Genomic DNA, 115343 nt, shown 5'->3' on the forward strand with positions numbered 1-115343 from the left:
TTGTGTAAGCGCGTTCCTGCATGAATTGTAACCTTCATCGGAATTTCGCCTTTGTTATCACCTTTATAAATCGATTCATCAGGGGTTGTTAAATGGTGTACACTCGCGCCCCAGAAAACATTTCGGTGTTGCCCTACAGCCCCAATCGCAAAATCAGGATAGCTTCTCGATGTTTCATCTACAATATAAGTTCCCGTTCCCGAAATTATACCCGATAGCTGGTCTATTTCCGATGGAAATATCAAGCCACTGGGATCAAATTGTTTTACAACAAATCCTGCATTTAATCCCAATGTCATAAAACTTTCCATCCCCAATTTTAAATGATAGGAATAGGAGAATGTTGCTGAGCTTGTTGTAATTATGTTATTTGGTTCGCGATCGTGATAGGCTTGAAATCCAATTCCGGCATTGCGTTTTTTTAGCAAAAAATCGTACGATAGTGAATAGGTGGTAAACGAATTTCCTTGTTGCGGCCACTGGTTACGGTAATTTACCACCAAGCGAGACAGTTCGGTGGTACCGGCAAAAGCAGGGTTAAGATGAAGTGGGTTGGCGAAAAATTGGGAATAACCGGGATCCTGAGCATAAACTGCACAAGGAAGCATAAATAGCAGACCTAATAATATTTTGAAGTTCATTAAGTGTTCCCGATTCGAATGAAGCGCCAAAATACAAAATCATATTAGTTTTTAGCCGGTGCCCACGGATTAATTTTTGAATAATCGAAGGGTGGAACAACAATATTTAGCGAAAGCTCGCATAAAAACGAATTTTCATCCGAAATACCCGGAATTGCCATTCCTGCATTCAGGTTAATCCGAACAAAATTACGTTTGTAGCCAATTGTTCCGCCAAGGGTATGAATGTTATTGGTAAAATCATCCTGAACGAAAAATCCCCAGGTTTTATCGGTGTGACTCGATAACATACTTAAACGGCTTAATATGGATTCTTCATTGTAAAACACAATTAGTTCAGGAGAAAGTTGAAACGGTTTTGAGTACAGATCCTTCTTCCTTTTATCCAACACACCGGACATGTAAATTGTTATGGATACCGGCCCGGGTTGATGATCGTATTCAAATTCCTCAGGAGCCATTAATCGATAAGGTGTTGCGCCTGTTATTCCAAACTGAAAACTATCGTTTGTCCATAAAAAGCCTAGCTTTGGTTTTATAGTTGTATATCTGAAAAAAGAATCACCTGGCGGGCTTGAAAGATCATTTCTGCCAAGAAGTATACCGTCGAGAAAAGCGACCGTCCATTGTTTGGTGCCAACGAGTAAATTTGTCCCGACCGATAAAAGAATTTCTCCGTTTTTTGTTTTTATGGGAAAGCCGGAATACGAAAATCCAAACTCTGTTGTACACACATTTAATTCGTTTATCAGCCCCTGTCCGAAAGTTAAAGCAATACCGCCTTTTAACTTATCGGAGTACGAATCCCACGAAGCATATAACAAGTTATAGGTTTGCCCTTCGTTGACATAATAATACTGATTTCCGCTATGGTAAGAGTCATTGTTGTTTAAACCTGCAAGTGAAGGATTAATAGCAACTTTGTTGTTAAACGGCAACAGGTAAGTTTCGCTTTGCGCATACGTCTTCACTCCGCTAAAAAACAGGATGATAAACAACGTTATTTTTGAGGATATACGCAAAGCGGGAGAAATGATCAGGTTGATAATTTAAGAAACTCTTCAAGCAGGTAAGCACGCTGATCTGTAGCAACTTTTAACGCTCCTGCAACTTTTAATTTTAGTGGTTTCATTACTTCCGGCGATGGAAAATGCTCCATATTTTCAATAACTGTAAAAGCTTCGAAAGCAGTTTCCCATTCTTCGCTAATAATCAGATTTACAAAAACTTCAATGTACTCAGAATAATCAAGTCCGTTTTGCCAGCAAACCGTAAGCACTTTTTTTCTTATCGATTTGTATTTGTCTTCCTGCAAGGCGTTTATAAATACCGGAATGGTTTCTTTGTCTTTAATTGTTCCCAGTAATTTTTGTAACTCCTTTTCAATTTGTGCATCGTTATCCGTCAGCATCAGCTCAAATAAAATGGGCAGGTAGTCCTTATTCCCCTTTTCTTTTAAGGTATTTATTGCGGCAAGAACTTTATCCGTTTCTGCCGAAAAAAGTTCTTTTTTTATCGTCTCACTAATCTTTGTCTTATTCATATTTATTCGTTCTAAGGATGCAAATTTAGCTTAATCTAAGGGCTAAAACAAAGTACATTGCAAATGTATGAACATATTATTTACCTTTACACGCTTATGAAAAATATCGACGAATTACAGGAGGCGCATGTTGGGCGATTGATGCTCAAATATTTTATTCCGGCTTTTATCGGAGTTTTTGTAAATGCACTCTACAATATCGTCGATAGAATATTTATTGGACAGGGAGTAGGCGCAGAAGCGTTATCTGGTATTTCGGTAATTTTTCCGATTATGCTTATTATGATGGGTTTTGGCATGCTCATCGGTATTGGTACCAGTGTTTATGTTTCGATTAACCTCGGGAAAAAGGATATGGAGAGAGCTGAACAAACGCTCGGAACAAGTTTTATCCTGATGGTATTAGCCTCGATTTTAATTATGGTTGTTACCTATTCGCTGAAAGAGCCGATTTTGCGTTCGTTTGGTTCAACCGCAGAAACATTCCAATATGCCAACGACTATCTCGATATCGTTTTGGGGGGAGTAGCATTTATGGTCATAGGGTTTTCGTTAAACAACGTTATCCGCTCCGAAGGAAATGCTAAGGTAGCTATGACTTCCATGTTGTTGAGTTCAATTACCAACATTATTCTCGATCCCATTTTTATTTTTGGTCTCGACATGGGAGTGAAAGGCGCCGCTTATGCAACCGTTATCTCCATGTTTGTATTGATGGTGTGGGTGTTGTATCACTTTATCAAAAGTAAGCGGGCGGTTGTTCGCTTAAAGGTAAAACACCTAACTATTAACTGGGAGATAATGCTGGAGATTCTTGCTATTGGAATGGCTCCTTTTTCGATGCAAATTGCCGGTAGTTTTGTGCAAGGATTGTTAAACAAAAAACTTATCGATTTTGGCGGCGACCTGGCTGTTGGTGCAATGGGGATTATCAACTCGGTATTAACGCTGGTAATTATGGCAATTGTTGCTTTAAATATGGCGTCGCAACCAATTATAGGTTTTAATTACGGTGCAAAATCGGTAAAACGAATTAAAGACACGCTTAAGATAACCCTTGTTGCAGCTACGGTAATCGCGATAGTTTCTTATGCGCTAATCGAGGCTTTTCCCGGTTATATAATTGTTGTATTTAATAACGACAGCGAGGTATTGTACGATATTGCGACCCGGGGATTACGATTGGTGATTCTGGCACTGCCTATAGTGGGATTTCAGGTGGTTGCATCCAATTTTTTTCAGGCAATTGGCAAGGCCGGTTTATCGATGTTTGCAACACTTTTTCGTCAGGTGATAATGCTTATTCCACTTATTTATATTTTACCTCAGTTTTTTGATATAGACGGAATCTGGATCAGTTACCCTGTTGCCGATACCATGTCGGCCATTGTGGTCGGTATTATTCTTTATCGCGAGTGGAAACGCTTACCCTTAATTATTGAAAGCTCCGATGAAGAAAAGAACTAAACTCATTATTCTATTAGTCATCCTGGGGGCTACTTTTTATTGTCTTTTTGTACAACCCGAATTATTGGAAATAAGCATTTTCAAATCACTGAATTTTCCTTTGGGAAGTTTGCTTTCGTGGACTGGAATAGTTGCGTATGTGTTACTTACCCAGCTTCTGATTTCTGAATCAAAATTGTATGGGATCGACAAAATTATAAGGCGCCTTCATTTAATCTTTGCACTCATTTGGTTGCCTGTTTCTTATGCTTTATCGGGTAATCTAGCATTCAGTTTTCACAACAGTCAAGGTAGTTTTAAGCTTTGGGTGTACTATACTTTACTTATTTTGCTCATTCCGTTCGTTTTATTTATTCTGAAACTTTTAGGTAAAGCCAAAAACTAAAAAGTAATAATAAATTATTGTAAAATCATGTAATAAGTGCTGGTTGAAATCAATCATGAAAATTGAATTTATAATTACATTTGTTCATTATAATTCAAAATAAATCATAATGGCAATTTCAACTATAAAGGTTAGCGGCGAAATGGGCCGCAGCTTTTCAACCAAAATGAACTGTTCTCATCCTTTTGTTATCGATCAACCTAAAATGGCCGGTGGAAACGACGAAGGACCAAATCCACTCGAAATATTTTTATGCTCGTTACCGGCTTGTATTTGTGCAATAGGACGAATAATTGCGTTACAGAAAAAGATTAATCTAAACGGTATAACTGTAACTGCCGAGGGCGATATTGATAAAGATTTTTTGCTTGGTAAAACTACCGAAGGGCGTGCCGGTTTTACCGAGATAAGAAGTTACGTAGACATTGATGCGGATATGACTACAGAAGAAAAACAACAATTTTTAAAGGAAATTGAAACGCGTTGTCCGATAGCTGATAACATTGCTGAACGTTCCGTGATTAAACCGGTTGTAGTAGAAGATGCAACTGTTTAAATAGTGAGATTTTAATGGTAAAGAGCCGCCTGTTGAGACGGCTCTTTTTTTATAATTTTTCTTTTAAAGCTTCTGCTGTATACGATTTTTTCTCCTTTAACAAATCTTCCGGCGTACCTTCAAAAACAAGGTGTCCGCCTTTATCTCCGCCTTCAGGGCCTAAATCAATAATCCAGTCGGCCGATTTAATTACATCCATGTTGTGTTCGATAATCAGGATGGAATGACCACGCGAAATCAATGCATTAAACGAATCAAGTAGCTTTTTGATATCGTGAAAGTGTAATCCGGTTGTTGGCTCATCAAAAATGAACAGGGTTGGAGAATCCTTTTCTTTAGCTAGAAAAGAGGCCAGTTTTACACGCTGACTTTCACCGCCCGATAAAGTACTCGACGATTGCCCCAGTTTTATATAACCAAGACCAACATCCTGCAGTGGTTGAAGACGCTTTGTAATTTTTTTCTCAGTCGAACTTTTTCCAGTCTTAAACAACTCAATGGCTGCGTTTACCGTCAGGTTTAGAATATCATCAACGTTCAGATCCTGGTAGCGAACATCCAGAATATCTTCTTTAAACCGTTTCCCCCCGCAACTTTCGCAAAGCAGGTACACGTCGGCCAAAAATTGCATTTCAACTTTAATCGTTCCTTCTCCCTGACACTCGTCGCAACGGCCACCATCAACATTAAATGAAAAATGCGAAGGTTTTAAACCCTGTATTTTTGCTGCCTGTTGTTCCGAAAATAATTTCCTGATTTCATCGTAAGCTTTTAGATAGGTCACCGGGTTCGAACGAGAAGACTTTCCAATTGGATTTTGATCGATAAACTCAATGGCATCAATCATTTTGTAATCGCCTAGAACTGCATCGTGATGCCCTGTTTTTTCACCGTAGCCACCAAGTATTTTGGTGAGGGCAGGGGTGAGGATCTTCGAAATCAACGACGATTTACCTGAACCACTGACACCTGTAATAACGGTGAGCGTATTCAGCGGGAATTTTACGCTAATATTTTTGAGGTTGTTTTCTCGGGCACCAACAATCTGAACTGAATTTGTCCACTTTCTGCGCTGATTCGGAACCGGAATTTCTTCCACGCCGGTCAGGTATTTTGTGGTAAGGCTCGTAGGACTTTTTATCAGTTGCTCGTGCGAACCCTGGAATACAACTTCGCCACCATGTTGGCCTGCCAGTGGGCCAATATCAATAACTTCATCAGCGGCACGTATTATGTCTTCATCGTGTTCAACTACCAGCACTGTGTTGCCAATTTTCTGTAGCCGGCGAAGTACTTTTATAAGCTTTTCTGTATCGCGTGAGTGAAGTCCGATACTTGGCTCATCTAAAATATAAAGCGAACCAACCAGGCTGCTACCCAACGATGTGGCCAGGTTTATTCGTTGCGACTCACCGCCTGACAAAGTTGATGATAAACGGTTTAGCGTGAGATAACCTAAACCAACATCATCTAAAAATTCTAAACGGTTCGTAATTTCAATAAGAATTCTTTTCGCAACCTTTTGCTCGTGATCGCTTAATGAAAGTGTATTGAAAAATTCTTTCAATTCAGCTACCGGTATTAAAACAAGTTCCTGCAATGATTTGCCGGACACCTTTACATAACCGGCTTCCTTTTTTAACCGGCTTCCTTTACATTCGGGGCAAATTGTTTTACCACGGTAGCGGGATAACATTACCCGGTATTGAATTTTGTAACTGCCTTCTTCCAGGTGTTTAAAAAACTGGTTTAATCCATCGAAGTATTGATTTCCGGTCCAGATCAGGAATTTCTGTTCTTCGTTTAATTCGTAAAATGGTTTATGAATTGGGAAATCGAACTTTTCCGCCGAATAGATTAATTGGTTTTTCCACTTGCTCATTTTCTCTCCTTTCCAGCAGGCAATGGCATCCTGATAAATGGATAATGATTTGTTCGGAATTACCAGGTCTTCATCAATACCGATTACTTTTCCGTAGCCTTCGCAAGTGGGGCAGGCGCCAACCGGGTTGTTAAAGCTAAACATGTGTACCGTTGGTTCCTCGAACTCAATTCCATCCGCTTCAAAACGGTTCGAAAAGCTTCGCGTTTCAGTACCATCCTCTTTATATATTTTCACCAGGCACTCTCCGTGTCCTTCGTAAAATGCTGTTTGTACCGAATCAGCCAGTCGGCTTTGTGTATCCTCGTCGTATTTTACCGCAGCACGGTCGATAACCAGATTGCAGCTGTCGGTGCAAAAGTCGTTGGTTTCCGCTTTTACCAGTTCGTCAATACGTTTAATCTCATCATTGGTCTCGATGCGCGAAAATCCCTGCTGCATTAGCAACTCAACCTCTTGCAATATAGACCGGCCGTTTTTCGCCTGCAACGGCGATGTAATAATGAGGCGTGTTCCTTCCTCAAAATCATTTATATAATCAACAACATCGGTTACACTATTGCGCGAAACAACTTTACCCGATACCGGCGAAATGGTTTGTCCTACCCGCGCATAAAGCAGCTTCAGGTAGTCGTAGATTTCGGTGGAAGTTCCAACGGTCGACCGCGGATTTCGTGTATTCACTTTTTGCTCGATGGCAATGGCAGGGGGGATTCCGTTAATAAAATCAACTTCAGGTTTGTTTATCCGGCCAAGAAACTGACGGGCGTATGATGAGAGGCTCTCAACATACCGGCGCTGCCCTTCTGCGAAAAGCGTGTCGAATGCCAGCGACGACTTCCCTGAGCCGGAAACTCCCGTAACAACAACGAATTTATTTCGTGGTATTTTGAGGCTTATATTTTTAAGATTATGAACCCTTGCGTTCTGTATCTCAATGTATTTAGCATTTTTGCTATTCGACATAATTTTTAATAAAATGCGATAAAATGTTAAAAAAACTTGCTATTGTCGGTAAAATGTTTCATTTTTGAACGGTACAAAATTAGAATAATACTTTAACTACACTAAAATTTGAACGCCTATAGATAAACTTTACTTTTTTATTTACACATAAATAGAAGGTAATGTTCAGACTCGACAAACTGAACGATAATGAACTCGTTCAACGTTTCATACAAGGCGATCATGAATCACTTGAAACATTAATAGTTCGGCATAAAAGCAGGGTATACTCGTATATTTTGCTCATTGTGAAGAACCAGCAACTGGCAGAAGATATCTTTCAGGATACTTTCATTAAAGTAATTCGCTCGTTAAAAAGAGGGAAGTATATTGAGAATGGAAAGTTTGTTTCCTGGGTACTTCGTATTGCGCACAACCTGATAATTGATCATTTCAGGAAAGAGAAACTGCAGGGAACCATCTCTAACGATAATTCGGAGGTTGATATTTTTAACTCGCAGAAGTTTTCGGAAGAAACTGTGGAAGACCAAATGGTGTATGCACAGATCTTAAAAGAGGTAAAACACCTGGTTAAGGAACTCCCTGAAGATCAGCAGCAGGTTATCTATATGCGGCACTACATGGGGCTGAGTTTTAAGGAAATAGCCGAGCAAACCGATGTTAGTATTAACACGGCATTGGGCCGAATGCGTTATGCTTTAATCAATTTGAGAAAGTTGGTTGATGATAAAAAGTTAAACCTTACAGCGGTTTAACTTTCTTTAACACAATAATAGATAGAGGAGGGCGTTTTAAAGGAAAATATTTAAAATGCCTATGGTAAAAAACTCTACTCTAATTTATTTTGTAAACGACATTCAATGCAATTTTGAAGAGGAAACAAGAAAGATGGATTTCGAACCATCTGAACAAACAGTAAATAACATCCTTAATTTTGCCCGTTCGTACGACGTACTCGAAACAAAGACGGCGGGGGATGTTGAAATGATATTGAACTAAGAATAAAAGGCACCGATTCGGTGCCTTTTTTATTTGTAATTTCTTTACTTAGTCGCTTTAACGGTAAGTCGTATAGTAATATATCCCAGCGTACCTGCGATTAAAGATCCTATTAAAATACCCATTTTAGCCGAGTCGATCAACGCTGCATCGGAGTATGCCAGGTTGTTGATGAATAACGACATGGTAAATCCAAGTCCGCCAAGAAAAGAAACTCCTGCAAGCTGTTTGAAATTTACGTTTTTGGGAAGCTCAGCAATATTTAATTTTATCGATAACCACGAGAATGAGAATATGCCGATAAAGTTTCCAACGATCATACTTAAGGCAATATTTGTTGATAATGCCAGGTTTGTATCGCCAGAGAATTTAAAGGCAACGCCGGCATTGGCGAAAGCAAAAATTGGCATAATCAGGTACGATACCCAGCCGTGTAACATGTGCTCGCTGTGTTGTAACGGCGAAGTGGTGTTTTCTGCAAGTTCCTCCAGTTCTTCAATGGCGTGCATCTGTTTGTGGGTAAGTACGCTTTTTTCGCCTTTACCTTGACTTGTGCATTCATCAAGGAAATTATCGAGCAGTTCTTTTCCTCTTTCGTAAAACGAACGTGTATCTGTTTTTCTGCGAAGAGGTATGGTAAGTGCCATTAAAACTCCTGCGATTGTAGCATGAATTCCAGATTTTAGGAACAGAACCCAAACGATTATACCGCCAATAAAGAAGAGGTATTTTGAATAGGCATTAAAACGCGCCAGGATAATTAGTACGGCAACAATGCCCAGTCCAATAAATATATTAGCCCAGATTAAATTAGTGCTGTAGAAAAAGGCAATTACCAGAACGGCACCGAGGTCGTCAATAATAGCAAAAGCCATTAGAAATACTTTAATACCATTGGGTACACGGTTGCCTAAAAGGGTTAATATTCCCAACGAAAAGGCAATATCTGCTGCCATTGGAATTCCCCATCCTTCTCCACCGGCGTTTCCGGTATTTAAAACGGTAAATAAAACGGCAGGAATGATCATCCCTCCAACCGCTGCGAAAAATGGCAAGGAAGCCTTCTTAACATGGCTGAGTTCTCCTGATAATATTTCCCGCTTGATTTCCAGTCCGATCAGGAAAAAGAAAATGGCCATTAAACCATCGTTAATCCATTTATAGATGGGTTTAGATAATTCAAAACCCGGAAGACTAAACGTGATGTAATTTTTCCAGAACTCCAGAAAGTCGTGGCCAAGTGGGCTATTTGCTAATAGTAACGCAGCAATTGTTGCAGTAAAAAGAACAATGCTACTGGATGTTTCGAGTTTGACAAATTGGTTAATCGGATCTTTTATGAACTTCATTTATATAGTTTTTGAAGAAAACGGTGTAACGTGCGTTTTGTTTAAATTCTGGGTTCAAATTTAGAAATAAAAATTTTTGCGGGTGCTATTGTCTATATTAAAATAATGTTTTACTTTAGTGATATCAAAATAATATCAAAATACTAAATAATTAATGTCATGGAAAAACAACATTCAGCTTTATCAGGTTACATGTTCCTGTTTTTGGAACTCTTTTTAATTGTAGTTATCATTCTTGGATTTATGCGGGGAATGATTGTTCCTGCGATTGTATTAATACCAGTGTTTATATTAATCGCAATTGGATTTACGGTGGTTGATCCAAATCAGAGTTGTGTAATGATTTTATTCGGTGCATACAAGGGAACCATTAAAACAAATGGTTTTTACTGGGTGAATCCTTTTTATGTTCGCAAGAAAATTTCGCTGCGTGCACGTAACTTCGACAGCGAACCTATTAAGGTGAACGACAAACTTGGTAATCCAATTATGATTGGGTTGGTGTTGGTTTGGAAGGTAGAAGAAACCTACAGAGCTGCTTTTGGTGTTGATGAGTTCGAGCATTTTGTTGTGGTACAAAGTGAGGCTGCACTTCGCAAGTTAGCCGGTATGTATCCGTACGATAATATTGAAGATGAAAATGCCAAAGTAACTTTACGCGACGGAACTGAAGAAGTTAACGATCAGTTGGAGAAAGAGATTATTGAACGTCTTGAAATTGCAGGTATACATGTAATTGAAGCCAGAATTAACCACATTGCTTACGCCCAGGAAATTGCCCAGGCCATGTTAAAACGCCAGCAGGCTACTGCAATTGTGGCTGCCCGTTACAAAATTGTTGAGGGTGCAGTAAGTATGGTGGAAATGGCTCTGGATGAATTAAGTGAAAAAAGTATTGTTGAGCTTGATGAGGATAAAAAAGCAACCATGGTAAGTAATTTAATGGTTGTATTGTGTGGCGATAAAGATGCAACGCCTGTGGTGAATACCGGATCACTTTATCAGTAATCAAAATGAAAAAGCTTCTTTTTAAAGAAGAACAGGAATTTGATAGACGGCGGCTGTTGCTTTTAACGATTGTTAGCTTGGCGGCCACCGGTATCCCTTTTTTCAGAGGAATATACTTTCTGATGGCGGAAAACCCACCCGGCGATAATCCGATGGGCTCCGAAGGATTGATTGTATCAGGTGTAATGCTTTTGGTTGTGGCAGTTATTTTTACAATGCTGTTCCGCGCCAAACTCAAAACCAAAATTACTGTCGATACACTTTCAATCAGTTTTCCGCCAATGAAAGGGAAATGGAGAGATATTGACCCCGGAGAAATTGAACGCTATGAATTGCGGGAATACCACCCGAAACGAGAATACGGAGGACGAGGTATTAAACGCCGGTTAAGGAAAGGTAGTGCATGGACCGTATCGGGAAGAATTGGACTTCAGTTATACATGAAGAATGGCAAAAGATTTCTGATAGGTACACAAAAACAACAGGCGCTAGAACATGCCATGCAAAAATTGATGGAAAAGGAGGAGTAGAATGGCGAAGAAAAAATCGTTTGTATTGCGCGTAAGTCCAGAAATGCTGGAAGCTGTTGAAAAATGGGCAGCCGACGATTTCAGGAGTATGAACGGGCAAATTGAATGGATAATACATAAAGCATTAAAAGATGCCAGACGACTAAAAAAAGCTTCAGACGATGGGACGGTATGATCACATAAAATCCAGAAAACAAAATCAACCGACTAAATTGTCGAGGGTACGGAATATTATATTAATACTTGTTTTGGCTTTGGCTATTGGCGGATTTATCATTCAAGTATTATTGCAGATAAAAGAAATAAACTAATAATTATTGGAACAAAAGATGGGTAGATATGATCATTTAAAGGTTGAGAAAGAAATAAAAAAGAGTAAACAAAAAATGGTTCGTGAAATAATAACCGTAATTGTTATTGCATTAGTCATCAGTGGGTTTATTCTTCAGGTAGCGATACAGTTAAAAAAGTAACAGGTAACAAAACTTATCGAAAATGGGAAAATATGATTATTTGAAAGATGGCAATAAAAAGAGGTTTAAAACGAGATTAACCTATGAGCAAAAAAAGTTTATTCTGGCACTTGTGATCGTATTTGTAATTATTATAATTCAGTTAGTAATTTATCTGAAAAGCAAGTACTGATAAACTGAAAACAATACAAAAAACAGAAAATCATGAAGAAAAATTTCAGTTGTCCCAAATGCAGTAGTTGGGAATACGAAGAAGATGCAATCAGAACAACCGGTGCCGGATTTACCCGATTTTTTGATATCCAAAATCGAAAGTTTATAGCCATTTCCTGTAAACGATGTGGTTACACCGAATTGTACAAAGCCGGAAGAGGAAGTACCGCAGGAAGTATTCTCGATTTCCTTACATCATCGTAAACAATTAAACAGTTTTATCAGAATGATAGTACTTGTTCCTGAAAAGGGGCAGGTTTTTTTGGATCTATCCTAAATGCGTAAAGTAAGTTCAGTCAAATTTCCTGTATCAGAAAAGTGAACTACTACTTCTATTTTTCCTGCCGGAGGCCATCATTTTTGCCTTGATGCAAAAAAAGATGCAAAAAAATCAAGGCTGCTTTTGAGTTTTCCGCTCCATTTTCATAAAACCCAAATTCGGACGGGTGATCTCCTCAATTCTTCGGAGCTTCCCGCTCTCATTAAGGTTTTATTTCAACTCCGGGAAAAGCCCAAAAGAGGCCGGTCCACTCCTGCATAGTAAATATACAACGATATTGATCGAAGCTTCGGCCTCGGCCGGTGAGCCGGAAAACAAACGATGACAGCGTTAAAATAACTGATGTCTGAGGAGGTACGACGAGTTTCAGGAATTTTAGCTGGCATCGTGTAGCTTTTCCGAGAGAATCGGGCGCAGCCTTGAGTTTTTTGTTTACTTTTTGTCTCAAGACAAAAAGTAAAATCCTCCCGATAGGGTAATTGATCTTAGCTTGTTTTTGAAGATTTCGATTCGCATGTTGATGAATCCAAAACAGCATTTAATCGCTTTAAGCGAAATTGGGGATGGCATTTTGTCAATTCCCTTTTAACTTTACTTTAAATCGTTTCATCCTGTTTTTTCAACATAGGTTTTCATCGCAAATTCCCTTATTTTTGGTCTGCTTAAAAAATTAGAAATCAATAATTAATAATTACTAAAGCCGGTTAACCGGTTTAAGTTTTGTTCCGGATGATTGTTTTCAACTTCCGGCTAAAAAATAAACAGACATGAGTATTAGCGCATTACAAAAAGAAAGGGCTAAATATCAGCCTAAACTACCTAAATCGTTAAAAGGCGACGTAAAATTGGTTGAGGGTGCAAAAACCGAATCGGTTGCCGACCAGGCAGAAATTGCAGAACTGTTTCCGAATACATACGGAATGCCATTAATTACTTTCGAAGCTGCCGATGCTGCTGCCGAAAGACAACCTGTTAATGTTGGTGTAATCCTTTCAGGAGGTCAGGCTCCGGGTGGACACAACGTGATTTCAGGTATTTTCGATGGAATTAAAAATATCCATCCTGATAGCAAATTATACGGTTTCTTAGGTGGTCCCGGCGGATTGGTTGATCACAAATACATGGAACTAACTGCTGATATCATCGACGAGTACCGTAACACCGGTGGTTTCGATATTATCGGTTCAGGACGTACAAAACTGGAAGAAGAAGCCCAGTTTGATAAAGGTTTGGAAATTGCAAAAGATTTGAGCTTAAACTCATTGGTAATCATTGGTGGTGACGACTCAAATACAAATGCTTGTGTATTGGCAGAGTACTATGCGAAAATCGACGCAGGTGTTCAGGTAATTGGTTGTCCGAAAACAATTGACGGTGACCTTAAAAACGAAATGATCGAAACTTCATTTGGTTTCGACACCGCTACAAAAGTATATTCAGAGTTGATTGGTAACATTCAGCGTGATGCCAACTCAGCTAAAAAATACTGGCACTTTATTAAACTGATGGGACGTTCAGCTTCTCATATCGGTTTAGAGTGTGCTTTGAAAACGCAACCAAACATCACTTTGATTTCGGAAGAAGTTGCTGAAAAGAAACAAACTTTAGGCGAAGTAGTAGATTATATGGCTGGTATTGTTGCCAACCGTGCTGCTGACGGTAACAACTTTGGTGTTGCGCTTATTCCTGAAGGTTTGATCGAGTTCATTCCTGAAATGAAAGTGCTTATCTCTGAATTGAACGACCTTCTGGCTGAAGGAACTGACACAGAGAAAGAATTTAAAATGTTGAAGAAAAGTCACCGTAACGAATGGGTAGCCGGTCAACTTTCTGAAACTTCATCAAAAGTATTCAGCTCACTGCCATCAGGAATTGCAACTCAGTTGACTTTAGATCGCGATCCACACGGAAACGTACAGGTGTCGTTAATCGAAACTGAAAAATTGCTGGGTGAAATGGTTAAAACCCGTTTGGATGAAATGACAGAAGCTGGTGATTTCTTAGGAAAATTCGGAACTCAGTACCACTTCTTCGGTTACGAAGGCCGTTGTGCAGCTCCATCTAACTTCGATGCTGACTACTGTTATTCATTAGGTTATACTGCTTCCATACTTATTTCAGAAGGAAAAACAGGTTACATGGCTTCAGTGCGTAACACAACATCTCCGGCTGACGAGTGGATTGCAGGTGGTGTTCCTGTAACTATGATGATGAACATGGAAAAACGTCACGGTCACATGAAACCGGTAATTCAAAAAGCGCTGGTTGAATTGGAAGGTGCTCCTTACAAATACTTCGTTACAAAACGTGGTGAGTGGGCAACCGGAACTGAATTCGTTTATCCTGGTCCTATTCAGTATTTTGGTCCAACTGAAGTTTGCGATCAAACAACAGAAACATTAAAATTAGAGCAGGCTTAATTAGCTGCTTTAAAGTACGATATACTAAAAACCTCTCCGGCTTTGTCGGAGAGGTTTTTTATTTTTCGGCTTTGTCAACAAAAAGGTGGGAGGGTGGTTCTTAATAAAAGTTAAAAATTAGTACGATATTTGATAAGAATAAATTTTGACATAGTGATCTTGATTACTTTCGTTAAGTATTTAAATATGTAAAATCGCCACGAAAACAATTATCTTGAATAGGTAAGCATTTTTATTTGTAAAAAGAAAACATAGTGATTTGATTCTCTTTATCTTAGCTAGTAATTAGCGGAGCCATGAGATAAATGAGGCAATTGCTTATTTATTATGGAAAACAAAATCAGATTAACAATACTGTTTCTACTATTTGTTTTTGCATCCAGTGCATCTAATGAAGCCACCGAGCTGTCAGGATTTGTATTTGATAAAGAAACAAAAGAGCCCATTCCCTTTGTAAACGTTTGGATTAAAGGAACTACCCGCGGTACCATGACCGATGCGGCCGGGCACTTTATATTGTCGGCTGCCCTTAACGATGACATTATTTTTTCCTCTGTTGGTTACGAGAGGCAGGAGATAAAGTACACCACAAGTGTTAAAACGCCAATGGATGTGCTGTTGGAGCCTGATGTTCAGCAGATAAGCGAGATCAAAGTCAGGCCCGAAGAATCGAGGGCAAAGGTTTTGTACCGGAAGATAATGGAGCACAAAAAGGAGAATCGTGATAAAGTTGAAAATTATAACGACTACAAAGCTTTTGAGCGAACTTCGGTTTATATGGCCATCGATTCTACATCGAAAGTAAACCGGATTATTCCAAATATGAATGAAGTAACCATGAAAATGGATGATCAGGATATTCGGTTTTCGCCCATTTATATGGCCGAGTTGGGAACTTTAACCAAGGATAAAAAAGATAGTATCGTTTACAATAAAAAGGATGGAATTTTTCCGAAACTTAATCAAACCATTGAAAGTCTGATTTTGCTGAATGTGGTGATCGACCTCGATTTTTACAAGGATCAAATCAATATTCTAGGTCGCGGAATAATCTCGCCACTTAGTAATTCGGCACGTTTGCACTACGATCTTTATTTGAACGACAGTACCATGATCGACAGTGTTTGGTACTATAACTTCTCGTTTACACCAAAAAATAAGTACAATCCTTTGTTTACCGGGCGATTTACGGTTGAGGGGAAAAACTTTGCACTTACCAGCATTTACGCTTATGTGCAGGAAGAAGCGAATATCAACTTTGTAAATGGTTATCGCTCGAATGTACAGTACCGACAAGATGAAGATGGAACCTGGTTTTACGACAATCAACAGATCAGTCTGAATCTGTCGTTGATGTTGAATAAGGATACCGTTTCGAGGTACGGTTCGCAACGTATCGATCAGATTTCGAGTGGAAACTGGATGGTGAATAAGATTACGCAGTATTCTACTTCAAACCATCTCGATGAAATTCGGGGTTACAATTGGCGCTCGCAACCGGAGTTTGCCACCAGCCTGATGTCGGACGGAACCTACGAACGCGTTGATAAGTTAAAGGAAAACCAGGTGGTGAAAGGTATCGACGCAGTTGGGGGAATGGTGCTTACGAGTTATATAGATCTGGGGAAAATTGAACTTGGACCGGTATTCGATATTTATAGTACCAACGCAATCGAGGGCCAGCGTTTTTCCATGCCCTTCCGCACGGGGGAAAAAATGTGGGAACGTTTTACGGTTGGTGGATTCTTGGGTTATGGTACCCGAAACAAAGAATTAAAATACGGACTAAATTTTGGCTGGCAGTTAACTCCTGACGATAAGTTTATTTTGCGTGGAAGTTATTCCGACGACTATAACCTGGTTTCGCAGGATAAATACCTTCGCTTTATAAAGAAAAACCCGAATACTCGTGGTAACGGAAACTTTATTGCTGCCATTACTTCGCGCGAGGAGAATCCATACCTGCAACAAGAGAAGAAAACTCATGTAAATTTGGAGTACAATACCGATAATATCATTCTGGAAGGAGGAGCTTATTATTCTTCCAGTCACAGCACTCCATCGATTCGATATGTGAACAATGGCGTTGATTACAATCATTATTCGGCTTATGGTGCCTTGTTTAATGCCCGTTTGGCATTCGGCCAGTATTACGACCAATACTATTTTATGCGTGTTTACTACATCGATCAAACGCCGGTAATTAACTTAAGCTGGGATGTAGGTCAGGCTTATGTTCCGGGTGATAACACACCTGATTTTGGCATGTATTCGCACTTTCACGGTTCGGTAGTTGGTAAAGTAAACTGGGGACCAACATTTATGCGCTATATGGTTAACGGTGGTTACCTGTTTGGCGATGCTCCGTATGATTTATTGGATATGCCGGTAGGTTCGCAGTCGCTTGGATTTGCCAAATACCGCTTTAACCTGTTACACCAGGCATCTTTTGCACACAATGTGTACACCAATGTGCACCTCGATTGGGTCGGCGGCGGAATTATCTTTAATAAAATACCATTATTTAATCGTTTAAAATTACGCGAGATGGTATCGTTAAAAGCACACTACGGAGACCGAACAAGTGCTTACAAACCAATATTTGATCTGCCGGAAGCCTTCTCGCAGGATTTAACGGTACCATATGCCGAGATTGGTGTGGGAATAACAAATATATTTAAAGTACTACGTGTAGAATATATTCATCAGCTGGGAGGCACTTACATGAACAGAAGTTTCACCGACAACAGCGGAATACGTTTCAGAGCGGAGATGAGTTTTTAAAACGGAAATATTTAATCCGGGAGAGCTGGCTGTTTAGTCCTTTTCTTTTGATTTTTCCCATTGTTCGCGGGCCAGTTTTTGCATGTCAACGACTTTGTCGGTTTCATCAACAATTTCAAGCCCGAATAAGGTTTCAATTACATCTTCCATGGTAACCAGGCCAACAATGGTCCCAAATTCGTCGGCTACCATGGTCATGTGTTGTTTCTCCAGAATAAACACATCAAGTAATCCGGCAACAGAAAGGTTGTCCTGCACAAAAAGTACCTTCCTTTTAATTTCAACTGCCTTGCGCGAGTGTTTATCGGCTGCAATATTCTCTAAAATGGCATCCTTCAAAATAAACCCTGTTATGTTATCTGTGGTCTCGCTGTAAACCGGTATGCGCGAAAACTGGAAGGGATTATATTCTTTATAGATTTCACCCAATGTTTGATCTTCATCCAAGCTAAGAACCACGGTTCGTGGTGTCATGATGTCTTTTACGACCTGATTTTCGAGACGTAGTAAATTCTGAATGATCGATTTCTCCTCCTTGTCGATAGCTCCGCTTTTTAATCCTGCATCGGCCATTGCAGCAACATCAGCACGATTAAGTACACTTTTCTCACCATCTCGTTTTATTAGGTGCGTAACCCATTTGCTTAACCATACAAACGGCGCAAGCAGTATCATCAACCCTTTTAACGAACGAATAGTAAAAGGAGTGAGCTGTTTCCAATAAGTTGCACCAATGGTTTTCGGTATAATTTCGGATAGTATAAGAATAGCCAACGTCATCAATCCGGCAATTAGCGACTCATAAGTCACTTCAAATAGGTAGAAGTTGATCTTTGCCGTACCAAAAAGTTCTCCTGCCTGAACACCCACACCAATGGCACCAACCGTATGCGCGATGGTATTCAGGGTTAAGATGGCAGATAACGGGCGGTCGATATCATCTTTTAAACCACTAAGGCGTTTGCCAAGACCAGGTTTTTCCATTTGCATCCGGCTTACATACGATGGTGTAACACTTAGCAAAACGGCTTCCCAAATGGAACATAGAAATGAAAATATGATGGAGATGAAAAAGAAAAAGAGTAGTGTCGTCATATTCCGATAGAGCATGTTTTATACGAAAATACAGAAATATTCCGATAAATTTTCTTTCCGCAGCAAATCACTTAAACGACCTTTTTAGTTGAAAATGCGCCTTTCAATTGTTTTGCTTAAAAATAAAAGGAGAGACTGTTTGAACGAACAGCCTCTCCTTGTCCCTACTATTTAAACCAGGTGTCAACCGGCATTAAAAGTGTTGAACCAATGCCGATCTCCACCACGAAAAATGTGTCGTTTCAAGTTCCTGCTGCGTGGGGAAGGGGTAATACAGGTAGTTGTCCTTATCACCAATAAAAAAGCCGCTTTCTATAGTGCGGTATGGTAGCTCGCTGTGGCGCACCCGTAGAACTGTTTTTGTAAGTCGCTCTTCAGAATGATGCAATTTTATCAGGCATTCTCGCAGGTGAGCTGGGTTTCGATAAGGTAAATTTTTGATGGGTAAAGTTGGATCGTTGGCCAGATCATTCAGTTGCAGCTCGATAAAAAACAACTTTGGAACCGATACCGGTTTTGATGTATCGGTTAAAAAGCCAATAAATTCAGGCGGATTGAGTTTACTCGCTACCATGGTAGAAAACGGATTGTATTGCTGGTAAAGGTGAATACCTTTCTTTTCAGTCTGCGCGTATTGCGATTTAGTTAGCTCAAGTACCTTGCCATCGTCGGTTACCAGGTAAAGGTTTGTAAGCGCTTCAAGAGGTACTTTTTCAAAAACCCTGTAGATCGAAAGGTAAACCGATCGTTTAGGTTCACCGTTTTCGTATGGCACCAGCTTTTCATCCACATAAGTTTCCGGCAGATCAGTTTTAGTTGGATCAATTTCGAAAAATACCGATTGCGAACGCAGGTTTTTTTTGGTTCCAACGGCCATATAATTGCCAAAGTCGGATGGAGTGAGATGGGAAGCTATTAACGATTCGGGAGTGGCTACGAGGTAATAATGTTTTTCCATGACTATATCTTTTAAAGGTTAGCAACAGGAAATCAGACAAAAATAACAATGGTTTTCTGAACGTATTTTGCGTTTTTGTGTACGTATTTTAGGACATTTGGTTTTGAGCTTTCTACTAATATTCTCAGTGTAACAACAACTTAACGGTGCTGGGGCGTATTCGATATAAAGTTTATTTCGCGCGGTTTATGGATTAAAACCAACAGCAAATATTATCTTTAGTAAAACTTTAAGCCGATACCTCTTTTATGAAAAGGATTATCTACTGTTTCTCAGCCTTGTTGCTCATTTTAATGGCCTGTAACAGCACTCCACAAAAAAGTGAAGAACAACCAGCATCCGGGGAGGACGATGGTATTCAGGTGGTTCGTAAACCTTACCGAAACTCTGAGCAAATTGAATACGAAATACCGGTTGTAAAAGGGACTCAGATAAAACACGGAATTCAGAAACGTTATTATTTACACGGCAGTTTGTATTCGACAATTCCTTATGTTGCCGGCGAAAAACAGGGAGTGGCTTATACGTATTATAAGGCTTCGTTAGAGGAGGAGCCACAAGTTTGGAAAGAACAGCCTTATGAAAATAACGTGTTACACGGAGTTTGTAAACGTTACCATCAGGATGGAGCTTTACAGGCCGAATATGAATATAAAAACGGATTGCGCGCTGTTGGCCTGAAAGAATATCGTGAAAATGGTAAAGAAATTAAACAACCAGAGCTGATAGTTACCAAATACCGGGTAGCACAAGGCTATTATATTGCTGCCCAACTATCGGATAACAACAAAAACGTTGACTACTTTATTGGTGAATTGGTGGAAGGTAAATACCTGCCCGCTAAACCAAAAGCCTTACAGGTAAGAAGTGGAATAGGGGAGATTGTATTGGAACAAACCAGTGGGAAAGTTACCATCACTGCTGAGTACTCCACTCGCTACCGGAATAAGGGAGTGGTTACTGCCAGTGTTAATTTACCCTGAATAAAATCTCCGGATGGTTTGAGTTAAGCAGAGTTTTGACGGAATCAGGACTAATCCAGAACAATAATTTCCTTGTCCAGAACGATGCCGGACATGTCCACAGGGTCTCCGAACTTGTCCGGAGTGATGCTGGAATATTCCATAACGATTCCGGACTAGACCATGAAGGTTCCGGAACAGTCCACAATGATACTGGAACATTCCATAATCTTATCTGAATACCTTAATCTAAACGTTGCATACAAATGGGAACCACAAGATTTTGTTATTTCACGCAGATGACGCAGATTTCCGCAGAAAAACTTTCACCTTACCGGGTGAATAAAAATCAGCGATGATCAGCGATATCTGCGTGAAACCCTAGTCGGGGCAGCGCATTAAAAAAGCCACCCCTCAAAAAGAGAAGTGGCTTTGATATATCTAAGTTTGATAACTTCGATTGATTACGATCCAAAGTCGTCGAACAATACGTTTTCGTCAGGAACGCCCATATCGTAAAGCATTTTCTGAACGGCATCGTTCATCATTGGTGGTCCACACATGTAGAAATCAATTTCTTCCGGTTCTTCATGCTGGCTCAGGTAGTTGTCGTGAATTACCTGGTGAACAAATCCTGTTTTGTATTTAATATCCAATTCATCGGCTGCAGGATCAGGACGGTCAAGTGCCAAATGGAATTCGAAATTCGGGAAGTTTTTCTCGATCTCTCTGAATTGATCGTAGTAGAAAACTTCTTTCCACGAACGTGCACCGTACCAGAAAGTAACTTTCTTTTTCGATTCTTTAACCGTGTGGAACAAGTGGAATAAGTGCGAGCGCATTGGCGCCATACCTGCACCACCACCTACGAACATCATTTCGCTATCGTTGTCTTTCAGGAAGAATTCTCCGTAAGGACCCGATACAGTTACTTTATCGCCCGGTTTCAGGTTGAAAATGTATGAAGAACAAACACCAGGATTAACTTTCTTAAATCCGTTGCTTGCGCGATCGAACGGTGGAGTTGCGATACGAATGTTCAACATTACAATGTTACCCTCTGCAGGGTGGTTAGCCATTGAGTATGCACGGAATGTTGGTTCCGGGTTTTTCATAACCAGATCGAACATACCGAATTTTTCCCACTCTTCGCGGTATTCTTCTTCAATATCCATGTCCTTAAAGTTCACGTCGATTTTAGGAACATCGATCTGAATATATCCACCCGATTTGAAATCAAGGGTTTCGCCTTCAGGCAATTTAACCACAAATTCTTTGATGAAAGTAGCCACGTTGTGGTTCGATACCACTTCGCATTCCCACTTCTTAACACCAAGAACCTCTTGTGGAATTTTAATTTCCATGTCTTCTTTTACTTTTACCTGACAAGCCAAACGCCAGTTGTCGTTTTGCTCTTTACGGGTAAAATAACCGGTTTCGGTAGGCAGGATAGAACCACCACCTTCTTCAACCTGGCAACGACACATTGCGCAGGTTCCACCACCACCACATGCCGATGGTAGAAGAATTTTATTGTTACCAAGTGTCGATAACAGTGTATTTCCCGGTTCTGTTTCAATTTCCAGGTCGCCTTGGTTAATGCTAACCTTTACACTTCCTGATGGAGTAAGTTTCTTTTTGGCGAACAAAAGTAAGGCCACCAACAGAATAATTACGCTCAGGAAGAAAACAACACTGGTAAGAATTACGGTTGATTGTGCTGACAATAATATCATCTTGCTAATTGTTTTTTGATTTTTACAATTTAATTCCGCCGAATCCCATAAATGCCAATCCCATTAAACCGGTTACAATAAATGTAATACCAAGTCCACGTAACGGGCCAGGAATTTGTGAGTATTCGATCTTTTCCCTAATAGCAGCAATACCAACGATTGCCAGCAACCAGCCAACGCCCGAACCTAATCCGTAAACGGTAGCTTCGCCAACGTTAATAAAAGCTTTTTGCTGTAGGAATAACGATCCTCCAAGGATAGCACAGTTTACTGCAATAAGCGGAAGGAAAATACCCAACTGGTTGTACAACACAGGAGCAAATTTCTCCACAATCATTTCCACCAACTGAACCATTGATGCAATGATGGCAATAAACATGATAAAACGTAAGAAACTAAGGTCTACGTCGGCAAAACCTTCGCCTAACCAAACCAAAGCACCTTCGTTTAATACAAATTTCTCTAAAAGGTAGTTAACCGGAACAGTAATGCCTAACACAAAAACTACAGCAATACCCAAACCGGCAGCAGTACTTACTTTTTTCGAAACAGCTAAATAAGAGCACATTCCGAAGAAGTACGCAAATACCATGTTTTCAATAAAAATTGACTTAACAAATATATTAATCAGATTTTCCATTTGAATTTTGTTTTTGCGTTAGAATTAATCTTCGATCAGTTTGCGGTTGCGACTACGCTGAACCCAGATAATTACACCAACAACAATAAGTGCCATTGGAGAAAGTACCATCAGTCCGTTGTTTTCGTAGAATCCACCGTTTGCAATGTACCAGCTGTCAGGAATAATTTTAAAACCTAACAATGATCCTGATCCAAGCAGTTCGCGGAAAAAGCCAACTACAATAAGAATAAAACCGTAACCGGCTGCGTTTCCAATTCCATCGAGGAACGATTGCCATGGGCGGTTACCCAATGCAAAGGCTTCCAAACGACCCATGATAATACAGTTGGTAATAATCAATCCAACAAATACCGAAAGCTGCTTACTTACATCGTAAACGTAGGCTCTCAGAATCTGGTCAACCAAAATTACCAGGGCAGCAATTACTACCAGCTGAACAATGATTCGGATACGATTAGGAATTGTATTTCGTAATAATGAAATAATCACGTTTGCAAATGCCAATACAGCCATTACCGAAATTGCCATAACAATTGACGGCTTTAGTTGTGCAGTAACAGCCAGCGCTGAGCAAATACCCAAAACCTGTACGGTAATTGGGTTACTGTCGTTTAACGGGTCCGACAGTAATTTTAAATTTTTCTTTGAAAATAATGGTTCGCTCATCTCTCTTAATTTTTATTCTTGTTTAAGAATGCTTCATATCCTGTAAAGTCGTCTTTTAGCATCGCTTCAAGACCCTTACTTGTAATTGTACCACCTGAGATACCGTCAACCTTGTGAATTTCAGGAGCAACCTGACCGGTTTTAGCAACCAGAATAGAAACCATTTTACCTGCTTCATCAAAGATCTCTTTACCTTTAAATTGCACTTCGAAGGCTGAAGTTGATATTTCAGCACCCAGTCCCGGAGTTTCTCCTTCGTGATCGAAGTTGGCACCGAAAATGGTGTTCATATCGTCGCTTACCGAAACATATCCCCAGATAGGTCCCCAAAGACCGGCTCCGTATACCGGAAGTACATATTTGGTTCCTTCTTCTGTATCGCAAACAAATACCGGAAGTAGCATTTCGTCGAAACTCTTAGCACGTTCCTTTTTTAGGTCGGTTGCGAAAGCGTCACCGTCAACTTTTTCACCTTTGGTATTCACCAGGTATTCGTCAACAATTTTTTCAGCGTAAATAGCTTCTGCTGTTTCTGCTGTACTTTCGATATTTACCGATGCCAGGATATTTTGTTTTTTCTCTATCTCAACGTTCTTTTTCTGCGCTGGCTTTAATGCCATTGAAACCGAAGCAAGAACGGCAGCCACAATAATTACCATAATGGCTGCATATAAAAATGTGTAAGTATTACTATTTCTGTCCATCTTTTCTTCGTTTTAATTATGCAGAAACTTTAGCTCGTTTTGTTCTTCTCTTAACATGACTTGCTACCACATAGTGGTCGATAGTCGGAGCAAATGTGTTCATCAGCAGAATAGCCAACATCATACCTTCAGGGAAGGCCGGGTTGATAACACGGAAAATGATGGCCAGAATACCGATAAGGAATCCGTAGATCCATTTTCCTTTTTCGGTTTGTGATGCCGAAACCGGGTCGGTTGCCATAAAAATAGCTCCAAACATAAAACCACCTAAAATTAAGTGATGCCAGAAAGGCATTGAGAAATAGGTAGCAACTTCAGGCGATAAACCTGCACTGCCCGAAACGGCGTTAAGGATAAGTCCCATAACTGCACCACCGGCAATGGTTGATACCATAATTTTCCAGCTTCCGATTCCTGTTATAATCAATAATACAGCTCCGATAAGGATTGCAAGTGTTGAAGTTTCACCAATTGATCCCGGAATAAAACCAAAGAATGCATCGGCTACACTGTAGTTTAAGTTTCCGGCAGCAGCATTTGCCATTGGAGTTGCTCCTGAGAAACCATCAATTACTTTATCAGTATCTTTTAATGCGATCCAAACCGATTCGCCCGACATTTGAGCCGGATAAGCGAAGAATAGGAAAGCACGTGCTACAAGAGCAGGGTTCCAGATGTTCATTCCGGTTCCGCCAAATACCTCTTTACCCAAAACAACTGCAAAAGCTGTTGCTACTGCAATCATCCAAAGCGGTGTATTTACCGGCATAATCAATGGAATAAGCATACCTGATACAAGGAAGCCTTCCTGAATTTCGTGACCACGAAGCTGAGCGAAAACAAATTCGATTCCCAACCCAACTGCATACGATACAATTACGATAGGAAGTACTTTAATTAAACCAAACAGGAAGATTTCGAAAAATCCTGTAGCGGCTAATTCGCCAATGGCTTTAAAATGTTGTACTCCTACGTTGTACATTCCGAACAACAAAGCCGGAACCACCGATAAAACAACAATCGACATGGTACGTTTCAAATCGATGTAATCGTGAATGTGTGTACCCGTTTTCGACGTGGTTTTCGGTGTGTATAAAAATGTAAAGAATCCGTCGTGTACCGATTGGAGCCAATGGTATTTGCCTCCCTTCTGAACCAGCGGTTCTGTCCTTTCAAAAAAGTTTTTTATGAATTTCATCTTAAAAGACTAAATAAGTTACGTAATAATTAACCAAGCTCTTTGATCATGGTGTTAATTCCTTCGCGTAAAATTTTCTGAACTTCGATTTTTGAAGTACAGGCGTATTCACACAAGGCGAAGTCTTCTTCTATCACTTCATAAATACCAAAGTTTTCCATTTTGTCGATATCGTTAACCAGGATTGCCTTTAAAAGGTATACCGGAAGAATATCCATCGGAACCAGTTTTTCGTATTGGTTCGACAAAACAAAAGCGCGTTCGCCACCATGTATGTTGGCATTCATTGTGTACTCTTTTTTCGGGAACAGTTTTCCGAAATAGGTTTTGGTAGCACTGAATTTACTGAAACCTGGATCGGCCCAGCCTAAAAATTCATACTCATCACCTTCCGGAATAACACTTACCAATGAGTCGTAATAGCCAAGGAAACACTTTTCTGAAACTTTTTCGCCGGTTAGTACATTGCCGCTAATGATACGTTTGTTGTAGTCTGTTTCAACAAGTTTTCCACCAACAAGATCTTTAATCGGAGCTCCCAAAACAGTTTGTACATATTTTGGTGCTTTTACCTCTGATCCGGCAATTGCAACGGTACGTGTAAAATCAACTTTTCCTGTTTCAAACAGTCGGCCGATAAACAGTACGTCCTGCACGTTGATTGTCCAAACAACTTCTCCTTTGTTAATAGGATTCGTGTTGGCGATCTGAATTCCTACGTTTCCTGCAGGGTGAGGTCCATCAAAAGTGTTTATAACAGCATTTTTTACCGACGAAAACGCAGAACCGGCCTGAACGCCAAGGTTTACTTTTCCTTCAGTAAGTTTTGCTAATGCATTTACACCTGTTTGGAAGGTATCCAACTGACCATCCATAACAAAATTGTAATCCGGCGCCAAAGGAGCCGTGTCAAATGTTGAAATGTAAATGTCTTTTGGTTGTTCTTCCGGACTGGCGACAATACCGTATGGACGTTTTTTGATAAACGGCCATAAACCACTTTTTAAGATTTGTTCCTTCACCTCTTCCGCCGATAAACCTGATGGATCAGCTTTTGTAAATTCGGCTGAACCAACTTTTTCGTCGGTCGAAATAACTACTTCCAAAATCTTACGACGCTCACCACGATTGATCGATACTACTTTTCCTCCAAGAGGTGCTGTATAAAGAATTTCTGGATGATATTTGTCGTAGAACAAAGCATCGCCGGCTTTTACTTCGGCATCAACTTTAACACTAAGTTTTGGAGTAAGTCCCGGGAAATCGGTGGGTTTCAGAGCTACTGTTGCCGGAACCGGCAATTTTTCGAGTGCCTTTTCTGCACTTCCTTTTAGCTTTATATTAAGCCCTTTCCTTAACTTAATTACTTCTGACATATCGAATTAAGAATGTATTATTTTTAAGTGTGCAAAAGTATTAATTTAATCGGCTTTTCGCAATGGTTTATAGTAAAAGTTCAATACTTTCAAATATGAAGATATGTGTATGTTGTGGTGTGTTTACTATTTTATTGATAATTAGAATATTGTGAAATGATAATTGATGTTATTTATCTTCAGATTAAATTAACATGTTTTGAGCGCTTTTTTGCGTGTTTAACTATAATATTTATTCACTAAATCCTGAAATTTTTACTTTTGTTTTTGAATTGAGATACGAATTGCAGATTTTTACGTTTTATTGAAAACTAACAGGTTTTTTGTGTCGTATGTTTTACTCGATTTTATTTTGATAGCAAACTGTAAATCAGGCCGACACAATTTTAAACGATTTTACCAATGAAATACTTCATATTCACATTTGTGTTTTTTATAACGAGCTGTTTTTATGTAAAGGGGCAGGAGGAAAATTTTTATTACGAAGATGCCAATTACCGCGAAAACATAAAAACAGTTCAGGCCTATCGCGATGGTTTTGAATTGTCGAACCCGATTATGGGGTTAAATGAAGACATGACCCTTGTGTTTAAATTCGACGATATGTCGGAAGGTGTAAAAGATTACTATTATACTGTTATTCATTGCGATGCCGACTGGAATGAAAGTTTTATTTCGCAGGAAGAATATATCGATGGATTTCTTGAAAATCCGGTTGATGATTATGGCATGTCGTTTAACACTACTTTTAATTACGTAAACTACAAAATCGAAATTCCCAACGATAATTTGAGGTTTAAACTCTCGGGTAATTATGCTTTGGTTGTTTATGAAGATCAGGACAAGGAAAAAATAGTATTGTCACGTCGTTTTCATATTTACGAAAATGCAGTTCGTATTGAAGGAACTGTGCGGCGTGCCACACTCGATGCATTTAAAGGAACAAATCACGAAGTGGATTTTAAAATACACCATCCTAATTTACCCATCTTAAATCCACGCGAAGAAGTAAAAGTGGTGATTATGCAGAATAATCGTTGGGACAATGCCATTCGAAATTTAAAGCCATTGTACATTCGCGAGCGGGTGTTGGATTATGATTACAATCGTGAGAATGTTTTTCCTTCAGGTAACGAATTCCGTTATTTCGATAACCGCACAAACCGAATGAACGGCGAAAATGTGATTGCCACCGATTTTCACCGGCCATATTATCATAAAACCCTGCAAACCGATGAAGTGCGTGCCAATAAACGCTTTTTCTCGTACCAGGAAATGAATGGAATGTACGTTATCGAAAGTCAGGATCAGGAAGTGCGCGATTATGATACCGAATGCGATTACACGTTTGTTCATTTTACACTGCCTGTTGAGGCACCGCTGCTTGGCGGATCGGTGAATGTATTTGGTGGCTTAACAAACTGGAACGCAAACAAAGGGAACGAAATGACCTATAATTTTGATCGCGGGCAGTACGAACTGACATTGTTGCTTAAGCAGGGTTATTACAACTACATGTATGTTTATGTGCCGCAAGGATCGACTGTTGCGGATCATACAAACATTGAGGGAAGTTTTTGGGAGACTGATAATGACTACCAGATAATGGTTTATTACCGCGATTTAGCCGGAAGATACGACCGCCTGGTTGGTTATGCCCAGTTAAATTCGGTAACCAACAGGTATTAAAACTCTACAACTTTATTATTTGAATTTCGAATGATGATTAACGGATAACGAATGAAGAAGTGGACTTCATATTCAAGGTTAATCAGTTTTCTATAAACTTTTTTCAATGGAAATCTTACGTGTGAACTTTGTGGCTCAGCTGAATTGCTAGCTAACGATTTTCATGTAGCCACGTCCTTCTTTAAATGGAAGGGTAAACCAGAAATTACTGCCTTTATTTACTTTTGATTCAAACTCCAGTTCTCCACCAAGAAGTGTTACATAGTGTTGGGCAATCGGCAAACCAATTCCCGAGCCGGATGTGCTTTGGTTTATACGGTTTTGTACGCGGTAAAAACGACTAAAAATGTGCTCATAATCTTCTTCAGGAATACCGATGCCGGTGTCGGAAACATAGAATTTGATAAAGTCGTTTCGTATCATCTCAAATCCAAATGTTACCTGACCCGAAGTGGTGTATTTGACCGCATTGTCGACCAAAATTGTAATCACCTCTTTTAAAAGATCCTGATCGGTTGAGAAACCAAACTCCTGTGTTGCGACATCCGAATTTAAGCTTATTCGAATATCTTTTGAATCGGGCAAATTCGAGAAATAAGTATTATAAACATCACGTAATACCAAATTAACCTTGCAGAAAGCAGTATTTACTGGAATGTTTTCGGTCTCAATTTTTGCGAGGTGAATGGTGTTGTCAATCATATTCAGCAACTGCTGACCATTTTGAGTAATGTCTTCGGTAAGTTGAAGACGTTCCATTCCTTCAAGCGATTCATCAGCCAACATGCGTGTAAAGTTGGTAATGATGTTCATTGGAGTACGAATTTCGTGTGATAGGGTGGCCAGGAATGCCGATTTTAGGCGATCTGATTCTTCTGCTTTTGCCAGCGCTTTTTCCAAACCAAATTCTGCTGTCTTCCTTTTGGTAATGTCGCGCGCAACCGAAATTACTGCATTGGCATTTAATTTGGCCAGTCGCATCTCGAACATAAAAGTACCGTTGGGCGTATTCAGCGAGTATTCGATGGTTTCAATTGAATTGGTTTTAATACAATGCTGAATGCAGGAATAAATTTTTTGCGCCATTTGATCGGGGAATCCTGCACTGAAAATTGAACTGCCAATAATATTACTGTCTTCAATTTTAAACAGATCACTTTCTTTAATTACAAAGTCTTCGTAAATACCATCCTTGTCGATTACAAAGAAAATATCAGGAATGGCTTCGAGTAGAACTTTGTAACGTCGTTTGCTTGCCTCGAGTTCCGCAATTTCCTTTTTCGTTTTGGTGATGTCCTCAAAAACAAGGTAGTACACATTATACATCGGATTGATAACATGTACTTTGTACCATTTGTCGAGATTGGCCGCATGAAATTCTGATACCCTTTTTTTATTGTAGAGTACCATTTTATTTACATCGAATCGGCCTTTAAAAATCAGATCGAAAACATACTCGGCCTCTTGTTCCTGTACTTCGTATAAATTTCGTTTAAATGCTGCTTCAAAAGCATTATTAATCTTTTCTACCAAAAGACTGGTGATATTTCCGTCTTCGTCGCGTACTGCTCTCAGTCGCGAAATAAGAAACGACGAGTTTTGTACCACCCGGTTAATACCTTCGTTTTGTGTACTTAATTGCTCTTTTAAAGCATCTATGTGAGAGATAAGCCGTTTGCGTAGATAAAAAGTAACAAGGAAAAAGGCTGTAAAAATTAGCAGCGGATTACTTGCAAAAGGATAAAAATAAGTGAACGCATCAGTTAGGTGGTCCGCCTTATATAAATGAAAACTTATCAGGGCAAGCGACACAAAAAAGTACAGCACCACCCTGGTTTCCATCAACGAAAAATAGTAGAGGAAAACGAGCCCCGCCATCAACCACCAAACTGATAAATGTATGGTTTCGATTAATGGTGCATGTTGGGTGAGGTCTGAAATGTAATAGGAATAAAGAAAAATAGGGAGAGCAAAAATTGAATTAATAGCACAACTTTTCCGTCCGTTAAAACCACATACAATCGCTAAAATTGAAACTGATAAAAGTAAAAGGATACAAACCAACGAACCGTCATTATCGGGAGTCACCAATTGTTTTATGGACAAAATAAGAGATACAACACCCACAACTCCCCAAAATAATAGAAGTTGAAAAAGCTGCGTTTTTTCATTTTCTTGTTTAGCAGCCCAGAATCTTTCTGCTAATATTTTATTTATCCTCTTTAACAATAATGTAAAAATATTAAAAAAGCGATACGTCTCGCCAAATCAAACGGTTTTTAGGGGAAATATTGTCAAAATGGGAAACTGAAAACCTGATTTTTGTCTCGTTTTTGAAAATGCATATGTTAAATCTCTGGTTTTAAGATGATTGAAAATGACTGATTTTTGTCACTCCTGATTTTTGTTATGCTTTTCGCGAAACCGATTTTTTAGATTTGCAAAAACTGTACGAGATAACAACAAACAAATAAAAATAGTATTATGCCAAAAGGGATTTACAACGTACCGGTTGCAAAAAACGAACCGGTTTTGAGTTATGCTCCGGGAACTCCGGAAAGAGCAGAGCTGCAAGCAAAATTACAGGAACTTCGTTCTGAAGAAATCGACCAGCCAATGGTAATTGGAGGGAAAGAAGTTTTTACTGACAGAAAAGTAAGAATGTGTCCTCCACACGAAATTGCGCATACATTAGGGTATTTTAACCAGGGTGATGCAAGTCATGTTGAGATGGCTATTGATGCTGCTTTGGAAGCGAGAGAAGAGTGGGCAAATTTATCGTGGCAACACCGTGCATCAATTTTCCTTAAAGCCGCCGATCTTTTGGCAGGTCCTTATCGTGCAAAAATTAATGCAGCATCGATGTTGGGACAATCAAAAAATGCTTTCCAGGCAGAGATTGACGCAGCTTGTGAGTTTGCTGATTTCTTACGTTTTGGTGTTCAGGTGATGACTGATATCTACAAATTACAGCCTGAATCAGCTAAAGGAATCTGGAACTACAACGAGTACCGTCCCTTGGAAGGTTTTGTTTACGCATTAACTCCGTTCAACTTTACATCAATCGCAGGTAACCTTCCTGCAGCACCTGCCATGATGGGTAACGTAGCTGTTTGGAAACCTTCGAAAACTGCTGTTTATTCAGCTGGTGTAATCATGGAGATTTTTAAAGAAGCAGGTTTGCCAGATGGCGTTATCAACCTTGTTTATGCTTCAGGTCCTGTTGCTGCCGAAACAGTGTTGACTCACCCTGATTTCGCAGGTATTCACTTCACAGGTTCAACTGCAGTATTCCAGAGCATTTGGAAAACCATCGGTGAAAACATTTACAAATACAAATCATATCCTCGAATCGTTGGCGAAACTGGTGGAAAAGACTTCATCTTCGCCGATAACACAGCGAAAAAACGCGAATTGGCAATTGCCATGTTGCGTGGTGCATTCGAATACCAGGGACAAAAATGTTCTGCAGCGTCAAGATGTTACGTTCCTGCAAGTATCTGGCCAGAAGTAAAAGAGATTTTTGGTGCTGAGCTGGCTACCGTAAAAATGGGGCCGGTTGAAGATTTCACCAACTTCGTGAACGCGGTAATCGACGAGTCGTCGTTTGATAAACTGAAAGGTTTTATCGATCGTGCAAAAGAAGACGAAGATGCTGAAGTGATCTTTGGAGGAAACTGCGATAAATCAGTAGGTTATTTTGTTGAGCCAACTGTTATTCTGGCTAAAAAACCAGATTATATTACTATGCAGGAAGAGTTGTTTGGTCCGGTTCTTACCGTTTATGTTTACGAAGACGAAGACATGGATGCAACTTTAGATTTAGTTGATAAAACATCGATTTATGCACTTACAGGTGCTGTTTGGTCGCAAAGTCGTTACAATATCGAAAAGATTTCAAAACGTTTGGAAAATTGCGCCGGAAACTTCTACATTAACGATAAACCAACTGGTGCTGTTGTAGGTCAGCAACCATTTGGTGGCGCTCGTGGTTCGGGTACCGACGATAAAGCAGGTTCTATCTTTAACATGCTTCGTTGGACTGCAATCCGCACCATCAAAGAAAACTTTGTACCACCGGTAGATTATACATATCCGAACTTTCAACCGGATAATGAATAAATATTAAGGTTAAACTGTTGAAAAAGGGGAGTCGGAATTATTCGGTTCCTCTTTTTTTTGATCGTTAAAGATTCTACTTTTGTATGCAATATTTAGGAAACATGAAGAAAGGTATATTTCAATCCGGATTTTTTAAAACGATTGGCAATAAGTTTGTTATTGCTTTTGTTCTTTTTGCAGTCTGGATTATTTTCTTCGACGAAAACAGTATTGTTTCTCACATCCAAAGCAAACGTCAGCTAAACGAGCTAAAGCAGCAAAAAGAGTATTACCAGGAACGTATTACTTCCGATCGGCAAAAACTGGAAGACCTGAATAAAGGTAAAGACGAGCTGGAAAAATTTGCGCGCGAACAGTATCAAATGTCAAAACCCGACGAAGACGTTTTTATCATTGTAGAAGAAGAATAGAAAGGTACTTAATCTAATTTTTAGCCCCGTTTAAAACATTCTGTTAACAATTCCGTTACAAGGTATTAGAACAATTGCAGGTATTTGATAGCGAATATAAATTTCTTATATTGCTTTTATAATGAGTGAGAATCTTGACATATTCAAAATAAAATCGAACAATATTGCACCGCAAAAAGGGCGTATTTTGATTGCTGAACCATTTTTGGCCGGTAATTATTTTAACCGTTCGGTGGTGTTTTTGGTGGCCTATAGCAATAAAGGAGCCGTTGGATTTATTTTGAATAAAAAGGTCGATTTTCCTGTTCAGGATGTCTTTCCTGATTTCCCCGATTTTAATGCCGATGTTTATCTAGGAGGCCCGGTTTCAACTGATTCTGTGTATTTTATACATAAGCTGGGAGACAAACTTCCGGGAAGTATTCATGTGATGGGCGACTTGTATTGGGGAGGCGATTTTGAGGTTTTAAAAAGAGATATTCGCAGCGGAAAGATTAATTCATCTGATATCCGTTTTTTCCTGGGTTATTCGGGCTGGGATGGTGGCCAGTTGGAAGATGAATTAAAAGAAGATTCGTGGTTGGTTACCGATGTTGAACAGGAGGATGTGATGAAAGACCTGAGCGAAACTTCGTGGTTCGATTTTGTTAAAAAAGCCGGACAACGTTACTCCGTGTGGGAGAATTTCCCTGAAAATCCATCACTCAATTAGAAAAATTTCATTTCTGATCTTCAACTTTATTTTCTAAAAAGCGATTTAATCCTGAATATATTTGGTCGGTATAGTTGTGCACGTAGCGCCGGTTCTCAAAACCCAAAACCCATTGAATTCCTTTTGTTTCGGAAGCAAAGAAAATTTCGTCCATTTCCAGCAGGTGTTTTACTTCAATAACCTCGGTTTCTACCACATTCATTTTTAGTTTGCTTGCCAGTCGAATTATTTCCGGACGAATAACATCTGAATAGCAGCCTGTTTGCAGTGACGGTGTATAAAGGACATGCTCTTTTATCATAAAAAGATTCGCAGAAATGCCCTCACAAACAGCTTGCTTTTCATTGAGAATAATCGCTGCCTGATTTGCTTTGTCGTTCATTTCTGCACCAACTAGTTTCCAGAATGTTGCTTTCGCAAATCTCGAGTTGTTGTTTTGCGAAAAACTTAACAAATTAGAGTCTGATATATTTATAAGCAATCCTTGCTCATTTGCCTGGAAATTGAAATCCTCAAAAGCTTTGCAGGTAATCAGGTAATCAATTTTTTCTTCTGCGATAAAAAACTGGAATGTGATAAGCCCGGTTCGGTAAAAACGGTTTTTATTCAGCATTCGTTTTATCAGTCGGAATAACTCACGTCGGTTTTTAAACAGATCAGGAATATTATGTCCGAGTTGTTTGAATTCATTTTCTAAAATATCCAGGTTTTCATCGAGAAGTGGAATGCCTCCAAAACCAAACCAAATGCTGTGTTTGTGCATGTCGGGAGTAGTTAACAGAAAAGGGGTAAGATTGGCTTCTGTTGCTTTAAGAATGTTGTTATTTGCCAGAATGTAGGCCATAAACTAGAGAAACGAAAACAAGTTGTCGATAAAACGAGAGAACAAATCCGGCTTCAAAAGAATTGGGAAAATAAAACCAAAAACAGCTCCCAAAAAGTGGGCGTCGTGCGCAACATTATCCGATTGTCGTTTACTCATTTGGTAGGAGTAAAAGAGGTAGCCGGCAGCAAACAAAATGCCTGGAATGGGAAGCACCATAAATAAATAAAGCGGCTCCCATGGCTGGAAAAATATAGTTGCAAACAAAACAGCAGAAACAGCTCCCGACGCGCCAACTGCATTGTAGTAATAGTTGTTTTTATGCTTTATCAGACTCCATATATTCGAGGCTAAAATGCCCCCAAAATACAGAAGCAGAAAATACGCTGTGGCTTTATTTCCAAAATAGTAGCCAAAATAGAGGATTGTGTTTCTGCCGAAAAAATAAAGTACCAGCATGTTTACACCCAAATGCGACCAGTTGGCATGAATAAACGCATGACTCACCAGACGGTAATATTCTTTGCGGTGGATAATTTGCGCGGCATTAAACTGCAGCTTGGCAGACAACTCGCGGTTTTGAAAGGCGATATATGAAATAACGGCAGTTACGCCGATGATGAACCAAACTATCATTAGTGTAAAATTTTATAGATCATTTCCTTTTGCAGGTCTCCTGTTTCAACCATTGTTGACACGTTGAAACCCTTACTTTTCATGTCGTACTCGCGCAAAATACCCATAATTTCGTATAGTTTGGTCGGAGAGTAGCGCTTGGCTGCCATCACATAATCTTTTACAAAGAAGGGATGAACACGAAGTTCGGCAGCAACATTTCGTTCCGATTTATCTTTTAGGAAATGATACGTAAACAGTTTTGAGAAATAGAAATACAAGCCGGCAACGGTTTTCTGTATTGGGTTCAAGGTTGGATTCGATCCAAAATAGTTGATAATCCGGTTGGCTTTTAAAACATTCTTTTCGCCCAAAGCATTTTGAAGTTCAAGAATGTTAAATTCTTTGCTCAACCCGATATTCTTCTCAATATGTTCGGGTGTAATTTTAGTGGTGTCTTTAACCGCAATTACCAGTTTGTTCAACTCGTTTGCAATTTTACTTAAATCCGTTCCCAGATACGAGGTGAGCAACAAGGCGGCCTGCGGTGTAATAGTGTAATTATGAGCTCTCAAAAAGCTATCGATCCAGCCCGGAATTTTGTTCTCGTACAGTTTTTTTGAGGTAAAAAGTACACCATTCTTTTTTATGGCTTTGGCCAGTTTTGTTCTCGAATCCAGGTTCTTGTATTTGTAAGCCAATACCAAAATGGTTGAAGTCAGTGGTTTTTCTGCATACGAAGTCAGCGTGTCGATTTTGCTAAGACTTTGTGCTTCTTTCACAATAATAACCTGTTTGCTGGCCATCATCGGGAAACGTAACGACGCTTCAACAATTGTTACCGGATCCGAATCTTTTCCATAAAAGATGGTCTGGTTAAATCCTTTTTCTGCATCGGTAAGTACATTGTCTTCAATATAATCCGAAAGCTCATCAATAAAATAGGTTTCTTCACCCTGCAACAAATAAATGGGGTGGTAGATGCCTTTTTTTAGGTTTTGCAGTATGTCGCTATACTCCATTCTAGAATCGTAAATGTTTTACAGAAAGTCCGTGGTTTTTAATTTCCAGCAATGCATCGATACCGGCCTGAATATGACGCTCTACATACGACGAGCTGACGTATTTGTCACTTGCGTCGGTTTTTACGCCCGTTGAAATCATCGGCTGATCGGAAACCAGTAATAAAACTCCGGTTGGTATTTGGTTGGCAAAACCAACGGTAAACAGGGTTGCTGTTTCCATATCGATTGCCATCGCCCTTGTTTTTTTGAGGTATTTTTTAAATCGGTCGTCGTATTCCCAAACCCGGCGGTTAGTGGTTAATACCACACCTGTCCAGTAATCTTGTTCCGAATTACGAAGAATGTGTGAAACCGCACGCTGCAAGTTAAAGGCAGGAAGTGCCGGAACTTCAGGAGGCAGGTAATCTGACGATGTTCCGTCGCTGCGAATAGCGGCAATAGGCAGGATAAAATCTCCCAGTTGATTTTTCTTTTTTAAACCACCACATTTTCCAAGGAACAAAACAGCTTTTGGATGTATTGCACTTAGCAAATCCATCACAGTGGCTGCGTTTGGACTTCCCATTCCAAAGTTGATCATGGTAATTCCTTCGGCAGTTGCACTGGGCATGTTTTTGTCGGATCCTTCAACCGGAACCTCAAATTTTTTTGCAAAGCGTTCAACGTAATCCTGGAAATTTGTGAGCAAAATATATTTGCCAATTTCATCTAACTTTTTACCTGTATATCGCGGTAGCCAGTTGTCAACAATTTCTTTTTTCGTCTTCATAAGCTGAATTATTCTACCTTTGAACAAATAGGAATACAATTGGTTTTAAGGCGAACACAAATGTACATTTTTCGAGCTCGCCAGCCAAGTTGAGTTAATAAGTTATTGAGAAGATTATGTACAAACTGAATTTGCCGGAATATACTTTCCGAACAAAAACAGAAAATGATAAAACCTTCATATTTGATTCGATACGGAAAAAGTTTGTGGTACTGACACCGGAAGAGTGGGTGCGGCAAAACTTTATTCAATATTTGATACATGAAAAAAGCTATCCGCAGAATTTAATGGCTGTAGAAAAGCAGATAAAAGTTAACCAGCAACAACGTCGTTTCGATTTGCTTATCTATCAACGCAACGGAAATCCACATTTAATAGCTGAGTTTAAAGCTCCAAACGTAAAAATTACCCAGAATGCTTTTGATCAGGTGGTGCGCTACAACATGGCTTTACGTGTTGAAAGGGTAGTAGTGTCGAATGGATTGCAGCACTTTGCCTGTGCTATCGATTACGAAAAGAACAGCTATTCGTTTTTGAAAGAAATTCCATCGTTTTAAATTATTTTTTGCACCGTTCTTTAGAGCGGTGTAACGAAACAAGATGGTGACCATGATTTTTTAGGATTTTGGTAAACTTCAAGTGACCAAAATCCTAAAAAATCAGATTAAGGTCGACTAATGCAGGTCACCGCCTTGAAAGACGGTGCAATAAATAGTATTCGCTTTGATTGAATTCTTAAATAGAAGATTTTACCCCAAAAACTTCTGATAAAACAGTTCATCTTTCCAGCCTGAGAACGTTTTTATCCAGTCTTTTTTGATACCGTTTTGAGTAAATCCTGATTTTTCGAATAAGTGAATACTTCCCAAATTGTCGGATGTAATATTGGCGTACAATTGTCTTAATCCAAGAAATTCGAATGAATATTTTGATAAAGCTTCTAGCGCATCGCTGGCGTAGCCTTTTTTGCGGTCATCGCTTTTGTGAATCAGAATACCAACTCCGGCCCTCATGTGATAAGGCTCGAAATCGAACAGGTCAATTGCCCCGACTGGCATTTTATCAGTTGTTTCTATCACCAGCCGAAGCTGTTTTGTTTCGTAAATGTCTTTTGCCGATTGTACCAGGTACTGCACAAGAATATGTTTTGAAAAAGGAGTTTTTGTATTGCTCACTTCCCAAATCTCAGTATTGTTTTCCCATTGGTACAAGAGGTCAATATCTTCCGGTTCAAGGGGCCTGAGTACAATTTTTCCGAAATTAAGTTTTTCCTTCATCTTTAGTCGTTTTTGGTTGATCAACGATCGAGGTGTTTCCAGGCTTTCAATAATAATTCAACGTCAGAAAGTACATTGTAATCTTTTGCATACAACCGGTTCAGCTGGATAGATTTTTCTTTATCCAACTGAAGTGTCGGAAACATATCACCCGGATTTAAAACTCCCTCTTTAATCGATGGAAGTTTGCTTTCATCTGCAACGCCGGGAATGTATCCGATCCAGGATTTCTTCCCGGAAATTACGCTGAAAATATTTGTAATGAAGTTTCCTTTTTTTGAGGTGAACCAGATTAAAACCGGGCTCAGACATAAAATCAGTATTGAAGTCACCAGATCCAGTAATCTTTTTCTGCGCTTATTTCCTCTTTTTGAAATGGCATTGAGATTCACCACGTATAAGTCGCCGGCAGTGTGAATGGAATTACTTCCGATGATACTAGCACTTTCGGGTGGTGCAATTTTGTAGTCAATATCCAAACGGCTAAGATCGAGCATGGCTTTAATGATTTCGGCCGAGCTAATGTTTTCTGCACAAAAAACAATTTCATCAATGCGGTTAATTCGAATGATCTCTTCCAGTTGGCTCAGTTCTCCCATATAATTTTTGCCTTTATCGTTACCGTCGATGGCAATAAATCCTGCCAGTTGCGATCGAATCCGGGTTTCTTCCAGAAGCTGTTGAATTCGGCGTGCTTCTTTCGAATGCCCCACAATAGCAATTTTACGGATACGCTGCGAGTAAAGTCTGAAATCGCTCAGTTTTAGCCAGTGCCCCAACAAACGGTATGCGATCAGGATAATTCCCGACCAGGCAGTGCCAAGTAGAATTAATGCACGCGAAAAGCGGTATTGTTCATCAACGAGCGAATAAGCCAGCAACAACGAAATTAATCCCCAAAGAACACCACGGCTTACTTTGTAGATGCTCACCGGCTTTTTATAACCACCGGAAAACAAGATGCCAAAGAGAAAAAACAAGCTGTAAACCGGAACCACAAATTGCATAAATTCGGGCGGGTAATAATCGGGCTGATGAAACCGGAATTGTTCCCATGATGGAGTGATCAGCCAGAATCCGGCGAAAATTAGCATAGCATCAACGACCGGAATATAGATTTTTTGCAAAACACGTTTTGAGGCTGATAACAACGCACGGAAATAAATGGCCAGGTGAATTAACAAAGCAAAAACATTTGCTTTACTTCCCGAGAAATGTTTGCGAGCAAAAATTACCATCGCATTGTAAAATACCTTCACGTAATTCAGCGAGCCTTTTTTAGTACTTTCTCCTTTATAATGGATAATTGTCGTTTCGGGATAGTAATAATTTTTATATCCCCCTTTTTGAATGCGGTATGATAAGTCGATGTCTTCGCCGTACATGAAAAAGGTTTCGTCCAGCAAACCAACCTTGTCGAGTGCCGATTTGCGCAGTAACATAAAAGCACCGGCCAGCACATCAATTTCATGAACTTCATCCATGCTAAGGTAGGAGAGGTGATATTTTCCGAATTTACGTGATTTCGGGAAAAGCTTCGAAAGACCAAACATTTTATAAAATGCTACCCAGGGAGTTGGCAATCCTCGTTTTGATTCGGGCAGAAAAACACCTTTGCCATCGATCATTTTAACGCCAAGTCCTCCGACATCGGGATGTGCTTCCATAAAAGAAATCACTTTTTCAAAGGTATCTTCCTCAACAACAGTGTCAGGATTTAGCAGCAACATATATTTTCCATTTGCCTGCAGAATGGCCTGGTTATTGGCTCGTGAGAAACCCACATTTTCAGTGTTTTGAATAAAAGTAACATGGGGGAATTTCTCATTGATCAACTGCGCAGAGCCATCAACTGAGTTATTATCAACAACAAAAACTTCGCCTTGCACGTTCTTTAAAGCCTTTTCAACCGAGTGAAGGCACTGTTCCAGAAAATGTTTTACGTTGTAGTTGACAATAACAATTGAAATATCCATTTTTCAGAGCTGGAGTTTCCGAAAAGACTGGTTCTGTTTTAGCAGTCAGTTTTCGAAAACGACTTTTAAGGTTGCATAATAATGATTCTCAAATGTAAGGTTTCCTTTTCATAACGAAAAAAATCCGGCTTTCTGATGCGAATTTTATTTTCCCAACGAACTTTCGAAAGGAACGCGATTCGTTAGTGAACGTCCAAGTGTGATTTCGTCGGTGTATTCCAATTCGTCGCCAATCGAAACTCCTCTCGCCAGCGTAGAGATTTTTACTTCTCTACCTTTCATTTTTCGATAGATATAGAAGTTTGTAGTATCGCCTTCCATAGTTGTTGAAAGCGCCAAAATAATTTCGACGACTTTACCTGAATCTACCCTTTCAATCAACGAATCGATTTCCAGTTCAGCCGGCCCGATTCCATCCATCGGTGAAATAATACCTCCCAGAACATGGTAAAGTCCGTTAAACTGGTGCGTATTTTCCACCGACATTACATCGCGAATATTCTCCACCACACAAATTACACTTTCGTTGCGCGACGGATTAGAACAGATCTGGCAAGTTTCGCTATCCGAAATGTTATGGCAAACTTTACAGTGTTTTATTTCGTTTCGAAGTTGTATCAGGCTGTTGCCGAATGAGTTGACTTCTTCTTTGTCTTGGCGCAAAAGGTGCAAAACCAGGCGCAAAGCACTCTTCCTTCCTATGCCGGGTAATTTTGAGAATTCGTTTACAGCCGCTTCCAATAGCCGCGATGGATATTTATCGATATTCATAGAAGCAAAAATAGTGTTGAATTTTAAAATATGATACGAGAAAGCAATTTTTCGCATAGAGATGTCTATCCTGACTTTTCCATGCGTAATTCATTGCATCGAAACCTAAATTATACGTATCTTATTCAGATAAAATTAAATCCACTTACAATGAAAATTTCATTTTTACTTTTCATGCTTATTTTCGTTACAGTTTCAGTATTTGCACAAGTGCAGGATACAACGGCAGTTGACCAGCAGGAAGAAACAAATTTACCCAAGCCAAAACTGGACAAAAGCAGAATTTATTATGGCGGTTATGTTACGATGAATTTTAGTAAGAATTACAGCGTGATTGGTGCGCAGCCACTGGTGGCGTATAAACTTACACCAAAATTGTCGGTTGGAACTCAGCTATCGTACGAATATATTAGCGACAGCCGATACATCGACGATCAGAATGGTTCGAATTATGGGGCCAGTATCTTCAGCCGCTATCGCGTAACACCACGATTGTATGGGCATACCGAGTTTTCGTTAATGAGTTATAAGTGGTTTTATTCGGATGGTGATGAAGATCGGAAACTTGCTCCGATGTTTTATGTTGGTGGTGGTTACAGTCAGCCCATATCACAAAATACATGGTTGAATATTCAGGTTTTATTTGATGTGTTGAATCACGAAAATTCGCCTTATAAAGACTGGGAACCCTATATTAGTGTAGGATTTGGAGTGGGATTTTAACGAAAGGGAAAAAGTTACCAATGATAAAACATGCCGGAGTTAATAGATTTCCGGCATGTTTTATTCTAGAAAAAAGTTTAATCTTAATCAAGACTACTTTCCTGTGCGTCGATAACAGCAATGGCTGTCATGTTAATGATTTCGCGCACGGTGCTGTCGCGTTGCAAAATATGGATGGGTTTTTTCATGCCCATCAAAATCGGCCCGATTGCCTCGTAAGGGCCAAGTGCCTGTAAAATCTTGTAGGTAATATTGCCTGAACTCAAATTGGGGAAAATAAGCGTATTGGCATCCTGATCGCCCAATTTATTAAAAGGATATCGTGAATAACGCAATTTACCGTTTAAGGCGTAATTGGCTTGCATCTCGCCGTCAACAATCAAATCCGGATTCTTTTCCTGTAACATTTGCACAGCTTCTTTTACTCTTATTGGGCTGCCTTCACCTTTATAGGCTCCAAAGTTGGAGTACGACAGAAGTGCAATGCGCGGTTCGATATTAAACTTGCGAACTTCGGCCGCAGTAAGTAAAGTGGTATCGTACAGCGTTTGCGCTGAAGGATTCATATTAACTGTGGTGTCGGCCAGGAATAACGGGCCACGTTTTGTTAACAGCATATACATACCTGCGATGTGATTGTATTCCTTTTTTACTCCAATTACCTGCAACGTAGGACGGATGGTAGAAGAGTATTTTCTGGAAAATCCTGAAATAAATGCATCTGCTTCGCCTGTTTCCACCATCATCGAACCGTAATAGTCGCGATTCATCATTTTTTCCACCGCTTCATTGTAGGTCATACCTTTGCGTTTACGTTTTTCATAGAGGATTTTTGCAAAATGATGACGTTTTTCGTCGCTTACCGATTCACAAAGATCAATAATTGGAACATTGTCGATATCCAGTTGATTTTCTTTAATGAGCGCATGAATTTTTTCTTTGTTACCCAGAAGAATTGGTTTTGCAATTCCTTCGCGGATAACAAATTGAACAGCTTTCAGAATGCGAAAACTATTTGCCTCTGCAAATACAATACGTTTTGGATTTTGTTTGGCCTTGGTACGAATCGCCATTATCAGTCGGTTGTCGATTCCGAGGCGTTCGGTGAGTTCACGTTCGTAGGCTGCCCAGCTTTTTATCGGTTTCCGGGCTACACCGGTTTCCATTGCGGTATGTGCAACGGCAGAAGAAACGGTAGTGATCAACCGCGGATCAAGCGGTTTGGGAATAATGTAGTCTTTGCCAAATACAATGTTGGTCATATTGTAGGCCTTGGCAACCATTTCCGGGACATATTCCTTGGCAAGTTTCGCCAGCGCTTTGGCAGCCGCAATTTTCATTTCTTCGTTTATTGTTGTTGCTCTAACATCCAAAGCTCCTCGAAATATAAACGGAAAGCCCAACACATTATTAATCTGATTGGGGTAATCGCTACGTCCGGTAGCCATAATAATATCTTTACGTGCTGCTGTAGCATCTTCATACGATATCTCGGGATTTGGATTGGCCATTGCAAAAACAATTGGATTTTTAGCCATCGACTTAACCATTTTTTTGCTGACAACACCAGCAATCGACAATCCAAGAAATACATCGGCATCTTTCATGGCTTCTTCCAGGGTATTTATTTTTCGGCTGGTGATAAACTGCTGTTTTACTTCGTTCAGATCGGTACGTTCGCGGTTGATCACCCCTTTGCTGTCGACCATTACAATGTTTTCAGGCTCAACGCCCATGCTGATATATAGCTTGGCACACGACACGGCGGCTGCTCCCGCGCCGCTTACCACTACTTGTATATCTTCAATGAGTTTCTTATTCAACTCAAGTGCATTTATAAGAGCAGCTGCTGATATGATTGCGGTTCCATGTTGATCGTCGTGAAAAACAGGAATATCCAGTTCTTTGCGAAGTGTTTCTTCAATTTTAAAACATTCAGGTGCTTTTATATCTTCCAAATTAATACCTCCAAAAGTTGGAGCAATTGCCTTGACTACTTCTATTAATTTGTCGGGATCTTTTTCATCAACCTCGATGTCGAAAACATCTACATCTGCAAAAATCTTAAATAGCAGTCCTTTTCCTTCCATAACAGGTTTTCCTGCTTCCGGACCAATATCTCCCAGTCCCAAAACAGCTGTGCCGTTTGAGATCACTGCTACCAGGTTCCCTTTGGAGGTGTATTTATACACATTCTCCTTGTTCTTTTCAATTTCGAGGCAAGGTTGTGCGACCCCCGGCGTATAGGCCAGCGAAAGATCGTATTGTGTATTATGTGGTTTTGTTGGAACAACCTCTATTTTTCCAGGTCTGTTTTTTTTGTGGTAGTTCAGTGCATCGACTCTACGGATTTTAGGCATGGCAGTATGTTTTATGATTTCTTATAAATGTAAAGAAAATGCACTGCCCATAAAATGTTATTGGTCAGAAATAAAAGTGTTATGCAGCAAATGTTTAAAAGGGATTAATGATAAATTATTGATGGGATTTTAAGGTATTAAGTTGGGGGATTAGAGGAATCAAATGTAACTAGAAAGGCGTTAACCGAAATGTTGAATTTCAATTAGCGCCTCTTCTAAGTTCTTCGTTTTCTAAAACGAAAATATGTTGAACTCTGAATTTTTATGCAGGATACGCCTTCTTAGTTTTTCTTGCTTCTTTACGCTGAAGTAAGTATGAAGGAATGAATGAGAAAACTAAACCTAAACCGAAAATAATTATAAACTGCAGATTAACATTTAGTCTCAAATGATTAAGTCCAAGGGCAATTGCGATTAAAATAACGTTGCCGGCTAAAATAGTAAAAGTAACTTTTAGGTGCGAATTAAGCAGCGAGAGTAAACGATGATGGATATGATTTTTATCCGGAGAAAAAGGTGAACGACGTTGTCGGATTCGTATAGTCATCACTCTTAAAGTGTCAATAAGCGGTACAATAATAATGGCAAAAGAAACGGCTGGAGCTCCTCCTATTCTGTATGGTTCTGGTGCAGTTAGATTCAATTCGTTAAAATAAATAACCATCACAGAAATAAGCATCCCAATGATAAGCGATCCTGTATCGCCCATAAACAGTTTATTGGTGTGTCCAAAAACATTGTAAAGAAAGAAAGCTGCCAAACTTCCTGCTAATGCAAATGCCATAATTGCCAATACATAGTTTCCACTTAAATAGAACCAAGTTCCATATACAGTTGATGCCAGTATGCCTAGCCCAGATGCCAGTCCATCAACACCATCAATAAGGTTGAAGGCATTTATAATAACAATCATGGCAAACAGGGTCAGCGAAAAACCAGTCAGTCGGCCAATGTTGTATTCGCCTAACATGCCATGTAAACCTGTAAGTTGAATATTCCCAAAAACAATTAATAGTACGGCAGCAATTAGCTGAATAACAAGTTTCTTTTTTGCAGAGATGACCATTAAATCATCTTTCAGACCGATAAAAAACATTAATAACACAGCGGCATAGATATATTTTAGCGAGTCAAATTTTAATCCGTCGGTAGCAAAAATACTACTTAAAGTAAAACCTATAAAAATGGCAACTCCTCCCAAAGGCGGAACTATTTTTGTGTGAATTTTTCTTTCCTCAAAGGGTTCAAAGAGGTGTTTGGCTTTAGCTATACGTATGATTGGTGGAATGGCAACCAAAACTAATGCGAAACTGAGTATAAGTGCTGAAAGGATTAAAATTATTTCCATATATTCTGTGTTGGTTGTTTAATTGGTCATTTAATAGTTTTAGGTCCTACATATTCACAACATTTAAAACGGGTCCTGACATTAATATCTTCACTACAATATAATGCTGTTTTATCAAATGTAAAGAAAAATTTGCAAATATAAAATTAGAGATTTAATTATCTCTAAACGATAACAATTTGTTAGGGTTACGTTTTTTTAGTGGTACAAAAAGGTGATAATTTCTTTTTATTTTTGGGAAAGCATTTATCTTTAAGTCGTTCAACAGAATAGAAATAAAACTATAAAAGATTTGAAACACTTAGCCCTATTCATTAATATGTTTGTGCTGTTTGGATTTGTTGTTTGTAATGCCCAAACAAAATTTCAGCCGACCGGTGATTTTACCAGTGCGATGAATATAAATATACTGGATGTAAAAGTAAATGGTGTTGATCTGGTTGCTGGCGATGAAGTCGGGATATTCGATGGTGATCTATGTGTAGGAGTTGTAGTATTGCAGAAAAATCTGGAGGAAACTCTGGATGCTATTACTCAATCGGCAGTGGCTGGTGCCGATGATTCCGAGACGGGTGAGAAAGACGGTTTTATTTCTGGAGATACAATTGCTTTTAAAATTTGGGATAAGTCGGAGGACCAGCTAATAGATATCGATAGTGTAAAGTTCTATAATCCTAAAAATGGGAGTGAAATCGCTCCAAGAAATTTTGAAATTGGGGCAACAGTTTACGTTTCATTAAGTGGTAATTTCAATTATATTCCAAAGTCAGATGCAGGATTCGATATTCAGTTATACGAGGGGGAATCAGGTCAATTGGATGGTAGTGGCTCTTATGATTTAGACCAGAGTTCATTAGTGTATAGTTGGTCCGATTTGGATACTTTGGGTTTAATTAACTCAAATGAAATTTCTCCATCATTTACAGCTCCACAGGTAGAAGCGAATAAAGATTACCGTGTCGTGTTGGAAGTGAATGATGCTGAGAATATTTCGTCTCCGGACACGGTAGTGGTAACAGTTTTGAATGTTACTTCGGGACCGGTTGCAGATGCCGGTTTAGGCCCTGTAGTGATTGCAGAAAAGGATACTTTAATGTTGGATGGAACGAATTCTTTTGACCCGGACGGTTTGGTACTAAGCTGGCAATGGACGATTTCAGACAACCGGACAGAATTAATTAACAGCGATTCCGCAATTGCCAAACTTGTTACCCCGGAGCTTACGACGGATACTGCAGTATATGCTGTATTAAAAGTTACTAATTCATCAGGCTATTCAGCATATGATACGCTTCATATAACCATTTTAAATATTAATGTTCCTCCCGTTGCGGTCGCTAGTTCCAAAGCTGAGATAAATGAAGGTGAACAAATAAGTCTTGAGGGAAGTAATTCTTATGATCCAGATAATGCGCCTTCTGGATTAACATACCAATGGTTAAGTTTAAATGAAGGTGTTCTTTCAGATACAGAGAATGAAAATGCTGTTTTTACAGCACCCTGGTTGTTGGCAGATTCTACATTCTTATTTACGCTGACTGTTTTTGACGGTGAAGATTACTCTACTCCGGATACTATTGCAATTACTGTTCTGCATTCCAATTTATCTCCGGTGGCTTCTGCAGGAGCGAATTTGATTGTAAACGAAGGCGATGTCGCCGTTCTTGATGGTAGTATGTCTTTCGATCCTGAAGGCGATACTTTGGTATTTAAGTGGAACTCGGATTATTTTGTATTAGACGATGTTTTTGCAGAACAACCCACTTTGAGTACCTATGAAATTCATCGAGATACCATGGCCTTCGTTACACTGAAAGTGAGTGACGGAGATTTATGGTCGGAACCTGATACGATAAAGATTACGGTGAAACAACTAAACAAGTCTCCGGAATGGATAAGTCTGCCGGAAGATACTGCATTTTTGGGGCAAAGCTATGCCGGGCTAATTGAGGTTTATGATCCCGATCTATACGATACGCTGACGATATTAGGTATTAATTTACCTGACTGGTTAAATTTGACAGACCAGGGAAATGGAAAAGCAGAATTAATCGCAGACTCTATTCCACATGAGGAGAATATTTTGGGAGATTGGAATATCAATATTTTTGCAAGTGATGGTAATAGTACAATTGATACCGTTTTTTCGATTCATATTAGTGTATTAACGTCGGTTCTGGAACTTAAATTATCGACTATTTCTGTTTATCCCAATCCCGCTCATGAGAAGGTAAGTATTAAATTTCAGGACCCGGTCTCATCAAAGGAGACTCTACTTATTTTTGATGCATTCGGTAAGTTAATTCTTCAAAAAAATATTGAGAATCAAATTGAATATTTGAATGTAAGAGGTTTCAGTAAAGGCATGTATATTATACAGGTGGTCGAAAATGCTCGAATTAGAAAAAGCACTAAAGTTTTGATTAATTAAATTAATTAACTTCAATTATAATATGTTGGTCTTATATATGATAATCAAATATCTCTTTTAAGTAAGGCTTGCTTGATAAAATTGGGAGAATGATTGTACAATTAGGATTATTATGATTATTTTGGCAGACAAATATATCAAGCCCCTGATTACCCAATAGAAATACGAATCTCACGACCGGACGCTAATTATTTGATTATAAACCTTAATAAAAACCAAAAAAGTGAAGACTAATCTGTTCCCTCTGTTGCTTGCATTTTTTCTATTTCGTAGTTTAAATTTGACTTATGCTCAGGATGAGCCATCCGATTTTACAGGACGTGATCTTCGGCAACGAGAAACAGCGGCACAAACCGACCGTTTCAACTTTGTTCCCAACGAGATCATTCTTCGTTTTAAGGATGAGGTACAGCTAAAAAGCGGATCGCAATTAAAATCGACCGGTATTTCCGGTATCGATCGTGTTTTGCAAACTGCCAGAATAGAAAACGTCGAACCGCTTTTCCCGAAAGCAGAACGGCTAAAAAGCAGTCACATCGTAAAAACACCGCTGGGACAGGACATGGAGGTTCCCAGTCTGCACAATATTTACAAAATCACGCTGCCTGTATTAAAGTCGAACCAGCCACAGGAAGCTTATATTCACGAATACATTCAGGAACTTCTGCAGCAGCCGGAAGTGGAATACGCTGAACCCAATTTTATATATACCATTGGTGATTTTGAGCCGGCCGGACCTGCAATGACAATGCTGGAGGCAATGGAGCAGCCGACTAACTACAACATTTCGCAAACTGCCAGCGGATTGATCCCCAACGATCCTTTGTACAATTCGCAATGGGGGATTCCGGCTTGTAACATCGATGATGTTTGGAATACTACCAAAGGAGATTCAACTTCGATTATTGCCATTATGGATACCGGTGTGGATAAAGATCACCCGGACCTCCAAAAGAATATATGGAAAAACGATGCTGAAATACCCGGGAACGGACAGGATGACGACGGAAACGGAAAAGTAGACGATACCTGGGGCTGGGATTTTATCAATAACGACAATGAACCTTACGACGATAATTCGCATGGAACACATTGTGCCGGTATTGCAGCTGCAGTAGGCGACAATGGAATTGGTATTGCCGGTGTAAACTGGAAGGCACGTATTCTGCCGGTAAAGGTTTTCCAGTCATCCGGACAGGGTGATGCAGCCACCATTGCACAGGGAATTACCTACGCCGCAGAAAAAGGCGCCAATGTAATTTCCATGAGTTTTGGTTCCTATGCCAAATCTTTAGCCATGCAGGATGCTTTAGCAAACGCTTATGCTACTTCAGTTTTAGTGGCAGCTGCCGGAAATGACAGCAAATGCATTGGACCTGGTTCTGGGTGTGCTCCCATGTATCCAGCAGCTTTCTCATTTGTTTTGGGAGTAGAAGCAAACAGTTCTGCCGCGCGTGCAGGTTTCTCTAATTATGACCAGGATGGTCCTGTATTTTCCAATTATTCTGATTTATTGAATTATGAGTTAAAAGCACCCGGTGCAGGAATTCTTTCTTCCATTCCCGGTGGAAATTACCGTGAATACAGTGGAACTTCAATGGCAACGCCTTTGGTGGCAGGAGCTGTTTCGCTTTACCGCGAACAAAAACCGGAAGAATCGCAGGAATTGTTGTTTGGAAATTTGATCCATTCCATTAATCAGCATATTGATTTACAGGAAGCATTAAATAGTGTACCGGAACCGGTTCTGGATATTGTTTCCTACGAACTGATTGATACAATCGATGGTGATGGGGACGGACGGGCAGATGCCGGAGAAACAATTGAGTTAAAAGTTACAGTTCGAAATACATGGGGACAGGCAACCGATGTAATGGTGGGAATTGATTTTGCCGAATTTGAAGATCAATCTGTAGCAGAAATCCAATTGGATACAGCTACTATAGGAAGTGTTTCTGCCTATGCAAAACGTTTTAATGAAATTCCTCTGAAAATAATAATTGGAGAAGAGGTTGCTGATGGACGGGATATTGTTTTTGATTTAAGAACATGGTATGGAGACTGTCTGGGTGAGAAAATCAAGACAATTAAAATAAGTGTAGAAAACGGGATTGAGTTAAAAGGAGTGTTAAACGAAGACTTAACATTATATCCAAACAAACATTATATAATAACAGATAACTTGGCAGTTGCTGAAGGAGTGACATTGACTATTAAACCGGGAACGACTTTGAAATTTGCAGAAAGTAAAATGTTAGTAGCTGCAGGAACAGTAGTAGCATTGGGTAAGCCAGACAGTTTGATCACATTTACAAAAAGAGATTTGTCAAATTCATGGCAAGGAATTAAAGTTGCCTCTACAGGAATATTAACGTTTAATTATGGGATTGTATCATACGGTGGAAAATTCGATGGTTACGATAATAACAACCTTATTGTCGTCGATGGTTACTCGACTAAGGTTTTAATATCCAATGTTTATTTTAAAGATAACTTTGGATGGAATATGTTATATAACTTGAAATATTCCAAGTTTTATAATAATGTTTTTACAAGAAATCAACCAGGGCGAGCGGTATTTTTTAGTTTGTACAGAGCTAAGTTAGAAAATAATGTTATTTCAAATAATTATACGGCCTCCGGAGCAATCTCAGATCATTTTAGTTATCCTGATAGTATCGTTTCGAATAGTATCTGGAATAATTTTATTCAAGAAGATAGAGAAATGAATATTGAGGTTTATGAAGATAATTTTTCTATAATTCAGATTCCACCAAATTATTTTGGTACTGCCAATGATATAAAAATTAAAGACGCAATATACGACTTCGAAGATAATGGAGATAAGGCATTACTTGATATTTCAAATAGATTGCTTATACCACCAATAGACAACCACGGCTTTGTCTGGAAGATATTAGTAAATAGCATCGATGCCCAGGATGAATTTGACTTGCTTGACCCAGTAGGCGTTGGTCGGCAAAAAATAGAAGTGTACTTCAATCGAGCCATGGATACTACCATTACTCCGCAAGTATCAATGGGCGTGCGTTATCCTTATACCCAAACTTCCATTGCAGAAGATGGAAGTTGGAGTACCGATTCCACCATTTACACGGTTTATTTAAATGTTGGTTTAACAACCGGAGATGGAATTAATACCATTCGTGTTTCGGGAGCACAGGATCCCGACCATTTTGAAATTCCCATCGAAGACCGCCGATTCCGGGTAATTGTTAATGGAGCCGGTTCATTATCAAGTGGATTTATGGCTACAGCCGGCATGGGTTTAGTCGATTTGGAATGGGAAAACCCTATGGAAGGAGTAGAGGATCTACTGGGTTATAATATGTATCGTTATACTTTTGTTAACGACTCGGTTACCAGCGATACCCTTCAAATTAATTCTTCTCTGCTTACCGATACACTTTATACCGATTTTAGTGTAACTCCGGATATAAAATATTATTACTGCTACAAAACCGTTCGTACCAACCTCAGCGAAAGTGATTTTTCGAAAGTGGTAGCTGCTACACCATACACAGCCGCTAAAGGTGATGCCAACGGTGATTTAAGTGTTAATGTTTCTGATATTGTAACTGTTGTTAATTATATATTGGAAAACAATCCGCAACCATTTATTCACGAGGCCGGTGATGTGAACAGTGACGAAGCCATCAATGTGCTTGATATTGTAGCGCTTGTTAACATTATCCTTAATCCTGAAGGAGGTGCGAAAACCGGTGTATTTGGAAATGCGCAGATCAGCATCGAGGATGGAATTGTTTATGTGGATTCACCTGTTGAACTGGGCGGTATTCAGTTTACCTTGGCTGATGTTACATCGGAACAGGAAGTTGAAATTCTGGAAGCACTGGAAGGTTTTGAAGTGGTGCGGAAATTTGAAGATGGAAAACTCACCATTCTTGCCTATAGTTTATCGGGTAACACCATTTCTGAAGGAAAAACGGCTTTGCTGAAATTGAATGAAACAAATAGCTGGATCTTTGAAGCGATCCTAAGTAACACTTCAGGGCAAAGCATCGACTGGGAATTAAAAGGCGATGTAACAGCCATAGAAACCATGAAATTGAATGCCGGCTTTTCACTCGGACAAAATTATCCGAATCCATTTACCGGGACAACTACCATTCCTTTCAAACTTGAAATGGATGTGGAGGAAGTTTCTTTGTCCGTTTATGACATCATGGGAAGAATGTTAAAACAATGGCAGTTTGATGGAGTGAATAAGGGAAGCCACCATGTAGAATGGCAGAGTGGAAATAATCCGGGTGTGTATGTTTATAAAATGCAGATAAAAGAAAAAGGGAATATCTCCAATGCAAAAACTAAGAGAATGATTATTCAATAAAGATTATTATGATTATTTTGGCAGCCCAAATATATCAAGCCCCTGATTACTCAACAATACTACTTCCAAGGTAGGACGCAATATTAAAAAATGAACTTTGATAAAACCAAATCTGTGAAAAAACGTTTTGTATCCCTGTTATTTACACTTATTATTCTTTGTAATCCGGTATTGAATTACGCTCAGAATTTTGTTAATTCATTGGCTATTGATCCAGCTAATCCTGAACCTATTATAAAAGAGGTTATTGTCAAGTTTAACGATAATGTTGAAGTAAATAGATTAAAATCAAACGGGGTACCAAACATTGGCCTAAAAGATTTTGATATTCTAGCCGAGAAGTGGTCATTTATGAGTATGAAAAAGGTGTTTAAAAATTCCGAAACACTTAAATCTACTAAACTCATTACTTTTCCGGATGGAAGCCAAACGGCACTGTCATCCTTAGACAACATTTTTAAAATTGAAATCACATCAACCGCCTCTGTGGATGAAGTGGTCAAGGAACTCAATAAGTTAGGAGAGGTTGATTATGCAGAGCCTAATGGAGTAGCTGCAATTTCCAACTTCGCGTCTGATTCATTTCGGGGTACTTATCCAAACACCGAGGACAGAAATAAGAAGAATTTAATATCCTCAAGCAATTCATTGAACCTGTTGAATACTGACGATCCATTTTTTGAAGATCAGTGGTATTTGAAAGCCGTAAAGGCCGACTCCTTATGGGCTCATAATAAGGGTGATTCAGTTCAGGTGATTGGGATTTTTGATACAGGGGTTGATTGGTTGCATCCTGACCTGAAAAATAAAATCTGGAAAAATAAAAGTGAGATACCAGACAATGGCATTGATGACGACGGGAATGGATTTGTAGATGATGTTAGAGGCTGGGATTTTGTAAATGACGATAATAATCCGATGGACGACAACAGTCATGGAACGCACTGTGCCGGAATCGCCGGTGCTGAATCAAACAATGGTATCGGTATTTCAGGAGCTAGTTGGGGCGCAAAGATTATGCCTATAAAGGTTTTTCAGAGTAATGGAATAGGTTATTATTCTCAGATCGCTGAGGGGATTTGGTATGCATCACAAAACGGATGTACGATTTACAGTAATAGTTGGTCGAGTCTGGGGGAATCAACTACAATACGCCTGGCGTTGGAATATGCTTATTCTACCGGTGTGATTGTTGCAGCAGCAGGGAATAAATCGACAAAAACAGATTTACCTTTTCCGCCATGGCCACCGTATGAACCGAATTATCCAGCTTGTTATAACTGGGTATTGGGTGTTCAGGCCACCGATCAGTCTGGCAATGATGCATGGTTTACGAATTTTGATCCCACCGGCCCTGTTGTCTCGGATGGCAGACCTTACGGAATGATTTACTACAATGATTTTGATTATAATTATGAAATGCGTGTACCGGGAGTTTCTTTTATAAGTACTGTTCCCGGAGGACAATATCGTAGCTATAGCGGAACCTCGATGGCAACACCCTTGTTAGCTGGAGGAATTGCGGTGATGAAAAGTATATATCCCGAATTAAAGAATGAGCAGCTCTTTTCAAAACTAATTCAGCCTATCAAGGAGAATATGTTTAAGGCGTGTGTATTGGATTTGATGAAATGTACATTTAGTGATCCTGAGCCCGATTTATATTACGTTGGATACAACGTCGTAGATTCGGTTCAAAACGGGAGCGATGGCGATGCTCGTATAGATGCTGGCGAAACGGTTGATTTATCAATAAGAATTAAAAATGCAGGAGGTTTAGGAGATAATGTTTATGCAAAACTTCGCTTTGCGGAATTTGAAGATACTACAGTTGCTCAAATTTTGAAAGATACTTGTTCGTTTGGTTCTGTTTCTGAATATGCCAGTAAATCTAGTTCTGATGGCATAAGAATTTCTTTTAATAATAACATTGCTGATGGAAGAATGGTGAGTTTTCAATTGATGATCTGTCAAAAAGGATTATCGGATACTGTATATCAGGATTTGGCCTTAAAGGTTGAACATGGTCTGGAGATTAATGGGGTTTATCAGAATTTACATTTAACGCCTGAAAACTACTATATTGTTACAGGACCTACTGTAATCGATTCTCTTGTCATTGATCCAGGAGTGACGCTAAACTTCACATCAATGATGTATTTGGTTGTTATTAGTAGGTTGCAAGCCGTTGGGGAACCAGATAGTATGATTTCTTTTAAGGCTTCGGATGACGGAATGAAGTGGAAGGGTATTTCTGTTGAATCAAGCTGTGATCATGAATTTTCATATTGTATTTTTGAGGATGGATTGACAGACTATACAGAATTTTTGTTGCCAAATGTAAAGAAAGTTACTCATTCAATATTTAGATATAATAATGCCTGCATTATTCAAACAAAAGAAGAAGGAGATTATTCGTATAATCTTTTTTACGAAAATACTACAAGTTCATATGGTGGTTTCGCAACAATAAGGTATTTAGGATTATCTGATTTTCATTACAACATATTGATGAATAATACGGTGAACTATAATGGGATTAAGGGAAGTCCATTTACGTTATTAAGTACATACAATTATCCAAATTGGCTACCAAAAATAACCCAAAATATATTTATGAACAATAATTATATGCAAGATACATATGATATCGATATACAAGGGGAAATGAACATTTATGCCTTGGATACTAATTATTTTGGGACAACTGATAGTAGTATGATAAAAAGTCATATTCTTGATTTCTTTCAAGACGCATCAAGAGCTGTATTAATTCCTGATCATATTTTAACGTCTCCTTCAGAACAATGTCATGGAGTTGTCTGGAAAGTAGAACTTAATGATCAAAATCCTCAGGATGGTCCTATTGTTTTGGGAAGCGGTCCCGCAAAATTTTCGGTTTATTTTAACCGTGCAATGGATACGACATATGTCCCATTTCTGACATTTGGAGTACGGTCTCCATTTACACAGAATATCGTGGCTGATTCTGCCAACTGGAGTGCAGACCACAAGGTGTGGACAGCATACGTGAACATAGACAAGACTTCCGGAGATGGAGAGAATACTATACGTGTAGCGTCCGCGAGAGATCTTGATCATTTTGAAATTCCAATCGAAAGAAATCGCTTTAAATTTACGATACAGGCTGCCAGCTCCCAGTCCGTTGATTTTATGGCTACACCCGGAATTGGTAGGATTGATTTGACTTGGCCTCTTTCGGATAAGACAGAGACTTTGGGGTATAATGTGTACCGGTATTTGAGTCTTGGAGCTGATCTTGATACGGTAAAGCTAAATGCAGATTTATTAACAGACTCGGTTTTTACAGACTTCAGCGTGGAACCCGATTCAGTTTATTACTATATGTTTACCATTCTGAATACCGATTTTTCGGAGGGAGATTATTCGAAAGTCGTTTCTGCAAGTCCGTTAAGTTCAGCAAATGGTGATGCCAATGGTGACCTGTCTGTAAATGTATCTGATATTGTTTCGGTTGTTAACTATATTTTAGAAAATGATCCAGAGCCCTTCCTGTTTGATGCAGCCGATGTGAATTACGACGAAGCTATTAATGTGCTGGATATTGTGGCTCTGGTTAATCTGATCATGAAACCCGAGGGAAGTACAAAAGCAGGTGTATTTGGATTAGCACAAATTAGTATTGAGGATGGAATTGTTTATGTGGATTCGCCTGTTGAATTAGGTGGCATCCAATTTACACTGGCTGATGTTAAAATGGAACAGGAAGTTGAAATTTTGGAAGCATTAGACGGTTTTGAAGTGGTACGAAAATTTGAAGATGGAAAATTGACAATTCTAGCCTATAGTTTATCGGGTAACACCATTTCCGAAGGAAAAACGGCTTTGCTAAAATTGAATGAAACAAATAACTGGATTTTCGAAGCCATTCTTAGTAATACTTCAGGTCAAAGCATCGACTGGGAATTAAAAGGTGATGTAACAGCTATAGAAACGTTGAAGCTCAATTCAGGTTTTGATCTTGGGCAAAATTATCCGAACCCGTTTACCGGTCTCACGACTATTCCTTTTAAGTTGGAAATGGGAGTTGACAAAGTGGATCTCTCAATTTATGACATTTTGGGAAGAAAGCTAAAAAGCTGGCAGCTAAATAATCTGCCGAAAGGTGAACATGCTGTTGAATGGGATGGAGCCAATTACAACGGTATTTGTATCTACAGGATGTATGTGGAAGGTGATGGAATGCAGTCGTACACAAAAAGCAAACGAATGATCATACACTAGCTGCTTATGAAATTTAAAATACTAACAATACTTTTACTTCTGTCAGGCTGGTGTTTATCAGCTTCGGCTACCGTAATTATAAGTGCAGGCAGTTATGAAGTGCAGGCAAACAGCACTCAAACAATTCAGATCACCGTCTCAAACGACGTGACTTTTTCTGCCTTTCAGTTTGATCTGATCATTCCTGAAAATTTTTCGCTGGTTGATCAAAGTGCTCAACTGGCAGGCCGTGAAAACGGACATGATTTTTCGTGGGAATTGATTGATGGAAATGTTTTACGTTGTATTGCTTACTCAACGACTGAAGCTGTTTTTAATGGAACGAGTGGGGCAATTGTAGAATTGGAGTTGAGTTCGGAAACCAAACCGGGAACTTATACTTTGGAGCTTCAGAATGCACTTGTTGCAAGCGATGGCGTAGACGTGCTATCCTCAGTCAACAATGGTACTATAATATTAAGAGCTCCTGAAATAACGGTATCAACCACCTCGATAGCTTTCGGCGAAATACCTCTTTTACAGGAAAGCTCGCGCAGTTTTACAATCCAAAACACGGGTAACAGTACCTTGTCGGTTTCGGGGCTGTCAGTTTCAGACGCTGATTACACTTTAAGCACTACCGAATCATTTACTCTCGATGCAGGAAATTCGCTTGGAAGAACCGTTACATTTTATGCCACGGAAAAAGGATTAAAAGAAGGTGAGATCAGCATTACTTCAGATTGCCCTGCCAATCCGGTTAAGACCATTCAACTTTCAACACTTGCCTTTGCCGTGAATGAGATCCATTTGGGAGCGGTGTCTGGCAGGTCGGGTTTCACGGTTACACTTCCCATTTCGATCAATAACATGGAGCCTTTTACCGGTTTTCAAACCGAAATTGTACTTCCCGAAGAGCTTACTTTTGTCCCCGGTTCGGCTGCTCTTTCAGGACGAGAAACCGATCATCTGATACAAGCAGACACTACCCAAAACAAGTTGATTATCGCAGCCTTTTCAGGCAGCAATGATAATTTCACCGGAGAAGATGGTCAGGTAGCATCAGTCGACTTGTTTCTGGAAGGGAACGGAGGTTATTATCCGCTGACAATAACCAATGCCATAATTGCGGATCAAAATGCAGACAATATCCTTTCTGACTATTTCAACGCAAATGTTCGTATACAGTCCCCGTATATTTCACTAAGTAGTACGTCGTATGATTTCGGAGAAGTTTCAGTACTAAATTCTGCCGATTATTCTTTTACCATACGTAATTATGGAGATGATACTCTTAAGGTTAATTCCATTTTATCCACATCATTAAAATTTACTTTGCCGGAGTTGCAACTGCCAATGGTTATCCCTCCTTCAGGAAATGAAAGTGTGATGATACGCTTCAGTTCAGAACAAGAAGGGAGCTTTGATGGAAAGCTGGTGATCAGAAGTAATTATTCGGAGCGCGATCCGGTGTATTTTTCAATGAACGGAGAAACGTATAATCCGGATGAATTAAAAATTAATGATGCAATAGCCCGACAGGGAGAACCTTGTTTGGTTTCAGTAACAATGGATAATCTCTCGGAAATATCAGCCTTTCAATTCGACTTGGTATTGCCAGGGGGTATTTCGGTAAATAAAAACTCAACTCATTTGTCCGATCGTTCTAACGGTCATAGTCTTGCCATTAGCGATATAGGTAACAACACTTTTCGCTTTATATCGTACTCGGGTAGCTTGAATACCTATAGCGGCTCAAGTGGCGAGCTTATTAGTATTGCGTTGGGCGTTGATCCGTCAGTATCTTTGGGCACTTATCCTTTACAGCTTCAAAATGTAGTTTTGAGCGATGTAAACAGCCAAAATGTGGTTTCCGATTATTTTGATGGGGCGTTACAAGTACTGGAAGGTCGAGAAAACCAAACTCTGGTTTTTAAGAATGGATGGAACCTTTTCTCACTAAACCTTTATCCTGATTCGCTAGATCTGATGCACATCATTCAACCCTTGATAGACAGGGGGACAGTTATAAAAATTCAGAATGAAAAAGGATTAGCCATAGAAAACCAGGGAGTGTTTGGTGGCTGGAAAAATGACATAGGTGATTTAAATCCGGAAGAAGGCTATAAAATAAGTATGAGCGAAACCGATTCCATTAAGGTTTTTGGAAATCGAGTAACGCTTCCTGTTTCCATTTCGTTAGAAGAAGGTTGGAATATCATAGGGTATCCTGGAGAAGTTGCTGTCGATGCAAAATCTTTATTTCAACCATTGATTGACAACACCACTTTGTTAAAAGTGCAGGATGAAAAAGGAAATGCAATAGAAGACTTGGGTATTTATGGCGGATGGCAGAATTTTATTGGCGATGTTGAGCCGGGTAAAGGATATAGAGTGAAAATGAGTTCAGACGAATTATTACAAATCAATTGACTTAGTAAAACATCTCTATACTTTTAAATCAATTTTGTTTGGGGAGGAATGCTGATGATCTAACTGTAGAAGAAAGAAGAGACTGGATATTGCCAACAGAAATAAATATGTTGTTTCTTGTTTATCAAAAAGTTAGTACTTTCATCAAAACAAAATTTTAAAGACCAAACTAAATTAGTCTATGAAAAAAGTTATACCCCTGCTTATTTCTCTTTTGTTTGGAGTAATGAGTAATGTTCAGGCTGCATATTTGCGCAATGTTCCAGTTACTATAACGCAACCATCAGGAGAAAAAATCAATTGTTTTGCCAGTGGCGATGAGTATTATAACTGGCTACACGATGCAAATAATTTCACCATAATTAGAGATAAGACAACGGGCTATTATGCTTATGCAATAATAGCAGATGGCCAGCTATCTGTCTCCTCCTATATAGTCGGGAGTGTTGATCCTGCATCGGTTGGAATTGATCCGGGCTTAAAAGTTATTCCTGAGCGTGGAACATTAAAATCGGGAATGATTGATGATATTTCTTATGCACCTAAAACCGGAGATTACAACAATATCGTAATATTTATTCGTTTTGCCGATCAGGAGGAATTTACCGAGGATAATACATTTTACGAAGATCAATTTAACGGACAGGACTTTTCAATGCGTGGATATTTCTCTGAAGTATCAGGGGGGCAGCTCGATGTTTATTCATCTTTATATCCTGTCTCAACTGATAGTTCTGTTGTATCCTATCAGGATGCACAGGTGCGGGATTACTATGTGCCGTATGATTCGGTTACCAACCTTATTGGTTATGTGGATGATGCGGAACGTACCGAGCGGGAACATACCTTATTGGAAAATGCGATAAACTCAGTGAAAGATGAACTTGAGTCCAGCGGAACAAATTTTGACTCCGATGATGATGGATATGTCGATAATATCTGTTTTATTGTTCAGGGGACCACCGAGGGGTGGAGTGAATTGTTGTGGCCTCATAAATGGGCATTATATTCCTATAACGTTACCATATCGGGAAACCGTGTTTGGGAATATAATTTCCAATTAAGTGAGGTAACAGATGTTTCTGTGTTGTGTCACGAGATGTTTCATACACTTGGGGCACCGGATCTGTATCATTACAGTGATGAGTCTAATGATCTTTATCCTGTGGCAGGCTGGGATTTAATGGCATGGGATTATGCACAACATATGCTAACCTGGATGAAGTTTCAGTATGGAAACTGGTTTAATGAAATACCGGAAATAACACAAAGTGGTACCTATAAACTTCCTGCGGTAGGTAACAGTTCATTTGCCTGCTATAAGATTCCGGTGCCCGAATCTACCGATGAGTTTTTTATGGTTGAGTACCGGAAAAAGATTGGTTACGATACGAAATTACCCGCATCATATGATGAAGGTCTTTTGGTGTATCGTGTAAATACCGCTGTTACTAGCGGCAATCGTAATGGACCACCTGATGAATTGTATGTTTTAAGACCTGGCGTTACCGAAAATGCTCCAAACGGAAGTTGGGCTAATGCTACTTTTTCAGCTGATGAAGGAAGAATGCTGATAAACGAGAACTCAGATCCGCTGGCTTTATTGGCTGACGGGACACAAACCTCACTGAGCATTTACGATGTTGGTTTTATTGGAGATTCTATTGAGTTTAAAGTCGGAAGTCCTGAATCCATTCATACTTTAACCGGTAGCGATGTAAGCATAGATAGTGCCGGAGTCATCACAGCTTGTTCCTATGATTTCTCGACTACTGATATCATTATTCCGGATACTTTATGTGATCAATTGGTTACAGGTATCGGGGCAGGTATCTTTTCATCTCAAGGAATTACTTCTGTCGAATTGCCCTCAACTTTGATTTCGATCGGGAATATGGCCTTTCAAAACAATTCGCTTACTAATATTGATTTAAGTGTCTGTCCGGGGCTTAGCTACATTTACGACAATGCTTTTGAGTCCAATAACCTGGATACCTTGTTTATTCCGGCTTCTGTTCTTCAAATTGGCAGCGAGACATTTGTATCAAATAATCTGTCGGAGGTCCTGTTTCAGACCGAAAGCAATATTGAAGAAATTGGGAATAGTGCTTTTTCTGCAAATCCGGATCTATTGGAAATATCTTTCCCGACTCACATGTCGGAGGACTTTTCTCACTACGAAGATGATAGTAGTAATTCCTATTCGCCCGGTGATTCATTCACCGATTTTGTGTCGAATTATGTCACTATTTTCAACCAAGATACCTTACTGTCACTGGAAGCGCGTGTCAATATTGTTGATGCAGCTTGTAATGGAGGACAAGGAAGTATTGAAATTAATATTTCAGGAGGGCTTGGAGGAACTTATGGCCTGGGTGGACAACTTGAGGAAGCACTAACCGACAGTAATTCCTACGTTGTAATGATCTATGATGTGCAGGCACAGAATTTTGTGGAAGAAGAAGTTCTTCATGATGCATCTGATAGCACCAATTTTTTACTTAATGCTGGGGAATACCAGGTCACAGTTGAAGACAATGCCGGTAATGATACACAAATCACTGTCGTTGTTTCTGAACCTGAAGCTCTGCTTTTAGATGTTTCCATACGCGGTATTGCAACCCTCCCCGGCGATTCGCTTGAAATTATTGATGTAGCTGCATTTGGAGGAATAGCCCCATATCGGTACGAGGTATATCGAGATGTAAATTTAATGTATCCGTCTACCGATGTTGATAGCTTTGTTGTGCCAACAGGGGCAGAATATGAGGTAATCGTACAAGATGCTAATGGATGTTTGGCTTCAACTGTTATATATATCGAAACCATTGATCTTTGTCCACAACATTTTCATCCCGTTTGGGAAGGCAGTAATCCTAACGACCCGATGAACGTTTTTGTAGTTGATGCCAAAATTGACGGTGTTGACCTGGAACCGGGTGACCAGATCGGCATCTTTGATGATACTATATGCGTAGGCTACGGTAAAGTAGAGCAAACAATTGAGGGTGAAAACATCTTAAGTATTGTGGTTGGTGCTGACGATGGTACAGGAACCGGTTATACACCAGGAAATGAAATAAGCTGCAGAATATGGCGCTGCAATGATCAGCGGGAATATTTATCGGTTGATAAACAATGTTACACAAATGAGTCTGTTCCGATAACTTGTTCTTCATTTCAGGTTGGAGCGAGTAGTTATGTAGCTTTGTCCGTTACCAGTACAATCAATTTTGCAGCCGATTTTTATCCGGGGTGGAATATCTTTTCTTCACCGGTTAATCCTGATTCAACCGACCTGGAGTTTGTTTTCAGTAATTTGATTAACACCAGTATCCTGTTAAAGATACAGGATGAGACAGGTGCCTCGCTCGAAGATCATGGCACTTTTGGTGGCTGGATCAACAATATCGGGAAGCTGCATCCTGCCGAAGGATACAAGGTAAAAGTTACCGAATACGATAGTTTGTATATTACGGGGCAACTCGTAAATTACCCCTACGGTATTATTCTGAATAGTGGATGGAACATTATTGGATTCCCAAGTATGCAGGTTGTAGACGGAATGGAGGTCGTACAGCAGTTACTTGATAAGGGAACATTGATAAAAGTACAGGATCAACAGGGAAATTCAATTGAAGATCTTGGCATGTTTGGCGGCTGGCAAAATTTTATTGGCAGCTTTTGGGCCGGAAGAGGTTTTAAAGTAAAAGTAAGTGCACCGGATACCCTGTGGATTTATGAAAATTATGCGAAGTCGAGTACGATTAAAATGGAAAGCGTTGCTACTACACATTTTAAGCCGGTTTTTACCGGTAACGGAGTAGATCATATGAACTTTAATTTTGTAAACCTAAGTGCCGGAATGATTAATCCGGGAGATGAGTTGGCCATATTTGATGGCGATAACTGTGTGGGGGCTGTTACCCTGCTTCCAAAACATTTTGAAAAAAATCTGGTATCGATACCCGCTTCTGCAGCTGATGGAAGTTGGATGGTCGGATTTACAGAAGGCAATAATTATAGCTTTAGGTTGTGGCAGGCAGAGCAATACCGGGAAGTAAGTATACACCCGGATCTGATAAAAGGAGAGCCCTCTTTTACCAAAAACGAATCGGCGATATTATCAATGGAATTGCTGGCCATGGACGTAAACGAACTTACTGAAATTACAGCTGTCAGGTGTTATCCGAACCCGTTTGATGAGGAGATAACAGTTAATGTTCAACTGGCTGCAGACGCCAAGGTAGAAATGCAGGTGATGAACCAAACCGGACAGGTCGTAAACCGCCTTGTTGAAAGACAAGTATTCCCTCATGGATCACATAACCTGATTTGGGGAGGAAAGAATGATGGTGGGCAAAGTGTTAGCTCCGGTATATATTATTTACGAATAACAATTGGGGACCGGATGTATAACAAGAAAATAGTTTATAACAGATAAGACAAAAGCAGCTTGGAAAGGCTGCTTTTTTATTATGATAGGTGTTCGATGTCGTAAAAAATAACCGACGTTGTTTAAATAATTAGTATTTCAATATCCGATACAAATCGAACAAAAGTTTGTCATTTTGTGCAATTTAGAATCAATCTATTATTAATCTAAAATGATATTATGTATATTTAATTCGATAAAAAATAATAAACCAAACAAATAACAACCAGAGTTCGTGCTTTTCCCAAAACGTACACAATAAGATTAACATATTAAATTACAATGAAACACACATTTTACCTTAAACCATTGCTACAGCTATTGCTGTGGGCTTTATTAATTATTTATAGTGCAACTACAGGCTTTGCACAAAGTTATACACTAACCGATGAAGATGTGGTAGTGGAGAATGGAGTTATTACGTCTTGTATAAATAGTTACTCCAGTACGGCCATTGTAATACCCGATACGCTCGATGGTCAGTTGGTAACAGGTATAGGTGCTTCGGTTTTTAAAACCAAGCTTCGTTTTATCTCAAAAATAACCTTTCCTTCCGGATTGGAAAGTATTGGTGATCATTCTTTTAGCGGTACTAATTATATGGGGCTGGATACCGCCGATTTTGCAAAATGTCAGTCTTTAGCCTCAATCGGTATTTACGCGTTTTACGGAAATGATCTGGTTGAGATGAATCTGAATTCGTGTACATCGTTAGAGACAATTGGAGATTATGCATTTAAAAATAATAATCTTCCAGAATTGGATTTGAGTTCTTGTAATGAATTAGCACATATAGGTGTGAGTGCATTTGAAAGTAACAAAATCAGTAATTTGAATTTGAATTCTTCGTCGCTTAAAACAATTGGAGATTATGCATTTCAAAGTAATCTGGTTGGCGAATTAATACTGGACGCCTGCCCGGCTTTAACTGAAATTGGAGAATATGTATTTTACCAGGCTGGTATAACAGCAATAGATTTGAGTGGCTGTACCTCATTAGAATCAATTGGTCTTAGTGCTTTTTATGGTAGTCTGGCAACATCGGTCGACTTCAGTGCGTGTTCATCTTTAAAATACATTGGACAATATGCATTTAAGGAGAGTTATAGTCTTCAAACCGTAAATTTTGCCAATTGTACCTCTTTGTTATCCATTGGTTTTGGAGCATTTCAGATTACGCAAATAGAATCAGTCGATTTAAGTAATTGTACGTCATTACAAACGATTGGTGATCAGGCTTTCTACAATAATGGTGGTGGAATATCAAGCTTAACCCTCGGGAATATACGAAAGCTGACTTATATTGGTACCGATGCTTTTAGCGGTGGTACTCCTACTTTGAAGGAATTTGTTTTACCGGTTTCTGCATATGACGGAGTTCAGGGGTGGGAAGATAATAATGGAACCGTTTGGAATGCCGGAGATACGGTAACTGCAGATGATACATACTACAGCGCAATAATTTATTATACGCTAAACGATGATGATGTGGTGGTTGAGGATGGAAAAATAGTAAGTAGCGTAGAGCATTTTCCATTCTTATATATTGATATTCCGGACACTCTTGATGGCCAGATTATAACGGGTATAGGAGACCATGCATTTTTAAACCGAAACCTTTCTAGTGTAACTGTTCCTACAACCCTACGGTTTGTTGAAACATATGGTATGGCAGGTAATAACTTTCATATTGTTGATTTATCACACTGTACGCAGTTAACGAATCTTGCCTGGTTTGCTTTTTATGCAAGTACGGCTGTGGATGGGGAATTAATTTTGCCTACTCCAAATATAACTGGTAAAATATTCAATTACTGGGATGTAAACGGAACTTATTATCCGGCAGGCAGCGTAACAACAGATGCCAGCTGTATTGCAGTTTTTTCTTATTATGCCACATTTTCGGTTACTGATACAAGTTTAAATCCAATTCTTAGTGCTACAGTAGAACTTGACGGTTATGGTAATAAGTCTACAAATAGCGAAGGAGTCGCGGTATTCGACAGTGTATGGGCCGGAACAAATATGGCCTATACTATTTCTGCTTTAGGGTATAACGAGGCTAACGGAGTGATTAATGTCTCAGATACTTCTGTTATTGAAAATGTGATTTTATCTCCGGAGTCTCCTTCAAGACATCTAGATTCGCTTGCACTGGTAGCATTGTTTAACGCAACCGACGGACTAAACTGGAACAACGATTCAAATTGGTTATCAACTGAGCCGATTGATACGTGGTATGGTATAACCGTAGATTCCGGAAGGGTTACAGGAATAGAACTAGATGAAAATAACCTAGCTGGTTTGTTACCGGAGTCGATCGGGTTAATGGACCAAATAACAAATCTACATTTGTCAGATAATCAATTATCCGGATCACTACCATCAGAACTTTTCCAACTGAATAATATAGAGCGAATTGATTTTGCCGGAAATCAGTTTTCAGGGAGTGTATCGTCAGAATTCGGAAATCTGATAAATCTTACTTTTCTTGGATTAACCGGAAACGAATTTACGGGAGATATTCCAGTCGAACTCGGGAATCTGGAGAATCTTCAAATTTTAGGTTTAAATTTCAATAGTCTTTCCGGTACTATTCCAACAGAATTAGGAAACTGTACAAGTTTATCTTATCTAAATCTGAGAGATAACGATTTGATTGGGGGCGTTCCAATTGAATTATGTAATTCAAGTTTGAATTATATCAGTTTAGAAAATAATTATCTGGATTCAACAAGTTGCCCAACCATACAATGTCTACTCCAAAATGAAGTCATATTTATAGATGATTCAACTCAAATTCAGAAAAGTGGTTACGAACTTTTAACCATGTGTAGTGAGCAGGACACCTTGTTGCCACTTGAGCTTTCTGAGACGGTTTCCGATGCCTTATGTAATGGAGGTCATGGAACCATAGTAATAAATATCTCAGGGGGACTAGGAGGATCTTATGGACTGGGAGGACAAACATCGGAGGCACTAACCGACAGTAATTCTTATGTGGTAATGGTCTATGATATGGATACACAGAGTCTTGTGGAAGAAGAAGTTTTGCCAGATGCTTCTGATAGTACCTTATATGCACTGGTTGCGGGAGCCTATCAGGTAATTATTGAAGACAATGCCGGAAATGAAGCACAAGTAAGTGTAATTGTTTCTGAACCGGAAATGTTGTTTGAAGACATTTCTGTACGCGGAATTGCATCCTTTCCCGGCGACACCCTTGAAATAATAGATGTTGCTGCATTTGGTGGTACAGCTCCATATCAGTTTCAGGTATATCAGGATGGTGTTCTGAAATATCCTTATACTGAGGTTGATAGTTTTGTTGTACCAACCGGAGCAGCCTATGAGGTTTTGGTTCGGGATGCTACCGGATGTTTAACTTCTGCTGTTGTTTTCATTGAAACGCCAAGCAGTTGTTCACAACATTTTTACCCCATCTGGGAAGGAAATGGGGTTTACGATCCGATGAATATTTTTGTAGTTGATGCCAAAATTGACGGTGTTGACCTGGAACCGGGTGACCAGGTCGGCGTTTTTGATGATACTATATGCGTAGGCTACGGTAAAGTGGAACAAACGATTGAAGGAGAAAACATCCTAAGTATTGTGGTTGGTGCTGACGATGGTACAGGAACCGGTTATACACCAGGAAATGAAATAAGCTACAGAATATGGCGGTGCAATGATCAGAAAGAGTTTTCATCGGTTGATAAACAATGTTACACAAATGAGTCCGTTCCGATAACTTGTTCTTCATTTCAGGTTGGAGCGAGTAGTTATGTTGCGTTATCGGTGACTACCGTTATTGATTTTGCTTCCGACTTTTATCCGGGGTGGAATATTTTTTCAGCACCGGTTAATCCTGATTCAACCGACCTGGAGTTTGTTTTCAGTAATTTGATTAACACCAGTATTCTGTTAAAGATACAGGATGAAACAGGTGCTTCACTGGAAGATTATGGCACATTTGGTGGCTGGATCAACAATATCGGGAACCTGCATCCTGCCGAGGGATACAAGGTAAAAGTTACCGAATACGATAGTTTGTATATTACGGGACAACTCGTAAATTACCCCTACGGTATTATTCTGAATAGTGGATGGAACATTATTGGATTCCCAAGTATGCAGGTTGTAGACGGAATGGAGGTCGTACAGCAGTTACTTGATAAGGGAACATTGATAAAAGTACAGGATCAACAGGGAAATTCAATTGAAGATCTTGGCATGTTTGGCGGCTGGCAAAATTTTATTGGCAGCTTTTGGGCCGGAAGAGGTTTTAAAGTAAAAGTAAGTGCACCGGATACTCTGTGGGTTTATGAAGATTATGTCAAGTCGAGTACGATTAGAATGGAAAGCGTTGGCACTTCACATTTTAAACTGGTATTTGAGGGGAACGGCGTAGACCATATGAACTTTAATTTTGTAAACCTTAGTGCCGGAATGATAAACCTGGAAGATGAGTTGGCCGTATTTGATGGCGACAACTGTGTAGGGGCTATTACACTGCTTCCGGAACATTTTGAAAAAAATCTGGTATCGATACCTGCTTCGGCTGCCGATAATGGCGGAATGGTAGGATTTATTGACGGTAACAATTATAGTTTCAGGTTGTGGCAGGCCGGGAAACAAATGGAAATGAGCATTGAACCTGAATTAATAAAGGGAGAACCTTATTTTGTCAAACATGAATCGGCAATATTATCGATGAAACTGTTGGAAATGGATGTAGAGGAACCTTATGAAACTACAGAAATAAGAAGTTATCCGAATCCTTTTAATGAAGAAATTACGGTTAATATTCAACTGGCTGCAGATGCCAAGATAGAAGTGCAGGTGATGAACCAAACCGGACAGGTCGTAAACCGCCTTGTTGAAAGACAAGTATTCCCTCATGGATCACATAACCTGATTTGGGGAGGAAAGAATGATGGTGGCCAAAGTGTTAGCTCCGGAATATATTATTTACGAATAACAATTGGAGACCGGATGTATAACAAGAAAATAGTTTATAACAGATAGGACAAAAGCAGCTCGGAAGAGCTGCTTTTTTATATATACAGTTTTGAAGATTGTGGATTATTTAATTCTATAACGAAACGAAAGCATAGCCCCCAAACGGGTAGTAGAAACTCCATTGTCATAAAGACTTCCATGGTCTGCTGCCAATGAAGCTCTTACCTGATACTTTTTTCTATTCGGCAACCAGCTAATTTCTCCCATAACGGAACCTTGCTTGCGGGAAGGATCATATGTTGATCCTCCCTGACCATCATGTTGCCCATAGTTATTGCTGTAGGTCATGAATCCTTTCCATCTCCATTCGGAGGAGAAGTATCCATCTGCACCGATATGAAAGCCGATAAATCTTGTGCTTTCAAATCCTTTGCTTATCCCATCTTCAACTATCAATGGTGCAAATACCGGACTCACCATGGCCATTTGTTGGTAGGTAGCACCGGATCTGTATATTCCATGATTAAAGTAGTTATCTAAACCATGGCCCTGAAGTACGCCGTTTTCATCGGGAACCAGGTGATATGTTCCACTCTGGTTTTTGGTATTAAAGAATTCAAGCACAATATTTTTTATCAGAGGTTGCTCCTGTTGAAAAGCAAAGTGTAATCCCCATAAATTATCTACATAGTTGTCGAGTTGCATTCCTGAGCGGTCATCAAAAGGGTGACTCACATAAAGTGTGGTATGCACTTTTTCCCATTCCTTTTTTAATTGCCCCTGGTAAACACCGTATCCGTTTCCAATAACATTCTCCTGATCGGTCATCAAAGCATTTTCATCTCCTGCACTACCTGTTACATAATCAAAGTACGATCCCCAACCCTGTAATTCTCCATAAGTAGGGTGCGTACCTCCCCACATTACAAAATGCTCAAGACCTCCGGTTATTTCTATAGTTTCCGGTTTGCCTAACCGTAAATACAGTGCTTTTCGGTGAAGATGAGTATCTTCTACATAACGATCATCGTTTAAAAGACCCTCTTCGTAAAAACCATTAATGGAAAACCAGTCAACAAATACGGGGACAAAACGATTAAATCCCATTCTTATCCGTGGATGAGGTCTTGCGTTGCGCGAAGCGGCCATGTTACCGTTGGAGATTGACAGTCCGGCATAAACTTCTTCCTCGGGAAAAGCTCCTATCTGCATTTGCAGGAATTTCCAGCTGAGCCCACCAAAAAGTTGAGTGAACCGGATATCGTTTTCGTCGGCCAAAAGCAGGTCCAGATCAAGACCTGCAATAAAATGAAAATCCGAGTCTCCGAATTGTTTCTGATGAAAGGCGTTTAAACTGAGGTTTTGAACGGTACTGCTGTTCGGATCGAATTGCCCCAGCTGGTTGGCCCATAACCAAAAGGGGAGTTGGTTCTTTGTCCCGGCCAGTGAGTTGAACTCCAGGTTTACAGATTGGGCGAAAAGACCGGATAAGGGAATTATCCACAGCCAAAATAATAATGTTGTCTTTCGTAAGCGTTGCTTTTGCATAAGGTATTAATATTGATTGGCAGGAATTTATCCTTTTAGGTAGTGTTCATACATCATCTTAATCCCTTCTTCCAGTTCTATGTTGTGCTTCCACCCCAGGCGGTGTAATTTTGATGGATCGGTGAGTTTTCGCATGGTCCCGTCTGGTTTTGTTGAGTCAAAACTAATGGATCCCTGAAAGCCTATTTCCTTTTGAATGACCTCTGAAAGCTGTTTGATTGAAATTTCTTTACCTGTTCCGATATTGATATGCGTATTGACAACTTCACCTTTGCATTCGGCTTTTACATCTTCAAAATTTCTGTTCTCCATCAAAAATACACAGGCATCAGCCATGTCTTCTGACCACAGGAATTCGCGCATTGGCTTACCTGTTCCCCAGAGATCGAGAATGACTGAATTATCGATTATTTGAATGCCATATTTCCTTAATATTTTAAAAACTTTTTCCTTGGCAGAATGACCATCTACTCCTTCAACAGGACGACGGTTCAGGTCTGCACGAATTGCATCCCAGTTATTTTCCAGCAAACATTTTGACAAATGTATTTTTCGCACCATGGCCGGCAATACATGTGAGGTTTCCAGGTTAAAATTATCATTCGGGCCATACAAGTTGGTCGGCATTACTGATATAAAATTAGTACCGTATTGCAAGTTGTATGATTCACACATTTTTAAACCTGCAATTTTGGCAATTGCATAAGGTTCATTGGTGTATTCCAATGTGTCGGTTAACAGGCAATTCTCCGGCATTGGCTGCGGAGCCTGCTTTGGATAAATACAGGTGGATCCCAAAAACAGTAATTTCTTTATCCCGTGCACATACGACTGATGTATTACGTTGTTCTGTATTTGCAGGTTTTCGTATATGAACTGGCCTCGATAGGTATTATTGGCTATAATTCCGCCAACCTTTGCTGCCGCAAGAACAACATATTCGGGTTTCTCCTGTTCAAAAAAATCGGCTACTGCTTGCTGGTTCATAAGGTCCAGCTCTTCGAAAGTTCTTCCGATCAGGTTGCTGTAACCTTTGTTCTGAAAGTTTTTCCAGATGGCTGAGCCAACCAAACCGCGGTGCCCTGCAATGTATATTTTTGCGTCTTTGTTCATTCTTGTATTTTTTTGTCCACTGATTCCACTAATTATACGAAGAGCACTGGGACTGTGAGATTGTGGGCACTGAGACTTTGAGAATTTTGCTTTTGGCATCTCATCTTCTCATTGTCTCAATGTCTCATCTTCTCAAGGTCTTTCCTAAAGTCCGGATTCTTTTCTTCGTATCTTTATTTTCATACTTCCTGTAGGTTGCTTGTCGGCTACAAATATCAAATAGCCACCACCACCTGCTCCAGCCAGCTTCCAGGCAAGAGCCTGATCTTTATAACTGTCGATCACCTTCTCAATTTCCTTATTTAACATGGCAGGAAACATGGTTGTTTGCGCTTCGAATGATTTTTTAAAGTATCGGGCAAAATCTGTTAGGTTTTTATTGAGAATGGCTTTCCATGCATTGTCAGCGGCATTGGCCAATACCTTTACATTTTCATTTGAGATATAGGTTTCTTTCAATAAATCTGTGCCGGCAGGTCTTGGCCATAACAACACCATAAACAAATGTTCTTCCAGCCAGTCAAGTATTCCTTCATCATGAACAGATTCAAACTGTAAAGGCCAGTAATCATTGTCGTAATAGTGACGCACCAGACCTGGCATACAAATGCCAATGGCATCTTGCGCCCCGGATATCAGTGTTGATCCCGGAGTGTTTTCATATTTAAAAAGTATCTCAGCCAGTTTTTCAGGTTTTTCTAATGGCAGATAGTAGGGCCATATTTTCTTTGCGGCATTACGTGTTGACGTACTCATGCCACAACGTTCGTTATATTCAATAACAGGTTCAAGCGATAAGGTAATTGCCCATCCCGGGTGAAATTTAGATACATAAGGCTGATCTATCCAGGTACCGGCTAAATCGATACGATAGGGAAGGGTGCAGTTGTCCCCGGAACGGATAGAAGTGGTTGATCGCGGAGGTAAGCCTGCATCGGGAATACGTTCTAAAACCTTTAGCTCAATACCTAATGATTCGCACAACTCTTTTTTTGCCGGTGAATAACCATCTTCATTGACAACAAAATAGTCGGGTTTTAATTCCTTTAGTTCATTCTCAAAATCCATGATGCCGCCGCCACTGTTTACAAAAGCTTCGGTGACGTGTTTAATAGATTTTACCATATACAGGCGTTCTTGTTCGCTGTTGATTGTACGTCGACCTTTTAGGTCGGCTACAGTTTTGTCGGAGCCTAATCCTACATATAGATCTCCGTAATGGGAAGCTTCTTTAAAGAAGGCTACATGACCACTGTGTAACATGTCATAACAACCCGATACAAAAACTTTTTTTTTATTATTCATTCTATTTAGCAATTATTTGGTTGGTGAGCAGTGAGACTGTGGGCTCTGAGCTCTGAGACTTTGAGACAATGAGCATTGAGATTTAGATAGACCATTTTTCGGGATGTTTTTGCATTGAAACTAACATACCAATAATGTTTTCGTACTCCTGATCAAGCAGTGAGTGATCTTGTATCGAGATATAACGGCACTGCAGTGCAAAATCCAGCCAGTTTTGTGTTTCGGCGGCTTCCGCTTCACTTTCATTTAATTTATTCGAAAAAGATTTAGGGTATTTTCTTCTGCGAAATGCCTCTGCTGTATTGGCACAAACAGATCTGGATGAGCGACGTATTTGATCAGTCAAAGAATAAATTTCCTCTTTGGGAAATTCTTTTGTCAGTTCAAAAATCTTCATAGCCATCCTAAATGCAGCCTGATAAACTTTTAACTCTCGATGTGTTTTTATCTTTTCCATGGTTTTTGTTTAGAATTGAGATGGTGGGACTGTGAGCGCTGAGAATTTATTTAGCACGATTCTCATCTTCTCATAGTCTCATCGTCTCTCTCTCATTATCTCCTCTTCTCCCTCTCTCATTTTCTAATAGTCTCCTCTTCTCATGGTCTTTCTTCCTTTATTCAAAGTAATTCATTATATGGTAACCACCGTCTTTCAGGTAACTTTCTTTTTTCATTAGTTTTACGTCACTCTGCATCATGTCGGCAACGAGCCCCTGCAGATCGTATTTTGGTTTCCAACCCAATACAGTATTTGATTTTGTAGGATCACCAATGAGCAGATCAACTTCTGTTGGACGGAAATACATGGGATCGACACCGACGAGTTGAGAACTGTGACTGTGAGCACTGTGACTTTGAGACTGTGTGAGGCGTTCTTTAAGTGCAGGCAGGTATTTTTCTCCAACTTTTTCAATGAATAGTTTTTCATCAATCGCCGTTAACATTCCTCTTTCATTAACACCTTCACCTTCAAACGAAATCTCTATACCAATTTCAGCTGCAGCCATTTTAATAAAATCACGGATGGTAGTAGTTATACCGGTAGCAATTACATAATCGTCGGGCTGTTCTTGTTGCAGAATGAGGTACATGGCGCGGATGTAGTCTTTGGCATGTCCCCAGTCACGTTTACTGCTCAGGTTACCCATGTAAACTTTTTCCTGAAGGCCCAGTGCAATTTTCGACAGCGCACGGGTAACTTTTCGTGTTACGAAGGTCTCACCCCGCTGCGGACTCTCATGATTAAAAAGGATGCCATTACTGGCGTGCATATTATAGGCCTCTCGATAGTTCACCGTTATCCAGTAGGCATACATTTTTGCTACGGCATAGGGCGAGCGTGGGTAAAAAGGCGTTTTCTCATTTTGTGGTACTTCCTGCACAAGGCCGTAAAGCTCTGATGTGGAAGCCTGATAGATTCGTGTTTTTTCAGCTAAACCGAGCAAACGAACAGCTTCCAGTATCCGGAGTGTTCCAATACCATCGGCATTGGCAACATATTCCGGCGTATCGAAACTCACTTTTACGTGGCTCATAGCTGCCAGGTTATAAATCTCATCGGGTTGAACCTCCTGAATGATCTTGGTGAGGTTCATACTGTCGGTGAGGTCGCCGTAGTGTAAAATTAGATTACGGTTCTCAACATGCGGGTCCTGGTATAAATGGTCGATTCGGTCAGTGTTAAAAAGAGATGCACGGCGTTTAATCCCGTGAACGATGTATCCTTTTTTTAACAGATATTCCGCGAGGTAACCCCCGTCTTGTCCCGTTATACCTGTTATCAGGGCTGTTTTTTGTGTCATGTTAGTGAATTCTATTAGTTGTTGTATTTGATGTTTTTCTTCTATTCGGCTAAGGTATAAAATAGTTTAGTTTTAAGCACGATTTAAAATTCCTTTGCAAGTGCTTGTTTTATTGAGACCGTTCTTTTTCAATGCTATTTCTTTTCCTGAGAATATTTTATAAGATGAAACAATTATTGGATATTTAACTATTGTGAAAAACTTCTGTAAAATTCATACTAATAATGACCATTTGTGTCTTAATAAATAGGAAACTGCTTCAGATGAATACAATAAATTTATATTTTTGAGAAGCTAACAATTCCCAATTATGGATAAAATCAGAGTATTAATTGCCGATGATGAATGGCAGGCAATAGATTTACTTAAAAGTCTTTTACAGGAAACCGGGAAAGTAGAAGTGGTTCAGGTATTACAAGATCCTGTTAAAATTGAAAGTTTGGTTAATAAACTAAAACCTGATGTTTTGTTTTTAGATATTGAGATGCCGGGGATAAATGGCCTTCAGGTGGTTGAGAACATTAGGGAGTATAATCAGGATCTAATTGTGATATTTGTTAGTGCATACAATAAATATATTGAAAATGCCATAAAACTGAATGTATATACATACCTGTTAAAACCAGTTGACAGAAAGGAGTTAAAAGAATTAACAGACAAGTTGTCGCTTTTAAAAAGAGTAGATTTGCCCTCGGCGCACAATAAACTCAAACTCCCCATTAAAAGTGGGTATGTATACATCAAACCGGAAGAACTACTGACATTTAACGCAGAAGGCAACTACACACGCATAATGACCATAAAAGGAGAAGAATATCTGTCTTCATACAATATGGGGCGTTTATTTCAAAAGTTACCATCCTGCTTTTATCGAATAAACAGGAGCTGTGTACTAAACGGCGAGTTTATATACCGGATCGATAAAACGAATCAAACTTGTGAGGTAAGGATTGACGATAAAGAGATGGAATTTGAGGTATCATCGAGTTTTATTACCGAGTTTAATCGCAGACATAAGTAGCATTTTTTCAGAGTTTGAGTAATGATATCTGTGGAGTTCATATTTTACGCCTCTTGCTTACATCCTATTGTGCCCTGATTCATTAATTTGATTATAATTTCTCTCACCTAAAATCTTCGTTGATAAATACCTCTTTTTATTGATAAATCCCATGCCTTATCACTAAATAACGGACTTTTGTTTATATGGAATGATTCTACGTGTTTATACTAACCAATATCCATAAATTTATAATCAAAGATTGATAAAAAATAAGGGGTCTTTATAATGCCACAAGCAAACAAATAATCATCAATCTAAATTTTCTAAGCCAAACAATTACATGTTCATAACTGAATAGTGGAAGTGTTACATACATTCACGAACGGTTCATACTTAGGGATGAGGCGTTTCGGATAACCACACATTAAATGTATAAACCTAAAGCGTACAATGTGATGAAACGTTATTCTTCAATTTTAAACTCGTTATTTCGTAAGTTTTCAGTAGTTGTATTTGGAGTTACCCTGTCACTTCAATGTTTCGCAACAGATTTAAGTGGTGTAAATGATACCATTGTTTCATTAACTGTTGCCGAAAGTCCCTATTCAATAACTGGTGATGTTACTTTTAATGCAAAAGTTAATATTGAGGCAGGAGTTGTTCTTGAATTTTCAGATGATTTTATATTTCAGGTAAATGGTCAGTTAGATGCAGAGGGAACCGAGGCTAATCCTATAGTTTTCCGTTCATCTACAAGTTATCCTTTGGGCAGTGTTAAGTTAAATCCCATAACTTCGGTTTACCCGAACTACTACCAGGCTTCGTACTGGCATTTAAGTAAATTGATAGGAGGTCTGGAGATAATGAATAGCTATGAATTACGAAATTTTGAGATTTCGGAGTGTACCAGGGGTGTTATTATTCAGAACCGCAGTCAGGTTAATTTGAAAGATTTTACGATTCATGATATTCAGAAGGAGGGTATTTATTGTAATTACAACAGTTATGATGGGAATCCGGTTATTAATATAACAGGAGGAGCGCTATACAGTTGTGGTCAAGACATTTCTACAGGCAATTATTCTGCTGCACGTTTTTATTATGATGATTATAGTACAATAAATTCCACAATGCATGTCAATCTTGAGAACCTTAAAATACATGACAATGCTTATTATGGAGTTTATCTTCAAAAATATACCGGAAATATTAATGCAACGATAACAGGATGTTCTTTTACCAATAGCGCTTCCTATGCGATTTACTCATACAATGTTCCCAGTGTCAATGCTACAAAGAACTGGTGGGGAACGACAGATGGTTTAGCAATTAATAACATGCTTTATGGTGATGTAAGTTTTGCTCCTTATCAGACGAGTGATGGGGGTACACTGACAACACATATGTTACAAGGGAAATTTATGGGGAGTCAAGAATTTGAGGCAGGCAGTATTTATAGTATTGTCGGAGATTATAATTCACAGACGAGTGATGTCTTGGCTATTGCTCCCGGCACTGTCATTGAGTTTGCCGGAAATTTTAATTTTCAAGTAAATGGTCAGTTAGATGCAGAGGGAGCGGAGGGTAGTCCGATAGTATTTCGTTCATCGACTGATTATGCATTGGGTAGCGTTTTTCTGAATCCGGTAGCTTCGGTTTACCCGAACTACTACCAGGCTTCGTACTGGCATTTAAGTAAATTGATAGGAGGTCTGGAGATAATGAATAGCTATGAATTACGAAATTTTGAGATTTCGGAGTGTACCAGGGGTGTTATTATTCAGAACCGCAGTCAGGTTAATTTGAAAGATTTTACGATTCATGATATTCAGAAGGAGGGTATTTATTGTAATTACAACAGTTATGATGGGAATCCGGTTATTAATATAACAGGAGGAGCGCTATACAGTTGTGGTCAAGACATTTCTACAGGCAATTATTCTGCTGCACGTTTTTATTATGATGATTATAGTACAATAAATTCCACAATGCATGTCAATCTTGAGAACCTTAAAATACATGACAATGCTTATTATGGAGTTTATCTTCAAAAATATACCGGAAATATTAATGCAACGATAAAAAATTGTCAAGTGTCTACAAATGGAGGAAATGGCATACATATGGCTAGCTCTATTATTTCAAATTTTCAGAATTTAACATCCAACAATAACTCAGGTGATGGCATAACTTTTAATGGAAGTGGAAATTCTATACTCACAAATTTAAGACTACAAGGTAATGAAGCTACAGGTTTGTATATTAATAATGGTGGGAGTTCGCTTCAGATTACACAATCATCAATCAACACAAATTCCACTTATGATATATTTAATAATAGTACCCAAACCATTAATGCTACTAATAATTATTGGAATTATACTGATCCAACTATAATTGAAGAGCGTATATATGATCAGGTAGATAATTCTTCTAAGGGCTTGGTCGAATATGATCCTTATTTACTTGAGGAACCAAATTTTGAACCTCTACCAGCCGATTTTAATGTCGATGGTAATGTAAATGGTTATGATCTTGCTCAATTTGCCGTTGCTTTTGGTTCCACATCAGAAAATATGAATTGGAACGAAGCCTGTGATCTAAACACATCTGGACAGGTGGATGGATTTGACTTGGCAATTTTCGCTACTTATTTCGGGCAAAGTACTTTAAAATCTACTTATACACATCCCTATTATATCTTATCCAATTTAAAATCGGAGAATATTGCAAAACTTACTTTGGAAGCTGACCTGGAAACATTAAAAAGTGAAAATGAGTTTTCCGTTTTTGTAACGGCCGAAGATATTCAAGAGGCGATTGGCTTAGCTTTTAATGTTAACTACAATAATCAAATGTTTGAGCTTTTAGAAGTTGTTCAATACAATGAGATTGAAAGTAATGGCGAGAGCATTTTTTTAAGTCAAATTGATCAGGATAAGGGTAACGTCGTAATTGGTTTGGCAAGCCTTGATAATACCGTTAATGGTTTAAATGGTTCTGGTACAGTTTGCGAACTAAAATTTAAAACAAAGGACATAAAATTGCCACTAGATTTTAACTTCTCAGATGCTGGCTTGATTGCCATGGATGGAAAAACCGAATTGGAACTACAAACGAACGATTTGAGTATAAATGTAACTTCCATCGATGAATTAACAGATCTGGATGTTATCGCTCTTTCACAAAATTATCCCAATCCATTTACTGAAGAATCAAAAATTATCCTGAGTATACCAAGAGGAAACGGAGAAAGTATAAATCTGGCCTTATATGATATAACAGGGAAAAAGCTTTCAGTAATAAAAGAAGGCTGGTTGGATCCTGGAGTTTATGAATTTACAATACAGAGAAAAGACCAGAATGGAAAGCGGTTATCCGGAGGAATCTACTTTTTAAAACTTACGGAAGGAGATGTGAACCTCCAGAGAAAAGTAATAATTAGATAAACACACAATTGTACAAAAACTAAATCATCAAAATATGAAAAGAATTCTACTCATTTTATTTGTAACTACATCTGTAATTACGCAGGTTGTTGCAACAAATGTATCCGGTGATATTACAAATAACACAACCTGGACAGCAGCTAACTCACCGTATATTATTACCACCAATGTTTTGGTGCACGATACGGCACGCTTGGTTATTGAGGCAGGGGTGCAAATAAAAGTTGATGCAGGATTTCAACTTTCTGTTGATGGAGAGTTGGAAATCAACGGCACCGAGGCTTCCCCGGTCGTTTTTACCTCGAATTCAGGTTATCCGCAGGCAGGAGACTGGAAAGGGATTATATTTAATGATGCGAGTGATGAAGGACGTCAGTCGATAGTTAATCATGTAAAGATCAGTTATGTAATTCGTGGAATGACCTTTGCAGATGTAAATGTTCCAAATTATGTCGCAACGGTAAATGGGCTTGAAGTTACCCAGTTTAGTGAATATGGTATTTATACGCAGAATGCGAGTCCGGTAATCTCAGATATATTGATAACGAATACCGGTTTGCAATACCAGAAAGGAACGGGTATATACAGCAATGGAGAGCCTGCAGCAACGTTTAGTGGAGGAAAGGTCGAGAGCTGTTCTAAAGGGATTTATATCTATGCTTCTTCACCAAAGGTGATGAATATGGATATTTCATGGCATCTGAACCAGGGGATTGAGGTTTATTCACATACCTCAAATATATCACCGGAAATAACTTTTTGTACTGTTTCCGGTAATAGCGGAGATGGTATTTACTTGCATGCATACTCTACAAGTAATCCAGGGCCAAATGCTATTATCAATAATTGTAACATTATGGGTAATAACGGCTATGGATTAAAGACTTATGTTTATCAGAATGCGTCAACAATTTGGTTGGATGCTACTAATAACTGGTGGGGAACATCTGATCCGACAGAGATAAACGATATGATTTATGATTATCACGAAAATACATCTGCTTCTTATGTTGATTTTGTTCCCTTTCTAGATGCTGAGGGTGGAAATTCGTATTCAGGAAATTACAAGCTTGGTCCGGTAGAAAATGACGAGGTGTGGAATTCTGCAGCTGTATTGGTAGGAAATGTAATGGTTAATAATAATAACACGCTAAGCATAAGTGCCGGTACACAGGTAAAAGTTGATAATGATGGTAAATATTCATTCGTTGTAGACGATGGAAAGTTAACGGTAAGCGGTACCGAGGCTTCCCCTGTAGTTTTTACCTCGAATTCGGATTATCCACAGGCAGGAGACTGGAAGGGTATTGTTTTTAATGGTGCCAGTGATGATGGACGTCAGTCCACAGTAAGCAATGTCAAAATAAGTTATGTAACCCGTGGTTTGACTTTTGCCGATACTGATGTTCCGGATTATGTCGCAACGGTAAATGGGCTTGAAGTTACCCAGTTTAGTGAATATGGTATTTATACGCAGAATGCGAGTCCGGTAATCTCAGATATATTGATAACGAATACCGGTTTGCAATACCAGAAAGGAACGGGTATATACAGCAATGGAGAGCCTGCAGCAACGTTTAGTGGAGGAAAGGTCGAGAGCTGTTCTAAAGGGATTTATATCTATGCTTCTTCACCAAAGGTGATGAATATGGATATTTCATGGCATCTGAACCAGGGGATTGAGGTTTATTCACATACCTCAAATATATCACCGGAAATAACTTTTTGTACTGTTTCCGGTAATAGCGGAGATGGTATTTACTTGCATGCATACTCTACAAGTAATCCAGGGCCAAATGCTATTATCAATAATTGTAACATTATGGGTAATAACGGCTATGGATTAAAGACTTATGTTTATCAGAATGCGTCAACAATTTGGTTGGATGCTACTAATAACTGGTGGGGAACATCTGATCCGACAGAGATAAACGATATGATTTATGATTATCAGGATAATACGAGTTCTGCCAATGTTAGTTACGATCCTTACTCCTTAGAAGAAATAACATTTGTTATTCTCCCGGCAGACTTTAATGTTGACGGTAGTGTAAATGGTTTTGATCTGGCACAGTTTGCTGTAGCTTTTGGCTCTACACCTGAGCTGGATAATTGGAATGAGCCATGTGACCTTAACTCTTCGGGTATGGTAGATGGTTTTGACTTAGCCATTTTCGCAACGTATTTTGGCCAGTCGAATCTGAAATCGAGTTATACGCATCCATTCTACGCCTTGAATAATCTAAAGTCGGAACATTTAACTAACCTGAAAATAAAGGCAGAACCAACAGATTTTAGAAGCAATAACGAATTCTCTGTATTTGTAACTGCAGATGAAATAAAAGAAGCAATCGGTTTGGCATTCCAGGTGAACTACGATCGGGAAATGTTTGAATTACTTGCAGTTATTCAATACAATGATATTGAAGGTAAAGGAGAGAATATCTTTTTAAGTCAGATTGATCAGGATAAAGGACAGGTCACGATTGGACTGGCAAGCTTAGATAATACTGTAAACGGATTGGATGGTTCCGGAACCGTATGTGAATTAAAGTTCAAATCAAAAACTATAAAACTGCCATTATCCTTTAAGTTCTCAAATGCCGGACTAATGGCTATGGATGGAACTACGAAATTAGGTCTTAACACAACAGACTTCCAATTGAATTTGACTGATATTGGTTCTATTGATGAACCAGGAGTATTTGCGTTGGGACAAAATTATCCGAATCCATTTTCAGAACAAACAAAAATTCAATTCAGAATTCCGACAGGAGAAGCTAAAAAAGTAAAATTGGCGGTTTATAACCTGGCCGGTCAGGAATTGGATGTAATCTTTCAGGGAACGCTTGATCCTGGAGTCTACAATTATGAATATAGCCGATATGATGCAAAAGGCGGAAGATTACCAGGTGGAATCTATTATTTAAATCTGACCGATGGAGAATATCAATTGAGTCGGAAGATGGTGGTATTACCAAAATAATCGATCGTTAGTTAGTTCAGATTAAAATACTAAGGTATGAATTCATATATAAAATATATAAATCTATTCAGACGGAGTACGATTCTACTTATTGGATGTTTGATAGTAAGTAATCTTGTTTACGGAGAGAATTTTGGCAATGGAATAAATGGAAGTGAAGGAAATGCTGTAGAAAGTGTTTCGGTTTATTTAGATCCAATTACATACAATGCCGGACCTCTGGAAACCTTTACCGTTGATATTATGCTGGCACCGGTTCAGAATGTGATGACATTTACAACTGATTTAATGTTTAATCCTGAAGTTGTTGAGTTAACCGGTGTAACAGAAGGCTCTTTCTTAAATAATGGAGGAAGCGACCAAACTACCTTCTTAAAAACCATAGATAATGAAGGAGGGAAGTGTGTGCTAGCCATAACGCGCTTAACCAGCCCGGCCAGTGGTGTTTCTTCAACTGTGAATAAGTCGGTACTAACACTGCACTTTAAGTCAAAAAGTACAGGTACCAGTAATCTTATTCTCTCAAACACTGGTTTAGTCGAGCCTGATGGAGTAACAACAATTCCGGTTGCTACAAGTCACTCAACCGTTAATGTTGTAATGCCAAATGAATATGCCGACGTGTATTTTGATAAAACGGAGTATTATGCTGATCCGGATGAAGTGATTACCGTTGATATAATGGTTGGTCCGGTGGAGGATTTAATGACGTTTACAACGGAATTAAGTTACGATCCTTCGGTTGTTACCATATTAAGTGCAACGGAAGGTGAATTTTTAAATGAGAACGGAACTGCTCAAACCACATTTTTAAAGAATATAAACAATGCAACCGGTAAGTGTAATTTAGCTATAACACGTTTAACCAGTCCTGTAAGTGGTGTAACTTCAACTTCCTCAAACCGATTACTTACTTTGACTCTAAAGACCAATAATTTTGGAAGCTCCGAAATTATTTTGAACAATACCGGTCTTATTTTACCGGATGGTGTTTCTCAATATGTTGTAAATACAGACAACTTTATGGTAAACGTAAACATTGATGAAGATCATTCAACCGTATCATTTGATCCCGATGAGATTATCGTATTCCCGGGAGAGAATTTTCAAACATCGGTTCAGGTATCCAATGTAAATGATCTTTTTGGTGTTTCTTTCGATATAAACTTCGATCCTGCCCTTGTAAATATTAATTCCATTAGCGAGGCCATCTTTCTAAGTGAGGACGGTCAAACCAATACAGTGTTTTTAAAGGACATCGATAATGCAAACGGAAGGGCTGTGGTTGGAATTACACGTTTAAATACAACAACTGGTATAAGTACCGGCTATCCGCAGGAAATGTTTAACATTCAGTTTTCGGCAATTAATTCGGGAACCGGTAATATTTATTTATCGAATTCCGGCTTATTAGCTCCCGATGGTGTAACAACTTATCCCGTTTTAACCGAAAAGTTAGAACTTAATGTAAAATCCGATGAAGCTTTTATAAGAGGGAAAATTACAAACAGTGCAACTGGTTTACCCATTGATGGGGTTATTGTAAAAGCTTTAAATTATGAATCTTCACCATCCGATGCTGAAGGATATTATGAATTAAAAGTTGCTTATGGTTATGGTTACGAACTTATGGTAATGTCTGGTTCATATGAACCTGTAACTATTTCGGGTATTCATGTCCCTGAGTCTAATCCTGAAAAAACTGTGGATATACAGCTGACTCCTGTTCCGATAGAGTATACCGTTCAGGATTTAATGCCTGATCCCAATCCTGATGTTTCTACTGTCGTGCAGGGAGGAACTTTACATCGCTATTATCAGGTCATAAATAACTATAATGGTAATCCGCTTTCCCTTGTTCCCGTTGAAGTGGTAGGAACAAATTATTATCAGTTGATTTATTCAGATAAGAATGGATTTATTGATATTGCTATTCCCAGTCACCGGATAGGGAGTGGAGAGGTTGGTGATCAAGAAACATTTTCAATTAGTTCAGTCAATAATATAAATATTGATTCACCATTAAACTTTATAACAGAAATAGAATCGAAAAAATACTCTCGATATTATGGAGGAAGTAACTTTTTAAAATTGGGAGGTGCATTTATGTTTATTGAGGCTAGTGTAAAACTAGAACAAGGCGGAATCACCACGCTAACAGTTGATGAAGCCAACTCATTACTTCCTCTCGAGGTAAACATTAGTCGACAAGGCCGCTCTACTGGTGAAATCGGATTTAAAGTGCGTTCTCCTGGAGTTAAAACTGAACTTGGAGTAGTTTCTGCAGGCGTTGGAGCAGAAGCTGGTTTGGGTGTTGATATTACCGGAATTAAGGAAGATGAATATGTATTCCCTTATGTATCAGAAAATGACTATCAAGCTATAGCCAAATACATTTTGGTAGCCGATGGAAGTTATAAGAAACTAGATAACACATTAATCCGCTTGTTAACATTATGCGAATCTGTATTTTCTAATGATGCTACTTTATTAGAGGCAAATGTATCGGATACATGGGGAATAGAGATAGGTCCATATGCCGAAGCATCTGCTTCTGCAGGAGTTGAAGTCGCTAAAACTGTAGGACTTGGCGTATCTGCGAATGTAGGAGCAAGTGCAAATGCAGGAATTATGGGGAAATTTAATCATTTGGAGAATCAGTTCGAAAGCTCCCTTAGGTTGTCTGGGGAAATAAACATTAATGCCAGCGCAGGGCTTAAATTATCCACAAAAGAAGAATCAACTGGTAATTTTTATGATGGAGGTCTGGGCCTTTCCATAGGTATGGATGGACGTCTAGGATTGCAATTTACCGCCGTTTTAGATTATAATGATTTAACCAAGATCAAAGAATACCGAATTGCCATATTAAGTAGAAATCTATTAAATCAGTGGGAGCAGGAAATAGAGTATCGAATATCAGGCGATCAGGTAATGGAAGCTATTGCAGGTCTAACGGATGAAATCCGTAATGTCACTGATGCACCTATTTCAGGAATGAGTATTAAAGTGAATTCCAACACTTTTCAAAATATTCTTGCAAAAGTATTTAATCTAATAAATGACATCCAAACAACGGCGGATGGAAACGCTTCAGTGAGTTATGAGATTAAAAGAAGTGATTTGAGTAAAAGCATTTCTTTTAATGTAGGATTTGAGGCATCTGCAGCTGTTTTGTATGCTAATGTTGGAGCAGGAATATCGTTTGAAGAAGGAAAATCAATGATAGTAGAACGAGGGAAATGGGCATGGGGAGAACATTTCGTTAATCAAAAGTTTGATAATGTTATTCCCACTGTTCCTTTAAGTTATGAAACTGTAATGAGAGATATAATAAATGAGGTACCTAAATGGGTGAGATTATTAATGGGGGATTTTAGAGGATTATTTTCAAGAGAAAAAAGTGCTCAAGTACAATATGCAATAAGTGAAAATGGCTCTTATATTGATCTTCCGCCAGAAGCAGTTCCTCAGGATATTGATTCAGTTTCTGTTACATCCTGGTCGTGGTACGGAGAAGCTTCAGATTTAAAATCAGCCAGTGTTTCAACAAGAGTAAAAGAAATTGCGGAACAGAACCGTATGATGGCAGAGGAAATTTACGGAATGCAATATGGTATAGGTGGTTTTTATCAGTTTGAACCCTATGGAACAGAATTGCTTGACACGGCTATCCTAAATATTAAATATGATCCAACAGAATTAGGAGATATTGATGAAAACGCGTTAGGCATGTATTATGAAGATAAGGCAAATAAAAAATGGGTGTATGTTGGGGGTGTTGTTGATACTATTGACCATTCGGTAACAGCTCCAATTCAACAACTGGGTTTATTTACGCTTGCTCCATCAATGCCTTATGGTGATTTTAGTTTATATTCCAATCCGGATAGTATTTACGCGGATAGTATTTCCGTAGCTACAATCTCTAGTAGTTCAATATTGAATAATGATTCAACCGTTATAGAGGATGGAACCTTATTTACTGTTGGCTTGTCACATGGGACAGTTTTAACGTCCGATCTGGATACTTCATTCGAAGGCATTCAAATTGCTTCTTTAGACGGTGAAATTAATTTTCAGATAAGATCCAGTCATCTTGCCGGTATTGGAGAAATAAATGTTACCAGTGTTATTGGTTCTGCAAGTTCAAATTCAGAAGTAGTCTATTATGACACGATTGCACCGGCCAGACCAGTAATAAAGGATATAATTACAGGAGATGGAGAGGTTGTTCTAAACTGGTTTGGGAATAGTGAGGAAGACATTGCAGGATATGTTATTTATTATGACACTGATACCGTTGCTCCCTTTAATGGTGTTCACACAGTTTATGGTACAGAATCACCAATAATAGTGGGCACTGACTCAACTTATAATCTTTCCGGTTTATTAAATGATTCGACCTATTATTTTGCTATATCTGTTTACGATGCATCGGGGAATGAAGGACCTCGTTCTGATTATATATCCGGAGTACCAGGAAATGTGAACATGAACGTTTCACTTGAAGCCGGATGGAACATTTTTTCTGCTCCGAATTATAATAGTCCTAATGATTTGTTAGATGTTTTCCAGACGAATATAAATAATGGGTCACTGATTAAAATTCAGGATGAAGCTGGTCGATCGCTAGAAGATTTAGGTGAGTTTGGAGGCTGGACGAATAATATTGGAAATATAAGTCCTACAGAAGGTTATAAAGTGAGATTGCTGAATGAGGATCAGGTTCACTTAAATGGAAATGCAGTTGACTATCCTTTTGCAATTCCTTTGGCAAACGGTTGGAATATTATTGGTTACCCCCAATTGCAAAATACCAATGGCATAGACATTGTGCAGTCACTAATCGATGAAGGAATACTTATAAAAGTTCAGGACGAGGCCGGAAACTCTATCGAAAACTGGGGCATTTTTGGAGGTTGGCAAAACCTAATAGGAAACTTCCAACCCGGCGAAGGTTACAAAATTAAGGTAAGTGCACCGGATACTCTTTGGATACTGGAAAGTTATCCAAAATCTTTGGCAAAAGTTTCAGTTTCTGTACCGACACAACACTTTAAAACAGGTATTTCTGGCAATGGTGTAGACCATATGAACTTCAACCTGGTTGGCCTAAATGAAGATTTGTTAACTGCCGGTGATGAACTGGCCATATACGATGGTGTAAATTGTGTTGGTGCTGTAGTACTTTCTGAAGAAATACTTCGAAATGGTTTTGTTTCAATAGCTGCTTCAGCAAGTGATGATTCCGGAATGCCCGGATTTACAGAAGGTGATGGATATAAAGTGCGCATTTGGAAAGCAGATTCTGATAAAGAACTGGAACTTGAAACAACATATGTTCAGGGGGCGGAAGTATTTACCAAACATGAATCGGTTGTGTTGAGCCTCGAAAACTCAGTGCTGACAGCTATTGGTAACATGGCAAAACAAGAACCGGCCAAGGTAAGCTGTTTCCCAAATCCATTTAAAAATGAGCTTACAGTTGAAATTAAGTTGCCGGAAGATTGTCGAACAAAAGTGTTTGTTGTAACCCAAACCGGGCAGCGCATTACCCAACTACTGGATGATGCGAACCTTAATCGAGGGATCCATCAGCTAAAATGGAATGCTAAAAATGGTAAGGGAGGAGAAGTGGCTCCGGGTGTTTATCATATCGTAACAGACATAAATGGAATTATTTATAAAAATAAGGTTGTACTTACTTATTAATAATAAATTATTGATTAATTAAAATTGAAGAGGTATTGTTGTAATTGTATGAAAATAAGAGTTTTAAAATTTATTAAAATGAGGTAAAATGAGAAAATAAGAGATATTGTTAAAAACGAGTGAATTCGAAGATAAGTTTAACTGGTTCAAAAATTTGATTCGATAAATATTTTTGTAATTTTATAAAGTCAACCAATTTGAAATCGGATACTTAACCAATTAAATGTAACTATTATTTGCCCGGATAGACACATTCGACCCAATTAGGCTTGTGAACAAAAGATTGTTTCTGTCCACTTACTTCGAACTCACTAATAACAATACCCAAAAAATCAACTCAAATGAAAAAACTGTACTTGTTCATTCTATGTATTTTATTAATTGTGCCGGTAATATCGGCGCAAAATAATATTATGTCCACTCGAGAACAGGCGCTTGTACGGTCGAAAGCGTTAAGCGAATCCAGAAAAACTGAATACCGTGCGAAACTTGAGACTGAAAGAGATGCAGGCATGCAACTAAAGAGTGCTTATGCAATTGTTGACGTAAATGAGACGGACTCGCTGGCATTGCTGGAACTGTATGAGGCCACCAACGGTGATTATTGGAATAATAATGAAAACTGGCTGACAGGGCCGGTGGATACTTGGTATGGAGTATATGTAAATGGCGAAGGGAGAGTGACCGAAATTAGTCTGGACAACAATAACCTGACAGATTCACTTCCTGCCGGTCTGGGACAACTTAGTGAACTCCAATCTCTTGTTTTATGGGGAAACTCACTTACAGGCTCCATTCCTTCAGAATTAGGTAGTTTAGGTAATTTGTTTAATTTAGATCTGGGAGTCAATCAGTTAAGTGGGTCAATTCCCGAATCGCTGGGATTGTTAAGCAAACTGGAGTTTTTGTTTCTGGGGAGCGGAAACCAGTTAAGTGGTGAAATTCCGACATCGTTAGGCGATTTATCCAACCTTCTTTTACTTGCTCTTGATGATAACCAGCTTGGCGGTGAAATTCCCACGGAGCTAAGTGGCTTATCCATGCTTACTGATTTGTATTTGCAAGGGAATCAGTTAAGCGGTTCTATTCCTGAAAGTTTTGGGGATCTTTATAATCTTCAAATCATAAATTTATTTGACAACGAGTTAAGCGGTTTCATTCCGGAAAGCTTAGGCCTTTTAGTGAGTTTAATTGACCTTAATCTGGGGTGGAATTACTTTGAAGGATCAATTCCCGAATCGTTGACCCAACTCATTAATTTAGCATCTCTTGATTTAGCCGGTAATCAGTTAAGCGGTTCAATTCCTCAAGATATCGGTGACCTATTGTTGTTGGTAAATTTGCATATGAGCTGGAATTCTTTAACAGACAGTATTCCATCATCCATTGAATATTTATCAAATCTGTACCTGTTAAATCTGGCAGGAAATCAGCTAAGCGGTTCATTACCTGGGGGCCTGGCGAACCTCGATTCACTCCGCTACCTCTATGTCGCTTATAACGATATTAGCGGAGTAATATCTCCGGATTTATGTAATCTGCCCTTAATAGAAGCTGATTTTAGTTACAACTGGTTTGATGAAACTTCTTGCGAAGCCTTTAACTGCCTGTATAATAATGGAGTGAATTTTCCGGATATTTACCAGACACAAAATAATGACTATGACTTGTCCTCCTGTATTTATGATTCAACAGCCTATTGTGAAAATATCGGTATGGTTGGCGAATTTAATAACTGGGGAAACGAAGGATATGATGTGCGGTTGATACAGAACCGATATGATTCAACAGAATGGACAGTCAACTATAGTTTTAATGGCACTACAGAAGTAAAATTTCGGCAAAACGAGGCCTGGGATGTGAACTGGGGGGGCAGCAGATTCCCGGATGGAATTGCGATTCGCAACGGTCTGAATATCTCCGTTCCGGCCGGTTTTTACACCATAAGTTTTAACTGTGCCACTTTGGCTTATTCGTTCGAGGAAACCGGGAGTGCATTAACGGCATGTTCAGAACAGGATTCGCTGGCGCTGGTTGATTTGTATAATGCAACAGACGGTGATAACTGGACCAACAACGAAAACTGGTTGACCGGCCCCGTTGCCAGTTGGTATGGAGTTACCATGCAGGACAGCAATGTTACCGAACTCTGGCTGAATAGTAATAATCTTAGTGATAGTATTCCCGATTCTATTTTAGAATTAAGTGCTCTGGAAGTTCTGGATATGGGAGGAAACGGTATGACCGGATCGATTCCGGAAGACCTGGGAAGCCTTTCAAACCTTCGATTTATCTTTTTATGGGGCAACCAGTTAACCGGACAAATACCAAGCTCATTAGGAGAACTCTCCGGATTAAATATCCTGAGTTTAAACGGTAACATGCTAACCGGGAATGTTCCTGCCGAACTGGGATTCTGTAACGACTTGTGGGAGATCAATCTCGACTGGAATAACCTGGATGGGGAGATACCTACAGAACTTTGCAATATAGAAAATTTGAATTCAGCCAATTTTGCCAACAATTATTTTGATGCGAACAGTTGTGCCGCCATAACTTGTTTGCTGGCAAACGGAGTAAGCTTTAATACCTCTGCCGAGCAGACTCAGAAAAATGGATATTCGCTGATAAACGACTGTGGAACTGTAGTTGATTCAGTATGGGTTGTTTTTCGGGTGAATATGCAAAACGAATATGTATCAGAGAATGGTATTCATTTAAACGGCAGTTTTTCCAACTGGTCAGAAAGGATTGAAATGCAGTTGGATTCGGCAGCGGTTTATTCTGCATCATTATTGCTGGAAGCCGGACAGACCTTTGAGTATAAGTTTATAAACGGAGAATATTACGAAATACCACCGGCGAACTGCACCGTTGACGAATTTAATAATCGAGAACTTTATGTTTCTCATTCCGGTGATGCTTTAATTCTTGATGTGGTTTGCTTCGAAGGGTGTGTAGACTGCGGAGACTTTTCAATTCCTCAGTACACTATACGCGAAATCCAGGGCGAAGGTGATGTTACTCCGTTAGATTCTCAAGTGGTGAGAACAAAAGGTCGCATAATTGCAATCAATCAGTACGGATTTTTTATGCAGGATACCACGGGAGCCAGAACCGGAATATTCGTTTACGCCCCGGAATTGGCGCTTCAGCTGAATCAAGGGGAGAATATTGAGATTATTGCCATGGCCGTTGAGTACAACGGAAGAACAGAACTGACCAATCCGCAATGGTTCGATTATACCGATGAGTTGTTTTATGTTTCGCTTACCAAAATCGATGTTTCTGAAATCGGTGAGGATTACGAGGGGGTTTTTGTTTCCCTTGATTATGTCACAGTGGTATCAGAAAACGCCTACAAGGAATATGTGGCAGTTTCCGAATCGAACGATACCATTATTATCGATAATTACCTTATGCAGCCGGTAATGGAGGTCGGTAGAAGTTATATTGTTTACGGAATTGTAGATTATCAGTACGGAAGGTACGGCGTGAATCCTCGGGCACAGGCAGGAATCATTCCCTTGTATGATCTTACTTTCAGGGTAAATATGCAAAATGAGAGCATTGGAGCAGGAGGGGTCTTGGTTGGTGGCGACTGGAACTCCTGGATGTCGTGGGTTGATCCGGAAGAAATGACAGCTGACGGAGACATTTATTCAGCTACCATAAAGCTGGCAGAAGGAGAATCAATCAGTTATAAATTCCTAAACGATACGGTATGGGAAAGTGTACCTTCAGCCTGTACTGATGAAAACGGAGACCGTTATGTAACCATGCAGGACTCAACGCTAACTTTGGATGTGGTTTGTTTTGGCGGCTGTACTTCATGTCCTGCCGACAGTATTTTGCAATATACGATCCGTGAAATCCAGGGAGAGGGCGATACTTCACCGCTCGAAGGCAGCACCATACGAACAAAAGGGCGTATAACAGGCATCAATGAATACGGTTTCTATCTGCAGGATACAACGGGTATCCGGACCGGAATATTTATATACGATCCGGTGCTGGCAGCCCAGCTTAACCAGGGAGATAATATCGAGCTCATCGCCGAGGTAATGGAATACAACGGACGCACAGAATTGTTAAATACCCAATGGTTTGATTATACAGATGAAGCCTTTTATGTATCCCTGTCCTCTGTGGACGTTGCAGAAATAGGTGAAGATTATGAATGTGTATTTGTGAAACTGGATGAGGTAACCGTGATTGATACAAATGATTATCAGGAGTACGTTGTTGTTTCACCACAGGGAGATACAACCATTATCGGGCACTATTTAATGGAACCGGAAATGGAAATCGGACAGACTTATAAGGTATACGGAATAGTGGATTACCTCTATAACCGATTTGTTGTCAATCCCCGTGCTCAGGCAGGTATTATTCCGCTATACGAGCTGACTTTTCTTGTAGATATGCAAAATGAGGTAGTGGATTCGACTGTTGCCGTTGCAGGTGACTGGAATTCGTGGATGTCGTGGGTAGATCCCGTTCCCATGAGTGGCGAAAGTTCGGTTTATACCGCAAGCATAAAAGTAGTTGGCGGAACAACCATCGCTTACCGGTTTAAGAATGGAGACGAATGGGAAAATATAGCCGGAAGCTGTACCGACGAAAACAGCGATCGTTTTTTTACTATGCCCGATTCGTCGGTTACATTGGATCCGGTTTGTTTTGGAGCTTGCTTTTTATGCAGCGCCGATACCTTTCCGCTCTACTCAATTGAAGAAATTCAGGGTGAAGGAGAGATTTCTCCTTTAGAAGGCCAGACGGTTAAAACAAAGGGCCGTATTATAGCCGTTAATTCATATGGTTTCTATTTGCAGGATACCACCGGAGAAAGAAATGGAATATTCGTTTATGATACTACCCTTGTGGAACACATCGTACAGGGGGATAATATTGAAATTGTAGCAGAGGTACTGGAGTACAGCGGAAGAACGGAATTATTGAATACGCAATGGTTTGATTATACCGATGAATACTTCGATGTTTCGCCGGTGAATATCGATGTTGCGGATGTAGGTGAAGACTACGAATGCGTTTTTGTAGCACTGGAAAATGTAACCGTGATCGATACCACTATCTATCAGGAGTACATTGTTATTTCTCAGGAAGGAGATACAACATTGATCGGTCATTATCTGATCCGGCCCGAAATGGAAATAGGGAAAAGTTACCGGGTTTACGGAATCGTGGATTACCAATACGGAACTTACCGGGTGAATCCGAGATCGCAAAGTGGAATAACTGAGATTTATAATAATATTGGGATCGCAGGATTGATCAGTCCGGTTCGTAACGAATTCCGTAGTTTTCTGTATTGCGGTTTAACGGAGAACGAATCTGTTACCATTCGAATCTATAACGACGGAATTTATGCCTTTGATAATCCTATTCTGGCTTACCTGGTCGATTCGGTGGTTATTTCCATCGATACACTGGAGCTAACTTTACTACCGGGCGATACATTGGATTATACCTTTACGAACACAGCCGATTTTTATCATACGGATTACCGCAGAACTTATGCTTTTGAAGCCAGCATTCTGAATGGTGATGACAATGCTGCGGATGATGTTTTCACCACGATTATGAATGTTGATGGTGATTATGAGGATGCTCCCGACTGGACAACGTACAATTCATGTGACGGAATGATCTCAGATGTATCTCTATCCATTACCGAAGATAAGAATGGAGCTATCTGGTCTTCCGGATTTAAGGGGGCCGATCGGTATAACGGAGAAGTGTGGGAGAATTTTACGGACGAAAACGGTCTGAATGAAAACTATAGCTGGGCCATTGAAAGTGATAATGAAGGAAATGTTTGGTTTGCCGGTACTGGCGATTCGGTGATAACAAAATATGATGGAATGAATTTTACTTACTATCCGCAACCCGCACTTTTTGAGGAATGTATTTATAAGGACACGCAGGGGAATATGTGGTTTGGCTCGTACGAAGGTGTCGGAGTAGCATTTTTCGACGGGGCGAACTGGACTTACTATATGAAAGAGGACGTCGGTTTTAGCGGTAATATTACAAGTATCGGAGAAGATGTAAACGGTACTATCTGGGTCGCTTCTTACGATGGCGAAGGAAAAGTGTACAATTTTGACGGTGTCAACTGGGAGGAAGTTGAATTGCCTTTTCCGGCTACCGGAACTTATGTTACAGAGATATTTTACGATTCAAAAGGGAATACCTGGTATACATCAATGGGGCTTACCACAAAATATAATGGTGAAACATGGGAATTTTATGATACAACGGATGGAGCGCTTGAACTCTGTCAAGATATTTCGGAAGATATTTACGGTAATATCTGGTTTGGCGGAGATAAGGAACTGGTGATGTACGATGGCGATTCGGTAAGGGTTTACGATGTGAACAGTGGCCTGGCAGCGCTGGAAGACGGATTTATTTATGCAGTGTATGCCGACAGCCAGGGAAATGTATGGATAGGCATGTACAACGGAGGAGTTACCAGGTACAAAATACCGGTGGAAGAAATCTGCACCTCACTCCAGTTTCAGGCGGGGTGGAACCTGTTCTCGGTTCCTGTGCAGCTCGATTCGGCAAGAGTGGGCTACAATTTTCAGTCACTTATCGATCACGGATCCCTGATAAAAATTCAGGATGAATGGGGTAATGCTTTTGAAGATCAAGGTGTTTTTGGTGACTGGAACGATTCCGAAATGAAGTTGCTTCGTCCTTTCGATGGCTTTAAAATCAATATGAACTGGTACGACAGTCTGCGCGTATGTGGTGTACCCGTTACCTATCCGTACCCCATCTACCTGTACGAAGGCTGGAATATAATGGGGTATCCGCAGGAGATGAATGTGGATGCCATGGAAATCATTCAGCAACTGGTTGATCGTGGAAGTCTGTTAAAGGTGCAGGACGAGGCCGGGCAATCCATCGAAGACATGGGGATTTATGGTGGCTGGACCAATTTTATCGGGAACTTTTCTCCCGGCAAAGGCTACAAAATAAAGGTAAATACAAACGATACCCTATGGATCTATGCCGATTACACCAAGTCCTCCATTCGAAAACAAGAGCGGATTGAACCGGTTTATTATTCCAGGGTATACAGCGGAAACGGCGTGGATCATATGAACATTAATGTTGTTGATCTGCCGGGAAGTCTGGAACAAGGTGATGAATTAGCAGTATACGACGGAAGCTCCTGTGTAGGTGCTGTGGTACTGCAACAAGAGGATATCCTGAAAGGACTTGTGTCCATTCCTGTTTCGGCAGCTGATAATGCGGGAATGCCTGGTTATTCAGAGGGACACAACTATGAATTACGTTTATGGAAACAGAACACGAATGAGGAGCAGGTACTTTACCCGGATCTGATTAGCGGATCACCGGTATTTACAAAACATGAATCAGCGCTGTTAAGTTGTGCAAAATACAACACTACAGGAGCTGATAATTTACTCATTGAGGGCGGAATGAAGCTATATCCGAATCCGTTTAATGAGGAATTGACCGTAGAAGTCAATATCTTAGTGGAAGCAAAGGTGGAATTGCTTGTTATTAACCAGCTGGGGCAAACGATAGCTTACCTGGCCACAAACGAACAATTAAACGCCGGAGTACATAGGTGGAACTGGAACGGCGAAAATGCCGGCGGGCAAAAAGTTAAACCGGGTGTGTATTATATACGTTTTAGTGAAAACGATAAAACAGTAATTAACAAAGTGGTGCTAACAAAATAAAGAAAAAGATGGAACGCAGATAACGTGAACATCATCCTGAACTCCTGACTGCCGTCAGGCAGGTGTTTCAGGATCTGGGGAGATTCTGAATATGCATCGTTTTCACCCCTAAATCCCCTAAAGGGGACTTTAAGACGGTGAAAGGAAGAAGAGCAGAAGGACCATGATAGAAAAAGAATATGACTAACCCGGGGATTCATCCCCGGGTGAAGAAGTGGAAACGATAAACGGGCTTTAGCCCTTAACAGGAGAATAACTAAAGACTGTCATCCTGTCCCGATAGCTATCAGGAGGATTCAGGGTCTGTGTAAAGACAAAGAAACAAGATGTTGAATCCGTCAATTGACGGACAGCATGACGCATAAATGCAAGATTATTTAAGAAAGAAACAAAAGAAAAAATGATTAACTAAATTAATACGTGAAAAGCTAATTGTTGTTGTGAATATCAGTTCGTTTACCCCTTGCTCTAAAGGGAGCGAATTGATTGTCTCTGCTCCCTTTAGGGGCGGGGTATTCAGAGAGAACCAATTTGCGAACCAGTTTTAAAACGAAAAAAACAAAAAACAAACCAATATGAAAAAAATTTACTTACTACTTATTACAATTCTATTAGCTACCGGTGTTGGTGCCCAGAGCCACTTTACCCCGGCATTTGAGGGCAACGGTTACGACCACATGAATATCTACATTGTGGAGAGTATCATTGAAGGCATGGATATGCAAACCGGAGATGAAATTGCGGTGTTCGACGGCGACATTTGTGCCGGTGTATTTATGCTCACCGAACCATTAATTGACAGCACCCTTGGTTTTATTAATGCCTCCAAAGCCGACCAGGATACCTCCGGGGCTTACCTTGGTAATGGTTACGAACCCGGCAATACCATAAGCTTTAAACTCTGGGATACCAGCGAAGGCAAAGAATACGACAATGTAGAAATCACCTTTATTGACCCGGGAAACGGGCTTGAAGTGGCTGCCGTGTCTTTTACTGTGGGGGCTTCGGTGTTTGTGCGGCTATCTAAGCCATCAGGAGTTGATTTAGGACAAACGGATATTTATGCGGCGACAACACCGGTAAGTGCACGACGTGCGATACCGGTTACTTTTACAGAGAATGGCAAGATAGGGAGTATTAGTATTTATCATCATGGTGGTACTGGCAATGTATTGCTGGGAGTTTATTCTGATGCATCAGGTTATCCAGGGACTATATTAGGGGTTACTGCTTCGACTCGGGTAAATGCTACTCAGGGTTGGCAGACGGTTTCATTGACAGATTCTGTTTCTGTAGGGTCCGGAGAAACTGTATGGCTGGCATTTATTTTTGAGAACAGTGTTACCATTCGGTATGAAGTAGGGTCACCGGGTCGGGCAGCGAGTACTGAGACATGGTCATCTGGTCTTTCTGCTGATTTTGGTGTATCTGATGTTGCGAATTACAATTATTCGATGTATTGCACCTATGTTGTGGATACTACGGTTGTTCCGGGTCCATCAGGAGTTGATTTAGGACAAACGGATATTTATGCGGCGACAACACCGGTAAGTGCACGACGTGCGATACCGGTTACTTTTACAGAGAATGGCAAGATAGGGAGTATTAGTATTTATCATCATGGTGGTACTGGCAATGTATTGCTGGGAGTTTATTCTGATGCATCAGGTTATCCAGGGACTATATTAGGGGTTACTGCTTCGACTCGGGTAAATGCTACTCAGGGTTGGCAGACGGTTTCATTGACAGATTCTGTTTCTGTAGGGTCCGGAGAAACTGTATGGCTGGCATTTATTTTTGAGAACAGTGTTACCATTCGGTATGAAGTAGGGTCACCGGGTCGGGCAGCGAGTACTGAGACATGGTCATCTGGTCTTTCTGCTGATTTTGGTGTATCTGATGTTGCGAATTACAATTATTCGATGTATTGCACCTATGTTGTGGATACCATAATTCCCAAATCTATCGAATTTCAAACTCAACTAGTATCAATTTCTTCTAAATATGAAACCGATAAACGTGTAGGATATAGTGAAGAAAGTATTAAGGTGTATCCAAATCCGTTTGTGAGCAACTTGAATATAGAATTTGAAACGGAAGACCAAGAATCTGTAGTAATATTCATTTATGATGATCAAGGACGGATGATAAAAATAATAGATACACAATTCTTAGAAGGTCATAACAATATAAACTGGGATGCCATTGATTACAGTGGTAATAGAGTAAAACCCGGAATATATCTAATAAGTTTGCAATCGGAATTGCGTCGTGAAACTTTTAAAGTAATTTATCAGGGGAAATAGTAGCTAAGATTCCTCAATAAAAAACCACATCAAAATTCTTTGATGTGGTTTTTTATGCAAATATAGTCTTCTCACCCTTGGTCCCTATAGGGGAACATTTTATCTAATGCCAAAATTTTAAATGATCAATATCCAATTCCCAATAATTAAATCATGAAACAACGCAACGTGGGTCTTTTATTTTTTTCTTATTATCCTAGAGGAATTTAATATCTGTAGCCCCGGAATTTATGTCGAGGAAAGGAGCGAAGCGAATAAGGTAGTGCACACTTGCCCCCGATCAGTAAAGTTTGTTGTTTGTATCGCAATGATGTTTGTTGTTTTACAGTAGTCTCTTGGTGTGCTTAAGTTCAATCAAGACAGGCCTAAAAGGGGGGGTGATTTTAACTCCTTGAAATACAATTATCAATGTACATTATCTAACATATAGTATCCAAATGATTTATGACATGTGGATCTCAGCCATTCTTCAAAATCTGCAATCGGTGTTCGCTAATTGATACTCTTCATTCTTCCGACTCCCAGCTTAGTCTATTCTTCTTCCGTTCTCAACGAAGATCTAAATTTCCAGAACCAAAATACATATTTAAAGGCATTGAGATAACGTGGGAGAAAGGTCTTTGGATCGGCAATTATCCTTGCCAGCCAGCCCAAGTAAAGTTTATCCACCATCGACGGGATCTTTGCCTGAGTGCCTGTAAAAAAAGAAATGGCCGCCCCAGTGCAAATGATAGTTGATTTTTGAATGATCTTTTGTTGCAGGAAGTGCCCCATAATTTCCTGTTTGCCTCCAGCTATACATAACATAACAAGATCGGGTTGAAATGTATTAATCTGCTCAGCCAATTCTGGATCTTCCACATTAGCATGAGCAGGATACATGGGGGCATTGTAAAAAGTCAGGTCTTTTTCCTTGCAAGCCGTTTCCGAAAGTAGGAGTTGTTTTATCTTTTCACTCTCGGTAGGGCGTGGACTTACCACAAACAATTTTAGTGGTTGTTGTTTGAGGTAGGCCAGCATATCCTGAATTAAACGATAGCCCGAGTATTTTTGTGCATTTATACCGTGCAGTTTGCAAAGCAGGGAAAACAAACCACTATCCATAACACTGTAAGTGGCATTCTCAAGGGCTTCGTAATACCAGGGATTGTTTTTGCTTTCCACCATAGATGGTGCAGCAGGTACGGTAATTAACTGTGCCGAAAGAATATCCTGTTCAAAATTGATTTCTTTTTTTGAAAGGAATTTTATGTTTTTCCAGTAGATATACATGGATTTGAATACTTGAAATTCGATACCCGCTACTTGATGCTTGATCAATTGGAGTATTCCTATTTAATATGTATTATAATCTCTTCTCTGTTATTGTAGAATTAACGTTCTAACTCAAAGATTTTGACATTGATGTAAAATCGTACCAGGAATCTTAGCACGCAAAGACAATGTTAGTAAAACCGATTAAAGTATTAATCTTATCGAATTTAATAGGGAAAGGATCTGAAGAAGGACATGGAAATTCTAATTAATAATCTTTAGGCTTCCATATAGACAGATCTCTGTCGATAAGTTTTTCTAATTTTTTTATATCAGGAAGGTATAGATCATATAAAATATTTTTCAATTCCTGACTTATTTGAGGTTTTTGATTTGGGAAGAAAAGTGATAAAATCTTTTCATCAAATTTTGTTATGCTGTATGCAAGTACTTTGTCTGTAAATTTTAACTGCTTTTTTGATAATCTGGTTTTGTCGGCATTATACATGTATAATAATCTATTTCGTTTAACCACCCATTTGAGCCTATGTATATTGTATAAAACTTTCATAGGACGGTCATCCAAAGACTTTGGAATATAATTAGGATTTACGTCTAGATATTTATAAGCTATTTGAATAGAATCGAGTGGTGAAGAAATAATATCTTCATGTAAAAATATTAAAAGGTTATTGTTTTTGATAAAGTAATTGTATTCTTTTAAATACTTGTAATAGTAACCGAATTCAATGATTTCTGAGGATCTTTTATTGTCAGATACAAAGGAGGTTTTTGAAATTATTTTTCGTATTCCTATTTCAACATCAATCGGAGGTATAAAACCATAATTTACATTGTGAAAATATGCGGAGATGGCTCTATCAACTGGGTTTCGCAAAACAGCAATCAATTTTGAGTTTGGAAGGTGTTTTTGAATTCTTGCAGGAACTTCCGGCTTCCCAATATAATTTGGTCTTTTTATTCCGAGACATTTTTCTGTTCTTCCGTTAAATAATTTAGAAAGCTCTTTAATGTCAGCGTTTTCATAGTCTGGAGACTCAAAAAAAGGCGTTTCACCGTGTGGCAGAAAAATGTCAGAATGATCAGATAAACATTCTTGCATAAAAGTAGATGCCGATTTTTGGGCCCCAATTATTACAAATGTTGGCAACATTTTGTTTTTATCAATTGATAGGTTATTGATTTTAGTATTCATCGAATCTTTTCAATTTTTATGTTGTTATTGGCAATTATTACTCTGTATACTACACTTCTATAAATCTTTTTCTAATTGCTTTGGCAGGGTTTCCTTGATTGATGGAATAGGGCTCCAAATCTTTCGTTGCCACCGAGCCTACCGTTAAAATGGAATGACTCTTACAGTGTACGCCCGGGCAAACTACTGATTGGGCACCCATCCATACACCATCTTCCAACTCAATTGGAGCGTTTCGGTAATCGAAGGAGGAAACTGAATAATCATGATTGCCGGTGAGTAGCATAGCTCCCTGAGAAATACAAACATTACTGCCGATCTTTACATGATCCAAATTGTCAATCCAACATCCTTCGCCTAACCACACATGGTCACCTATTTCCAGTTTCCACGGAAATTTAATCCTCACTGAGGGTTTTATTACCAGCCCTTTACCCACCTTGGCACCAAATCGGCGTAGTAGGAAAACTTTAATACTCACTATGGGCATCCAGGAGGATTCAATGAGTAAGGCATGTAAAAAAAACCAAAGCGTTTTCTTGACTGCTCCCGTTCCTTTGTCGAAGGTATTTGGGTTGAATGTCTCTAATCTTGTTGGCATAAATGCTTATTTGTTCATTTGGCTTACATTCTCCATGATATCCATAATCTTGCTGCTGAAACGTTGTTCTGTAAAACGTGATTTGACGTAAGTCGCATTTTTCACAGAGAATTGCTTTACTTCTCCGGCTATATCTTCTGAAATTGTTTGCAGTGCTCTCGCAATTGATTTCGGATTCTTTGCTTCCACAAAATAACCATTTTCGATTGATACGATATCCGGGATACCAGCATGGGCGGTAGTAACAATTATATTCCCAGAACCCATCGCTTCCAAAATAGAAATGGGTTGTCCTTCCATTTGGTACCAGGTTGGCAGGACAAACACGTTGGCTCGTTGAAAGGCTTGTAGTTTTGACTCGTTTTTAACCAACCCGAGGTATTCTACTTTTTCTCCCAAGGCCGTTAATTTCATTTGTACCTCCGTGTAAATATTGCTCTCAATTTTTCCGGCTAACTGTACACAAAAGGCTACGCCTTTTTTCTGGAGTAGGAGTAGCGCATCCAATAAATCAAGGATGCCTTTTTCTTCCATCAGGTTGCTTAAATAGAGAATGCGAAGTTGATCCTTAGGCTTCTTTTGTTCTTCATATGAAGTCAGGAGTTCTTCGTCCACAAAATTTTCGACAACGAAAATCTTCTTATCTGGTAGCAAGCCGGCGAAGTTCTTGCGGAGGCTTTCCGATAGGACAATCCCGGCAGAAGCATGAGAAACCAGTAAACGAAAAAATTTAGATTTAGCTCCTTTTAGTTGTTGATATTCCGTCCCCAAATAATTTCCGTGCACATGAATCACATAGGGTTTATGAAACAGGATGCATAACAGGATAAATGGCGCATATTTGGCTACGCCAAAAAAGGTTTGGCCTGGGGTTAGGTATACAGCTTTAGCCCCAAATACTTTAAACGCGTAGGAATAGGTTTTTAAAAATCCCAGTGCTTTTTTTAATGAGAAGTTAGTTCCTTGTTTCGACGAAACAACAGGCGTACTAGTATTGATAGTTTGGTATGCTGTTCCTTTTTTTACTAGGTTTTGACAAAGAACTTCGTTGGCATATGAGCAACCGTTGATAGGCTCAGGGAGCGGCCCAGTAATTAAAATCATACTTATAATGTTTTTAGTGCCTGACTGACCATATGATCCATCATGAGATTTGCCTGAACATAGTTACGGGCATTTTTACTCATTTGCCCTCTCTGTTCAATTGTGAGATTCTCTATTTGTTTCAAGGCATCTGGTAAGTCATTGAACAGTATAGCATTATAGCCATGTGTCAAATAAGAGTACTCTACGCATTGTAAAACTTCAGGCGAACGTTTAAAGGTTAACACCGGTTTGCCATAGGCTAAAGCTTCTACAACCGATAAGCCTACCCATCCGGGCTGCAGATATAAGTCAGCAATCGTAAATAAGTCGTCTTTCAAACTTTGATTGTATGTCGAGCCGAAATCGTAAACATTTTCGAATAAGTTAAAATCCGGTTTCGCCGGACCATCACCAATAATGATAAAACCATATTCTTGAGGATCTAACTTATTAATCATCGCTAGCATTAAGTCAATACGTCGATAGTTGTTTGTAAACCTGGCACAAAAGATAAAGCAGGTTTTTTGCATTATGCCATAGCGCTCCTTAAGCTTTTCTTTGGTTTCTGAATGTTTGAAATTTAGTATCTGTTCAACACACGATATCGTGTTGTTCAAAGCAATAATTGGCTTTCTAGGAAAAATTACTTGCCATTGCTCCGCTTCTTTTTCCGTGTAAGTCCATGCACCGTCGGCCAACGAAAGCATCCATCGTAGCAAGAAGTCAGGTTGAATTTCTTCTTTTAGATATCGCTTAACCGAAATGCCTTGCCCCCATAAAATAATTCTTTTTCGATGGATAAATTTTGTAAATAACAAGAACCAGGTTCCTAGATGACCAAAGTGCAACATTAAAACTAGTGTTTTGTATTCCTTGCGGAATAAAGAAAATGGGTCATAGAAAAGAGCAGGACCAAGTTGCCAGTTTTTTATTGATATGACCTCCAACTTTGCTGCATCAAAATATCGTTTTTTAGATGCCTTCAGGTCATAACATATGATGTCCGTTTTAGAATGACTACTAATTTTAGTAAAAAATTCCTCTCGATAATGTGGAATATGTGGTTGAAGAAATGCTACCTTTTTCATTTAGATTCTGTGGTAAAACAATCAATCAATACTTTCAAAATTCATTGGATATTGAGGTATTTATTACTGCGAACAATAAAGGCAAGTAACAATATAGGTGTATATTTTATGTATGCATAAGGAATCCCAGAATGGTATGCGCTAAGCGTATTGTAAATTGTAAATATGTAAAAATAAATGATACTACTATTATCTAGCTTAAATGATTTTATGAAAATCCAAATAGGATACAATACAATTAGAACGAAAAACAATATAAAACCAATTATGCCCATATCTACATAAGATTGCAAAAGCGGATTGTCCAGCTCAATTGTCATATATCCTTTTCCGAAAAGAAGATTAAAAAGGTTAAAATCAGAGTTTATCATTTCGTAAGCCGAATTTCTTAAGTTAACCCTTGATATTGCTGAACCATAGAGGTCCGTTTCTACATTCCCAAAAATAACACCTATGCCTAAATAAATATTTAAAAAAACACTATCTACTTGCTCTTTAATTTGATTGTTTGTTGTATAAATAATAATGAATAGAATAATCAATATGCACGAATAGAAAAATACACGAAGGATATCCAATTTAAAATTCGGCTGGATATAAATAAAAAGGATAAAGGAAAGAAAGGCGATGAGAATAGATGTGCGCTTTCCTAGGAATAACATTAAATAAATATCGGTTGCAATAAATAATAGTGCAAGAATGTTGATTGTTTTATTCTTTCCAAGCATAAATAAAGACGCAATGAAATTGATAAGAAATCCATAACTCATTGTCAAAAGATCGATTATTGAGTTTTCATCATTCTCCCGGTATGAGAAGATTGTGTTTTCACTTATTAGACCTTTAATTAAAGTGTATGCTCCTAATGAAGTTGCAATGGATGAAATAATATAAATCCAGGTTTTTGTACTTTGGTATGACGATCGGGGGGGATTGGTTGACAGTGCGATAAAGAGAGCAATTATGTACAAATGAAAACTTAAATAGCTGGAATTCATATTATCAGAAAACACCCCGTAAATAATCATTAAAAGCTGAAATAATGCAATCGCCGAGCCAATTCGACTAGACAATGGAAGCCTAAGGTTAAAGAGGTTTTTGTAAGATATGATGAGAACGACTGATGAAGCCATGATGACAGGAGACCACACTATTACAGGAAAATAGTAATTGAGGTACATGCTTAGGGGAACTCCGATCAAAACAAAAGAAATTCCTATATCAGTAATATAGTTGCGGATTATTTGCTTGCTATATGTTATTCTCATAAACTTTTGTTAAAGGAAAACTTGTTCGTATGTTTTCAAAACTTATAAATTAAATATTTTAATTTTCCAAGCAGCCCGTAGCAGATGCCCTTAATTCCAAGGTTTTGATAGAGGTAATCAAATTTCGCCTTTCTTGCAGATGTTGAAACAACGGAAGAAAATCCCCCATATTTAAAATTGGCAATTGTGATTGGCACTTCAATGAAAGTAAATCCTTTTAAATAAAGCCGACGAGTAAGTTCAATATCCCCGTAATGTTTGTGCTTTGTTTTATAGTACAGTTCTTCATCACATACCTCGCGATTATAAAAAATAGACTGGTGGCAGGCCATTATACCTCCGTATTTTAATGAAGACAACTTTTCAGGGTGAATAGTTCTTCCATTGGTGATTTTACTTCCATAAACAACTCCTATGCCATGATATGCTTTGTTTTCGAATACTTTGTCTACAGTTACTAAGTCATAAAATGTGTCACCGGCATTCATAAAGTTTACCCATACCCCAGAAGCATATTTGAGGCCCTTGTTCATGGCGTCGAAAATGCCTTCATCCGGTTCTGAAATTAGAATGTCGACTTTATCCCTGTATTTATTAATAATCTCTAATGTGCCATCGGTGGAGCCTCCATCGATAATGATGTATTCTATTTCAAGGTAGCTTTGATTGATTACTGACAGAATAGTTGGCTCAATATCGTTTTTACAATTAAAGCTAACTGTCACAATAGTTATTTTTGTTTTCATTGGCTCTACAAAGTATTGTGTGTAGTTTTGCGAACGAATTTTGCTGGGTTACCTGCCCATACCTCATTGGCAGGGATATTCTTACTGACAACACTTCCAGCTCCAATGATGGAACATTCACCAATTATAACTCCTTTCAAAATAATACAATGCCCGCCAATCCAAGCCCCATTCTTGACTATTATTGGCGCAGACTTAATAGTTGTGTCAGGTTTGCCATTTAGAAATGGTTTCATCCTGTTATCGAACTCTAAAGAGTGAAAGTCGGTATCGTAAAATTTACAATTTCCTCCAATTAAGACATTATCCTCTAATATAATCTGATTGCGACACACGAATGTAGAATTAGAAATCCCAACGTTATTTCCAATTACCATTTTTGCTTCTTTCCCAATAAGAATATTTGTTCTGGTATCACCACCAATTATATTGAACTTAGAACTGCTGTTAATTCTGATTGATGTACCACACAACAATTGTCCATCGACATTCAGGTTAATTAAACCATAGACCTTTGGATGACATTTTCGTAGGATTTTGACTTTAAAAAATTTTACTGAATTTAGAATGTAATGAATGCTACGAACAGAAAAGGCGTAATTAATGATCTTAAAAAAATATTGCATGTTTTAGATGTATTGTGAAACTTATATTCCAATTTAACGAGGAAAATAATTACAAAGGATTTACACCCTAACTGGAAAAATAAGAATTATCAGGATTAATAATTTTATTTTTAACTCTCTTAAGAAATCTATAAACAGAGGAGTAAAAGGTTTTTGGTTCTTTAAAAGTATACCAAGGAGTTTGAACTAAATAGTTGTAATATTCAATTCTGAATGGGTGAGTGCAATATGGATCCCATGGTTTTGGTTTTGCAACAAAGTGAATTATTGTTGGATCTAGAGCTTCCTTCGGGAAAGACTTTTTGTAGTCTAAATAATCATTTATAATTTTTCCTTCAAATTCATCATTAATAATTAGAGTTCTTTTTATGAAAAATATAGTTAACATATTCCACTTACAGCTAATTTTAAAACTTTTATCATGTAAAACTGCATTTAATGCATCCTGATCATGGAAAATAATTCGATTTTGATTAGTTGTTAAATAACTAAGTAGTTTTTTGGTTATATTATGCTGACGCCAATAAGATAAATTAATTAATAATACACCTGCATTAAAATATCCATAAGAAGGGTCATAACCTAATCTAATTGCATCTTTAATCGTTCTTTGTGTAATCTGATACACGGCGGCTACTGCAAATGTTTCTATATCCACTTCCCACAATTCCTTAATTGATTTTCTTATTATAATATCACAATCCAAATAAATGACTTTGTTAATTGAAGAAGGTAAGAGAAAAGGAATAACTAAACGGTAATATGTTGCTAAACTAATATGAGATGTTGATTTTAAATATGGCATTGGTAAACTTTGTATTAGGTCAGAATCAACTTGAATGTATTTGAAGTTACCTCCTCGGGCCAAAACAATTTCTTCCAGAATTCTATTGTTGGAATCAGTAAGACCCTCAGAAAGTATATAAATATTTATCAATCCCTTGTTGTTTTCAAGCAAAGAAACCAATGTTGCTGCACAATGTTGAACAAAATTATTATCAGTAGAAAGTACGATATTCATTTATTAGCTTTATTCTCTGTATTTTAAAAGTCTAGCTGGATTTCCAGCAACTATTGCAAATTTAGGTACATCTTTTGTCACGATACTTCCTGCCCCAATTACTGCCCCATTTGAAATGGTTACACCGGGAAGAATTACGGAGTTTGCTCCAATCCAAACGTCATCACCAATTGTGATTGTATTATTTTCTTGTGACCATGGTTGGTTGCGGATTAAATCGTTTTTATTTGTTTCATGATTTGAAGCAACAATTGTAATATTTTGTGAAATTAGACAATTTGCTCCAATTTTAATTGTTCCACCTGCTGCCCGTATATTATTACCTTCTCCAATATAAGTATTTGATCCAATCGTTAAAGTCGAATTTTTGAACGAATTTTTGTTTGAATCATTAATGGCAATAATAATGGAGAATGCTCCGATATATACCTTTTCTCCTAAAATAATTGCTTTTCTATTTTTATAATTTATTATTGCTCTTTTATTAATTATGGCATGTCGGTTACATACAGTAAATACATAATATTTGGGATTCCGAAATATAAAATATATTAATTTATTAAATACAATTTTCATTTTCAAAATTAATGTCATACGAAAACAATATTAAATATTTTTAATTTTTGAGATTGTTTGAAAGAAAACTTTTATCGTATTGTATGCCCATTTATGATTTAATGAAAACTTTATAAATTTATCTCTAATCGTCAACGGTTTAAATGATTTTATCACAGATTTATCAACCACTCCTGCATTTAAGTCAAATGCTTTCAAACATAAATATCTGGCATAACTAATTTGTAATTTCTCACAAATGTCTCCTAAACGATATTTTTCACAAAAGTAAAATTGAATATCGAAAACATATTTAAGAAAATTATATCTTTTTTCAATGTTCGAATGAAAAGATACAGAATTAGGTAACTTCCTGTAAACAGCCGTAATTTCATTGATATATTTTATTTTTGTAATTCTACTAACTTCAATCCAAAGAGGATAATCTCCCATTTTGAATTCATACCATCTACTACCAATAGTTTTTAAGGCTAATTGTACATATTCTTTTTTAACTAAGACAGAAAGTGTTTGTATATAATTTTTTAGTACTATAGTTGGAAAAAAATTGCCAGAAGAAGGAGCAGCGTTATTTAAAAAATTGAAAGTTCCTTTGATAGAGCCTTTTTCCTGGTCGAATACAGTGGCATTTGTATATGATAGACCATAATCTTCATTGGCCTCCATTGAATCCACCTGTTTCTGCAGTTTATATGGATCGGTCCAATAGTCATCGCCATCCAAAAACGCAATGTACTTGCCAGAACAATTTTGTAGAATGTTATAAAAATTATAAAGACGACCATGCTTTTGGCGATTTTGCCAATAATCATCTCCAATTTTTCTTTCAAGGATATTTATAGATATTTTATCTGAATTTGAATAAGTTCTGATGATTTCGAGAGTATTATCTTTTGAGAAATCATCCCCAACTACAACTTCAATATTGAAATTAGTTCGTTGGAACATTATTCCATCCATTGCACTTTTTATGAACTGCGCATGATTGAATGTCATTAATCGCACACTAACTAAAGGATTGTTTTCAGATTTTATATCCATAATGTAACAAATATCTTTTTGCGGTTCTGTTGAATAAATCAACTTGGTTTTCAGATAAGTCTTTTTTGTAACGGTTAACTTTTGTTATATCAGGTTTTTCCAATGTTTTTCTTTTCCAATCCAATGTTTCTATAGGTTCATGGTTGTTTTTTAAATTTGTTTTATGGTAATCCAACATACTGTGTTCAAATTCCAGATCTAAGAAATTACAGATTTTTAAAAGAATTTCTTTTGTAGTCGTTAACAAGTCCTCGTATTTAACTAGTAGATATCTATCTGGAATCTCTTCATTTAGCTGTTCTATTTTTTTATTATTTTCCATCCATTCGACGGCAATTTTATCCATGGATAATGGAAGTTGAGGTTTATAGGGTGAGTCTGTTTTCAAATTATTAACTTCAAGATAAGAACACGCTACATCTCTGCCGTCTCTTACGATATGTATAAATTTTGAATCTGGCCAAATTGATCGAAGTTTGTCAATATGGTGTATGTAATAGTTATTCTTATCGGCAATTGCTTTGATTCTATTTGGATATGGATCGAAAGCAATATAAACACAACTAACTAATTCCCCATAATTTTTAGGCGCTTCAGTTTTAATGAGTTTTAATACTTTTGTTCTATCAAGATTCCATGTCTCAATTTTTTTGCTTGTAAATAAATCGTCTATAAAAGAATTCAGCCTATAACTTTCATTGTCTTTAGGTGTCCAATCACTATATTTTTCAAACCACCATTGTGCAAATCCACATTCAGGAGGTGAGACAATCTTGGAATGCTGATTGAGCATGATGCGAAACAAAGAAGTACCAGATCTGGGATTTCCAAGAATATATATATATTCCATTATTTTTTATTTATGATGTGAGATATTTGCTCGATTATATCTAGATCCATCGAGGGATAAATGGGTAAACAAATTACTGAATTGGCTATTTTATGGGCTTCCGATAAATTTGCGGCTTGTGAAGAATCCAGTCCTTTGTACATTGGAAATTCACTGATCAACGGATAAAAATATCTACGCCCAAAAATGTTATTTTCTTTTAATTTTTCATAGAGTTGATCCCGAGTGATACCCAATTCCTTTTCATCCACGAAAATGGGGCAATATGAGTAGTTGTACTTAATATTCACTTTCTCTTCTAGGTATGATATTCCTTTAATAACACTAAGCGCTTCTCTGTACTTCTTTAAAATTATTTCACGTTTCAGAATGTTTTTTTCGAAATGCTTTAATTGCAACAATCCCAGAGCAGCCTGCATTTCGTTCATTTTTGAGTTTATTCCTGGAGCCATGACAGTGGTTTCCCCTGCAAAACCGAAGTTTTTCAGGTAATCAATCCGTTGTTTGGTTGCAGCATCGTGGCAGATAATGGCTCCACCTTCCATGGTATTAAATACTTTGGTGGCATGAAAACTGAGTATTGAAAGATCGCCATAGTTAAGAATGCTCTGTCTTTTATATCTTACTCCAAATGCATGTGCAGCATCGTAAATAACTTTGAGACCGTAAATGTCAGCAATTTCTTGAATGCGTTCAACCTCGCAGGGGTTACCATATACATGAACAGGTAAAATCGCTGTGGTTTTTGGGGTAATTGCAGCTTCTATTTTTTCGGGATCGAGATTGCAGAATTTCGGTTCAATATCCACAAACACCGGTTTAATGTTATTCCACCATAAACTATGTGTTGTCGCTACAAAACTGTAAGGTGTAGTGATCACTTCTCCAGTAATTCTTAAAACCTGCAATGCGGTTACCAGTGCTAGAGTACCATTGGTAAATAAAGAAATGTAGGGGACATTTAAAAAGTTAGCCAGCTCTTTTTCCAATTGCCTGTGAAACGGGCCGTTATTAGTTAAAATTTTATTGTCCCAAATCTGTTCAAGATATGGTATGAATTCCTGTATTTCTGGCAGGTCGGGTTGGGTAACAAAAATTGGGTTATCAGATTTTTTCATTTTTTTTAATTCTGTAAGTTGAGAGTTTTTCCAAAGCTATTTCTTTTAAAAAAAGATAGTCTCTCATTTTTATAATTTCGCTTATAATTATTGTAAATGTTGCTCCTGTTAAAATTTGGATAATTAATGTCCATATCGGTCTTAATCTAACAAATGTTCCAATATAATAAACAGTTATCGCCATCGCCATTGCTAACAGGAAAGAAGGAATAATGTCTCTGAGTTGCTCCAATATCGAGTAACCGATCATTCGTCCGCTCCAATAACTATTCAGGTAATAGGCGATCAGCGTATTTACAAACATTCCGACTATCATGATTTTTATTCCCCAAAAAATTCCAACAATTATCGTGGGAATAGCAAGTAGTTTTTTTATGATCTCCAATTTTAGAAAAAGGTCGGACCGGCCCTGAACCTTCAACATATTCAGATTTAGGGCTTGTAACGGGTAAAACATTCCAACACAACTAAGCATTTGAAGCAATAAAATAGAAGACCGCCATTTTTCACCAATCAGTGTGATGATCATCGGCTCGGCTATTGCTGCCATTCCCAGCATCAGCACAAATGTGATAAACATCGTACTACGTATCAATTTTTTATAACTATTTCTGAGACGTGGAATGTCGTCCTGAATACTCGATAAAACAGGATAGGTAACCTGGTTGATAATTCCATTCAGATTCTGCGATGGAAGATTTTTAAACTGATCGGCACGTGTGTAATAGCCCAATTCCTGAGCAGAGAAGAACTTGCCAATTACCAGTAAATATATCTGTTGGTAGATCGTATCGATAAGCCCACTTACTAATAGTTTGCTTCCAAAACCGAATAATTCTTTAAAAGATTCTTTACTGAATTGCAAGGCTGGGATCCAACGGTTCCAAGTCCATAAAAGCAATGTTTTAATTAATTGCCTACTTATGCGCTGTGCAACAAGACTCCATATTCCAAAACCTTTGTATGCCATTACAATTGCAATAACGCCGGAACATAGAGATGATATTAATGAAATTTTTGCCTGTAACTTAAAATTGATATTTTTTATCAGAATTGTCCGTTGAATTAGACCAAGAGCGTCAATCATAAGTAAGGATCCCAGGACCTGTAAAATCAACATTAACTCGGGTTCTTTAAAAAAGGAACTAATCGCCGGTGAGAATATATATAGCAGGATGAAAAATACTATGCTAATGAGTAGATTGAAATAAAAAACAGTGGAGTAATCTGTATCGGTACAGTTTTTTTTTCGAATAAGTGCTTGTGTGAAACCACCATTCACGAAGGTGTACGAAACAGCAATAAATATGGTTATCATACCGATCAATCCAAATTCGCGTGGCGAAAGTATTCTTGCCAAAGTAATTCCCACGATAAAGGTTATCCCCAAATTTGCTATTTGATCGATAAAACTCCAGGTAAGACCATATAAGGTTTTTTGCCTAAGACTCAAAATAATTTTAGATTAATTTGTACTTCAAAAATGATAAAAACTTGTTGGTAGATTAATACATAAAACTGCTAGATATACTATATAAAATTGATATTAACAGATTAATACCGTAACGTTTAATATGTACAGAGTTATATTTCTAATTAATATTTCATGATACTAATTAATTGTAGTCGAAGTGTCCTCATATTTTAAGATGTTTCCTGATTTTTCACAATCCTCTTAACTTCCTACATTTTTCAATACAATCATAATCCTGCGCCAGATCACATACAAATTAGAAAACAGTTGTTTTAAAGCACTATAGTGCAGGTAAGGATTCACATATTCATAAACCAGCTGTCCAAATTCCGGTGTTTCTTCGTATATTTAGATATAACTTTTGAATAAGGCTTTTATTCATCCCTTAGATTGGTTCTCAACTAATCCATTTTAAGCATAATAATTTGGGGCTCCGATAAAGCTGTCATCCCGCATTTTTCCACGAATGCCTACTAAAAATAGTTAGCCAGATAATGCTCAAGTCCCAACTAAATTTCCAGTTTTCAATATATTCCATATCAGCTTTTACCCGCTTTTCCATAGCGCTGAGGTGTTTGGTTTCGCCACGGTAACCTTTTATTTGTGCCCACCCGGTAATTCCCGGTTTTACGTAATGCCGGATCAGGTACTGATCGATCAGCTTCGAATACTCTTCGGTATGTTTTAACATATGCGGACGCGGCCCTACAACCGACATGCTACCTGCCAGTACATTAAGAAACTGTGGGAGTTCGTCGATATTAGACTGGCGGAGAAAGCGCCCCAGTTTTGTTATACGTTTGTCTTCGGGTGTTGCTTGTTGGGTATCCGCATTGCTGTTCACTTTCATACTGCGGAACTTCAGGCAGTTAAAAGTTTTAATGTCGATACCCGTACGTCTTTGTACAAAAAATACCGGGCCTTTGGAATCCAAACCAATCAGGATAGCTAATACCGGAATCAGCCACGAAAGAAGAAACACAGTAACTGCCAATGAAAAAAGAATATCGAAAAGTCGTTTTTGAATCCGTGAACTGACATTGTCGAGTGGTATTTCCTGTGGGTCAATCACCACCAGGTTGCCAAAGGATTCCATGTTCATCCGGTTCCGGAACCATTGCTGGTTTTTGGGTATAAAACGCAGTCGTACTCCTTTGCTGTTGCAGACTTTTAAAACGCGTTTCCCTTTGCGCTCTGCATCATCGCCATTAAAAAAAGAAATGGTATAAAAGAGGATGTTCAGTTTGTGTTTATCGATTAATTCTTCAAGTTCATCGGGGTGACCAAGAATATTTTCATCTGATGTTGTTTTCGAACTTATAAATCCTGAGAAATTATACCCGAGTCCCGGATTACTGTCAATGATCTGACGAATGGCAAAAGATGTGTCATTGTATCCGACCACCGCTGCCTGAACGGTATTTATGTTTTTGCTTCGTTTGTATTTCAGATAACGATAAACGATAAAATACAGCACTATTTTTTCGAAATAGAAAAGCAGTGAATATTCCAAAAAGAACCTGCGTGCCAGGTGGTAAGGCAGTAATACAACTGCAATAGTAGCCGCTACGGCCATAAATACCAATTGTCGTTTGGTAATCCGGACAACCCGGTTCACAAAACTATCGCGCAAATACAGGTTCTTTTTTGAAAAAGTCAGGTAGGCGATGATCCAGGAAAGGTTGCCGTGTAACAAATAAGTACTTATAGAGCGAATATCACGTGCAGAAATGCTCAGGTCTACCCAGGCTACAAATACAATAGCAGCCTGAAGCATAAGTAGATCAATGATCAGAAAGAAAATAAGTAATTCGGTCTCCCGGGATCTCATTTAGTTTAGTTATCAGAAATTATTAGTTCGTTAGTATGTTGAAGGTAAAGAAAAATATTAAAAAGTTCAGCAGCTTTAAAAAAGAAATCGGTACCAACTATTCTAAGTTCTACCAGGCAGTAAATTTCAAACAGGTCCATCAACAGATTACCTATTCTAATATTCTAATCTTCAAATCTTCTAATCCTGCTAATGTCCTCCTCCTTTAAATACCACCACTATACCTCGCCAAATTACATAAAGGTCAGTAAGAAGTAGTTGAAGAGAAGAGTAATGCAGGTAACGGTATACATATTCGTATTCATATACCGGCTGGCCAAATTCCGGTGTTCCTTTACGAATATGTCCATAACCCAGCAGTCCTCCACGAACCAATTTACGTGTAACATTGCCCTGTGCCAGATCACGTTCGTAATGGTGAACGGCAATGGGGCGTGGTCCAACAAAGGACATATCGCCTTTCAGGATCAGGTAAAATTGAGGCAGTTCATCGAGGTAAAACTTTTTTACGAAACGTCCCAGGTATGTCCGGGCTTCCGGAATCCATTCATTTTTATAGGCATGCCAATCGCCTTTGGCCTGTAGTTCTTTATCGATGTAACTTTCTTTGATCAGCCTGATCTTCCATTTTTTAAATTTTTGGCCCCGGCTCATTCCATAATAGTAAAAAAACAGGGGACCTTTATTCTCCGGAATTACTACTCCTTCTATCCAGTTGGCAATGAAAAGAATTAGAAATACAGGAGCAGCCAGTAGCAGGAAAAACAAGGCTAATATTTTATCGAACAGCAGTTTTGGGAACGGTACTTTAAGCGCTTCCTTTAACTCGAAAATTTCACCGTATTTTTCTTTTATTTCCGGTGTCGGCGGTTTATAGGGAAAGGCCTCATCAGGTTCTTCTAGTTGTGTATCGATTTGATGTTGTGTCATATTTGTTTTAACGAGCGTGGCGATCTTATGCTGTTTTTTATACGTTTTTTTGTGCAGAGGGGATAAGGCTGCCACGGTCGTTCCTCCCTCGCAGACTCGTGCAATAAAGATCGTTTTATATACGGATATTCTTTTTTCAAAACTTTATTTGGTGCAAGATTTCATGAGGGATCCGTCAGCTGACGGAGACTGAAGTGGTCTCATTCCCTCTGCACTGATTTTTTTATTTCTTTTTATCCATATTCTCCACCGGCACGGTGACTTTCCTTACTTTCTTTTTCTTACTGAAACGAAAGATCGGTTTATACATATGTTTGCCATCCTTAATAACGCCAAAGTTGGAGTGGTACCAGGCACGTTCATGCAGGTAGTACAAGGCAATTTTAATAACTACATCAGCCGCACCTATGGCCATTCCAAAATCGAGGCTTCCGGTAACAATCCACCCGATTACAAAAGTGGTTAATGAGGCTATGATCCGCCATGTAATGGCTTTGGCTAAGTGTCTTCTAGGTAGTACTGACATGGTGTTATTGTTTAAAGTTGTTGGGAAGAGGTTGTCGTTGTTGTTATTGTTGTCGGGTTGTCGTAATTGAGAAACAACGCGAACCTATTTAGCAGTCAACTATTCTCAGGTTATCATTCTGGTCTGCCTGGTTTCCAGTTATTTTCTACGTAACTTAAAAAATTGAAAATCTTTACCCCCAGTTTGTCAAGTTCTTCTGCTATATCACCCCATACTGATTCGGGGTGGATTTCTGCAAGGAATTCTGCCTGAGATGTAGCTTCAAGACAAGAGGCGTGACTTGTAACTAGAAATTTGATAAAATCGGCTTTGTATCGTCTTCTTCCGTAGCCTTCAACAATATTGTCTTTAACTGATTGGCTTGATCTGCGTATTTGACTACCTGTTTCAAACTTATCAGGATGAGGTAAATCCACGCTGTTGTGGTATATCTTAACTGCAGTTTTGAAAGCAATGTTGTAAATGTCCGGGTCTTTATAGCTTTTCATTGGTATTAAGTTTTGGATTGTTATCGGGAAGAGCTTGACGTTGTTGTCGGATTGTTGTTGTAATCGTTGTCGGGTTGATAACTTGAGAACCTGACAACGTGAGCATAGCGAGCGGACAACAACTTCTTCTTCTTCTACAAAATCTCACTCGGATCCCACCGAATCTCCGGGATAATACGTTTTAACATCTCCCGTACATTGCCGTCCATGTCCGGATCTGTGTTGTCCACTTCGATAAACGGATTTTTAGGATGTTCGAAAGGAGAGGAGATACCTGTGAAATTAGGAATCTCGCCGGC

At 38.8% G+C, this 115343-nt stretch carries 75 protein-coding genes (2 of these 75 running past the window's edge); 28 read left to right on the plus strand and 47 right to left on the minus strand.

The window, feature by feature from the left end; translation table 11 throughout:
- From SLH46_RS08580 to SLH46_RS08590, 3 genes are all read right to left on the minus strand, one after another.
- Positions 1 to 641, minus strand: the 5' portion of a protein-coding gene (locus tag SLH46_RS08580) for a PorP/SprF family type IX secretion system membrane protein (protein WP_320280759.1). 340 nt of this gene lie to the left of the window's left edge; 641 of the gene's 981 nt are visible here — the first part of the coding sequence; the start codon lies at positions 639 to 641; its stop codon lies beyond the left edge, outside the window.
- Between the two features lie 44 nt (positions 642 to 685).
- A complete protein-coding gene (locus tag SLH46_RS08585) occupies positions 686 to 1612 on the minus strand; it encodes a hypothetical protein (RefSeq protein ID WP_320280760.1) in 927 nt (308 codons plus the stop codon).
- 65 nt (positions 1613 to 1677) lie between these two features.
- Positions 1678 to 2184, minus strand: a complete 507-nt coding sequence (locus SLH46_RS08590) for a HEAT repeat domain-containing protein (protein ID WP_320280761.1) — start codon at positions 2182 to 2184, stop codon at positions 1678 to 1680.
- Between the two features lie 63 nt (positions 2185 to 2247).
- On the opposite strand from SLH46_RS08590, the gene SLH46_RS08595 reads away from it, so the two are divergent.
- Together SLH46_RS08595 and SLH46_RS08600 are read left to right on the plus strand one after the other, a co-directional pair.
- The gene (locus SLH46_RS08595) at positions 2248 to 3651 is read left to right on the plus strand and encodes an MATE family efflux transporter (RefSeq protein WP_320280762.1); all 1404 of its coding nucleotides are present in this window, start codon (positions 2248 to 2250) and stop codon (positions 3649 to 3651) included.
- A gap of 494 nt (positions 3652 to 4145) precedes the next feature.
- The gene (locus SLH46_RS08600) at positions 4146 to 4592 is read left to right on the plus strand and encodes an OsmC family protein (RefSeq protein ID WP_320280763.1); all 447 of its coding nucleotides are present in this window, start codon (positions 4146 to 4148) and stop codon (positions 4590 to 4592) included.
- 49 nt (positions 4593 to 4641) lie between these two features.
- Here the strand turns inward: SLH46_RS08600 and uvrA are convergent, their stop codons facing one another.
- Entirely contained in the window at positions 4642 to 7440 is a 2799-nt protein-coding gene (uvrA, locus tag SLH46_RS08605) for an excinuclease ABC subunit UvrA (protein ID WP_320280764.1), read from the minus strand.
- A gap of 161 nt (positions 7441 to 7601) precedes the next feature.
- On the opposite strand from uvrA, the gene SLH46_RS08610 reads away from it, so the two are divergent.
- Positions 7602 to 8195, plus strand: a complete 594-nt coding sequence (locus SLH46_RS08610; protein WP_320280765.1) for an RNA polymerase sigma factor — start codon at positions 7602 to 7604, stop codon at positions 8193 to 8195.
- A gap of 288 nt (positions 8196 to 8483) precedes the next feature.
- On the opposite strand, the gene nhaA is transcribed toward SLH46_RS08610, so the two are convergent.
- Positions 8484 to 9788: a Na+/H+ antiporter NhaA gene (nhaA, locus tag SLH46_RS08615; RefSeq protein ID WP_320280766.1), complete on the minus strand. Its 1305-nt coding sequence runs from the start codon at positions 9786 to 9788 to the stop codon at positions 8484 to 8486.
- Positions 9789 to 9947: 159 nt separating this feature from the next.
- Between nhaA and SLH46_RS08620 the strand changes: the two genes are divergently transcribed.
- From SLH46_RS08620 to SLH46_RS08645, 6 genes are all read left to right on the plus strand, one after another.
- The gene (locus SLH46_RS08620) at positions 9948 to 10796 is read left to right on the plus strand and encodes an SPFH domain-containing protein (protein ID WP_320280767.1); all 849 of its coding nucleotides are present in this window, start codon (positions 9948 to 9950) and stop codon (positions 10794 to 10796) included.
- Between the two features lie 5 nt (positions 10797 to 10801).
- Positions 10802 to 11326: a hypothetical protein gene (locus SLH46_RS08625; protein ID WP_320280768.1), complete on the plus strand. Its 525-nt coding sequence runs from the start codon at positions 10802 to 10804 to the stop codon at positions 11324 to 11326.
- A 1-nt stretch (position 11327) separates the two neighbouring features.
- Complete coding sequence (locus tag SLH46_RS08630; protein ID WP_320280769.1) at positions 11328 to 11501, plus strand: Arc family DNA-binding protein; 174 nt, start codon at positions 11328 to 11330, stop codon at positions 11499 to 11501.
- Between the two features lie 502 nt (positions 11502 to 12003).
- Positions 12004 to 12216 (plus strand): zinc ribbon domain-containing protein, encoded by a 213-nt coding sequence (locus SLH46_RS08635; RefSeq protein WP_320280770.1) that lies wholly within the window; start codon positions 12004 to 12006, stop codon positions 12214 to 12216.
- An 843-nt stretch (positions 12217 to 13059) separates the two neighbouring features.
- Complete coding sequence (locus SLH46_RS08640; protein WP_320280771.1) at positions 13060 to 14712, plus strand: diphosphate--fructose-6-phosphate 1-phosphotransferase; 1653 nt, start codon at positions 13060 to 13062, stop codon at positions 14710 to 14712.
- Positions 14713 to 15039: 327 nt separating this feature from the next.
- The gene (locus SLH46_RS08645) at positions 15040 to 17496 is read left to right on the plus strand and encodes a DUF5686 and carboxypeptidase-like regulatory domain-containing protein (protein ID WP_320280772.1); all 2457 of its coding nucleotides are present in this window, start codon (positions 15040 to 15042) and stop codon (positions 17494 to 17496) included.
- A 33-nt stretch (positions 17497 to 17529) separates the two neighbouring features.
- On the opposite strand, the gene SLH46_RS08650 is transcribed toward SLH46_RS08645, so the two are convergent.
- Together SLH46_RS08650 and SLH46_RS08655 are read right to left on the minus strand one after the other, a co-directional pair.
- The gene (locus SLH46_RS08650; protein WP_320280773.1) at positions 17530 to 18606 is read right to left on the minus strand and encodes a hemolysin family protein; all 1077 of its coding nucleotides are present in this window, start codon (positions 18604 to 18606) and stop codon (positions 17530 to 17532) included.
- Between the two features lie 178 nt (positions 18607 to 18784).
- Complete coding sequence (locus SLH46_RS08655) at positions 18785 to 19549, minus strand: hypothetical protein (RefSeq protein ID WP_320280774.1); 765 nt, start codon at positions 19547 to 19549, stop codon at positions 18785 to 18787.
- Positions 19550 to 19797: 248 nt separating this feature from the next.
- Between SLH46_RS08655 and SLH46_RS08660 the strand changes: the two genes are divergently transcribed.
- Positions 19798 to 20532 carry a toxin-antitoxin system YwqK family antitoxin gene (locus SLH46_RS08660; protein WP_320280775.1) on the plus strand — a complete coding sequence of 245 codons (735 nt, stop codon included), beginning with the start codon at positions 19798 to 19800 and terminating at the stop codon, positions 20530 to 20532.
- A 443-nt stretch (positions 20533 to 20975) separates the two neighbouring features.
- Here the strand turns inward: SLH46_RS08660 and nqrF are convergent, their stop codons facing one another.
- The 6 genes from nqrF to SLH46_RS08690 are packed head-to-tail and all read right to left on the minus strand — an operon-like array spanning position 20976 to position 26834.
- The gene (nqrF, locus tag SLH46_RS08665) at positions 20976 to 22247 is read right to left on the minus strand and encodes an NADH:ubiquinone reductase (Na(+)-transporting) subunit F (protein ID WP_320280776.1); all 1272 of its coding nucleotides are present in this window, start codon (positions 22245 to 22247) and stop codon (positions 20976 to 20978) included.
- Positions 22248 to 22269: 22 nt separating this feature from the next.
- Positions 22270 to 22887, minus strand: a complete 618-nt coding sequence (gene nqrE / locus SLH46_RS08670; RefSeq protein WP_320280777.1) for an NADH:ubiquinone reductase (Na(+)-transporting) subunit E — start codon at positions 22885 to 22887, stop codon at positions 22270 to 22272.
- 24 nt (positions 22888 to 22911) lie between these two features.
- The gene (locus tag SLH46_RS08675) at positions 22912 to 23556 is read right to left on the minus strand and encodes an NADH:ubiquinone reductase (Na(+)-transporting) subunit D (protein WP_320280778.1); all 645 of its coding nucleotides are present in this window, start codon (positions 23554 to 23556) and stop codon (positions 22912 to 22914) included.
- Positions 23557 to 23561: 5 nt separating this feature from the next.
- Positions 23562 to 24260 (minus strand): NADH:ubiquinone reductase (Na(+)-transporting) subunit C, encoded by a 699-nt coding sequence (gene nqrC / locus SLH46_RS08680; RefSeq protein ID WP_320280779.1) that lies wholly within the window; start codon positions 24258 to 24260, stop codon positions 23562 to 23564.
- 16 nt (positions 24261 to 24276) lie between these two features.
- Positions 24277 to 25458: an NADH:ubiquinone reductase (Na(+)-transporting) subunit B gene (locus tag SLH46_RS08685; RefSeq protein ID WP_320280780.1), complete on the minus strand. Its 1182-nt coding sequence runs from the start codon at positions 25456 to 25458 to the stop codon at positions 24277 to 24279.
- Between the two features lie 29 nt (positions 25459 to 25487).
- Positions 25488 to 26834: a Na(+)-translocating NADH-quinone reductase subunit A gene (locus SLH46_RS08690; protein ID WP_320280781.1), complete on the minus strand. Its 1347-nt coding sequence runs from the start codon at positions 26832 to 26834 to the stop codon at positions 25488 to 25490.
- A gap of 402 nt (positions 26835 to 27236) precedes the next feature.
- Here SLH46_RS08690 and SLH46_RS08695 point away from each other — a divergent pair, with 402 nt between their 5' ends.
- Entirely contained in the window at positions 27237 to 28523 is a 1287-nt protein-coding gene (locus SLH46_RS08695; protein WP_320280782.1) for a type IX secretion system plug protein, read from the plus strand.
- Positions 28524 to 28670: 147 nt separating this feature from the next.
- Here SLH46_RS08695 and SLH46_RS08700 read toward each other — a convergent pair whose 3' ends face one another.
- Positions 28671 to 30752, minus strand: a complete 2082-nt coding sequence (locus tag SLH46_RS08700; RefSeq protein WP_320280783.1) for a sensor histidine kinase — start codon at positions 30750 to 30752, stop codon at positions 28671 to 28673.
- A 255-nt stretch (positions 30753 to 31007) separates the two neighbouring features.
- On the opposite strand from SLH46_RS08700, the gene pruA reads away from it, so the two are divergent.
- From pruA to SLH46_RS08715, 3 genes are all read left to right on the plus strand, one after another.
- On the plus strand, positions 31008 to 32645 hold the full coding sequence (gene pruA / locus SLH46_RS08705; protein WP_320280784.1) for an L-glutamate gamma-semialdehyde dehydrogenase: 1638 nt from the start codon (positions 31008 to 31010) through the stop codon (positions 32643 to 32645).
- A gap of 101 nt (positions 32646 to 32746) precedes the next feature.
- The gene (locus tag SLH46_RS08710; protein ID WP_320280785.1) at positions 32747 to 33055 is read left to right on the plus strand and encodes an FtsB family cell division protein; all 309 of its coding nucleotides are present in this window, start codon (positions 32747 to 32749) and stop codon (positions 33053 to 33055) included.
- 121 nt (positions 33056 to 33176) lie between these two features.
- Entirely contained in the window at positions 33177 to 33767 is a 591-nt protein-coding gene (locus tag SLH46_RS08715; protein WP_320280786.1) for a YqgE/AlgH family protein, read from the plus strand.
- A 7-nt stretch (positions 33768 to 33774) separates the two neighbouring features.
- Here SLH46_RS08715 and SLH46_RS08720 read toward each other — a convergent pair whose 3' ends face one another.
- From SLH46_RS08720 to SLH46_RS08735, 4 genes are read right to left on the minus strand one after another with little or no spacing between them, the layout of a single operon-like run.
- Positions 33775 to 34611 (minus strand): aminotransferase class IV, encoded by an 837-nt coding sequence (locus SLH46_RS08720; RefSeq protein WP_320280787.1) that lies wholly within the window; start codon positions 34609 to 34611, stop codon positions 33775 to 33777.
- A 3-nt stretch (positions 34612 to 34614) separates the two neighbouring features.
- Positions 34615 to 35226 (minus strand): rhomboid family intramembrane serine protease, encoded by a 612-nt coding sequence (locus SLH46_RS08725; RefSeq protein ID WP_320280788.1) that lies wholly within the window; start codon positions 35224 to 35226, stop codon positions 34615 to 34617.
- Positions 35226 to 36227, minus strand: coding sequence for a DNA polymerase III subunit delta (gene holA / locus SLH46_RS08730; RefSeq protein WP_320280789.1), 1002 nt, complete (start codon positions 36225 to 36227; stop codon positions 35226 to 35228). The genes SLH46_RS08725 and holA overlap by 1 nt, the downstream gene beginning before the upstream one ends.
- 1 nt (position 36228) lies before the next feature.
- Positions 36229 to 36999: an AMP nucleosidase gene (locus SLH46_RS08735; RefSeq protein ID WP_320280790.1), complete on the minus strand. Its 771-nt coding sequence runs from the start codon at positions 36997 to 36999 to the stop codon at positions 36229 to 36231.
- Between the two features lie 116 nt (positions 37000 to 37115).
- Between SLH46_RS08735 and SLH46_RS08740 the strand changes: the two genes are divergently transcribed.
- The gene (locus tag SLH46_RS08740; RefSeq protein ID WP_320280791.1) at positions 37116 to 37556 is read left to right on the plus strand and encodes a type I restriction enzyme HsdR N-terminal domain-containing protein; all 441 of its coding nucleotides are present in this window, start codon (positions 37116 to 37118) and stop codon (positions 37554 to 37556) included.
- A 192-nt stretch (positions 37557 to 37748) separates the two neighbouring features.
- Here the strand turns inward: SLH46_RS08740 and SLH46_RS08745 are convergent, their stop codons facing one another.
- From SLH46_RS08745 to recR, 3 genes are all read right to left on the minus strand, one after another.
- A complete protein-coding gene (locus tag SLH46_RS08745; RefSeq protein WP_320280792.1) occupies positions 37749 to 38276 on the minus strand; it encodes a GNAT family N-acetyltransferase in 528 nt (175 codons plus the stop codon).
- Positions 38277 to 38296: 20 nt separating this feature from the next.
- Complete coding sequence (locus SLH46_RS08750) at positions 38297 to 40252, minus strand: glycosyltransferase (protein ID WP_320280793.1); 1956 nt, start codon at positions 40250 to 40252, stop codon at positions 38297 to 38299.
- A gap of 144 nt (positions 40253 to 40396) precedes the next feature.
- A complete protein-coding gene (gene recR / locus SLH46_RS08755) occupies positions 40397 to 41023 on the minus strand; it encodes a recombination mediator RecR (protein ID WP_320280794.1) in 627 nt (208 codons plus the stop codon).
- A gap of 150 nt (positions 41024 to 41173) precedes the next feature.
- Between recR and SLH46_RS08760 the strand changes: the two genes are divergently transcribed.
- Positions 41174 to 41746 carry a hypothetical protein gene (locus SLH46_RS08760; protein WP_320280795.1) on the plus strand — a complete coding sequence of 191 codons (573 nt, stop codon included), beginning with the start codon at positions 41174 to 41176 and terminating at the stop codon, positions 41744 to 41746.
- A gap of 83 nt (positions 41747 to 41829) precedes the next feature.
- Here the strand turns inward: SLH46_RS08760 and SLH46_RS08765 are convergent, their stop codons facing one another.
- Together SLH46_RS08765 and SLH46_RS08770 are read right to left on the minus strand one after the other, a co-directional pair.
- Positions 41830 to 44106 (minus strand): NADP-dependent malic enzyme, encoded by a 2277-nt coding sequence (locus tag SLH46_RS08765; RefSeq protein ID WP_320280796.1) that lies wholly within the window; start codon positions 44104 to 44106, stop codon positions 41830 to 41832.
- 262 nt (positions 44107 to 44368) lie between these two features.
- Positions 44369 to 45454 (minus strand): MraY family glycosyltransferase, encoded by a 1086-nt coding sequence (locus SLH46_RS08770; protein ID WP_320280797.1) that lies wholly within the window; start codon positions 45452 to 45454, stop codon positions 44369 to 44371.
- A 292-nt stretch (positions 45455 to 45746) separates the two neighbouring features.
- Here SLH46_RS08770 and SLH46_RS08775 point away from each other — a divergent pair, with 292 nt between their 5' ends.
- The 6 genes from SLH46_RS08775 to SLH46_RS08800 all read left to right on the plus strand — a co-directional run bounded on the left by SLH46_RS08775 (position 45747) and on the right by SLH46_RS08800 (position 68398).
- The gene (locus SLH46_RS08775) at positions 45747 to 47885 is read left to right on the plus strand and encodes a PKD domain-containing protein (protein WP_320280798.1); all 2139 of its coding nucleotides are present in this window, start codon (positions 45747 to 45749) and stop codon (positions 47883 to 47885) included.
- 223 nt (positions 47886 to 48108) lie between these two features.
- On the plus strand, positions 48109 to 52257 hold the full coding sequence (locus tag SLH46_RS08780; RefSeq protein WP_320280799.1) for a S8 family serine peptidase: 4149 nt from the start codon (positions 48109 to 48111) through the stop codon (positions 52255 to 52257).
- A gap of 90 nt (positions 52258 to 52347) precedes the next feature.
- On the plus strand, positions 52348 to 56523 hold the full coding sequence (locus tag SLH46_RS08785) for a S8 family serine peptidase (RefSeq protein WP_320280800.1): 4176 nt from the start codon (positions 52348 to 52350) through the stop codon (positions 56521 to 56523).
- Between the two features lie 6 nt (positions 56524 to 56529).
- Complete coding sequence (locus tag SLH46_RS08790; RefSeq protein WP_320280801.1) at positions 56530 to 58935, plus strand: choice-of-anchor D domain-containing protein; 2406 nt, start codon at positions 56530 to 56532, stop codon at positions 58933 to 58935.
- A gap of 181 nt (positions 58936 to 59116) precedes the next feature.
- Positions 59117 to 63379 (plus strand): M6 family metalloprotease domain-containing protein, encoded by a 4263-nt coding sequence (locus SLH46_RS08795; RefSeq protein WP_320280802.1) that lies wholly within the window; start codon positions 59117 to 59119, stop codon positions 63377 to 63379.
- A 273-nt stretch (positions 63380 to 63652) separates the two neighbouring features.
- Positions 63653 to 68398: a leucine-rich repeat protein gene (locus SLH46_RS08800; RefSeq protein ID WP_320280803.1), complete on the plus strand. Its 4746-nt coding sequence runs from the start codon at positions 63653 to 63655 to the stop codon at positions 68396 to 68398.
- A gap of 57 nt (positions 68399 to 68455) precedes the next feature.
- On the opposite strand, the gene SLH46_RS08805 is transcribed toward SLH46_RS08800, so the two are convergent.
- From SLH46_RS08805 to gmd, 5 genes are all read right to left on the minus strand, one after another.
- Positions 68456 to 69880: a capsule assembly Wzi family protein gene (locus SLH46_RS08805; protein ID WP_320280804.1), complete on the minus strand. Its 1425-nt coding sequence runs from the start codon at positions 69878 to 69880 to the stop codon at positions 68456 to 68458.
- 27 nt (positions 69881 to 69907) lie between these two features.
- Complete coding sequence (locus SLH46_RS08810; RefSeq protein WP_320280805.1) at positions 69908 to 70993, minus strand: GDP-L-fucose synthase family protein; 1086 nt, start codon at positions 70991 to 70993, stop codon at positions 69908 to 69910.
- A 144-nt stretch (positions 70994 to 71137) separates the two neighbouring features.
- The gene (locus tag SLH46_RS08815) at positions 71138 to 72298 is read right to left on the minus strand and encodes an adenylyltransferase/cytidyltransferase family protein (protein WP_320280806.1); all 1161 of its coding nucleotides are present in this window, start codon (positions 72296 to 72298) and stop codon (positions 71138 to 71140) included.
- A gap of 82 nt (positions 72299 to 72380) precedes the next feature.
- The gene (locus tag SLH46_RS08820) at positions 72381 to 72755 is read right to left on the minus strand and encodes a four helix bundle protein (protein WP_320280807.1); all 375 of its coding nucleotides are present in this window, start codon (positions 72753 to 72755) and stop codon (positions 72381 to 72383) included.
- Between the two features lie 157 nt (positions 72756 to 72912).
- On the minus strand, positions 72913 to 74100 hold the full coding sequence (gene gmd / locus SLH46_RS08825) for a GDP-mannose 4,6-dehydratase (RefSeq protein ID WP_320280808.1): 1188 nt from the start codon (positions 74098 to 74100) through the stop codon (positions 72913 to 72915).
- Between the two features lie 310 nt (positions 74101 to 74410).
- Between gmd and SLH46_RS08830 the strand changes: the two genes are divergently transcribed.
- From SLH46_RS08830 to SLH46_RS08855, 6 genes are all read left to right on the plus strand, one after another.
- Positions 74411 to 75121 carry a LytR/AlgR family response regulator transcription factor gene (locus SLH46_RS08830; protein ID WP_320280809.1) on the plus strand — a complete coding sequence of 237 codons (711 nt, stop codon included), beginning with the start codon at positions 74411 to 74413 and terminating at the stop codon, positions 75119 to 75121.
- A gap of 410 nt (positions 75122 to 75531) precedes the next feature.
- Positions 75532 to 78552 carry a right-handed parallel beta-helix repeat-containing protein gene (locus tag SLH46_RS08835; protein ID WP_320280810.1) on the plus strand — a complete coding sequence of 1007 codons (3021 nt, stop codon included), beginning with the start codon at positions 75532 to 75534 and terminating at the stop codon, positions 78550 to 78552.
- A gap of 34 nt (positions 78553 to 78586) precedes the next feature.
- On the plus strand, positions 78587 to 81538 hold the full coding sequence (locus tag SLH46_RS08840) for a right-handed parallel beta-helix repeat-containing protein (protein WP_320280811.1): 2952 nt from the start codon (positions 78587 to 78589) through the stop codon (positions 81536 to 81538).
- A gap of 36 nt (positions 81539 to 81574) precedes the next feature.
- On the plus strand, positions 81575 to 87253 hold the full coding sequence (locus SLH46_RS08845) for a cohesin domain-containing protein (RefSeq protein ID WP_320280812.1): 5679 nt from the start codon (positions 81575 to 81577) through the stop codon (positions 87251 to 87253).
- Positions 87254 to 87594: 341 nt separating this feature from the next.
- Positions 87595 to 94998 carry a two-component regulator propeller domain-containing protein gene (locus SLH46_RS08850; RefSeq protein WP_320280813.1) on the plus strand — a complete coding sequence of 2468 codons (7404 nt, stop codon included), beginning with the start codon at positions 87595 to 87597 and terminating at the stop codon, positions 94996 to 94998.
- A gap of 575 nt (positions 94999 to 95573) precedes the next feature.
- A complete protein-coding gene (locus SLH46_RS08855; protein ID WP_320280814.1) occupies positions 95574 to 97304 on the plus strand; it encodes a T9SS type A sorting domain-containing protein in 1731 nt (576 codons plus the stop codon).
- 531 nt (positions 97305 to 97835) lie between these two features.
- Here the strand turns inward: SLH46_RS08855 and SLH46_RS08860 are convergent.
- From SLH46_RS08860 to cysC, 19 genes are all read right to left on the minus strand, one after another.
- The gene (locus tag SLH46_RS08860; RefSeq protein ID WP_320280815.1) at positions 97836 to 98576 is read right to left on the minus strand and encodes a WecB/TagA/CpsF family glycosyltransferase; all 741 of its coding nucleotides are present in this window, start codon (positions 98574 to 98576) and stop codon (positions 97836 to 97838) included.
- 250 nt (positions 98577 to 98826) lie between these two features.
- Positions 98827 to 99774 (minus strand): sulfotransferase domain-containing protein, encoded by a 948-nt coding sequence (locus tag SLH46_RS08865; RefSeq protein ID WP_320280816.1) that lies wholly within the window; start codon positions 99772 to 99774, stop codon positions 98827 to 98829.
- A gap of 49 nt (positions 99775 to 99823) precedes the next feature.
- Entirely contained in the window at positions 99824 to 100375 is a 552-nt protein-coding gene (locus tag SLH46_RS08870) for a WcaF family extracellular polysaccharide biosynthesis acetyltransferase (RefSeq protein WP_320280817.1), read from the minus strand.
- A 6-nt stretch (positions 100376 to 100381) separates the two neighbouring features.
- Positions 100382 to 101479, minus strand: coding sequence for a glycosyltransferase family 4 protein (locus tag SLH46_RS08875; protein WP_320280818.1), 1098 nt, complete (start codon positions 101477 to 101479; stop codon positions 100382 to 100384).
- Positions 101480 to 101481: 2 nt separating this feature from the next.
- A complete protein-coding gene (locus tag SLH46_RS08880; RefSeq protein ID WP_320280819.1) occupies positions 101482 to 102549 on the minus strand; it encodes a glycosyltransferase in 1068 nt (355 codons plus the stop codon).
- 41 nt (positions 102550 to 102590) lie between these two features.
- A complete protein-coding gene (locus SLH46_RS08885) occupies positions 102591 to 103817 on the minus strand; it encodes a hypothetical protein (protein ID WP_320280820.1) in 1227 nt (408 codons plus the stop codon).
- A 35-nt stretch (positions 103818 to 103852) separates the two neighbouring features.
- Positions 103853 to 104563, minus strand: coding sequence for a glycosyltransferase family 2 protein (locus SLH46_RS08890; RefSeq protein WP_320280821.1), 711 nt, complete (start codon positions 104561 to 104563; stop codon positions 103853 to 103855).
- Between the two features lie 5 nt (positions 104564 to 104568).
- Positions 104569 to 105189, minus strand: coding sequence for an acyltransferase (locus SLH46_RS08895; RefSeq protein WP_320280822.1), 621 nt, complete (start codon positions 105187 to 105189; stop codon positions 104569 to 104571).
- A gap of 67 nt (positions 105190 to 105256) precedes the next feature.
- Entirely contained in the window at positions 105257 to 106210 is a 954-nt protein-coding gene (locus SLH46_RS08900) for a glycosyltransferase family 8 protein (RefSeq protein ID WP_320280823.1), read from the minus strand.
- Between the two features lie 9 nt (positions 106211 to 106219).
- Entirely contained in the window at positions 106220 to 106786 is a 567-nt protein-coding gene (locus SLH46_RS08905) for an acyltransferase (RefSeq protein WP_320280824.1), read from the minus strand.
- Positions 106787 to 106816: 30 nt separating this feature from the next.
- Positions 106817 to 107827: a glycosyltransferase gene (locus SLH46_RS08910; RefSeq protein WP_320280825.1), complete on the minus strand. Its 1011-nt coding sequence runs from the start codon at positions 107825 to 107827 to the stop codon at positions 106817 to 106819.
- A complete protein-coding gene (locus tag SLH46_RS08915) occupies positions 107811 to 108677 on the minus strand; it encodes a sulfotransferase family protein (protein WP_320280826.1) in 867 nt (288 codons plus the stop codon). The genes SLH46_RS08910 and SLH46_RS08915 overlap by 17 nt, the downstream gene beginning before the upstream one ends.
- Positions 108677 to 109795 (minus strand): DegT/DnrJ/EryC1/StrS family aminotransferase, encoded by a 1119-nt coding sequence (locus SLH46_RS08920; RefSeq protein ID WP_320280827.1) that lies wholly within the window; start codon positions 109793 to 109795, stop codon positions 108677 to 108679. Before SLH46_RS08920 ends, SLH46_RS08915 begins: the two co-directional genes overlap by 1 nt.
- Entirely contained in the window at positions 109782 to 111248 is a 1467-nt protein-coding gene (locus SLH46_RS08925; protein ID WP_320280828.1) for a lipopolysaccharide biosynthesis protein, read from the minus strand. Before SLH46_RS08925 ends, SLH46_RS08920 begins: the two co-directional genes overlap by 14 nt.
- Before the next feature lie 466 nt (positions 111249 to 111714).
- Positions 111715 to 113100, minus strand: a complete 1386-nt coding sequence (locus SLH46_RS08930) for an exopolysaccharide biosynthesis polyprenyl glycosylphosphotransferase (RefSeq protein ID WP_320280829.1) — start codon at positions 113098 to 113100, stop codon at positions 111715 to 111717.
- 189 nt (positions 113101 to 113289) lie between these two features.
- Positions 113290 to 114030 (minus strand): sugar transferase, encoded by a 741-nt coding sequence (locus SLH46_RS08935; protein WP_320280830.1) that lies wholly within the window; start codon positions 114028 to 114030, stop codon positions 113290 to 113292.
- Between the two features lie 223 nt (positions 114031 to 114253).
- Positions 114254 to 114556: a DUF2061 domain-containing protein gene (locus tag SLH46_RS08940; protein ID WP_320280831.1), complete on the minus strand. Its 303-nt coding sequence runs from the start codon at positions 114554 to 114556 to the stop codon at positions 114254 to 114256.
- Positions 114557 to 114669: 113 nt separating this feature from the next.
- Complete coding sequence (locus SLH46_RS08945; RefSeq protein WP_320280832.1) at positions 114670 to 115044, minus strand: four helix bundle protein; 375 nt, start codon at positions 115042 to 115044, stop codon at positions 114670 to 114672.
- Positions 115045 to 115178: 134 nt separating this feature from the next.
- Positions 115179 to 115343, minus strand: partial view of an adenylyl-sulfate kinase gene (cysC, locus tag SLH46_RS08950; protein WP_320280833.1) — the 3' portion only. Its footprint extends 456 nt past the window's final position; only the last 165 of its 621 coding nucleotides appear in the window; its start codon lies off the right edge, out of view; its stop codon occupies positions 115179 to 115181.

The organism is Draconibacterium sp. IB214405, assembly GCF_033963885.1.
Lineage (GTDB): Bacteria > Bacteroidota > Bacteroidia > Bacteroidales > Prolixibacteraceae > Draconibacterium.

Excerpts from the sequence above, each read along its gene's own strand:
- SLH46_RS08885 (WP_320280820.1), bottom strand. The coding sequence starts at position 103,817 with ATGAGAATAACATATAGCAAGCAAATAATCCGCAACTATATTACTGAT.
- SLH46_RS08830 (WP_320280809.1), top strand. The coding sequence starts at position 74,411 with ATGGATAAAATCAGAGTATTAATTGCCGATGATGAATGGCAGGCAATA.
- recR (WP_320280794.1), bottom strand. The coding sequence starts at position 41,023 with ATGAATATCGATAAATATCCATCGCGGCTATTGGAAGCGGCTGTAAAC.
- SLH46_RS08945 (WP_320280832.1), bottom strand. The coding sequence starts at position 115,044 with ATGAAAAGCTATAAAGACCCGGACATTTACAACATTGCTTTCAAAACT.
- nqrC (WP_320280779.1), bottom strand. The coding sequence starts at position 24,260 with ATGGACAGAAATAGTAATACTTACACATTTTTATATGCAGCCATTATG.
- SLH46_RS08840 (WP_320280811.1), top strand. The coding sequence starts at position 78,587 with ATGAAAAGAATTCTACTCATTTTATTTGTAACTACATCTGTAATTACG.
- SLH46_RS08895 (WP_320280822.1), bottom strand. The coding sequence starts at position 105,189 with ATGCAATATTTTTTTAAGATCATTAATTACGCCTTTTCTGTTCGTAGC.
- SLH46_RS08630 (WP_320280769.1), top strand. The coding sequence starts at position 11,328 with ATGGCGAAGAAAAAATCGTTTGTATTGCGCGTAAGTCCAGAAATGCTG.
- pruA (WP_320280784.1), top strand. The coding sequence starts at position 31,008 with ATGCCAAAAGGGATTTACAACGTACCGGTTGCAAAAAACGAACCGGTT.
- SLH46_RS08640 (WP_320280771.1), top strand. The coding sequence starts at position 13,060 with ATGAGTATTAGCGCATTACAAAAAGAAAGGGCTAAATATCAGCCTAAA.
- SLH46_RS08905 (WP_320280824.1), bottom strand. The coding sequence starts at position 106,786 with ATGAAAATTGTATTTAATAAATTAATATATTTTATATTTCGGAATCCC.
- SLH46_RS08865 (WP_320280816.1), bottom strand. The coding sequence starts at position 99,774 with ATGAATACTAAAATCAATAACCTATCAATTGATAAAAACAAAATGTTG.
- SLH46_RS08660 (WP_320280775.1), top strand. The coding sequence starts at position 19,798 with ATGAAAAGGATTATCTACTGTTTCTCAGCCTTGTTGCTCATTTTAATG.
- SLH46_RS08675 (WP_320280778.1), bottom strand. The coding sequence starts at position 23,556 with ATGAGCGAACCATTATTTTCAAAGAAAAATTTAAAATTACTGTCGGAC.
- SLH46_RS08625 (WP_320280768.1), top strand. The coding sequence starts at position 10,802 with ATGAAAAAGCTTCTTTTTAAAGAAGAACAGGAATTTGATAGACGGCGG.
- nqrF (WP_320280776.1), bottom strand. The coding sequence starts at position 22,247 with ATGATATTATTGTCAGCACAATCAACCGTAATTCTTACCAGTGTTGTT.
- SLH46_RS08745 (WP_320280792.1), bottom strand. The coding sequence starts at position 38,276 with ATGAAGGAAAAACTTAATTTCGGAAAAATTGTACTCAGGCCCCTTGAA.
- SLH46_RS08750 (WP_320280793.1), bottom strand. The coding sequence starts at position 40,252 with ATGGATATTTCAATTGTTATTGTCAACTACAACGTAAAACATTTTCTG.
- SLH46_RS08850 (WP_320280813.1), top strand. The coding sequence starts at position 87,595 with ATGAAAAAACTGTACTTGTTCATTCTATGTATTTTATTAATTGTGCCG.
- SLH46_RS08805 (WP_320280804.1), bottom strand. The coding sequence starts at position 69,880 with ATGCAAAAGCAACGCTTACGAAAGACAACATTATTATTTTGGCTGTGG.
- SLH46_RS08800 (WP_320280803.1), top strand. The coding sequence starts at position 63,653 with ATGAAACACACATTTTACCTTAAACCATTGCTACAGCTATTGCTGTGG.
- SLH46_RS08595 (WP_320280762.1), top strand. The coding sequence starts at position 2,248 with ATGTATGAACATATTATTTACCTTTACACGCTTATGAAAAATATCGAC.
- SLH46_RS08795 (WP_320280802.1), top strand. The coding sequence starts at position 59,117 with ATGAAAAAAGTTATACCCCTGCTTATTTCTCTTTTGTTTGGAGTAATG.
- SLH46_RS08685 (WP_320280780.1), bottom strand. The coding sequence starts at position 25,458 with ATGAAATTCATAAAAAACTTTTTTGAAAGGACAGAACCGCTGGTTCAG.
- SLH46_RS08815 (WP_320280806.1), bottom strand. The coding sequence starts at position 72,298 with ATGAATAATAAAAAAAAAGTTTTTGTATCGGGTTGTTATGACATGTTA.
- SLH46_RS08760 (WP_320280795.1), top strand. The coding sequence starts at position 41,174 with ATGAAAATTTCATTTTTACTTTTCATGCTTATTTTCGTTACAGTTTCA.
- SLH46_RS08635 (WP_320280770.1), top strand. The coding sequence starts at position 12,004 with ATGAAGAAAAATTTCAGTTGTCCCAAATGCAGTAGTTGGGAATACGAA.
- gmd (WP_320280808.1), bottom strand. The coding sequence starts at position 74,100 with ATGACACAAAAAACAGCCCTGATAACAGGTATAACGGGACAAGACGGG.
- SLH46_RS08845 (WP_320280812.1), top strand. The coding sequence starts at position 81,575 with ATGAATTCATATATAAAATATATAAATCTATTCAGACGGAGTACGATT.
- SLH46_RS08875 (WP_320280818.1), bottom strand. The coding sequence starts at position 101,479 with ATGATTTTAATTACTGGGCCGCTCCCTGAGCCTATCAACGGTTGCTCA.
- SLH46_RS08835 (WP_320280810.1), top strand. The coding sequence starts at position 75,532 with ATGTATAAACCTAAAGCGTACAATGTGATGAAACGTTATTCTTCAATT.
- SLH46_RS08715 (WP_320280786.1), top strand. The coding sequence starts at position 33,177 with ATGAGTGAGAATCTTGACATATTCAAAATAAAATCGAACAATATTGCA.
- SLH46_RS08690 (WP_320280781.1), bottom strand. The coding sequence starts at position 26,834 with ATGTCAGAAGTAATTAAGTTAAGGAAAGGGCTTAATATAAAGCTAAAA.
- SLH46_RS08650 (WP_320280773.1), bottom strand. The coding sequence starts at position 18,606 with ATGCTCTATCGGAATATGACGACACTACTCTTTTTCTTTTTCATCTCC.
- SLH46_RS08735 (WP_320280790.1), bottom strand. The coding sequence starts at position 36,999 with ATGAAGACGAAAAAAGAAATTGTTGACAACTGGCTACCGCGATATACA.
- SLH46_RS08860 (WP_320280815.1), bottom strand. The coding sequence starts at position 98,576 with ATGTATATCTACTGGAAAAACATAAAATTCCTTTCAAAAAAAGAAATC.
- SLH46_RS08890 (WP_320280821.1), bottom strand. The coding sequence starts at position 104,563 with ATGAAAACAAAAATAACTATTGTGACAGTTAGCTTTAATTGTAAAAAC.
- SLH46_RS08770 (WP_320280797.1), bottom strand. The coding sequence starts at position 45,454 with ATGGAAATAATTTTAATCCTTTCAGCACTTATACTCAGTTTCGCATTA.
- SLH46_RS08655 (WP_320280774.1), bottom strand. The coding sequence starts at position 19,549 with ATGGAAAAACATTATTACCTCGTAGCCACTCCCGAATCGTTAATAGCT.
- SLH46_RS08645 (WP_320280772.1), top strand. The coding sequence starts at position 15,040 with ATGGAAAACAAAATCAGATTAACAATACTGTTTCTACTATTTGTTTTT.
- SLH46_RS08725 (WP_320280788.1), bottom strand. The coding sequence starts at position 35,226 with ATGATAGTTTGGTTCATCATCGGCGTAACTGCCGTTATTTCATATATC.
- SLH46_RS08620 (WP_320280767.1), top strand. The coding sequence starts at position 9,948 with ATGGAAAAACAACATTCAGCTTTATCAGGTTACATGTTCCTGTTTTTG.
- SLH46_RS08870 (WP_320280817.1), bottom strand. The coding sequence starts at position 100,375 with ATGCCAACAAGATTAGAGACATTCAACCCAAATACCTTCGACAAAGGA.
- holA (WP_320280789.1), bottom strand. The coding sequence starts at position 36,227 with ATGGAGTATAGCGACATACTGCAAAACCTAAAAAAAGGCATCTACCAC.
- SLH46_RS08720 (WP_320280787.1), bottom strand. The coding sequence starts at position 34,611 with ATGGCCTACATTCTGGCAAATAACAACATTCTTAAAGCAACAGAAGCC.
- SLH46_RS08810 (WP_320280805.1), bottom strand. The coding sequence starts at position 70,993 with ATGAACAAAGACGCAAAAATATACATTGCAGGGCACCGCGGTTTGGTT.
- SLH46_RS08610 (WP_320280765.1), top strand. The coding sequence starts at position 7,602 with ATGTTCAGACTCGACAAACTGAACGATAATGAACTCGTTCAACGTTTC.
- SLH46_RS08790 (WP_320280801.1), top strand. The coding sequence starts at position 56,530 with ATGAAATTTAAAATACTAACAATACTTTTACTTCTGTCAGGCTGGTGT.
- SLH46_RS08855 (WP_320280814.1), top strand. The coding sequence starts at position 95,574 with ATGAAAAAAATTTACTTACTACTTATTACAATTCTATTAGCTACCGGT.
- SLH46_RS08710 (WP_320280785.1), top strand. The coding sequence starts at position 32,747 with ATGAAGAAAGGTATATTTCAATCCGGATTTTTTAAAACGATTGGCAAT.
- SLH46_RS08695 (WP_320280782.1), top strand. The coding sequence starts at position 27,237 with ATGAAATACTTCATATTCACATTTGTGTTTTTTATAACGAGCTGTTTT.
- SLH46_RS08910 (WP_320280825.1), bottom strand. The coding sequence starts at position 107,827 with ATGGATATAAAATCTGAAAACAATCCTTTAGTTAGTGTGCGATTAATG.
- SLH46_RS08765 (WP_320280796.1), bottom strand. The coding sequence starts at position 44,106 with ATGCCTAAAATCCGTAGAGTCGATGCACTGAACTACCACAAAAAAAAC.
- SLH46_RS08785 (WP_320280800.1), top strand. The coding sequence starts at position 52,348 with ATGAACTTTGATAAAACCAAATCTGTGAAAAAACGTTTTGTATCCCTG.
- nqrE (WP_320280777.1), bottom strand. The coding sequence starts at position 22,887 with ATGGAAAATCTGATTAATATATTTGTTAAGTCAATTTTTATTGAAAAC.
- SLH46_RS08930 (WP_320280829.1), bottom strand. The coding sequence starts at position 113,100 with ATGAGATCCCGGGAGACCGAATTACTTATTTTCTTTCTGATCATTGAT.
- SLH46_RS08935 (WP_320280830.1), bottom strand. The coding sequence starts at position 114,030 with ATGACACAACATCAAATCGATACACAACTAGAAGAACCTGATGAGGCC.
- SLH46_RS08740 (WP_320280791.1), top strand. The coding sequence starts at position 37,116 with ATGTACAAACTGAATTTGCCGGAATATACTTTCCGAACAAAAACAGAA.
- SLH46_RS08900 (WP_320280823.1), bottom strand. The coding sequence starts at position 106,210 with ATGAATATCGTACTTTCTACTGATAATAATTTTGTTCAACATTGTGCA.
- SLH46_RS08915 (WP_320280826.1), bottom strand. The coding sequence starts at position 108,677 with ATGGAATATATATATATTCTTGGAAATCCCAGATCTGGTACTTCTTTG.
- uvrA (WP_320280764.1), bottom strand. The coding sequence starts at position 7,440 with ATGTCGAATAGCAAAAATGCTAAATACATTGAGATACAGAACGCAAGG.
- SLH46_RS08600 (WP_320280763.1), top strand. The coding sequence starts at position 4,146 with ATGGCAATTTCAACTATAAAGGTTAGCGGCGAAATGGGCCGCAGCTTT.
- SLH46_RS08820 (WP_320280807.1), bottom strand. The coding sequence starts at position 72,755 with ATGGAAAAGATAAAAACACATCGAGAGTTAAAAGTTTATCAGGCTGCA.
- SLH46_RS08590 (WP_320280761.1), bottom strand. The coding sequence starts at position 2,184 with ATGAATAAGACAAAGATTAGTGAGACGATAAAAAAAGAACTTTTTTCG.
- SLH46_RS08880 (WP_320280819.1), bottom strand. The coding sequence starts at position 102,549 with ATGAAAAAGGTAGCATTTCTTCAACCACATATTCCACATTATCGAGAG.
- SLH46_RS08940 (WP_320280831.1), bottom strand. The coding sequence starts at position 114,556 with ATGTCAGTACTACCTAGAAGACACTTAGCCAAAGCCATTACATGGCGG.
- SLH46_RS08920 (WP_320280827.1), bottom strand. The coding sequence starts at position 109,795 with ATGAAAAAATCTGATAACCCAATTTTTGTTACCCAACCCGACCTGCCA.
- nhaA (WP_320280766.1), bottom strand. The coding sequence starts at position 9,788 with ATGAAGTTCATAAAAGATCCGATTAACCAATTTGTCAAACTCGAAACA.